Here is a 114411-nt window from a genome sequence, read left to right on the forward strand (position 1 = left end):
GCGCAGACCCTGACCCTGTTCGTCAACGGCGAGCAGGTCGGTCAGTCCGACGTCTGCGGCGGCGTCAGCCCGAGCGGTCCGCTGACGATCGGTCGCGGCCAGTGGAGCGGCAACCCCGTCGACTACTGGCCCGGCACGATCGACGACGTGCGGGTCTTCGACCGCGCACTGTCGGCCGACGAGGTCGCCGACGTCTACGCGGACGACGACGAGGCGCCGGCGCTCGAGGTGACGGCTACCGCCGACACCCGCTGCCTGGCGGGCGCGGCCTACGTCGCGGTGCGCGCGACGAACGACGACGACGTGCCGGTCGACGTCACCCTCACGACGCCGTTCGGGTCCAAGACCGTGAACGACGTCGCACCGGGCAAGAGCGCGTACCAGTCGTTCAAGGTCCGGGCGGAGTCCGCGGAGGCGGGCTCGGCGACGGTGACGGCCACGGGTGAGGTCGACGGCGAAGCCGTGACGACGGAGCTCGACGCACCGTACGAGGCGCCCAGCTGCGGCTGACGCCGAGGTAGCACCGCAGCAGCCGAGGTCGAACGGTGGTCTGTCGCAGGAGGTCCGGGGTGAGCAACCCCGGCTCTCCCGGCAGGCCACCGTTCTGCTCCGACGGGTGCGTGACCGGCGCCCCGACAGGATCGGGGAGGCCGGCTACGCCAGCGCCTTCGACTTGAGCTGGGCGAACTCGTCCGCGTCGATCACGCCGGCGTCGTGGAGCGCCTTGGCGTCGGCGATCTCGGTGGCCGGGGATCGTCCGGTGCTCGCCGTCGCACGCACGTAGTCGTCCATGATCTGCTTGCGGGCGCGGTCCTCGTCGGAACGGCGCTCGGCCATGCCTCGGCCGCGCGCGATGACGTAGACCAGCGCGGCGAGGTACGGCGCGACGATGAGGACGATGATCCACAGCGCCTTCCACCACCCGCTGAGGTTCTTGTCACGGAAGAGGTCGGCCACGATGTAGAAGAGCAGCATCAGGTAGGCGATGAAGAAGAACCACCACACCATGAGCCAGAGCCAGTCCCAGAAGCTGTCCATGCTGCACCCCTCGTGTCGAGGTCACGGACTCCCGTGACCACCCCACTGTCGTGCCGACGCGCGGGGAGATCCTCACCCGCCGGGGGTGGGAGTGGCCTCACGACGGATGTGCAGGACCCGCGCGACGCCGGGAGACTCCGGGTCGTCGACGATCTCGCGGCCGTCCAGCCAGCTCGACACCACGTGCGCGAGCTCGCCCGGGTGGCTGAAGTTCATCGCGTGCGCCGCACCCTCGATGACGACGACGGCGAGGTGCGCCGGAGCGAGCCGGCCGAGCTCACGCACCCGGGAGGGCGGGGGCATGAGCGGGTCGCGCGTGCCCACCACGGCGAGCGTCGGGACCGGGGTCCGCAGCATCCGCTCCAGGGACGGGAAGCGAGCGAGCTCGCTGAAGGTGCTCAGCGTCGCGACGGGGCCGAACCGCAGATAGTCCGGTACGGCGATACGCGCCATGGCCGGGCTCTCCCGAACGGCGTCGCGGGCGAGCTGGACCAGTGCCCGCGGAAGGGGCTGGTTGTGCATCCCGCCCGCGGGCGACGCCAGGACGATGCCGGCGACCCGGTCGGGCGCCAGGTGCGCCACCTCCAGGCTGACGGGTCCGCCCATCGAGTTGCCGAGGAGCACCACGCGTTCGAGACCGAGTGCGTCGAGCAGGCCGAGGAGCGCCTCCGCGAGCCCCGGGATGTCGAGCGTCGTCCGCCGCGGTGCGCTGCGCCCGTACCCCGGCAGGTCGGGGACGAACGTGGTCGCGCGGTGAGCGAGGCGCGCCGCGGTCGGCAGGAGGCTCGTGCCGGAGACCCCGAACCCGTGCACGTGCACGATCGGGACGCTCCCCGGCACCTCGGGGCCGGCCCGGACGAACATCTCGTAGCCCGCCACCTCGATCGTCCGACCGTCCCACGCGACGTCGTCCATCCCGTGATTCTGCCAGAGCAGCCCGCGGACGGTTCCGGACCAGGACCACGGTCACCCGCAGCGGGTGAGGTTGAGCCCCGGGTGCGCTGTGACGCTGGGACGGAGCGCCCGGGAGGAGCCCACGATGTCGGCCGCGCAGACACCGCAGCAGCAGGAACCGCAGATCGCGAGCACGTGGCACACGGCGAGCGCCGACGCGGTGTGCCAGGAGCTCGACGTCGACCCCAGGGTCGGTCTCACCGCCGCCCAGGTCGTGGAACGGCGCGCGCGGTACGGTCCGAACGCGCTTGCGGCGGAGCGTCCGGAGCCGGGGTGGCAGGCGTTCCTGCGCCAGTATCGCGACCTCATGCAGCTCGTCCTCGTCGGGGCGGCGGTCGTCAGCATGATCGCGCTGGGCGACTTCACGACCGGAGTGGTGGTCCTGCTGCTCACCGTGCTCAACGCGCTCATGGGACTGCACCAGGAGGGCAAGGCTGCCGAGAGCGTGGCCGCGCTGCGCGAGATGCTCGTCATGACCGCCACGGTGCGCCGCGACGGCCGCCAGGAGCAGGTGCCCGCGGAGGAGCTCGTGCCGGGTGACGTGGTCGGGTTCGAGGCCGGCAGCAAGATCCCCGCCGACGGTCGCCTGCTCGTCGCGGCGTCGCTGGAGATCGAGGAGGCGGGGCTCACCGGCGAGAGCACGCCCGTCGCGAAGGGGGTCGACGCCGTCGAGGCGGCCGAGGCCCCGCTCGGTGACCGCGTCGACATGGCCTACATGAACTCGCAGGTGACGCGCGGGCGCGGCGAGATGGTCGTGACGGCCACGGGCATGACGACCGAGGTCGGCCGCATCTCCGGCATGCTCAGCGGCGTCGAGCAGGACAGGTCCCCGCTGACGCGACAGCTCGACCGCATCACCGTCATCATCACGGTGATGGCGGCGATCGCCCTCGTGGTCGTCGTCGTGCTGGGCCTCGCGCGCGGCGAGGACTTCGACACCCTGTTCGTCGTCGGGATCAGCCTCGCGATCGCTGCGATCCCGACGGGCCTGCCCGCCGTCGTGACGATGCTCCTCTCCCTCGGCACGCGCCAGCTCGCGGACGAGGGCGCGATCGTCAAGCGCCTCAAGTCCGTGGAGACCCTGGGGTCGACGTCGGCGATCTGCTCGGACAAGACCGGGACGCTCACGCTCAACCAGATGACCGCGCGCCGGCTCGTGCTCGCGGGCCGGCGGTTCTCCGTCGACGGCGAGGGCTACTCGACGACGGGCCGCATCCTCGCGGCAGCAGGGTCGACCGACGTCGCGCTCGAGCCGGTCGCGCTGCCCATGGCCCTCGCGAGCGACGCGGTCGTGCGCGACGGCGCGTGCCTGGGCGACCCGACGGAGGGCGCCCTCGTCGTGCTGGCCGCCAAGGCAGGGCTCGATGTCGAGGAGACGCGCCGCGAGCACCCGCGTGTCGCCGAGGTGCCGTTCGACACCGAGTACAAGCTCATGGCGACGTTCCACGAGATCGACGGCGTGGTGCGCAGCTTCGTCAAGGGCGCGCCGGACGTCCTCCTGGCGCGCTCGACGCGGTATCTCACCGCGGACGGCGGCACGGCGCCGCTCGACGACAACGCCCGGGCGCTCGTCGTGCGCGAGAACGACGCGCTCGCCGGGGAGGGCATGCGCGTCCTCGCCGTCGCGCGGCGGGACGTCTCACGCGCCGATCTCGACGGAGACCTGCTCGGGCTCGCCCAGGACCTCGAGCTGATCGCGCTAATCGGCATCGTCGACCCGCCGCGGCGCGAGGCGCGCGACGCGATCGCCGAGTGCAAGGACGCGGGGATCCGCGTCCGGATGATCACGGGCGACCATGTGACGACGGCCTCCGCGATCGCCGGCCAGCTCGGCATCGAGGGGCGCGCGCTCACCGGGGCCGAGTTCGCCGCCATGTCCGACGCGCAGCTCGAGGCCGAGGTCGCGGGCATCGGGGTCGTCGCGCGCGTCGCGCCGGAGGACAAGGTGCGGCTCGTCGAGGTGCTCAAGCGGCAGGGTGACGTGGTCGCGATGACGGGCGACGGCGTGAACGACGCGCCCGCCCTCGCCCGTGCCGACATCGGCGTCGCGATGGGGATCACCGGCACCGAGGTCACCAAGGACGCCGCGGAGATGATCCTGACCGACGACAACTTCGCGACGATCGTCAAGGCGGTCGAGGGCGGCCGCGGTCTCTACGACAACCTCATGAAGTACATCCGTTTCCAGATGGTCGTGCTCGTCGGGTTCATCCTCACGTTCGTGGGAGCCGGGATCTTCACGATCGCCGGAGGCACGCCCCTGACCCCCTTGCAGATCCTCTGGATCAACTTCGCGATCGACGTGCTGCTCGCGATCGGGCTCGGGTTCGACGCCGCCACGGCCGGCCTCATGCGCCGCCTGCCCCGCCCGCCCTCCGAGCCTGTCATCGGCCGCGCGCTCGGCGCCCGGCTCGGTGTGGGCGGCGTGCTCATCGCCGTCGGGACACTCGTCGCCGTGGCGTGGGGCGAGGCCCGCTACGACCTGCCCGTCGCCACGACGATGGGGCTCACGGCGATGTCGCTCCTGCACGTCGTCGCGGCGCTCGAGTGGCGTGACCCGCGCGCGAGCATCCTCTCCTTCGACACGCTCGCCAACGGGCGGTTCGTCGTGCTGCTGCTGTCGTCGCTCGGGCTGACGTTCCTCGTGACGACACTCGACGGACTGGAGCGCATCTTCGGCACGGTGGGTCTCGACGGAGCGCAGTGGGGGGTGTGCACGCTCGTCGCGGTCGGGTTCCTCCTCCTCGTCGAGCTCGGCAAGCTCGTCCTGCGGCACGTGTCGCCGCGTCCCGGGCCGACGCCGGCCGCGACCCCGGCGCAGGGCTGAGGCGATCTCGTGGCCCGCGACGACGTGACCGTCGACCGGCGTCTCGCCGTCCTGCTCGCGATGGCCATGTTCGTCCTCGTCGTCGACACGTCCTTCATGAACGTCTCGATCTCCGCGGTGGTGCACGACCTGGGGACGACGGTGTCCGGCGTACAGACCGCCATCGCGCTCGAAGCACTCGTCTCGGCTGCCTTCATCCTCATCGGCAGCAAGGTCGGCGACCTCGTCGGCCGACGGCGGGCCTACGTGCTCGGCCTCCTGGGCTACGGGGTCGGTGCGGTCGCGATGACGCTCGCGCAGAGCCTCACCGCGGTCGTCGTGCTGTGGTCCGTCGTCGGTGGGCTGGGCGCGTCGCTCCTCCTGCCGTCGATGCAGGCGCTCGTGCACGGCAGCTTCGAGGGGACGGCGCGCACCAAGGTCTATGCGCTCATCGGGGCGTCGGCGTCGGTCGCGGCGGCGATCGGGCCCCTCCTCGGCGGGTTCATCACGACCTACCTGTCGTGGCGCGTCGCGTTCGGGCTCGAGGCGGTGGTGATCGTGGTCGTGCTCTCGGGCATCCGGCTCGTCCACGACGTTCCCTTCACGGGCGACCGGTCGGTCGACGTCGTCGGCGCGGTGCTCTCGGTGCTCGGCATGGGCGGCGTGGTGCTCGGCGTCCTGGTGTGGCAGGAAGGCGGCGAGGCGGTCGGGCTGACCATCGCGCTCGGCGTCGTCGCACTGGTCGGGCTCGCCCTGTGGGTGCTGCGCCGCGAGCGGCGCAGAGCGGCTCCGCTGGTCGACCCCGCGCTGTTCCGCTCGCCTGCGTTCCGCGTGGGCGTCTCCCAGCAGACCCTGCAGCAGGTGGCACTGGGCGGCGCGATGATCGCCCTGCCCGTCTTCCTGCAGATGGCGCTCGGCTACGACGCGATGCTCGCCGGCCTCTCCCTCGCACCCCTCTCGCTCAGCATGTTCGCCGCGGCGATCCTGGCGGGTCGTCGGGCCGGGCGACGGCGGCCCGCCACGCTCGTGCTCGCGGGCTTCACGCTCCTGGTCGTCGGGATCGCCGCACTCCTGCCCGTCGTCCCGCGCGCGACGTCGGGCTGGTACCTCGCCCTCCCGCTCGTCGTCGCCGGGGGCGGCCTCGGCCTGCTGGTCTCACAGCTCAACGCCTTCACGCTCTCGCCGATCGCGGAGGACCGCGTGGGAGAGGCCGCCGGGGTGAACTCCGCCGCGGGGTCTTTCGGGCTGTCCCTCGGGCTCGCTCTCGCGGGCGCGGTCATGCTCGCGTCGATCGCGACCGGCTTCAGCGCTCAGGCGCAGGACAGCCCCGTGCTGCCGCCCGACGACAAGGCCCGGGTGAGCGAGGTCCTCGAGCAGGACGCCGAGGTGATGAGCGACGCGCAGCTCGTCGGGCTGCTCGCCGACGAGCCCGCGGCCGTGCGCGAGGAGATCCTGCAGATCAACGACGACGTGCGAGCGCGAGCACTCCAGATCGCCCTCCTCGTCCCGCTCTGCGCCGGACTCCTCGGGGTGGTGCAGGCGCTCCGGATGCGCCGGCTGCCCGACCCGGCGCCCGGAGCCGCAGCCCCGTCGATCGGGTGAGCGCAAGGATCCTTCCCGGTCGTGCCGAGGGGGCCTCGCGACCGCGAGGTCACGGGAGGAGGCCGAGGTCGCGTCCCCGGCGCACCGCCTCGCGTCGTGACCCCACGTCGAGCTTGCGGTAGAGCGCCTTGAGGTGCGCCTTGACCGTGTTGACGGACACGAAGAAGTCCTCCGCGATCTCGACGTTGCTCTCCATGGTCGGCAGCACGGCGAGGATCGAGAGCTCGCGCTGGGTGAGCGGCTCGACGATCGGCGCAGGCTCGAGCGCACCGCCCGAGCGAGGAAGGAGCGCTCGTAGCCGGAGAGCCAGGGCGTCGTCCCGGCGCGAGACGGCGCGGGTCACGAGCGCACACAGCTCGGGCGTCGAGACGGTCAGGAACGGCCGCGCGAGCTGTTCGGGGGCGGCGGTGTCGAGGGCGCGGGCGACGACCCGGTCGGCACGCCGGGTCCCTGCGCGCGCGAGCGCGGCCGCCTCCAGGAGCGTGGCCTCGACGGCCGTCAGGTCGTCCGCTCGCTCCCCGGGCCCGTCGGGAACACCCTCCAGGGCGCTCAGCGCCGCCCCAGTCATACCGTCGGCCAGGAGGATCCGTGCCCGGCAGACTGCGGTGACCGCACGCGAGCCGAGCCCGTCCCGGTCCCCTCGCGAGGTCGGGGACGCGACGCGCCCGCCCGGTCCGGGAACCGCCCGCTCGAGCAGCCGCAGCTCCGTCGCCGCGCGGGCCCAGAGGTCCGCGAGCACGGGCGGCGCCGCCGTGGGACCGAGTGCGCCATCGGCGGCAGCGAGCGCGTGGCGTGCGGCCCGGCCGTGCCCGCGCGACGCGGCGACCAGCGACTGCAGCAGCCGGACCGCGGCCTCCGAGGCAGGCTCCCTCCCCCCGGCGTCGGCGGCGAGGGCGTGCGCCAGGGCCCGGTCGAGCCCGTCGTCCACCGCGTGCAGGTACCGGGCCCAGACGATCGCCGCGTGGGCCGTGCGCGCCTGGACCTGCGTGTCCCACCCTCTGGGCCGCACCGTGTCGAGCGCCGCGCGTGCGGACGTCTCGCCGTCGGCGAGCCGTCCCTCGGCGACGTCGAGCAACGCCGAGGCGGCCCGAGCACCGAGGTCGACGAGCCCTTGCGCAGCGGAGACGGCGTCGTCCGTCCCGGCGGCTCCTGCGCCGAGGACCCCCACCCGTTCACGACGCGTCCCACCCCAGGGCGATCCGGTCGTGGCGCACCACGCGAGGCCCGCCTCGCGGTGCGCGAGAGCGAGCTCGCGGTACGTCTCGAGGGCGGGGAACGGGAAGGGAACGGCCTCTACCGCCGCCAGCGCGGCAGCCGCAGCGGCCGCGAGCCGGCGCACGTCCCCGAGCGAACGCGCCGCCGACGCGTCCAGGAGCTCGAGCAGCACCGCGGAGGGGCTCGCGGCGGCTCTGCCGTCGTCGGCGAGGAGCGCGCGGGCCCGGGAGAGGTGATGGCGTGCGGCGTCGTACCTGTCGCCGACGTTCGCGATCGCCGCTGCGCACAGGTGCAGCGCGACGTCGGGCTCCAGCTCCGCGTACGGCACCTGACCCAGGACCGCCGCGACGGCCGCTCGGTGCGGCCCCACGAGGTGGACGGCCGCACCGTCGACGAAGACCTCGCCCACGAGGCTCCAGTCCTTCGAGGCCACGGCGTGCTCGAGCGCGCGCAGCGGCTCGCCGTGGTGCACGAGCCACCCCGCCGCGGCGCGGTGGACCTCGAGCACGGCAGCGGGGTCCTCGAGCAGGAGCTCACCGCGCAGCATCTCGCGCAGCAGCGGGTGGTACCGGTACCACACGCCCTCCTCGCCGAGCGCCGTGACGAACCCGTTGGCCGCAGCCAGCTCCGGCAGGAGACGTCCTGCGGGCGCTCCGGGGGCCATGGCGGTCGCGAGCTCCACGCACATCGTCGCTGCGAGGCTCGTGCGCAGGAGGAAACGTCGTGCCGCGGGACTCTGGCGGTCGAGCACCTCTCCGAGGAGAAACTCTGCCGCCGACCGCTCCGCGCGTGCATGCCCGACCAGGTCGGGCGGGGCCTCGACCTGGAGCCGGACACCGACGGCCCAGCCGCCGGTCTCGTCGAGCAGCCGCTCGACCTCTCCGTCGTCGAAGGTGCGACCGGCCCGGGAGCCGAGCGAAGCGATCGCCGGTGCGTCGAACGCGAGCTCCGCCGCCCCGATCTCGACGACCTCGCCCTGGCCGCGGAGCCGCTGCAGCCCCAGGAGCGGGTCGAGCCGGCTGAGCAGCACGAGGTGGACCGGCAAGGGGTATCGCAGGAGGTCGTCGACCGTCGCCGACACGTCCGCGCCCACGAGGTGCTGGTAGTCGTCGAGAACGACGACGACCGGTTCGGGCAGCAGCTCGAGGCCGCCCAGGATGCGGCGCAGGAGCTCTGACGACATGCGCGAGGGCACGCTCACCGCATCGAGCGGGTGACCCGGGGGCACGGCACCCGACGCGCGGAGCGCGGCGAGCAGGTCGGACCAGAAGGCGGTGGGTGTGTTGTCGAACAGCTCGAGCGTCAGCCAGGCGATCCGCGGGCCAGGAAGAGAACGAGCCCACGCGGCGACGGCCGTGGTCTTGCCCCACCCCGGACCTGCGGAGACGAGGGTGAGGCGTCGCGCGACGGACGCCGTGAGCCGGTGCTCGAGCGCGGGTCGCCGGACGGTGGACGGAGTCAGCACCGGGATGGTCGTGCGCGCCCGCAGAGCACCGGAGGCGACCGGGGAGCGTCGCGCGACCTCCGGCTCGGCACCTGGCTCGACCGAGACCATGCGAGCAGGCTACGCGCGTGGTATCCCCAGCGCCCGGGCGCGCACGGGCTCACGTCGCCACGGCCGGCGGCACCCCCGTCGGGTGAGCCGTCCGGTGCACCCCACGGGCATCCTGGCGAGACGTGGACGACGGCGGGAGACAGACGTGGCGCGGACGAGGGCGGTCGAGCTGATGGTCGTGGGACCCGACCTGCCCGACGCGGAGCTCGCCGAGCTCGGGGTGCGGCGTTCGACGTCGTGCACGCTGCTCGAGGCGACGGTCCGCGACCAGGCTGCGCTCTACGGTCTGCTGCAGCGTCTGGCTTCCCTGGGGCTCGACCTCCTCGAGCTGCGGGTGTCCTCGCCCGGCGAGCGCGCCGACGTCGAGATCGTGGTGCGTGGACCGGTCGGCGCGCTCGTCCAGGAGATGCTGCACGACGTGGACCGGTCCGACCCGGCGACCGTCACGTCGTACCAGGTGCGCGACACGGACCTCGCCGGCCTGCTCGCGGCCTTGGGCACCGCGCCCTCACCCTCGGCGGGTGAGGAGGCGGGCAGCGGGGGCGGTGACCGTGACGCGACGGACGCACGCCCGGACGGCCAGGACACCCAAGACGGCGATCCGACGACGAGGGAACGACCGGCAGGGTGAGCGTTCTACCCCGCGGGGGTGGCTACCGCGCCGAGGGCGTCCAGCGCCGCGAACGGGTCGTCGCGGCGTTCCGGGGCGGGGGAGACCGGAGTCAGCACGACGCTCGACACGCCGTGCTCACCGAGGTGCGCGAGCCGCGCGCGCACGTCCGACGGTGACCCGGAGACGGTGAGCACGTCGACCCAGGCGTCGGGCATCGCGGCGGCGAAGGCCTCCGGCGACGCGCTCGCGCGGGCCAGTGCGCGCAGCTCGTCCGCGAACGGGAGCGGGTCGACGTGCACGGACCAGTCGCTCTCCGCGAGGACCGCGAGCCCGGGCCGGGCGAGCGCGCGGGCCTGCGCCGCGTCGTCGTGCACCACGCCGTGCGCGAACGCGACCACCCGGTGCTCGGGCGGAACGGCCCCACCCGCCGACGCCCGGCCCGTGTCGATCGCCGCGCGGGCCACCGCGAGGTACTCGGGCGTGACGGGCATGTCGAGGATCGTGCCGTCGGCGACGCGGCCGGACACCTCGAGCGAACGGGGCCCGCGCACGCCCGTGAGCACCGGCGGGGGGACCGCGGGCGGGACGTGGAGCGCCACGTCGTCGACCCGCACGTAGCGCCCGGTCGCCGCCACCCGCTCGCCGTGCAGCAGGGACCGCACGGCCGCCGTCGTCTCCTCGAGCATCGCGAGCGGGCTCGCGGGCCACACGCCGATCTGCCGCATCCACGACGGCATGCCGTGCCCGATCCCCACCTGCAGCCGTCCGGGGTGGATCGCCGCGAGGGTCGCGGCCTCCATCGCGACGGTCGACGACGCGCGCGTGGCGGCAGGCAGGATGCCGATGCCCACACCGATGCGCGACGTGGTCGCGAGAACCGTCGCCGCCTGCGCGAACCCGCCGTGGAACGTCAGGTCCTCGACGACCCACACCTCGTCGAGCCCCACCTCCTCGGCGCGCCGGGCGAACGGCACGATCTGGTCGGCGGGCAGGGAGCGCGGGAGGATCACGCCGAGAGCGGTCATGGCCCGACCGTACGCGAGCGAGGTCAGGTGGCAGGGGCGCCGGCGACGTTGACCATCCACACCGTCCCGAACCGGTCGGTCACCATGCCGAACTCGTCGCCCCACGGGGCGGTCTCGATCCCCATGACGTCGCGCGCGCCGTCGGAGAGGGCGGCGAACCACGCATGGAGCTGTTCGCGCTCCTCCTGGCCGCCCGACAGGGCGATCGTCCCGTGCGGCGGCGCCGGCGTCCCCGGCGGCACGTCGGAGGCCATGACCGTCCCGACACCGGGGACCTCGACCTGGGAGTGCATGACCTTCTTGGCCGTCGCGGGGTCGTCGACCGGGCCCACGGAGTCGAACGTGTCGATCGCCGGCTCCGCGCCGAACACGGAGCCGTAGAGCTCGATGGCCTCCCGCGCGTCGCCGTCGAAGTTCAGGTACGGGCTGATCTGTACGGACATGGGTGCTCCCTCTCGTGGCCCCGGACGAACCTGTCGACGGGTAGACCCGGCGTTCGCCCGGGACTCATCGGCGTGGGCGTGGGGAGCAGGCGGTCGATCTCAGTCCTGGACGGTCACGCCCAGCGCGTCCGCGAGCAGCGGCGCGAGGCGCGCGAGCTGGAGCTCGCCGACCGTAGCGCCGGCGAGGGACCGGACACCTGCGATCTCGTCCAGGTCCGCGCCGCGCAGGTCCACGTGCTCGAGAGTCGACGCCTGCACGTCGAGCCGTCGCACCCGGGTCCCGACGAACGCGACCCGGGTCGCCCGCGCCTGGACCAGGTCCAGCTCGTCGATGGTGCAGTCGGTGAACAGCACGTCGTGCAGGTCGGCGCCGCGCAGGTTCACGAATCCCAGCTTGCAGCCGACGAGGTGCACGCCGTGCCACGTCGACTCGTACAGCTCGGCCGAACCGAGCCGCGAGTCGCGCACCTCGACGTCGCGCCACCTCCCCCGCACCCCGCGCAGGACCGGCACGTCGAGGCGTTCGAGGACGACCTCGGCCAGGCTCGCGTGACGCAGGTCCGCCTGGTCGGCGCGCAGACCGACCACGCGCGTGCCGAACAGGCTCGAGTCCTCGAGGTCGACGGCGTCGAGGTGCAGGTCGACCAGCTCGAACCCCTCGAGGTCGGCGCCCGTCTCCAGGTCGTAGGCGTCGCCGGGGGTGAGGTCGGGCAGCACGACGGGGTCGAGCGACGGGGGGACGGTACGGGGTGCGTCGGGCACGGAGCAGGCTCCCGTCGGCAGGGTCGAAAATCCCGGGACTCCGGGCTCCGACGAGCCTACTGTCGAGGGATGACAGCCCACGACGCGACCCTCGACGCCGAGCGGCTCGCCGGGCTCGACGCGCACCTGAGCGCCGCCGCCGCGGCGGACGAGCTCTCCGGCGTGGTGCGGATCGAGCGGCACGGCGAGGAGGTGTTCGAGCGCGCCTACGGCGTCGCGTCCCGGCGCTGGGGCGTTCCCGTCCGCACGACGACGCGGTTCGACGTCGCGTCCGTGACCAAGCTCTTCACCGCCGTGGCGGTGCTCCAGCTCGTCGGCGAGGGCCGGCTCGGCCTCGACGACCGCATCCACGACCACGTCGACCTCGGCGGCACGACCATCCCGCGCGAGGTCACCCTCCGGCACCTGCTCACGCACTCGTCCGGCATCGCGGACGACGCCGACGAGGAGGCCGGCGAGTCGTACGAGGCGCTGTGGGTGGACAGGCCGACCTACTCGGTGACGCGCACCCCGGACTTCCTCCCGGGTTTCGTCCACAAGGAGCCGAACTTCCCGCCGGGCGAGGGCTGCCGGTACTGCAACGTCGGGTTCGTGCTCGCGGGGCTCGCGCTGGAGACGGTCACCGGCACGACCTACCGCGACTACGTGCGCGAGCACGTCTTCGGCCGGGCGGGTATGGCGGACTCGGGCTTCTTCCGCATGGACGAGGCCGTGCCCGACGTCGCGGAGGGCTGGGAGCCGGCCCGCGCCGTCGGGCCCGACGAGCCGCCCGACGACCGCCCCGTCCCGGGGTGGCGGCAGAACATCTACTCCTACCCACCCGTCGGCTCGCCCGACGGCGGCGCGCACGTCACGGCCGCCGACCTCGCCCGGTTCCTGGGCGCGGTCCGCGACGGCACGCTCCTGCCGCCCGACCTGACGCGCGCGTTCTTCACGCCGCAGGTCAAGCACGACGACGGCGACACGGAGGAGACCGAGGAGAAGACGGGCCCCGGCCTCCCGGCCAAGACGCGGACGGCCGAGGTGCACTACGGGTTCGGCCTCGAGTTCGAGCTGCGCGCCGACGGCAGCGTGCGCTCGGCCTACAAGGAGGGCATCAACACGGGGTCCAGCGCGATGCTGCGCCACTACCCCGACGGCCCGGACGCCGCGTCTCCCGGGACGACCGTCGTCGTCGTGTCGAACCTCGAGGCCGGCGCCTGGGAGCCGGCGCGCGCGCTCGACGCCCTAGTTTTCAGCACCACGTGAACCCAGAGGGTCACCTGGTGCTGACAACGCTCGGCGTCATACCAGCCCCAGGTAGCGAGCCAGAGCTTCCTCCACCGTCGCGAGGTCGTCGTGGTGGAGGAAGGCGACGGGCTCGCCGACGAGGTAGGTGACGTCGACGGAGCGGATCTGGTCGACGAGGAGCACGGTCTTCTCGCCAGCGATCTCCAGCTCGGGGCGAAAGGTCATTGCGCGTGCGCTGGTGGACGTCGGGATGATGGTCGCGACCGTCCACGGGGCATCGGTGGGTGACAGCACGAGGCCGTACCGCTTCCCGCCTTGCTCGTGGCCGCGGGGGGTTCCGAGGTCGATCTTGTAGACGGCTCCGCGGATCACCAGGCGTCCGGCTCGTCGTTCAGGTTCTCGTCTCGGTTGGCGATCATGGCGGCGCGCGCCTCATCGAGCCAGCGTTCCTGTTCGAGCAGGCGCAGGCCGCGGCGTACGGCGTCGCTGGCGGCGATGCCCTCGCTGTTGAGGCGGTCGAGGATGCGGCGGTCGTCAGCGGTGGTGCGGAAGGTGACGGAGCCGCGCGTGGGCGTGAGGCTGCTGACCCGCCTGGTTTCGGGGACATCTCGTCGCTTGTCGCCGACGTGGACGTTGGCCGTCGAAGTCATGCCTTCACTCTACGTCGGCTGTCCCGCGTTTGTAAGACGAAGGGAGTGCCCGCCTACCACGCTCGAGCCCCCTGACGAACGCCACGTTGTCATCGCAGTGACGCGACCACGTCATCGCAGTGACGCGACCACCTTGTCGACCCGTCGCTGCCGCGTCTCCGACGCCTTCGCCGCCTCGATCGGCTCGACGATCGCGCGCTGCTTCGAGTACGACAGCGCGTCGAACGCCGCGCGTGCGTCCGCGTCGGCGAGCGCCGCGGCGAGGTCGTCCGGCACGACGACGGTGCGCGGGGCGTCGTCGACCTCGACGTCGATCTCCACGTCGTCACCGGCGGCGACGCCCGCCGCCTCCCGGTTCGCCGCGCTGAGCGAGATGACGAACTGCCCCCGGTAGAACACGAGAGACGACCGGTACGTGTGCTCGCCGATCGTCACGCGCACGGGGAACTTCCGTCCCCGCCCGAACGACAGGGCCACGTCGTCCGGGATCGGCAGTCCCGTCGTCGTGCCGCCGGCGGCCTCTACCGTCGTGCTGATGCGCATGTCGCCTCCTGGCCGTCCTGCCCGACCGGTCGTCCGGCCTTCCCACGAGACCTCCACACGGTCTCGAACTCATCGGCGCTCCGGCGCGACAAGCCTCGCCTAGGCTCGTCGACCGTGCACCCCGGACTCCTCGCCGCCCTCCCGGCCGTGCTCTCAGCCGCCCCGACGGCGGCGCAGGAGCCCGCGCTCGACGGCGTCGCGGGCTGGGCCGTGAACCTCATGGAGACGCTCGGGCCGGTCGGCGCGGCGATCGCCATCGCGCTCGAGAACCTCTTCCCGCCGCTGCCGAGCGAGGTCATCCTGCCGCTCGCGGGCTTCACCGCGAGCCAGGGCAGCTTCGGCGTCGCGGAGGCGATCGTCTGGACGACCGCCGGGTCGGTCGTGGGCGCGCTCGCCCTCTACGCGGTCGGCGCGCTCGTCGGCCGCGAGCGCACGCGGTGGCTCGCGGAGAAGATCCCGCTCGTCAAGGTGCATGACGTCGACCGCACCGAGCAGTTCTTCCTGCGGCACGGCGGCGCGACCGTGTTCTTCGGCCGCTTCATCCCCATCTTCCGCAGCCTCATCTCCATCCCCGCGGGCGTCGAGCGCATGCCGCTGTGGAAGTTCACCGCCCTGAGCGCGGCGGGCAGCGCGATCTGGAACACGATCTTCGTCGTCGCGGGGTACTACCTGGGCGAGAACTGGCACGTCGTGGAGGAGTACGCAGGCATCCTGCAGACCGTCGTGATCGGGTTCGTGGGCCTCGCGGTCGTGTGGTTCGTCGTGACGCGCGTGTGGCGGTGGGTGCACGACGCCGAGCGCCCGGCTCACGCCCGCGGGCGCGGGTCCGCCCCGGACGACGAGTAGCGCACCCACGCTGCGGTGCGTGCCGTTCTCGTCGATGATCGGACGGTGACAGGCCCCGCCACCGCGGCTCTCGCGCCGGCGTCGAACGCGCCTTCGCCGCTCGACGCGCAGCGACACCGCGTCCGCGTGCGCGTCCTGACGGCGCGCGTCGTGCTCGTGCTTGCGGTGCTGGGGATCGTCGCGGTGCTCGCCCGCGGGCTGTGGTCGCACCTGACGCTGTTCCGCGACGTCGTGCCGGGCCTCACGCCGGGCAGCGGCGCGACGACGCTCCTGCTCGTGTCGCTCGTCCTGCTGCTCACGGCACGCGGCCTGCGGCGCGGGCACCGGCTCGCGTGGGCCGTGACCGTCCTGGTCCTCGGGCTCTCGGCGGGCCTGCACGTGGCGCGCGGCGTGGACGTGGTCCCGTCCGTCGTCGTGCTCGCCGCCACGGTGTGGCTCGCGACCCGGTGGCGCGCGTTCCCCGTCCTGCCGACCCGGCGTGCGGTCCGGCGCGCGGTGCTCCTCGTGTCGCTCCTCCTCCTCGCGTGGGTGCTCGCGGTCGTCGGGCTCGTGATCGTCGTGCTCAACGCCGAGGACCCCGACGCGGCGCTCGAGGGGTCGTGGCTCACGGTCGTGCACGTCGTGTCGACCGTGGTCGACGTCGCCGTGATCGCGCTCGTCCTGTGGTGGCTCCTCTCGCCGCGCGCCGCGGCCCGGCTCGGCCCCGTGGAACGGGTCGAGGAGCGGGAACGTGCGCGCGCCGTCGTGCAGCGGTACGGGACGGGCACGCTCGACTACTTCGCGCTGCGCGACGACAAGGACTGGTTCTTCGTGGGCCGCAGCGTGGTCGCCCACTCCGTGCGCGGCGGGGTGTGCCTCGTGTCTCCGGACCCGATCGGTCCGGTCGAGGAGCGCGAGACGGTGTGGGCCGAGATGGTGGACCACGCCGCCACGCAGGGCTCGTCGCTCGCGGTCGTCGCCGCGGCCGAGGACTGGCTGCCCGTCTACGAGCGCAGCGGCCTGCACGCCGTCTACCTCGGCGACGAGGCGACGGTCGACTGCACGACGTTCACGCTCGCCGGGCACGACCACAAGTCGCTCCGGCAGGCGGTCAACCGCGTCGCGCGCTCCGGGTACACCACGACGTTCCACGACCCCGCGACGATCGATCCCGACCTCCGCGCCCAGATCGTCGCGATGAGTGACGAGTCGCGGCGCGGCGAGGACGAGCGCGGCTTCTCCATGACCCTCTCGCGCCTGTTCGACCCCGCGGACACGGGCCTCGCGATGTCCGTCACGCGCGACGCCGACGGCCGCGTCGACGCGTTCTGCCAGTGGGTCCCCGCCGCCGCGATCGAGGGCTGGTCGCTCGACGTCATGCGTCGCCGCACCGACGCCGAGGGCATCCCGAACGGCCTGATCGACGCGACCGTCGTCGCCACGATCGACCACCTCGCTACGACGGGCCGGCGCGGGCTCGGCCTCAACTTCGCCGTGATGCGCGAGGTCCTCGAGGGCGGACGCGACGGGCGCGTCGACCAGCTCGCGCGACCCGTCCTGCAGCGGCTGTCCGAGGGGACGCAGATGGCGACGCTCGGCTCGTTCAACGACAAGTTCGACCCGACGTGGGTCTCGCGCTACGTCCTGCTCGACTCCGCGGAGCTGGCCGCGACCCAGGCGCTCGTGGTCGCGGGTGCCGAGGGCGTGACGGAGATCCCCGTCATCGGGCGGTTCCTGCGCGGGGTCGGGGCGGCGACGTGATCCTCTCCGTCGCGGCCGCCGTGGCCGCCGCCGTCGCGTACGCGGTGAGCACGATCATGCAGGCCGTCGCGACGCGGCGGGCCCACGGCCTCGCCGTGGTGCGGCACCCGCTGGTCATCGGTGGCCTCGTGCTCGACGGCGTCGCGTTCCTCCTCTCGCTCCTGGCCCTGGACCACCTCCCGCTGTTCGTCGTGCAGGCGATCGTCGCGTCGTCGCTCGTGGGCGTCGTGGTCCTGGCCCGCGTGGTGCTCCACGCTACGCTGCGCCGCACCGACCTCGTCTCGATCGGGGTCGTCGTCGTCGCGCTCGTCGTGCTCGCGCTCGCCGCGGGCGAGCAGCCCGCGACCGAGCCGCCGACCGGTTTCACCACGTGGACCGTCGTCGTCTCGCTCGTGCTGGTCGCCGGGGTCGTGCTGGCCTACCGCCGCGGGCACCCGATCCTGCTGGCCCTGCTCGGCGGGCTCGGCTACTCCGTCGCCGCGATCGCCGCGCGCGGCGCGCACGCCTCCGGCGACATCCTCGACACCGTCCTGCAGCCGCTCGTCGTCGCGATCCTCGCCGCGGGCGCGGCCGGCGTCCTCGGCTACCTTCGCGCCCTCGAGAAGGGTGCCGTCGGCTCCGTCGCGGCGACCGTCTCCGTCGTGGAGGTCCTCGTCCCGGGTGTCGTCGGGCTGCTCGTGCTGGGCGACGTCGTGCGCGACGGCTGGGCCGTGCCCGCGGTCGTCGCGACCGTCCTCGCCGTCGCCGGGTGCGTCGTGCTCGCCACCAGCCCGGCCAACGCCGCGGCGGAGGAACCGGTCCCGACGCCGACGGGCGGCGTCGCGCCCGCACCGGGCCCTGCCTAGGGTGTCGGGGTGAGCGGAACCGAGAGAACCGAGCCCAGCACGACGTCCGGCGAGACCCCGCTGGACGTTCCCACCTTGGCCGAGCTGCGGCGTCGGACCTCGGTGAAGTGGCACGCCTACGCGCCGGACGTGCTGCCCCTGTTCGTCGCCGAGATGGACGTCGCGCCGTGCGAGCCGGTGGTCGACGCCGTCACGGCGGCGATGCGCGCGGGGGACACCGGGTACGACCACGGACCGGCGTACGCGGAGGCGTTCGCGCGGTTCGCGCAGCGGCGCTGGGGCTGGTCGTTCGACCCGGTTACCACCCGCACGCTGCCCGACGTGATGCTCGGGATCGTCGAGGTGCTGCGCGTCCTGACGTCGCCGGGCGACGCGGTCGTCGTGAACACGCCGGTGTATCCACCGTTCTTCGCGTTCCCCTCGAGCGAGGGCCGCCGCGTGGTCGGCGCCCCGCTGACCGCGGAGCACCGGATCGACCTCGCGACGCTCGAGGCCGCGTTCGCCGACGCGACCGGGGTCGCAGCCCACGGCCACGGCGCCGGGTCGGGGCGTCGCGCCGTCTGGCTGCTGTGCAACCCGCACAACCCCACCGGCACCGCGCACACGCCCGACGAGCTCGCGGCCGCCGTCGGGCTCGCCCGCCGGTACGGGGTGCGGGTCGTCGCCGACGAGATCCACGCGCCGGTCACGCGCCCCGGGCACGACGGGCATCCCGCGACCGTGCACACCCCGCTGCTGACCGTCCCCGGGACGGACGACGCCGTCGCGGTCGTCTCCGCGTCCAAGGCGTTCAACCTCGCGGGGCTCAAGGCCGCGCTCGCCGTCGGCGGGCCGGCCGCGGCAGCCGACCTGCGGCGCGTCCCTGAGATCGCGGGCCACGGCGTGCAGCACGTGTCGGTGCTCGCGCACGTCGCGGCGCTCGACCACGGCGACGACTGGCTCGACCAGGTCCTCGTGGGCGTCGAGCGCAACGCGTGGCTGCTCGCCGACCTGCTCGCGGAGCACCTGCCGGACGTCCGCCACCGCCCCGGTGACGCGACGTACCTCGCGTGGCTGGACTGCCGGGCGCTGACCGACCTGCCCGACGACGGCGGCGCGCCCGCGGCCGACCCGTTCCGGTGGTTCCTCGACCGGGCCGGGGTCGCGCTGGAGGACGGGCGCCGGTTCGGTCCGGGCGGTGCGGGGCACGTACGGCTCAACCTCGCGACGAACGTCGACGTCCTCACCGAGGCCGTCGAGCGGATGGGGGCGAGCCTGGCGCGCTGACGGACGGGCATGGGCAGGACTCCCCATCGCGGCGAGCCCGTCGTGTACGTACCGTCGAACGGTCCTGCCGCGTGCCGCCGGTCTCCTCATCGGCTGCCCGTGGAACCCCAGCAACGCAGAAGACCGAGGGAGACGTGTCATGGGCGGACTGTGGGGCGCGGACGTCGCAGCCCTGCGCGAGCTCGCCGGACAGCTCGCCACCGGCGCGGGTGCGCTGCGCACCACCCAGCAGCAGGTCTCCTCCCTCGTCGAGTCGGCCGTGCGGTGGGAGGGGCCCGACGCCGCGCAGTTCCGCTCGGACTGGTCCGCGACGCTCGCGCCCGCCGTGGCGAACGCGTCGACCCTGCTCGAGCACGCGTCGGACGCGCTGCGCCGCAACGCCGACGAGCAGGAGTCGACGAGCTCCACCGGCGGCGGGCCCGGTGGTCCGGGGTCCCCGGGCGGTTCCTCGGGCCCGGGGGGCGGGACGCCCGGCACGCCGACGCCCGGCGAGTACGCCGAGATGAGCGCGTCCGAGCGCGCGGACTGGCTCGCCCGGGCGAGCGACGCGCAGATCGCGGCGCTCTACGCGCAGATGGTGCAGGACGGCGTCGACCCAGAGTCGCCCGGCTTCGGCGACCTGGCCTCCGCGCACTGGACGCGGGTCGCCGCCGCGGAAGCGGGGTTCGACGTCGCGGACTGGGACCCGTCGGCGGGATCGGCCGCGAACCGGGAGATCATCGAGGGCGTCTACACGTACTACGGCGAGCTGTACCTGGACCACCCGTGGATGCAGTGGGCGGGCATGGCCGCGATGATCGGGCCGTCGTTCGCCGCGGGGTTCTTCGACCTCGACATGATGCGCGAGCTGGCCCAGGGGGTGGGCGACGCGGCCGAGCACCTGCCGCCCGGCGTCACCCCGGACGCCCTCGAGGCCGTCGCGGGCATGACGGACGCCGAGCTCGGCTTCTACGAGAACCAGTTCCTGTCGATGCAGCGCGAGATCTTCGTCGACCAGGCCGGCATGCACGAGGCGTACCTGAGCGGGGGCCTGCCCGAGATGGAACGCATGCTCGAGGCCGGCGTCATCGACGACGCGGCGTACCAGGCGTGGGCGGACATCGACGCGGGCCGTGCGGGGGACGCGCAGGCGCTCGCGGACGGGAACACGGCGCTGCTGTCGCGCGAGCAGAACCAGATCATCGCCGACGACTGGCAGACGATGCGCGACCATGCGGGTACGGGGGAGGCGTTCACCTACCTCATGACGCTCGTCGGCGAGCCGTCGATCCCGGGCGCGGGCACGTACGCGCAGTACGACCCGTTCACGGTGAACGTCGAGACCCCGGGACCGCAGGACGTCGGCATCCCGTTCACCGGCATCTCGTTCGACAACCCGCTGCAGGGGAGCGTGAGCGTCGAGACCCCGCTGCCCGGTGGCAACATCGCGGACCAGGGGGCGCGGTGGGACTACATCACGCGCGACACCCTGCCCGCCTACCAGCAGCTCATCACCGAGCACCCGGACCAGGCGGCGCAGATCATCGGCAGCGACGTCTCCGACCGGATCGACGGCTACCGGCTCACCGATCCCGGACGCATCGGCCGGATCGTTGACAGACTGGGCGAGTGGAACGTGGACGTGGACCAGTGACCCGGCGGCGCGCGCGCGGGCGCGGTGCGGCCCTGACCGCCGCGCTCGTGGCCGTCCTCGCGCTCGCGACGGCGGGGTGCAGCATCACGTTCGGGGACCCCGACGACGACGGGGCGAGCACGACGACGGGCGGCGGCGGGACGTCGTCGGGCACGAGCGGCACGACGATCGAGGCGATCCAGGAGGGCGAACCCATGCGATGGGACGTGAGCACGCCGATCAGCGCGGAGTCCGTGGGACTCGGCGAGAGCATGGCGGTCGTCGAGCTGCCCGGTGGTGCGGCGGAGGTCGAGCTGACCCTGCCCAGCGGGGTGTGGTCGACGACCGCGGAGGAGCTGACCGTCGAGCCGCGGCGGGGGTACGTGTCGACGATCAACGTGTTCCGCACGCTCTCCGGCGGCCAGGCGGTGCACGACCAGCTCGTCGCCGACGCCGACGTGCTGGGCTTCCCGGTGGACCAGATCGACCGGTGGCTCGACGACGACCTGCCCGCCTCGCTCGAGGCGTCCCGGGCGGGCGGCACGCGCGCGCGGACCGGGATCAACGGCAACGACGGGGACGTCGTGACGTCCGTGCAGATCAGCCACGAACCCGGCCCGGGTGGCGACGAGGCGATCCGGCTCTGGTACGTCGTGCGGCCGGTCACGCCCGACGGCGAGGGCGAGTGACGAACATCTCTGGCTCATGGGTGCACTGAGTGCAACGCTGCACCTAGTGTAGTGACGTGACCGCAGACCCGAGCCCCGGCGACGACCGTCGCGTGCGCCTCAAGGCGCGCACGCGGGCCTCGATCGTCGCTGCGGCGGCCGCGCTCATGGACGAGGCGCACGGCCTGGACTTCACCGTCGACGCGCTCGCGCAGCGCGCCGACGTCTCTCGCCGGACCGTCTTCAACCATTTCGCGTCGCTGGACGACGTCGTCGCCGCGGTCCTTGCGGACGCGCTCCACGGGATCGTCGACTCGCTGGCCGAGGAACCACCGCGTGCCGCGGACCCGCACGCCGCGATGGCCGCCGACGTCGTGGCGGCGCTGCGCGCCGCGGACCTCGTCGCCACGATCTCGTCGCTCACGCGCGGTCTCGGGCTCCAGGGCGACGCGTGCGTCGTCGCCGGCCCGCTCGACGACCTCGTCCCGGACGTCCCGGCGCACCAGGCGATGATCCTGCTCCGCTCGCTCGCCGAGGTCAGCGAAGAGCTCGCGACACAGCTCGACCGACGTCATCCCGAGGTCGACCGGCTCGACGTGGACCTGACCGTCGGGTCGCTGATGAGCAACCTCGTCGTCCTCTACCGGTACTGGCTCGCCGAGACCGGGGGGCAGGCGGACCGGAGCGCGCGCGAGACGTGGGCGCGCCTGCTCGAACGGTCGCTGACCCTGCACTCCTGAACCACTCCTGACCGTCCGGACCCCCCTCCCGAACTCCCAGACCTTCCTGGAAGGACACCATGGCTGAGCTCCTCTACCGCCTGGGCCGCGGCGCGGCCCACCACGTGAAGGCGGTCGTCGCCGCGTGGATCGCGGTCCTCGTCGTCGCGGGCGCCGGCTTCGCCCTCGCAGGCGGCACGCTGACGGACAGCTTCTCGATCCCCGGCACCCCCACGCAGGAGGTGACCGACCAGCTCGCCGAGGAGATCCCCGAGGCCGCGGGCGGCACCGGCACGATCGTCCTGACGACGGACGACGACGAGCCCTTCACCGACGACCAGGAGCAGGCGATCGGCGACGTGATCGCCGACGTCGAGGACGTCGACGGCGTCGAGACGGTCGTCGACCCGTTCGCGACCGAGGCCGACCGGGCGGAGCAGGCCCAGAAGATCGCGGACGGCCAGGACGAGCTCGCCGACGGGCAGGAGCAGCTCGACGCGGGACGTGAGCAGCTCGAGTCCGGCCAGCAGCAGCTCGACGACGCGCGCGCGGAGCTCGAGCAGGGTCAGGACGAGCTCGACGCGGCGCGCGAGCAGGCCGAGGCAGCGGGCGCGATCGACCAGGTCGGCCCGCAGCTCGACGCGCAGCAGGAGCAGATCGACGCCGGTCTGGCCGAGCTCGAGTCGCAGCAGGACGAGCTGGACGCGGGCCAGGACGAGCTGGACGCCAACGCCGCCGACCTCGAGGAGGGCACCGCAGAGCTCGAGCAGGGGCAGGCGCTGCTGGACCTCGCATCCGGCATCAGCGTGGTCTCCGAGGACGGCACGGCCGCGGTCGTCACCGTGATCTTTACCGACGCCCAGATGGACGTCTCGCAGGAGACCAAGGATGCGGTGATCGACACGTTCACCGACGAGGTCGGTGCCATCGACGGCGTGAGCGCCGACTTCGGCGCCGACGTCTCCCAGGAGGCACCGTCCGTCATCGGCCCGGGTGAGGTCGTCGGCCTCGTCGTGGCCGCCATCGTCCTGATCGTCATGCTCGGCACCCTCATCGGCGCTGGCCTGCCGCTCGTCACCGCGCTCGTCGGCGTCGGGGTGAGCGCGCTCGCCGCGCTCGCGTTCTCCGGCGTGGTCGAGATGTCGTCCGTGACGCCGGTCCTCGGCCTCATGCTCGGCCTCGCGGTCGGGATCGACTACGCCCTGTTCATCGTCAACCGGCACCGCCGGCAGCTGAAGGAGGGCTACGAGGTCGACGAGTCGATCGGCCTCGCGAACGGCACGTCCGGCAACGCCGTGGTCTTCGCCGGGATGACCGTCGTCATCGCGCTGCTCGCTCTCAACGTCACCGGCATCCCGTTCCTCGGCCTCATGGGGACCGTGGGCGCCTTCAGCGTCGCCGTCGCGGTGCTGGTCGCCGTGACGCTCACCCCGGCGCTGCTGTCCGCCATCGGCATGCGGATCCTCAACAAGAAGGAGCGGGCCGTCCTGGCCGCTCCCGAGCCGCACGCCGCCCACATGGACGCGAGCACCGAGCCCGGCAAGAAGCCGCTGCGGCCGATGAACACGTGGGTCGCCGTCGGGCGCGTCGTGCTCGGCATCGCGGTGCTGGGCGTCGTCGCCATCCCTGCCCTGGACCTGCGCATCAACCTGCCCGACGGCTCGTCCGAGCCGCACGAGTCCACGCAGTACCAGGCGTACTCGACGGTCGCGGAAAAGTTCGGCGCCGGTACCAACGGCCCCCTCCTCGTCGCGGCGGACATGCCCGCCCCGGTCGCCGAGGACGACCAGGTCGCGGCCCAGCTCGCCATCGGCGAGCAGCTCGCTGCCCAGGACGACGTCGTCGCGGTCGCCCCCGCCGCCGTGTCCGAGGACGGGACGGTGCTGGCCTTCCAGGTGATCCCGGCCGACGGCCCGACGAGCGAGTCCACCGAGCAGCTCGTGCACTCGCTGCGTGACCTGTCGCCCATCAGCGTGGACGGCGTGGACGGGGACGTCGAGCTCGGCGTCGCCGGCGCCGCGAGCGGGAACATCGACATCTCCCAGAAGCTGTCCGACGCGCTGCCGCTCTACCTGGGCGTCGTCGTCGGCCTGTCGATGCTGATCCTGATCCTGGTGTTCCGCTCGCTGCTCGTCCCGCTCATCGCGACGCTCGGGTTCATCCTGAGCTACTTCGCCGCGCTCGGCGGGGTCGTCGCGGTGTACCAGTGGGGCTGGCTCTCGGGCTTCTTCGGCGTCGAGAACCCCGGGCCGGTGCTGAACTTCCTGCCCACCATCCTCGTCGGCGTGCTGTTCGGCCTCGCGATGGACTACATGCTGTTCCTCGGGACGGGCATGCGGGAGGCGTACGCGCACGGGGCGCCCGCGCGGATCGCCGTCGTGCAGGGCTTCCGGGCCGGCCGATCCGTCGTCACCGCCGCCGCGATCATCATGATCTCCGTGTTCGGCGGGTTCATCTTCGCCGAGGACGCGATGATCCGGCCGATCGGGTTCGCGCTCGCCTTCGGCGTGCTCGTCGACGCCTTCGTCGTGCGGATGCTCGTGGTCCCCGCGCTCATGCACCTGCTCGGCGGGGCGGCCTGGTGGCTGCCGAAGTGGCTGGACCGCATCCTGCCGGACGTCGACGTGGAGGGCTCGGCGCTGGAGCGCCGCCACCCGCACGACGCCGAGCCGGCGAGCCGCTGACCGCGAGATCGACCCGAGCGCACCGAGATCGACCTCCCGCAGGTCGATCTCGGGGCGCTCGGGTCGATCTCGATGGGAGTCCGAGGCGTGCGGTAGCCTCCCGCGTGTCGTGTTCATCCGAATTCTGGGGGTCGTGCGTGCGTCATCGACGAAGCGTTGCCGTGCTGGTGCTGCCGGCGTTGGCGCTGCCCCTTGCGGCCTGCACACCTGACCAGCCGTCCCCGGACGGGGCCGCCGCCGCGCTCGCCGAGGGCATCGCGCGCGCGGACGTGAGCGGGGTCGCGTTCGTCGACCTCGACGCGACGACGGTCCAGGACCACCTGGACGCGGTCCTGGAGCCGGTGGCCGACGTCGAGCACACCGTCGAGGTCGAGAAGCTCACGGTCGACGACGCGGAGGACGGCGACGCCCAGCGCGCCACCGCGACCCTCGCCTACACCTGGGACATGTCCGACGAGGCGGCGTGGGAGTACACGACGAGCGTCGACCTCGCGTTCGTCGAACCTGCCGAGGGCGAGGACGGCCCCGGGGAGTGGGCCGCGGTCTGGGAACCCGACGTGCTCGTGCCGGACCTGCAGGACGGCGACAGGCTCGCCGTCGAACGCGTGCGGGCCGAGCGCGCGGAGATCCTCGGGGCCGACGACGCCTCGATCGTCGCCGACCGTCCCGTGTACCGGATCGGTGTCGACAAGACGCACGTGGACGCCTCCGGCTGGGAGAGCGCGGCGCGCGACCTCGCGGACGTCGTCGGGATCGATGCCGACGCGTACGCCGAGCAGGTCGCCGGTGCGGGGGAGAAGGCGTTCGTCGAGGCGATCACGGTGCGGACGCAGGACACGGCGGGCATCGACGTGGACGACGCCCGGGCGATCGACGGTGTCGCCGTCATCGACGACGAGCTCCCGCTCGCCCCCACGCGCGAGTTCGCGCGGCCGATCCTCGGCCGGGTGGGCGACGCCACGGCCGAGATCGTCGACGAGTCGGAGGGCGAGATCGTCGCCGGGGACACCGTGGGTCTGTCAGGGCTGCAGCGCCAGTACGACCAGCAGCTGCGCGGCGCGCCCGGCGTCTCGATCTCGGTCGTGCCCGACGGCAGCGCCGAGGACGAGGAGCCCGTCGAGGTCTTCGCCGTCGACCCGGTCGACGGCGTGGCGCTCAGCACGACGCTGCGCCCCGACATGCAGGTCGCCGCGGAGCAGGTGCTCGCGGACCAGACGACCCCCGCGGCGATCGTGGCGATCGAGCCCTCGACGGGCGACGTGCTCGCCGCGGCGAGCGCGACGGCGGGCGACGGCCTGTCCACCGCGACCACCGGGCAGTACGCACCGGGCTCGACGTTCAAGGTCGCGTCGACGCTCGCGATGCTCCGGGCCGGCCTGACCCCGGACAGCACCGTCTCGTGCCCCGAGACGATCACGGTCGACGGGCGCGAGTTCCAGAACGTGCCCGGGTATCCCGCCGACGCGCTCGGCGACGTGCCGCTGCGGACCGCGTTCGCGAACTCGTGCAACACGGCGATGATCGGCCAGCGGGACACGGTCGACCAGCAGGCCCTGCACGACGCCGCGGCCTCCCTCGGCCTGGGCGTCGAGTCGGATCTCGGCGCGCCCGCGTACTTCGGCGACGTCCCCACGGACTCGCAAGGGACGGACCACGCGGCGTCGATGATCGGCCAGGGCCGAGTCCTCGCGTCGCCGCTCGCGATGGCGACCGTCGCGGCGAGCGTGTCCGCCGGCCACCGCGTGTCGCCGGTCCTGGTGCACCCGGACGTGCAGTCCGTGGCGGACGAGACACCGGACGCGGGCGACCTCACCGAGGACGAGGCGGCGACCCTGCGCAGCCTCATGGCGTCGGTCGTCACGGACGGGTCGGCGTCGGACCTGCAGGACCTGCCCGGAGAGCTGGGCGCCAAGACCGGCACCGCGCAGTACGACGACGGCAGCGTCGCGCACGCCTGGATGATCGCGACGCAGGACGACCTCGCGGTCGCGGTGTTCGTCGAGACGGGAGAGGGCGGTTCCGTGACGGCCGGTCCGCTCATGCACGCGTTCCTCGACGCGCCGAACCACTGACCCGTGTCCCACGACGAGGGTCGGGGGCAGCGGGTGTGCGCGGTGCGCGACGCGGTCACCGCTTGCTCCACCGTGACGGGAATGTCTGCGGGTGGTCGGGCGTTGTCGACGAGCAGGTAGGATCGGTGCTGCAGGCGACGATCTTTGCCGCCCGCCGATCACCCAGCGATCACCCAGCGACCTCCGGGAGACACTTCGTGTCCGTCAGCGTGCCTACGTGGTACCTCACCGAGCGCCGCGTCGTCGACCTTCGTCGCGTCGCCAGCGCTCTGTGTCGCTGACCCTTCGTCGTCGCTGACCTTCCCGGCCCACCGTGCCGGGTGCGCACCGCCGCGCCTCCGGTCAGCACCGTGGCTCTGCCGCTCGACCCGCCTCCGACACCTCGGCGCACTGCGCCCGTGGGGGCTGGACGGTGCACGCGACCGAGCCTCGCGCCGACCGGCTGACGCCGGACCGCGACGACGTCCACCTCCCCCTCCCGAGGTCGGCGCCAGGCAGCGCGCCGCCGAACGTCACGAAAGGCTCCTCCGTGTCCTCCTCTCCCAAGAAGCCCCAGCAGGCTTCCGACCGCCACGACGACGCGTCGTCGGCGCCCGTGAAGCGACGGCTGCGCTTCCCGTCGTTCAGCGTCCAGATCCTCCTGGGCCTCGCGCTCGGTATCGCGCTCGGCGGCATCGCGCTCGCGATCGGCCCGCAGGACGCCGACGGCGAGGTCCCCAACGGCCTCACCACGACGCTCGCGACGATCGGCTCCTCGTTCGTCACGCTGCTCAAGGCGATCGTCCCGCCGCTCATCTTCACGGCGATCGTCGCGTCCATCGCGAACCTGCGAACCGTCACCAACGCCGCGCGCCTCGCGGGTCAGACGCTGCTCTGGTTCGCCATCACCGCCGCGATCTCCGTCGCCGTCGGCATCGGCCTCGGCCTGATCTTCCAGCCCGGCAACCGCGCGTCGGTCTCGATCGACGATGCGTCCGAGGTCGGCCACACCGGCTCGTGGCTCGACTTCCTCACCGGCATCATCCCGGGCAACGTCCTGGGCCTCGGTGCTGGGACCGACCTCGACACCGCTGCGGACGGCGCGGTCACCGGCGCCACGACGTCGATCAACTTCAACGTGCTGCAGATCCTCGTCGTCGCGCTCGTCATCGGCATCGCAGCCCTGAAGTCCGGCAGCAAGGCCGACCCGTTCCTCGCGTTCAACCGCTCGGCTCTCGCGATCATCCAGAAGGTCCTGTGGTGGATCATCCGCCTCGCGCCGCTCGGCACGCTGGGCCTCATCGGCAACGCGATCGCCACCTACGGCTGGTCGTCGCTGAGCTCGCTCGCATGGTTCGCCGTCGCGATCTACGTCGGCCTCGCGATCGTGCTGTTCATCGAGTACCCGGTGCTGCTGCGGGCCAACGGCCTGAAGGTCATGAGCTACTTCCGCGGCGCCTGGCCCGCGATCCAGCTCGCGTTCGTCTCGCGCTCCTCGATCGGCACGCTCCCCGTCACCGAGCGTGTGACCGAGCGGAACCTGGGCGTCCCGCGCGAGTACGCGTCGTTCGCGGTGCCGCTGGCCGCGACCACCAAGATGGACGGTTGCGCCTCGATCTACCCGGCCATCTCGGCGATCTTCGTCGCGGAGATCTTCGGCATCAACCTGTCGATCACCGACTACCTGCTCATCGCGTTCGTGTCCGTCGTGGGCTCCGCCGCGACCGCGGGCCTCACGGGCGCCGTCGTCATGCTCACCCTGACGCTCTCGACGCTGGGCCTCCCGCTGGCCGGCGTCGGGCTGCTGCTCGCGATCGACCCGATCCTCGACATGGGCCGCACCGCGGTCAACGTCGCCGGGCAGGCGCTGATCCCGACGATCGTCGCCAAGCGAGAAGGCATCCTCGACATCGAGCAGTACGAGGCCGCGTCGGCAGAGGACCTCTTTGCCGACGACGAGGCCGCGGACGTCACGTCCACGACCGAGGAGGCCGCGGCGTCGGGCACCCACGAGCGGGAGCTCGCTCCCGCCCGCTGACGTCGAGCACGTCACCAGCACCACCGGGAACGGGGCGGTGTCGTCGTCCGCCGGACGACGACACCGCCCCGTTCCCGCGTTCCCTGGCGCGCGGGTCAGGACTGCGGCGGGCGCGGCTCGCGCAGCACGGTGAGGCGCGCGCGGTACTCGGACTCGTCGATCTCGCCGCGCGCGTAGCGCTCGCCGAGGATCGCGACCGGGTCCGGGCCGGCGTGGCGCCACGGCCCGGAGCCGCCCGGTCCCCAGCCGCGGCGGGCCCGCCGGGCGATCAGGAAGATCACGGACGCGAACAGCAGGAACCACAGCAGCGGGAAGATGAACCACCACGGCCCCGGCCCCCAGTGGGGACCGGTGACCACGGCAGCAGTGATCGTGCCGGTCACAGGTGCGGTGGCGAGTGCGGTGAGCATGACGACCTCCGGTCGGGTGCGGCGCGCCGACGGTCGGTGCGCACGGCCGCCGCTGCGGCCGTGACTCCAGGCTTCCCGGTGCCCGACGCCGCGTCGTCCCCCGCCCGTGCCGACCGGGCTACCCCCGTGGTGCCGTCGGGGACGGCGGGTTCAGTGCGCCCAGCCCGGTCGTACGAGCCCCGACTCGTACGCCGCGACGACGAGCTGTGCGCGGTCGCGCGCGCCGAGCTTGGCCATCGTGCGGGACACGTGGGTCTTCACGGTCGACTCGGAAAGGTAGAGCGTCCCCGCGATCTCCTCGTTCGACAGCCCGCCCGCGACCTGGCCGAGCACCTCGCGCTCGCGTGGCGTCAGGTCCGTCAGACCGTCCACCGGCCCGACGGCGCGCGTGGCATCCGCGACCCGTGCGAGCAGGCGCCGGGTGACGGTCGGGGACAGGAGCGCGTCCCCGCACGCCGCGACGCGCACGGCGCGCACGAGGTCGGCCGGCTCCGTGTCCTTGACGAGGAAGCCGCTCGCGCCGCCGCGGATCGCGTCGGTCACGTAGTCGTCGTGCTCGAACGTCGTGACGACCACCACGTGGACGTGCGACGCCGCACGGTCGGCGACGATGCGCCGCGTCGCCTCGAGACCGTCCACGCCGGGCATGCGGATGTCCATGAGCACGACGTCCGGCAGGTGCTCGAGCGCGAGCTGCACCGCGTCCTCTCCGGTCGCGGCCTCCGCCACGACGCGCATGTCGTCCTCGGAGTCGATCAGCGCGCGGAAGCCGCCGCGCACGAGGGCCTGGTCGTCGGCCAGCACGACGTCGATCACGGTGTCTCCTCGGGCGGGACGGTCGGTGTTCCCGGCGTCGGTGCCGGCCACGGAAAGCGTGCCCGAACCCGGAACCCACGTCCACCGGGGCGCCCGGCGTGGCCCGCAGACGGACCGTGGTCGAGCCTCCCGCCGACGGACCCGACGCGCTCCCGCATGCCGCGCAGCCCGTAGCCGGGCGGAGGGAACGGCGTCGCGGCGGGCGTCGCACCGTCGTCGGACACCACGACCGTGACCGTGCGCGGACCGCGCGACCCGGGTGGTCCCGCCTCCACCCGGACGCGCACGTCGGCGCGCGACGCGTCGGGCGCGTGCCGGCGGATGTTGGTCAGCGACTCCTGGACCACGCGGTAGACCACGCCGACGAGCCGGTCCGGCAGCGCCCGGGCGGCCGGGTCGACGTCGAGCCGCACGTCGAGGCCGCCCGCGCTCGCCTGCTGCACGAGCCGCGCGAGCGCGGTCAGGTCCCACGTCGGTGCGAGCGGCGAGGCGGCCTCCGGCGGCTCGCGCAGGCCGTCGCCGGGCTCCGCCCGCACGACCCCGAGCACCGCGCGGACCTCGTCGAGCGCCTCGACGCTCGTCGAGCGGATCGCGGCGAGCGCGCGGCGCGCCTGCTCCGGGTCGCGGTCGAGCAGGTGCAGACCGACACCGGCCTGCACGGAGATCGCGGACAGCGAGTGGGCGAGCACGTCGTGCACCTCGCGCGCGATGCGCAGCCGCTCGGCCGCGACGGCGTTGCGCTCGCGCTCCTCCTGGGTCGCGCGCCGGGCCTCCCTCGCCTCGGCGGCCCGCGCGGCCCGGTCGCGGACGGCGACCGCGGCGAGCAGCACGACGACGGTCCAGGCGGCCCCGCCGAGCAGCGAGGCGGGCGGCGGTGCGTCCGGTCGCGCCGTGGTCGCGGCCACGACCGTCCCCGCCAGCAGGACGGCGCCACCCCACGCGACGGCACGGCTGCGCGCGACCGGTCCGCTCAGCACGACCGCGGCGAGCACGACCACGGGCCCCGCGAGCGCGGGTCCCCACGGGTAGCCCGCCGCGAGGTAGGCGCCGCACGCCGCGACGGAGACGACGACCGCGACCGCGGTGCGGCGCACGGAGCGGGTGGGGAGCAGGACGACCACGACGGGTGCGACGAGGAGGAGGGCGAACGCCGCGGCGTCGGGCGTGCGCGCCTGCGGCTGACCATGGGCGGCCCCCAGGGTGCCGAGCACGGAGATCGCCGTGAGGAGCACCGCGAGGAACACGCGGGGTCGACGACGGTCCAGCGGGCCCATACGTCGAACGCTACGCCGCACCCGACGCCCCACGCGTCGTCCCGCAGTACCGCGCGCCGTCCCCCGGTGGTGGGGTCAGGGGGTGGGGGTGACCGCCGCCAGGACGACCGGGTCGGTGCAGCCGCGGGCGAAGCCTGCGATGCGCCGGTCGATGTCACGGCCGAGGAACCACGTCCCGATCCGTTCCGCGAGCGGTGCGAGCCAGCGGGGGCGGCAGCGGAAGCTGTAGCGCCAGGTCGCGCGCGTGCCGCCGGACGGGTCGGGGGCGAACCGCCAGCCGCCCGCGAGGTTCTCGAAGAACCACGAGCCGCGGACCATGCGCATGCCCACGTTGGTCGGCGGGTTGTACGACACGTACTCGCTGACCATCGACAACCCGGACCGGTGCCGGGTCAGGGTGCGCACCCCTTTCGCCGGGGCGGTCGCGCCGTCGAGGAACCGTTGCCGTCGGATGAACGGGTCCCAGCGCAGGCGCACGTCACCCGTGGTCTGCGAGACGGCGAACGCGGTCGCCGGGTCGACCGGGACGATGAGCGAGGACTCGACGACGGGCATCCGTCGATGCTGCCATGCCACCTCCCCGGACGCGCGGACGCCCCGCCCTCGGAAGGACGGGGCGGCCGGGCCGGAGGGACGAGGTCAGGAGGTGAACTCGTACCCGGCGTCGACGCACTGAGCGCGGAACGCGTCGAGAGAGGGCTGGAACTCCGTGGTGACGACGTCGACCCCTTCCAGCGCGGCCTGGAACGGCGCCTTGATGCCGTTGAGGTTCTCCTGGAGCTCGGGCTCGGCGAAGCGCTGCACCGACGCGATCTTGTCGCGCGTCGTGGCGAGCTCGACGCCGCTCTCGTCCGTGACCGTCTCGGAGGTGAGGGCGAACGTGCTGCTCACGCGCTTCGCGAGGGAGTTCTTGCCGCCGTCGTAGAACCCGGCGCACGTCTGCTCGACCGTGACGACGGTCGGCTCCGGGGCGTCGGTCGCGGCCGGGCTCTCCGTCTGGCTCTGGGAGGTGTCGGACGCCTCGGCCGACGGGTCGGTCGTCGAGGCGCAGGAGGACAGGAGGAGGGCGCTGGCGAGCACCGCCGTGGCGGTGAGGAGGGACTGACGCATGATCAGGATTGCAACGCGCGAGGGTGCCCTTGCGCAAGCTGCGGCGCGCGCCGTCGGACCGCGGATCCGCGGGATCCTGCGGTTCTTCGGCCCCGCGTGTGCGGAGGTTCACAGGACCGGTACGGGCGTACCGGGTTCAGTCGACCGTCAGGACGACCTTGCCGCGCACGTGACCGCCGGCGACCAGCCGCAGCGCGTCGGCCGCCTCGGCGAGCGGGAAGGTCTGGACGGGGACCCGGAGGCGGCCGGCCTCGGCGAGCGCGAGCACCTCGTCGAGAGCGCCGCGCGCGTCCGTCTTGTCGGTGATTCCGGCGGCGCTCGACGTCTCGCCGCCCGTGATCGTCACCGCGCGCGGCGCACCGTCGTCGGAGGTCGTCCGACCGTGGAGCAGGTCGAGGGTCGCAGCGATCGTCTCGTCGGTGCCCACGAGGTCGATCACGACGTCGACCTCTCCGAGCCCGTCCGGCAGCGCCCGGACGGCGTCGACCAGCCCCGAACCGTAGGCGACCGGAGTCGCGCCCAGGTCGCGCAGGTAGTCGTGGTTGGGCTCCGAGGCTGTCCCGACCACGCGGGCGCCGAGCGCCTGCGCGATCTGGACGGCCGCCGTGCCGACACCGCCGCTCGCGCCGTGCAGCAGCACGACGTCGCCCTCGCTCACGTCCGCCTGCACGAGAGCGGAGAACGCCGTGGCCGCCGCGACCGGCAGGACGGCCGCCAGCTCGGCCGGGACCGACGCCGGGCGGCGTCGGACCTGCTCGACGGACACGACCGACAGCGCACGCTGCGCTCCCGTCCCGTTCCACAGCACGTCGTCGCCCGGGGCGAGGTCCGCGACGTCGGGACCGACGGCGTCGACCACCCCGGCCGCCTCGAACCCGAGGACGGCGGGGACCTTGCCCCCGAACGCACCGGAGAGGCGCTTGAGGTCGGCGGGGTTGACCCCGACGACGCGGTTGGCGACGCGCACCTGACCGGGCCCCGGGTCGGCGACGTGCTCGTCGTCGACACGGAGCTTCTCGGGTCCGCCGAACTCGTCGAACGTGACGACCGTGCTCATGTCACGACACTCTTCCACCGCTCGGCCGACACCGCTCTGCGGTCCCGTCCCACGAACGCCCGCCGAGCAGTGAGCTGCCGCCCCGATCCGTCGGTCTTCAGGGGCCGCAGCTCACTTCTCGGCGGGCGGGAAGTCGTGCGGGGCGTGCGGTGTTGTGGGAGGTGTGGACGAGCTCGAAGAGACTGCGGCGCGCGAGCGCTTGGTCGCGCTGCGGTCGCAGGCGGTCGGTCGCCTCGCTGCCCTGCGCGGCGACGTCGCGGACATCGTGGACGCGTCGCGCGACTCGAACGCCGACGACGAGCACGACCCTGACGGCGCGACGATCGCGTTCGAGCGCGCCCAGGTCGAGGCGTTCGCGCGCGACGCCGCGGCCCAGGTCGAGGAGGTCGACGCCGCGCTCGCTCGTCTCGACGCGGGCACGTACGGGACGTGCGCGACCTGCCGAGCCCCGATCGCCGCCGCACGCCTGGCGGCACGCCCCACGGCCCGCACGTGCATCCCCTGCGCGAGCACCTGAGCCCCCACCCGCCGAGACGTGAGCTGCCGCCCCTGCTTCACGCGAAACAGGGGCGGCAGCTCACCTCTCGGCCATCGGGTGGCCAGGGGCGCGGTCAGGCGGTGAACCGGGTCGCGCGTTCCGTGACGTGGCCCGTGCCGCGGCCGTCGTTCGCCGCCTCGTCCCAGCGGTAGACCTCGGTGCCCGTGATGAAGACGTGCTCTGCGCGCGAGGTCACGTCGAGCGGGTCGTCCGACCAGATCACGACGTCGCCGTCCAGGCCCGGCGCCAGGGCCCCGACGCGGTCGTCCAGCTCGAGGAACGACGCCGGGTTGACCGTCAGCGCCGCGAGCGCGGTCTCGCGGTCCAGCCCCTCCTTGACCGCGAACGACGCCTGGTGCACGAGGAAGTTGATCGGCACGACCGGGTGGTCGGTCGTGATCGCGACGCGCACGCCCGCGCGGGCGAGCACGCCGAGTGTCGCGATGTCGCGGTCGCGCAGCTCGACCTTGGACCGCGACGTGAGCATGGGCCCGAAGATCACCGGGACGTCGCGCTCGGCCAGCACGTCGGCGATCGCGGCACCGTCGGTCCCGTGGTTCACCACGAGCCGGTAGCCGAACTCGTCGGCGAGGCGCAGCGCGGTCGCGATGTCGTCGGCGCGGTGGGTGTGCTGGTCCCAGAACAGCTCGCCCGCGAGCACGCGCGCCAGCGTCTCCTTCGTCAGGTCGCGGTCGAACGGCTCGCCCTTCGCCTCGGCCGCGTCGCGCTTGGCCGCGTAGTTCTGCGCGTCCACGAAGGCCGCGCGGATGACCTGCGCCACGCCCAGCCGGGTGGACGGCGTCTGCTTCTTGTCCCCGTACACGCGCTTGGGGTTCTCGCCGAGCGCCGACTTCACCGACACCGCCTCGCGGATCACCTGCTCGTCGACGGTCCGCCCGCCCCACGTCTTGATCGCGACGGTCTGGCCGCCGATCGGGTTGCCGGACCCGGGCTTCACGACGGCGGTCGTGACACCGCCCGCGAGCGCGTCGCGGAAGCCCTCGTCCTCGACGTAGATCGCGTCGATCGCGCGGAAGGCCGCGCCGTTCGGGTTCGTCATCTCGTTCGTGTCGTTGCCGGCCCAGCCCTCGCCCTCCTCGTGCACGCCCATGTGGGCGTGGGACTCGACGAACCCGGGCAGGACCCAGCGCCCCGCGGCGTCGACGACGCGTGCGCCGTCCGGCACCGTGACGTCGCGCCCGACGGCGGTGATCACCCCGTCCTCGACCAGGACCGTCCCGTTCTCGATCGGGGGAGCGGAGACGGGCACGACGTAGCCGTTCGTCACGGCGACGGTGCCGCGCGCGGTGCGCGGCTCGGTGCGGGCGGGGCGGGGGTGGGATGAGGTCGTCATCCCCCCATCATCGCCCCGAGCAACCGCGGTCGGCGACGGGGCGCTATCCTCCTGCCGTACCCGCCGTCCGCGCGCGAAGGAGCCCGCATGTCCGTCCTGGTCGGGCTGTTCCGACTCTTCCTCGTCGTCCTCGCGCTCGTCGGCACGCGCGAGATCTGGCTGCACGGCGACGTCGAGGGACTCGTGTACTTCACGAACCAGACGGGTTTCCTCGTCGCGATCTCGTTCGCGTGGGCAGGGATCGCGTCGCTCCTGCGCACGACGCAGCCGCCCGCGTGGTTCAAGGGCGTGGTGACGCTCGCCGCCGCCATCACCGGGCTGGTGGCGCTGCTCGTCCTCGAGCCGGAGTCGCCCGACGCTCCCGCGGTGTTCCTCGGCCTGACCGACGGGCAGATCGAGCACCAGGTCCTGCCGCTCGCGGTGTTCGCCGACTTCGTGCTCCTCGACGCCCACCGCCGCTTCCGTGGCCTGACCGCCCTGCAGTGGCTGCTCTACCCGGTGGCGTACTTCGTGTTCGCCCTGGTCCGGGGGGCACTGAGCCCCGGGAGCGAGTACCCGTACGCGTTCGTCGACCTCGACGCGCTCGGGTGGGCGGGCCTCGGCGCGAACCTGCTGGTCTACGGCGCGGCGTTCTTCGTCCTCGGGCTCGTGCTCGTCGGGATCGACCGGGTCCTGCCGCCGCGCCCGCTGATCGGCGGCTACCCCGACGGCAGCACTCCGTCCGGGCGCGACGCACCGACGGAGGCCGGTGAGGTCGCAGGGACCACGACGCAGGGGACCGCGGTCGACGGCTCGAGGCCTGCACCCGACCAGCGCTGACCAGGGCCTCGCGTGGACACGGACGGCACCCCGACCCTCGACGCCCCACGGAGGCCACGCTGCCCGGAGGGGCCACGTCCGGCTAGGGTTCCACTCGTGAGCTCGTCCGTCCCTGGTCCGTCGCGCGTGGTGCGTGCCGTGCTCGTGGCGACGCTCGTGCTGGCCCTCACCGCTGCCGCGCACCGCGTCGGTGGCGGCTCGCTGCCCGACCCGCTGGTCGTCGCGGCGCTCGCCGCGTTCACGGTCGCGGGCACGACGGCGGCCGCCCGCGCCCGCTTCACCGTCCCACGGCTCGTGGTCCTCCTGGGCGGGGCGCAGCTCGTGCTGCACGGCGCGCTCACCTGGCTGGGCGGGCACGACCCGCACGGCACCGTGGGCGGGGCGTCGTGCGTCTCGGCCACCGCCGGGCACGCCGGGCACGGTTCCGCGCTCGCGTGCGGGACGTCGTCGGGCAGCGCCACCGTGCCCGACGTCGCGGGCTCCCTCGCCACGCACGCCCACCACACGTCCGGGACGGCCGGGTGGGTGATGCTCGCCGCGCACGTCGCGGCGACCGTCGTCCTCGCCCTGGTGCTCGCCCGCGGCGAGCGAGCGTTCGAGCGCCTCCTCGGGTGGCTCTCGTCGCGCCTCGTCCGCGTCCCGCGGACCGTGACACTGCCCACAGCGCCCCGCGCGGCGGTCGTCGTCGCGCGCGTCCGGCGCCTCGCGCACCGGCACGCCGGTGCGGCGCCGACGCGCGGACCACCGGTCGGCGGCAGGCTCGTCGGGACCGCTCCCTAGCCCTCCTCGCTCGTCCGCCCCTGCGGACCCCCCGACGTCGCCGACCCCGGCATCCGCCGTACCCTGGGCACTACCGCGCGACACCCCCCGCGCCGGACGGAAGACATCGATGAATCCCAGCACTCTCATTCCCGCGCGCATCCGTGCGCTCGCCGCGACCCCGCGGCCGGCACGTCGGCCGGTCCTGCCCGCTGCCGTCGTGGTCCTCCTGTCGCTCGTCGGCGCGCTCGCGCTGACCGCGTTCCTCGCGACGCTCGGCGCGCTGCCCGCGCAGGCGCACGACCAGATCGTGTCCACGGACCCGGCCGACGGCGCCGAGCTCGACGCGCCGCCCGCCGCGATCACGCTCACCTTCAGCACCGAGCCCCTGGACGTGCAGCCGCAGGTCGTCATGACCGACGCCGCGGGCGACGTCGTGCTCGACGGCACCCCGACCATCGACGGTGCCGACGCGACCCTCCCGATCGAGGACGGCACGCTGACCGGCGGTGCGTACAGCGTCGCGTGGCGCGTGGTGTCGTCGGACGGGCACCCCATCGAGGGCACGTTCGGCTTCACCCTCGCGGACCAGCCGGAGTCCGCGCCCGCCGAGGACCCGACGACCGAGGACCAGGAGTCCGAGGGCACCGAGACCGGGGCCGAGAGCGCGCAGGAGTCGGACGACGCGGCGTCGGGCACGGCGGACGACGCCACCCCGTCGCAGAGCGCCTCGGCCGGTCCGGCGGACGAGGACTCCGACGGCTCGGCCACGACCACCATCGCCCTCGTGACCGGCGCGGTCCTGATCCTCGCCGTCGCGGTCGTCGGTGTGATCGCGTGGCGCCGCCGCGGTGCCGGTGGGAGCGACGGGAGCGACGGCAGCGACGAGGCCCACCGCGGCCCGGACACCCCTGCCTGAGACTGACATGAGCACCGCGCACCGCACCCCGGACCGCTCGACCGAGCAGGCGAGCGCTCGTGCCGACGAGCCGCGGGACGACGGCGCGACCTCGACGGGCGACACCCCGCCCGTCGAGGGCTTCCGCCTGCCCGCGATGCGGGCGACGGAGGTGGTGCTGCTCTGGTGCTTGCCGGTCGCGGTGCTCGTCGCGATCGCCGGACTGGCGCTGACGGGAGAGCTCGCGCCGCGCCAGCTCATGGACCCGGGCGCCGTCGTGCGCTACGGGTTGCCGGTCGCGCGCGTCGTGCACGACGCCGCGGCGGCACTGACGATCGGGCTGCTCCTGCTCGCGACGGTCGTCCTGCCCGGTCAGCGAGAGGTTCGCGGGGCGGTGTCGTACACCCAGTGGACGGCGACGCGCTGGGCCGCGCGGGCCGCTGCGGTGTGGCTCGCGGCAGCCGTCGCCGTCATCGTCTTCACGGCGGGGAACTCGACCGGGATGTCGCCCGGTGACCCGGGCTTCTGGGGTCAGGTCCGCTACTACGCGACGGGGATCGAGCTGGGTCAGTACCTGTCCGTCTCGGCGCTGCTGGTGGCCGCGACGCTCGCGGTCGCGACCGGCGCCCGGACGGTCGGTCGGGTCGCGACCGCGTTCGTGCTCTCGCTCGCGGCCCTCCTGCCCGTCGCGCTGTCGGGGCACGCTGCGGGCGCGGCCGAGCACCTCAACGCGGTCAACTCGCTGCTCATCCACCTGGTCGCGGTGACCCTGTGGGCGGGCGGTCTCGTCGGGCTCGTGCTCCTGCGCCCGCGCATCGACAAGGCCGCGCTGCCCCAGGTCGTCGCGCGCTACTCCACGATCGCGGCCTGGTGCTTCGGTGCTGCGCTGTTCTCCGGCGTCATCAACGCGTCGCTGCGCCTCGAGTCGCCAGCCGACCTCGTCACGACGACGTACGGCTGGATCCTGTGCGTCAAGATCGTCGCGATCTCGCTCCTGGGCGTCGCGGGGTGGCTGCAACGCCGCCGCATCATCCCGCGGCTCTCCGGCCCCGGGGGTGGCCGGGCGTTCGCCCGCCTCGCGGTGAGCGAGGTGCTGGTCATGGCAATCACGTTCGGCGCGTCGGTCGCGCTGTCGCGGTCCGCGCCGCCCGTTCCCCAGGACCCGGTCACCTACGACGTGCGGTACTCGCTCCTCGGCTTCCCGGACCCCGGCCCGGTCTCCGTGCGCGCGATGCTGCTGACGTTCCAGCCGGACTGGCTGTTCCTCGGGATCGCTGCGAGCCTCGCCGGGCTGTACGTCGCGGGGGTCGTGCGGCTCGTGCGCCGCGGGGACCGCTGGCCGGTGGGCCGCACGGTCATGTGGCTGCTCGGCTGCGTCCTGCTCGCGTGGGCGACGAGCGGTGGGCCCGGCGCGTTCGGCTCGCTGCACTTCTCGACCCACATGATCCAGCACATGTCGCTCATGATGTTCGTCCCCCTGCCGCTCGCGCTCGGTGCGCCCGTGAGCCTCGCGCTGCGTGCGCTGCCGGCGCGCCGCGACGCCTCGCGCGGGCCGCGCGAGTGGATCCTCGTCGCCGTGCACTCGCGGTACTCCCGGTTCCTCACACGACCGGCCGTGGCGGGCGGGATCTTCGCCGGCAGCCTGGTCGTCTTCTACTTCACCGGCTGGTTCCAGTACGCCCTGTTCGAGCACCCCGGGCACCTGCTCATGCAGGTCCACTTCCTGCTCAGCGGTTACCTGTTCTTCTGGGTCATCCTCGGCGTCGACCCCGGTCCGGCGCGCGCGGCCTACCCGATCCGCCTGCTCGTCCTGCTCGTCACGATGGCCTTCCACGCGTTCTTCGGCGTCGCCGTCATGGCGGACCAGCAGCTCCTCGCCGAGGACTGGTGGACGGCGATGCAGTACACCGACCGCCAGGAGCTGCTCGACGACCAGGCGGTGGGCGGCTCGATCGCGTGGGGTGCGGGTGAGCTGCCCGTGCTGCTCGTCGCGATCATCGTGGCGGTGCAGTGGACGAAGGACGACGAGCGCGTCGCACGGCGCCGGGACCGTCAGGCCGATCGTGACGGCGACGCCGAGCTGGTGGCCTACAACGCTCGCCTCGCCGAGATGGCGCGCGAGGACGACCGTCAGGGACGATGAACATCGCACTTTTGATTGACCACTGTCAAAAGTGGCGGTACGTTCGGACCCGGACGGACGAAGGGCGCGACGCGGCGGCCTCGGTCTCGAGCGGAGGAACAGGTCGATGACGACCACGAGCACGGTGGGACGGACGGGGCCCGGCGCTGCGGCGCGGACGTCCGGCATGCCCGTGCCCCTCGCGCGCGGGGTACGCACCGGCGTGCTCGCCTCGACGTCTCTCACGGTCGGTGCCGTCGCGCACGCCACGGCAGGCGGGCACGTACCGGGAACGCCGAGCCTCGTCGTCCTCGGCGCGCTGACGGTCGCGCTCTGCGCCCTGGTCGCGCGTGCTCGCTCTCGCGTGCTGGTGCTCGTCCCGTTCCTCGCCCTCCTGCAGCTCGTCCTGCACCACGGGTTCATGCTCGCCGGGGCGATGCCGGGCGGCGCCGCCGGGTCGATGCCGGCCATGGCCGGCGAGCACACCGCGCAGGCCGGTCACGGCGTCGGCGCGGCCATGCTCGTCACGCACGCCGCGGCCGTCGTCGTCACGGCGGTCCTCCTCGCCGCGACCGAGCGCGCTGCCCGGCTCGCGATCGCGGTGTGGACCTGGCTGCTGCCCGCGTTGCTGGGCATCCTCGTCCCCGTCCCGCCGGCACGGCCGGCCACGGTTCCCTTCACCGCGCGCGGTGCTCGCACCCTGCAGCAGGTGCTCCGCTCGGTCGCGCCACGGCGCGGGCCGCCGTCGGGCATGCCGACCGTCGCCTGACCGGCCTGGCGTCGCACCCTGTGCGACGCCGTGGACGGCGCGTGCGGTCACCGCCGTCCACCATCTCTCGCACATCCGTCCCCGGGGCATCGCATGCCCCCGCACGGCCGTGCTGCCGCGAAAGGCACGACGACCGATGACTTCTGTGACCCCTCGCTCGACCGAGGGCGACACGGCGCCGGCCCAGCCGCCGACCGCCGTGCTGACCGACACCCGCCCCCCGACGAAGGCTGCGACCGGTCCGGGTGACCTCCCCCCGCCCCGGGCGGGGATCTGGGAGGCGCTGCGCCCCCTGGTGCACCGGCTGCACTTCTATGCCGGCATCCTCGTCGGCCCGTTCCTGCTCGTGGCGGCGACCACGGGCCTGCTCTACACCACGACCCCGACCCTCGAGCCGATCGTGCACGGCCAGGAGCTGTTCGTCGACGAGGTCGGCCCCACGACGTTCGCGATGGACCAGCAGGTCGCGGCGGCGCGCGACGCCCACCCCGAGGGATCGGTCGTGCAGGTGCGACCCCCCGCGACCCCCGACCGCACGACGCGTGTCGTGCTCGCGGTCGACGACGTGCCCGAGGGATACACGCGCACGGTGTTCGTCGACCCCTACACGCTCGAGGTCCAGGGCGCCCTGCCGACCTTCGGCGAGTGGCTGCCGGTGCGCGCCTGGTTCGACGACCTGCACCGCAACCTGCACCTCGGTGAGGCCGGTCGCTGGTACTCCGAGCTCGCGGCGTCGTGGCTGTGGGTCGTCGCGCTGGGCGGGCTCGCGATGTGGGTCGCACGCGTCGCACGCACCCGCAAGGCCCGGCGCCTCGTCGTGCCGGAGGTCCGCGCCCGCAGCGTGCGCAAGCGCGTGCTGTCCTGGCACGGAGCGGTGGGGACCCTGGCGATCGTGGGGCTCCTCGGTCTCTCGGTCACCGGGCTCACGTGGTCCGAGCGGGCGGGCGCCAACATCTCCGACGTACGCGCGGCGCTGTCCTGGGGAACGCCGCAGATCGACACCGCGCTGCCCGACGCCGACCCGTCCGCCGAGGTGCAGGGTGGCGAGCACGACCACTCCGGGGGAGCCGGGTCCGCGGCCACGTCCGACGACGTCCTGACGGCCGGCCTCGGGATCAACGGCGCGCTCGCGGTGGCGCGCGGAGAAGGACTGCGAGACCCGTTGCAGATCACCCCGCCCGACGGTCCGGGCCAGGCGTGGACGGTCAGCGAGGTCAAGCGGTCCTGGCCGCTGCAGCAGGACTCGGTCGCGATCGACGGCCGTAGCGGAGCGGTCGTGGACCAGCTCGACTTCGAGGGCTACCCGCTGCCGGCGAAGCTCACGACGATGGGCATCTCGCTGCACATGGGCCTGCTGTTCGGGATCTGGAACCAGCTCGCGCTGGCGGCACTCGCCGTCGGGCTCATCACGCTGATCGTCCTGGGCTACCGGATGTGGTGGTTGCGTCGGCCCACGCGAGCCCTGGGACGGGGCCCGGGGCCGCTTCCCCCGCGCGGTGGGCTGCGCCGGGCACCCACCTGGCTCGCCGTGGCCGTCATCGCGCTCGCCGCGGGCGTCGGCTGGGTCCTGCCGTGGTTCGGCGTCCCGCTGGCGGTCTTCCTGCTCGTCGACCTGCTGCTGGCCGCTCGCGCACGACGCCGGATCGCCGCGTGACGCGCCACCCGAACCCCGCGAGGCCGCCGAGCCGCCCGGCCGCTGCCCGCACACCTGACGACCGTCCCGAGGAGAGCATCATGACCCAGCCGATCCGCACGACCGACCCGACCACCACCACGAGGAAGCCGGCCACGAACCGCACCCGCGTGCTCGCCGGAGCGGGCGTGGCCGCGCTCGCCGTCGGCCTCGCCGCCTGCTCGTCGGACGCGTCCGCCGACCCCGGGGCGGTCGACACCGCCGACGGCGCTGCGCAGACGACGGAGGCGGCCGCGCTGGAGATCACCGACCCGTGGGCCAAGGCCGCCGACGAGGGGATGACCGCGGCGTTCGGCATCCTGGTCAACGACTCCGACGCCGACGTGCGCATCGTGTCCGCGACCAGCGACGTCGCCGGCATGTCGGAGCTGCACGAGATGGTGGCCGGCGACGACGGGGCGATGGTCATGCAGCAGAAGGAGGGCGGCTTCGTCGTCCCGGCCGGGGAGGGCCTCGAGCTGGCGCCCGGCGGGAACCACGTCATGCTCATGGACCTCCAGACACCGGTGCAGCCGGGTGACGACGTCGACGTGGTCCTGACGGCCGAGGACGGCTCGACCTTCGAGTTCGTCGCCCCTGCGCGCTCGTTCTCCGGCGCGAACGAGGAGTACCACGGTGACGACGACATGGAGGGCATGGAGAGCATGGACGGGGCCGACGGCGGCGACAGCGAGAACGCCGACTCGTGACCGGCTCGGAGAAGGTCGACAGGGCCCACGGGCCCGACGCCGACGACGGGACGGACGGTGTCGGCTCGGCTCGGCGCGGGGCGTCCCGCCGCGCGTTCCTGCGGGGTGGTGCCGCCGCGTTCGGCGGCGCCGCCCTGGCGCTCGGCGGCCGCTCGGCCTGGGAGGCGGCGGCCGCGCCGTCACCCACGGCGGGGTCCGCGGCGCCGGCCGCGCCGCCGGACGCGAGCGGTCGCGCGACCGTCGAGTTCCGCGGCGCGCGCCAGCCCGGCGTGACCACGCCCCCGCAGGCGTTCGGCGCGTTCGTCGCGTTCGACCTCGTGGAGGGCGTGGACCGGGACGCCCTGGTGCGGCTCATGCGGATCTGGACGGACGACGTCGAGCGCCTCATGGCCGGGGAGCCCGGGCTCGCCGACACCGAGCCCGAGCTCGCGACAGTCCCCGCGAGCCTCACCGTGACGGTGGGGTACGGGCCCGGGCTGTTCACCGCGGCGGGTCTCGAGGACCGTCGTCCGACGTGGCTGCGCCCGCTGCCCGCGTTCGGCGTCGACCGGCTCGAGGACCGCTGGAACGGCGGCGACCTCGTGCTGCAGGTCTGCGCCGACGACGACACCACCGTCTCGCACGCGCTGCGCCTGCTCACCAAGGAGGCGCGCACGTTCACGACGGTGCGCTGGGTGCAGCGCGGGTTCCGCGGAACGCCCGGGGCGCGGCCGCCGGGCACGACGATGCGCAACCTCATGGGCCAGGTCGACGGGACGCGCAACCCCGACCCGGGGATCGACCCCGACCTCGTGTGGCACCCGGACGACGGCGCCGGCTGGCTCGCAGGTGGCACGTCGATGGTCGTGCGCCGCATCGCGATGGACCTGGACACGTGGGACGAGCTCGACCGCTCGGGCCGCGAGCAGGCGGTCGGGCGCAGGCTCGACACCGGCGCACCCCTGACCGGGACCCACGAGCACGACGAGCCGGACCTCGCGGCGAAGGACGCGAACGGTCTCGACGTCATCGGCCCGTTCGCGCACATCCGGCGCGCCCGCACCGACGACGCCGGACAGCGGTTCCTGCGCCGCGCGTACAACTACGACGCCCCGCCGTCGCCGGGTGCGCTGTCCGACTCGGGTCTGGTGTTCGTCACCTTCCAGGCCGACGTGGACCGTCAGTTCGTCCCGATCCAGCAGCGGCTGGACGAGCTGGACCTCCTCAACGAGTGGACGACGCCGGTCGGCTCCGCGGTCTTCGCAGTGCCGCCGGGAGCGCGGCCGGGCGAGTACCTGGGGCAGGTGCTTCTCGATGGGTGAGCGTGCCGTGGCCGGAGCCCCGCACCGGGCCGGTGCCGACCCCGGTGCGCCGACGTCCTCGGGACCGTTAGCACCGAGCGCTATGGTTCGCGCGTGACGACGCCCGGAGCGGGGATGCTCCGCCGCGCGCGAGTGCTGCTGCTCGCCGCGGCGGTCGTCGGGCTGTCCGTCCTCTCCCACCTTCTCGCGGGCGGTCGTGGCCCGGGCGTGGTCCCCCTGCTCGTGCTCACGGTGCTCACGGCGGTCGGCGTCCTGCCGTTCACCCGCGCTCGGCTCGGGCTGCCGCGCCTGCTCGCGCTGCTCGGCACCGGGCAGCTCGTCCTGCATGTGGCGTTCGAGCGGTGCGCCGCGCTCGGGCCGGCCACCCGGTCCGCGGTCCCCGGCCACGCCACGACGGCCGACCTGGCGGCCGCCGTCGCCATGCTCGCAGCGCACGCGGCGGCGACCCTCGGCCTCGCGCTCGTGCTGCGGTACGGCGACGCGGTCCTGTGGCGCCTGTGGGCGTGGCTGACGGGCCTCGGTGCCGTCCACGACGGCGCACCGGTCCTCGTGCCCAGATCTGCCGCGCCCCGCACGGGAGCGCCCGTCGCGCACGCCGCGCCCGTCCGCGGGGCGTGGCACGGCCGGGCGCCGCCGTGGACCATCCTCGCCCCCGCCCACTCCGAACTCCTGACATGAACTTCCGGCCTGAACTCCTGACCTGAGAGGCAACACCATGCGAAAGACCCTGCGCGCACTCAGCGCCGCCACCCTGACCACCGGACTCGTCGTCGCGGGCGCGAGCATCGCGTCCGCGCACGTCACCATCACCCCGGACACGACCACCGCCGGCTCGTACGGCCTGCTGACCGTCAGCGTCCCGCACGGCTGCGACGCCTCCTCCACCACCGAGGTGTCGGTCCAGATGCCCGAGCAGATCGTCGCGGTGACGCCGAGCGTCAACCCGGGCTGGGACGTGGAGAAGGTCATGGAAGACCTCGACTCCCCGGTGGCCGACGGTCACGGCGGCGAGTACACCGAGCGCGTCTCCGAGGTCGTGTACACGGCGAAGACCCCGCTGCCGGACGGCTACCGGGATGCGTTCGTGCTGTCCCTGAAGATCCCCGACGTCGCGGGCGATACTCTCGTCTTCCCGACCGTCCAGACGTGCGAGGAGGGCGAGAGCGCCTGGGTCGAGGTCCCGGCCGAGGGCCAGAGCGAGGAAGAGCTCGACCTCCCCGCCCCGATGTTCGAGGTCACCGCCGCCGAGGCGGAGGGTGACGCCGCCGCGACGGACGAGGAGGCGACGGCCGACGAGGAGACCGCGGACGTGGCCGAGGCCGACGCCGAGGAGCCGGCCGCCGACGGCACGGCGGTCGCGTCGTCGGACGACGCCGGGACCCCCGCGGCGACCTGGGTCGCGCTCGCGCTGGGTGCCGCCGGTCTGGTGCTGGGGCTCGTCGCGTTCCTGCGCACGCGCCGCACCCAGGGCTGACCGCGGTGACCCACCACTCGGTGCGGTACCGGGCGGTGGCGCTGCTCCTCAGCGCCGCGGCCGGGCTGCTGCTCGCGATCCTCGCGGGCGGCCCGGCCGCGGCGCACGCCGTGCTCGTCGGCACCGACCCGTCCGACGGTCAGGTCCTCGACGCGCCGCCCGACGACCTGACCGTCACGTTCAACGAACCGGTCCAGGTGGTCGAGGGCGGCACGAGCGTCCTCGACGCCGACGGCGCGCCCGTCCCGGTGTCCGTCACCGCGGTGGACGACGCGGTCGTCGTCACACCCGACGACGCGCTCGCCGACGGCACGTACGTCGTGAGCTGGCGCGTCATCTCTCTCGACTCCCACCCGATCGCGGGGGCGTTCTCCTTCTCCGTGGGTGCACCGAGCGAGACGCCGGTCGACGCCGCCGCGGCGGAGATCGAGACCGCGTCCTCGGGCGTCGTCGTGGCCCGTGCCGTCGACCAGGCGGCCGTCTACGTCGGGACCTTCCTCGTCGCCGGGATCGTCGTGTTCGAGCTCCTGATCCTGCACGCCACGCCGGGTGCGATGCCGGTCCTGCGCGCCCGGCTGCGGCGGGTGCGCGACGTCGCGTGCGGCGTCGCCGTGGTCGGGATCGTCCTCTCGGTCCCCCTCACGGTCGCGTGGCAGGCCGGTGCGGATCTCGGTGCCTTGGTCGAGCCCTCGATCTGGCGCACGGGGTTCCGGTCCGACACCGCGCTCGCGGGCGCGCTCGGCCTCGTCGGGATCGTCGCCGCGACGGTCGCCGCCCCCCGCGCCGGACGCGGGACGCGCTCCGCGTGGCCCGCCGCTGTCGCGCTCGGCGGAGCGGCGCTCGCGCTCGGCTCGCTCGTCCTCGTCGGGCACACGCGCACGTTCGCGCCCGCATGGCTCGTCGTGACGACCGACGTGCTGCACGTCGCCGCCGGAGCGGTGTGGCTCGGCGGGGTCGTCGGTCTGGGGCTGACGCTCGCTCCCTCCGCCCGGGTCGACCCACGACGCGCGGCGGTGACCGTGTCCCGGTTCTCGAGCCTCGGGGCGTGGCTCGTCCTGACTCTCGCCCTGACGGGGACCGTGCTGGGCTGGCGGATCCTCGGGACGCTCGACGCGCTCTTCTCGACGGCCTACGGGCAGACGCTCGTCGTCAAGGTCGGGGTGGCGCTGAGCATCGTCGCCGTCGCCGCATGGAACCGGTACAAGCTGGTGCCGGCCATGGCGCCGGGTTCCGACGCGTCCGACGGCGCCGGCGGCGCGACGGCCGGCGCGGACGCCCGGCGTCGGCTCGGGCGGACCGTCGGCGTCGAGGCCGCGCTGCTCGTCGTGGTGCTCGCCGTGACCGGGCTGCTCGTCTCCAGCAGCCCGGTGGAGGCCACCGACGCGACGGGAGGATCCGGGGACGACGCCGCCGCGGGCGCCGAGCACGGGGCGCACGACGTCGTCGTGGTCACCGAGCCGCTCGGGGACGGCACGCTCGAGGCCACGGTCACCCCCGGTGCGGTCGGTGTGAACTCGCTCGAGATCGTCCTGACCGACGCCGACGGCGACCCCCTGGAACCCGTGGACACCCCCGAGGTCTCCGCCACCCTGGCGGAGCCGGCGATCGGTCCGTTCGACCATCCCCTGACCGAGACGGCGACCGGCGCCTACGAGGCGCCGCTCGACCTGCCGCTGCCCGGCGACTGGACGCTCACCGTGAGCGTGCGGACGTCGAAGTACGAGAGTCCGATCGTCGAGATCCCCGTGGAGGTGGGACCATGACCCGCGAACCGAGCCCGCGGCGTCGGGCACCACGGATCGTGCTGGGGGGGCTCGCCGCGGCCGCGCTCGTCCTGCTGCCTGCCGTCCCGGCGGCCGCGCACGTGACCGTCGGGAGCGTGGAGCCGAACGGCGACGGGACGTCGCGGATCACCTTCACGTTCGACCACGGGTGCGACGGCGAGGCCACGGACGCGGTGCGCGTCACGATGCCCGCGGGGGTCGAGGCGCTCGCGGCCGGCCAGCCGGACGGCTGGACCGCGGACGTCTCGGCGGACGCGGTGAGCTGGGAGGGCGAGCCCGTGCCCGACGGCGAGCGCGCCGAGCTCACGCTCGACGTCCGGGCGGAGGGCGAGATCGGGCACACCTTCGTGTTCCCGACCGAGCAGGAGTGCCCGTCGGGAGAGGTCTTGGCGTGGACCGACGCCGACCCGACGGGCGCGTACCCGGCGCCGACGTTCGTGGGCACGGCGGCAACCCTCGCTCCTGCGTCGGCCGCCGGGGCTGCGCCGGACGCACCGGCGGGAGGAACGTCGACTCCGCTCGGCCCGTTGGCCGTGGGCGTCGTGGTCCTGGCGGTCGCCGCGGGCGCTGCCGGTGGGTGGGCCGCCCGTCGCCGAGCGAGCACCGCCTGAGAGTGCTGTGATGTAGATCACTCTTCATGGACGTCCCGAACCCGCCCCGGCGGCGTCCCTCGTTCATGAAGGACGTCGCCGCGACGGGTCACGCGGCGCCGACCCGGGCCGGTGGCGGTCCGCGACGCGAGCTCGGCTGGGGGGAGCTCACGTGGCGGACCGCCACCGGTCTTTCCGTTCCCGGGCGTGCGGACCCACCCCTCGGCGGAGGTGCCCTGAGGCGACCGCTCACGACAGGTCGCTGCGGGCCCCCAGCCACGGGGCCAGGTCGTCGTCGCGGCCGAGCCAGCGCAGGCCGCCGTCGCTGAGCTCGTCCTGCGTCGCGAGCGCGTCGGTGAACGCGTCGAGCAGACGCGGGCGGGCGTCCTCGCCCCGGCCCGGCCGTTCCGGTCGGGCGCCGACGACGACGATCCGCGTGTGCGGCGCCAGGCTCGCGCCGTCCGAGGACGCCACGTCCGCCCAGGCCCCCAGGCCGCCGATCGAGAGCTGGCCGCCCGCACCCTCCCACGCGCACAACGAGTCCGGGCGGTTCGCGACGTGGAAGACGCCGCGCGAACGGACGTACCCGCCACCCAGGTCCTCGATGCGGCGCAGCAGCCGCTCGGGGTCGAACGGCCGCGCCGACCGCAGCTCGAGCGTCCAGCTCCGGTCGCGGGGGTCGCGCGCCGTGTGCGCGGCCCGCACGCCGTGTCCCGCTCGTCCCGCCGAGGCGGCCCGCCGTGGTGGCCCGGACCGTCCCCGGGTCACGGCCGTGCTGCCGGTGTGCGGTGCCCCGAGCGGATGGGCGCGACGCTCGGCAGCGGCGGCGTCGTGAGACCTGGCGGCCAGGTCGCCGACGACGACACGGTGCAGCCCGTCGAGCCGGTGCGAGTCCTCGCCGCGGAGCCGGTCGACCAGGCCTGAACCGGTCGGTGCGGTCGCGCGGCTCCCGGACGTCACGACGAGGTCCGCGTGCTCGAGCTGCGCGGCGACCACCTCGCCCACGGCGCGCTCGTCGTCGTCGGTCAGCGCGATCCCCCGCTCGGCGACGAGATCGTCGGCGAGCAGGTCGTGCTCGACCGTCTCGACGTCCACGACGGCGAGGACGGTCGCGAGGCGCAGCCGCTCGAGCTCGCCACCGGGCGCAGCCGCACCGGCGAGCGCGCGGGTCACGGGCAGCGACTCCGCCGCGACGGGCAGGGCCAGCACCACGTGGTCCCACCGGCCGTCGTCGGCCAGTCGGCGCAGCGTGGGGACGGCGTCCTCGCGCACCGCGCACGACAGGCACGCGTGCTCGAGCGGGACGACCTCGTCCTCCACGACCCCGGCGGCGTCGACGACGACGCGGTGCAGCTCGCCCTCGGTCGCGCGGATGTCGTGGCGCACCACGACCGCACCGGGTGCGCCGACGACGAGGCCGAACACCGCCGACTCGCGCAGGACGGGATCGATCGTCGACAGGACGCTGAGCGCGGCGCGGTCGTCCGCCGGGGTCGGGTCGGGTCGGGTCTGGCTCATGCGGGTGCTCCGTTCGGTCTGCGGGACTGGCCACACCGTACACCTTGACGGGAATGATTCTCACTATCTATTGTTCCACTCGTCGTCAGGAAGGAACACCACATGGCTGCCGTCTGCCAGGTGCTCGGCACCTCGCCCGGGTTCGGGCACTCGATCTCGCACTCCCACGTGCGGACCAAGCGCCGCTTCGACCCCAACGTCCAGAAGAAGCGCTACTGGGTGCCCTCGCTCGGGCGCCACGTCACGCTGCGCGTCAGCGCGCGCGGCATCAAGACCATCGACCGCAAGGGGATCGACGCCGTCGTGGCGCAGGTCCTCGCCCGAGGGGAGAAGCTCTGATGGCATCCCGCGTCGACCTCCGTCCCGTCGTGAGGCTCCGCTCCACGGCCGGCACCGGTTTCACGTACGTCACCCGCAAGAACCGCCGCAACGACCCCGACCGCATGGTCCTGCGCAAGTACGACCCCGTCGCACGACGCCACGTCGACTTCCGCGAGGAGCGCTGATGGCGAAGACGTCGAAGATCGCCCGGAACGATCAGCGCGCGGCCGTGGTCGCGAGCTACGCCGAGCGTCGCGCCGTGCTCAAGCGGATCGTCGCGGCGTCGTCGTCCACGCCCGCGGAGAAGGCCGCGGCAGTGAGCGAGTTCCAGCGGCAGCCTCGCGACGCGAGCGCCACCCGGCTGCGCAACCGCGACGTCGCCGACGGCCGACCGCGTGGCTACTCCCGAAAGTTCGGGCTGTCCCGCGTCCGGCTGCGCGACATGGCGCACCGGGGTGAGCTGCCCGGCGTGACGAAGTCCAGCTGGTAGCCCACGGGCACCCGCCGCACCGAGAGGAGAACAGCATGAAGAAGGACATCCACCCCGAGTACGGGCGCGTCGTCTACCGCGACAGGTCGGCCGACTACGCGTTCCTCACGCGCTCGACGCTCGCCGGGAGCCATCCGGGCGGACCGGGCACGCCGCACGAGACCGTCGTCTGGGCGGACGGGAACGTCTACCCCGTCGTCGACGTCGAGGTCTCGAGCGCGAGCCACCCGTTCTACACGGGCGACCAGCGCGTCGTGGACACCGCTGGCCGCGTCGAGCGGTTCCGTCAGCGCTACGGCACGCGTGCGCAGGGCGGCGGTGCGCGATGAAGGTCCGCGCGTCGCTGCGCTCGCTCAAGGACAAGCCCGGCGCGAAGGTCGTGCGCCGCCGGGGCAAGACCTACGTCATCAACGAGGCCAACCCGCGCTGGAAGGCCCGACAGGGCTGAACCGACGCAGCCCGCGCCGCCGACCGGCGCGGGCACGGCCCGCCACCACCACGAGAAAGGAGCGGTCGCCCACGCCGGGACGACCGACAACCCATGCACCTCACCGCACCCACCACATTCCGCCGAGACGTGAGCTCCCGCCCCGGACCCGCACGAGACAGGGGCGGGAGCTCCCGTCTCGGTGCACGGGCGCTCGCCCTCGGCGTCCTTCCGCTCGTTCTTGTCGCCGGGTGTGCCAACGGGGCGGGGGAGGGTGACGGGGGCGGGGAGCCCGCGACGTCGGGCAGCGGGTCGCCCGAGGCGTCCGACGTGAGCGAGGCCGCCACCGTGACGCCGCGCCTGGTGCTCACCCACGACGGCGGCATCGAGATCCTCGACGCCACGACCCTCGAACCGGTCGGCGACGTCGAGCTTCCCGGGTTCAACCGGGTCAACCCCGCGGGCGACGGACGGCACGTCCTGGTGTCCACGACGGGCGGCTTCCAGGTGCTCGACGCCGGGACGTGGGCCGAGCCGCACGGGGACCACTCGCACTACTACACCGCGGACCCGCTGCTCACCGACGTGACGTACGCGGCCGAGAAGCCCGGCCACGTCGTCGTGCACGACGGGCGCACGGCGCTGTTCGACGACGGCACCGGCGACGTGGTCGTGCTCGACTCGGCCGCGGTGGCCGACGGCCCCGACGGCGCCCGCACCCTCACCACGCCCGCCGCCCACCACGGCGTCGCGGTCGAGCTGCCCGACGGGACCCTCGTGGTGAGCGAGGGCACCGAGGACGCGCGGACCGGCGTCCGCGTGCTCGACGCCGACGGCGCCGAGCTCGCCGCGAGCGACGAGTGCCCCGGGGTGCACGGGGAGGCCGTCGCGGCCGACGAGGCCGTCGTCGTCGGGTGCGAGGACGGTGTGCTCGTCGTCGCCGGCACGACGATCACCAAGGTGGGCAGCCCCGACACGTACGGGCGCATCGGCAACCAGGCGGGGACCGAGGCGTCGCCCGTCGTGCTCGGCGACTACAAGTCCGACCCCGACGCCGAGCTCGAGGAGCCGACCCGGGTCTCCCTCGTCGACACGCGCGACGGCACCATGCGCCTCGTCGACCTGCCCGCGAGCTACACGTTCCGGTCGCTCGGCCGCGGCGCCGACGGCGAGGCGCTGGTCCTCGGGACGGACGGGTCGCTGCACGTCATCGACCCGGAGAGCGGCGAGATCGTGCGCTCGATCCCGGTGATCGACGCGTGGGAGGAGCCCGCCGAGTGGCAGTCCCCGCGGCCCGCGCTGTTCGTGCAGGACGGGATCGCCTACGTCACGGACCCCGCGGGCCAGGCGATCCACGCGGTGGACGTCGAGGGCGGCGAGGTGTGGAGGAGCGCCGCGCTCGACGTCGTGCCCGACGAGCTCACCGGGGTGAGCGGTGACGCCGCCGCCGGCGACCACGAGCATGCGGACGACGCGCGCTCCCACGGCGAGGAGCACCACGACCACGAGCACGCGGGCGACCAGGAGGGCGACCAGGAGGGCGACGACGGGGGCACCCAGGAGGGGTGAATCGGGCACCGATCGCCTTCAGGTCGCGCGAATCCGCGCGTGTTCCCTAGTGTTGACCCCGGTGCAGGCCCTCCGGCTGGCACACTGAGCCCTGACGCGGCGGGTGATCACCCGGCCGCGTGAACCGAAGAAGGGAACCCCATGTCGCTCAACAAGTCCGAGCTCGTCTCGGCCATCGCCAGCAAGGCCGACCTGACCAAGGCGGACGCCGAGAGCGCCCTCAACGCCCTGCAGGAGGTCCTCATCGAGTCGCTGGGCCAGGGCGAGGCCGTGAAGATCACGGGTCTGCTCTCCGTCGAGCGTGTCGAGCGCGCCGCACGCACGGGCCGCAACCCGCGCACCGGCGAGGAGATCTCGATCCCGGCCGGCTACGGCGTCAAGATCAGCGCCGGCAGCCTGCTGAAGAAGGCCGTCGCCAAGTGACGACCCGCCGACGGCGCCGCTGACGGGTCGTCGGCGACGGACGAAGGCCCGGACCCCCGCAGGGGTCCGGGCCTTCGCGCATCCGGAGCGCTCACGACGCCCGGGCCGGGCCGCTCGTCAGGCGCGCACGACGTTCGCGAGGATCCCCCGGGCGCTCAGGCGCGTGCCGATCGCGACGTCGACCTCCTCGAAGGCCTTGTTGGCGCGCGCGATACCGACGGCGCCGGCCATCGCGCCGTGCCCCGTCGCGCGCTGCACCCGGGCGACGAGCGCACCGGCGGCGTCCAGGAAGTCCACCGTGAACACGAGGTGCTGGTTCTTGCCCGCGAAGGCACCGAGCCAGAAGGTCTTGGACCTGCTGCCGCGCTCGACGGACCACTGGCCGCTGGGCTGCTGCGGGGTGATCGTGAACCCCTGCTCCTGGAGCGCCGCGGCGAGCTCGTGACGTGCGGCGTCGTGGTCGCCGGTGAGGAAGTAGTCGACGGTGGCCATGGTTCTCCTGGATCGGTCGGCGGGGTCGGCGCCTGCCGCCCCCCTGACCGCGCGGACGCACGGCCGGGTGTGATGGTAGCGACAACGTGCCAGCATCGTCGGGTGCGCGACCGCCCCAGCAGCCTCCACTCCCACGTCCACGGCCCGACGGCGCCGGCGACGCGACGCGTCCGGGTGGTCCTGGCCGCGCTGCTCGTCCCGGCCCTGCTCGCCACTCTCGTCGGCCTCGTCGCGCTGTGGCCGGCCGCCGCGGACGTCCCGGACCGCATCCCCGTGGCGGCGGAGGGCAGCTCGGTCCTGCGCGCGACGGTCACGGGCCCGGCCGACGCGGAGACCGGCGTCGTCCCGGCCCGCCTGGACGCGGGCTCGCGCGCGGAGGGCGAGGACGTCGGCGGCGACCAGGTCACGGTCGTCGTCCCGCCCGAGTACGTGGCGTACGGGCTCGACGACGGCGACCGCCTGCGCGTGCTCCACGTCCCCGGGGCCGTGGCCGCCGGGAGCACCCCGTACGTGTTCCTCGACTTCGAGCGCGGCCTGCCGATCGGGATCCTCGCGGTCGCGTACGCGCTCGTGGTGCTCGCCGTCGCGCGCTGGCGGGGGCTCGCCGCGCTCGCGGGGCTGGCGGGGGCGTTCGCCGTCATCGGCTGGTTCACGCTCCCGGCGCTGCTCGGGGGCCAGGAGGCGCTGAGCGTGGCGGTCGTGACGTCGTCGCTCGTGATGTTCGTCGTGCTGTACGTCGCGCACGGGTTCTCGGCCCGGACCTCGACCGCGCTGCTCGGCACGCTCGTCGGCCTGGTGCTCACGGCGGTGCTCGGCTGGTGGGGGTCGGGCGCGGCGAACATCACGGGCCTGACGTCCGAGGAGTCCCTGTGGATACCGAGCTACGCACCGTCGCTCGACATCCGCGGGGTCGTGCTGTGCGGGATCGTCCTCGCGGGGATGGGCGTCCTCAACGACGTCACGATCACGCAGGCGTCCGCCGTGTGGGAGCTGCGGGCCGTCGCGCCGCTCGCGACGCGCCGCGACCTGTTCACGCGCGCGATGCGGATCGGGCGCGACCACATCGCGTCGACCGTCTACACGATCGCGTTCGCGTACGTCGGGGCCGCGCTGCCGCTGCTCATGGCCGTCTACCTCTCGGACCAGGCGCTCGCGACGAGCCTGACCTCCGGCGAGATCGCGGAGGAGGTCGTGCGCACGCTCGTCGGGTCGATCGGGCTGGTCCTCGCCATCCCGATCACGACGGCGATCGCGGCGCTCGCCGTGCCCGGGCCGGTCGCGCCGGGAACTGCCCCGCTCGATCCGACGGTGCCGGAGGTCGAGGCGCGCCAGACCGCCCGCCAGCCCGACGCCTGAGCGCCCTCTTCACCGGACCGCCACCGTTCCCCCTGTGGACGCGGCCCCGGGCGGCTCCCCGGTCCGCCAGGATGTGCGCATGAGAGAGCGCTGGGTCGAGACCGCGCTGGTGCGGCTGCCCGACACCCGCAGGTGCCCGGGCTGCGCCGAGCTCTTGCGCTCGACCCGCTGCGACCTGTGCCTGCTCGACCTGTCCGGCCCGGCGGCGCACCGCATCGCCGCGGCGTCCCGCGCCGCTGCCGACGCGCTCGCCTACCGCCAGGCCGAGCTCGACGCGTTGCGCGCCTCCCAGCCCGAGGCCGCGGCACTGGACCGTCGTCTTGCCACCGGATCCGCGGACGAGGCGCGTCCTGCGCAGCCGGCGCTCGCTGCGCGGCCGCCCGGTGCGCAGCGGCCGGTGGCCCCACGGGCCGGCGCCCAACGCCCCGGCCCACCACCTGGTGCTCCACGTCCTGGCGCGTCACGACCCGTTCCGCGGTTCCCGCAGCAGCCCCCCGCGCCGTCGCGACCGGTCCCGAGCCCCGCTCGGACGGTCGGCCTGCAGCCGATCCTCGCCGGGGCGGGGGCGGGCCTGCTCGCCGTCGCAGCGGTGGTCTTCGTATTCTTCACGTTCGCGGACGACCTCGCGCTGCGCGCCCTGGTCACCGGGCTCGTCACGCTCATCACGGTGCTCGCCGTCGTCGCCCTGCGGCGCCTGGGACTGCGGGCGTCGGCGGAGGCGGTGGCCGCGCTCGCCGTGGTGCTCGCGCTCGTCGACGCCGAGCTCGCGCTCCAGGCAGGTCTCCTGTCGGCACTCGACCCCGCGCTCGCGCGCGCCGTGCTCCTCGGCGTGCTCGCCGTCGGGCTGGGGGTCGTCGGCGACCTCGGACGCATCCGGCTGTGGGTCACGGGAGCTCTCGTCCTCGCGCCCCTGGTCCCGCTCGTCGCGGCCGCCGCGGCCGGTTCGGGCCGGGTCGCAGCGGCGTCCTCCCTCGCGCTGCTCGCGTCGGCGCTCGTCACGATCGGCGCACGACCCGTGGTCGCCCGGTCCGGTCCGCGGGTCGGCAGCGCGCTCGTCCCGGAACGGGGCTACCTGCGGGCAGCGCGGCACGTCGTCGTGCCCGCCGCCGCTCTCGCCGCGCTGTTCGTCCCGTCGCTCCCGGGCCTGCCGGGCCGGTCCGGCGGCGCCGTGCTCGTCCTCGCGGTCGCGCTCACGGCGACCGTGCTCCGGCTCGCGACGCACGAGCGGTTCTGGCTCGCCACGGCGGGTGCTGCGGCGGCGCTCGCCGGTGGTGTGGCCGTCGTGGGCGCGGGCGGCCTCGCGGCCGCGCCCGTCGTGGCCGGGCTGGTGTGGTTCGTCCTCGTCGCGGCGAGCGGGCCGTGGGTCAGCGGCCGGGTGCGCACGTCCCGCCCGCTCGCGACCGCCTCGCGGGCCGACGTCCTGCTCGGCGGCGCGCTCGTGGTCGTGTGCCTCGCCCTGCCGGCCCTCCTCGCGCCGGTGGTGCGCGTGCTCGGCACGCTGGCCGACGTGACAGCGAACGGCCCGGCACGCGTGCTCGACACCGCGCCGCTCGGGCTCGCGGGCAGCAGCGGTCTCGACGGTGGGTCGAGCGTCTTCGACCCGGCCGCGGTGAGCCTCACCCTCCTCACCCTGCTCGTCGTCGTCCTCGTCGCGCTCGTCGCAGCCCGGTTGCCGGTGCTGCGCCCGGCGGTCCCCGCGACGACGGGCCCGCGGGCGGACGCGCCCGGACCGCTCGTCCCCGGTGCGCCGGCCCTGCGGCCCGTGCCGGTGGTCGCTGCCGGTCGCGCCACGGCGCCGTGGTTCGCGCTGCTCCTCGTGCTCGGCGCCGTGCTCGACGAGCGGCTCGCCCCCGTGACCACGTTCGTGCTCCTCGCCCTGCTCGCGGCGGTCCTCGTCGTGGTCACGGCGCGTCCGGCGTCGACCGCGCCGTCCGCGCTGTCCGCCCCGGCGACGGACCCCGCCGCACCGACGGCGGGGGTGCTCGTGCGCGCGGTCCGGCGCCGAGCCGGTCGGGTGCTGCGCCCGGCGTCCGCCGCTGCCGAGGGCGCACGCCGTGCACTGCGCCGCGCCGGAGCGACCGCGCAGGTCGACGTCGAGCGCGCCCGGTGGCGCGCCGCCGGCGTGAGCGCCCTGTTCGTCGCGACGGCGCTCACCGTCCTCGTCTCGTGGGACGCGCGGTCGACGGCGACCGTCGGCGGGCTCGTCGTCGCCGCCCTGCTGCTCGGCGCGCGCGCGAGCGTGCCCCGCGCCGTGCGGCCCGCGCTCGTGGCGATCGCGGACGGCTACGCGCTCCTCGTCCTCGGCACGACGCTGGGCTGGGCCGGGCTGGGCGGGGTCGCGACGCTGTGCACGGTCTCCGCCGTCGCGTCGCTCGTCGCGCTCGGCGCGACCGTGCTGGAACGGCTCGACCGGGACTCCTGGCGCGCGGTGCTCGCGGTCACCGCCGTGCCGTTCACGCTCGGCATCGGGAGCGTCGTCGTCGAACGCAGCTGGTGGTCGGTCGGCGCGTGCGCCGCGATGCTCGCGCTCGAGGTGACGCTCGTCGTGACGCGACGCACCGGCGCCGACGTCGCGCTGCGAGCGCTCGCGGCCGGGCTGGTCCTGCCGACCGCGTCCGTCGGGGTCGTCAGCGCCGGCGCGCTCCTGCTGACGGGCAGCGGGTCGCCGGTCGTCCTGCCGGTCGTGGCGCTCCTCGTCGCCGTGGCCGCCGCCGCCGCCCGACCGGTGGCCGACGCCGTCGCCGCCCGCGTCCCCGCGCCTCCCGACGGCTCGCCCGCGCCTCCCGGAGCCGTCTCGGCCGGGACGGGCGCCACCTGGGTACGGACGGCGCTCGAGGCGAGCGCGGCGCTGACCGGAGCGATCGCCGTGGGGCTCGCGTACGGACGGGCCGCCGCCGGGCCCGAGGTCGCGGTCGCCGTCCTCGTGCTGCTCGCCGTCGGTGCGGGTCTGCTCGCGCGCCAGCACGACCGCGCCGGGGTGTGGTGGCTGAGCGCCGCCCTCGGCACCGCGGCGACCTGGACGGCGCTCGCCGCCGCCGGGATCGGGCTCGTCGAGGCGTACACGCTCCCGCCCGCGCTCGTGGCGATCGTCGTGGGCGCGCTGCTCGCACGCCGTACCACGCGCGGATGGGACCTCGCGGGAGCCGGTCTCCTCCTGCTCGTCGCGCCGTCGTTGCTCGTCCTCGTGGCCGCCCCCGGTGCGGGTGACGTGCGGGCGCCCGCCCTCGTCGCTCTCGGCGGCGTCGCGGTGCTCTCCGGTGCCGCCCTCGTCCGCCGGCGACCGCGTGGCGGCACGAGCGCACGGGCCGGCGCGCGACGTCTCGTGGGGGCGGGCGTCCTGGCGGCCACGGCAGGGACGGTCGAGGCCGTCCACGTCGGGCACGTACCGGGAGGGGGTGCGGTCTTCGTCCTCGGTCTCGGCTGGGCCCTCGCGGGCGCCGGCGTGGCGCTCGGAGCCGGCCTCGTGGGGGCGGGCGCGGCACGGATGGTGCGCCGCGACGTCGTGCGTCGGTGGTCGCTCGCGCCCGCCCTGGCACTCGGCGTGGTCGGCGTGGTCGCGAACGTCCGCCCGGTGTGGGGCGTGATCGGGACGGTGTGGGCCCTCGAGGTGCTGCTGCTCGCGCTCGTCGTGGTCGGGGTGCGCCGCGCCCTGCGCGGCCGGGACGACGTGCCGCCGGCCTGGTTCACCTGGCTCCTGGCACTCGTCGCGGCGATCGGTGCGTGGTCCCCGCGCGAGCTGCGCGTCGAGGTGTTCTCGCTCCCGCTCGGCGCCGGTCTCCTCGTGGCCGGCTACCTCGCGCTGGTCGCCGGTCCGCGGCGCGCCGACACCGGCGCGCGGCCCGGCCCGGTCCACGGCGCGGGTGACGTCGTCCGGACCAGGCCCGCGTGGCCGGTCGCGCAGGTCGGTTCCTGGCGCACGCTCGCGCCCGGCATCCTCGCGGTCGTCGGTCCGTCGGTGCTGGCCACGTACACCGACGCGCGCACGTGGCGCGCCGTGCTCGTCGTCGTGCTCGCGCTCGTGGCCGTGCTCGTCGGCACGCGCAGGCACCTCGCCGCGCCATTCGTCCTCGGCGTCGCCGTGCTGCCGGTCGAGATCCTCGTGGTGTTCGTGTCCCAGCTCGGGACCGCGATCTCGGCCGGTCCGTGGATGCTCACGCTGGCCGCTGCCGGGGGCCTGCTGCTCATCATCGCGACCTACTACGAGCGGCGGATCGCTGCGTACGACGGCGCGGCGGCGTACGTCCGCGATCTCCGTTGACCGGTCCGAGCAGACCCGCCACGGCCGTGCGGGTGTGACCGGTCCACCCCGGGGATACCGTCACAGCATGATCGAGCCCGACAGCCTGCTCGACGACGAGCAGACCAGGTTGAGCCGGGTCGTGCGCGAGCTCGCGGACGAGGTCGTCGCGCCGGCCGCCTACCGGTACGACACGGAGCGCCGCCTCCTGCTGGAGATCGTCGCGCAGCTGGGCGAGCTCGGTCTGTTCGGTCTCCCGTTCCCGCGCGACGTCGGCGGGCAGGGCAAGGACTACGTGTCGCTGTGCGTCGCGGTCGAGGCGCTCGCACGCGTCGACCAGTCGATCGCGGTGACGCCCGAGGCGGGCGTCGGTCTCGGCATCGTGCCGATCTACCGCCACGGCACGCGCGAGCAGCGCGAGCGCTGGCTGCCCGACCTGCTCGCCGGTCGCGCGCTCGGCGCGTTCGGCCTCACCGAGGCGGGCGCCGGCTCGGACGCGGCTGCGACCCGCACCACCTGTTGCGAGGGATCCTCAAGACGAGAGGCACAGGTGCGGCGCGCCCAGGAGCGCGAAGCGTCACGAGTTTCGGACCCCAGCAGTCATGAATGGGAGCGTCGCTTCTTGGAGACGTCGAACCAACCGTGGAAATGACGCGCTCAGTGGAACTGACGGGTTCTGCTTAACGCTCCCCAATCGTTGCGCTGGATATGCGCGCTACCCCCCGGTAGGATCCGACCCGAAGAATTTACCAGTTCTCAGCCAGGGCAAGGAGTCGCCGCTTCGCAGAGACGCGATCGACTAGATCGCTCACTAGATCGGGCAACAGGACGTGCCCATCTCTTGAATCATATCGAATTAGCTTTAAGTTCATGTTGCGTCGCACCGATGCCTCGACATGCTTATGGACCTCGTCTCTCGGGCAAACCATGTAGTGCGGAGGGGAGTTCGGGTGGACGTAGTTCTGAGATTCCAGGAATAGCCTCAGATCGGGGTCTGAGAGACTGGTTCCGACGAAAAGAAACGTGTGAGTAAGAAACAGGGCTCCAACTAATTCAAAGAACCCTTGATGGCTCGCCCTTTGCGCGGCGTAGTCGGATCGAGTGAAGATCATCTTGGAATGCTGATCTATCGTGCCGTGGACCTTGAGGATTGCACGATACTTGCGGCGCATGACATAGGGAATGTCCTGGTCATCGTACGACTTAACTACAGTCTCACCGTTCGTCTCGTTGCCCGCATACGTGTCGTAGATCTTGTCGAAGTTCGGCGTTAGCACGAGGGACAGATCCAAAGCGTGAAGATTGCGGTGTAAGTCACTGGGTCGGTATCTTGGTGCCAAGAAGGATTCCTTGAGTAGCTCGGGCCAACTCTCGTCCAGATTGTCCTTCAGTAGTTCGCATGCCGTCAGAAAGTCTCGGCCGTCAATGAGTGACTTGATTGTCGCACTTGGGACCCGACCTTTGAGGCGCCTTCGACCCTTCTCAAGAAAGTCTCCCCATGTCGGTGGATGCTGACCAGTATCCGTAGTCGCTGCAGCAGAGACTCCGGCGCCGAGGTAAAGCACTGCACGCCTTCTCGCGATGTCCTCGACAAGCTCGTCGGGCCAGTGGTCAGGCATGTGCATCACCAACGTTGTCCATAAGGCGGTGAGTAATACCGCGAATCGTCGCGCGAAATTCCCGGACTTTGGTAAAATGTGCGCCAACCACTCCATCCCTTCCCTCAAGGGCGAAGATGGGTTTGCGGCTTGTCTGGCCGAGCGGTACAAGTGAGTGAAGTGTTGGAATCGATCCAAGATCCAAGGGTTCGACGAGAGCTCCTTCCGGCAGAAGGTTCTGGCCGACTGTCGCGGGAACCCTTCGCATGATTCGCTCGTACGCCTTAACAGGGCGAGCGTTTCCACCAGAATCTCTCTTGAAGGTATACTGTTGCGTTACATAGCCAGCAAACGCTAGGTCCCACGTCGGATCAGCTACCTCAAGCTCTTCCGCTGGGTGGGAGATGTCTTCAAGCCCCTTTTCGTACTTGCTTCGCCAGCCCTTGAGCGACTTTGCGATGTTCTCGATGGCCTTCAGGCTGAAGATATCGAGCGACATTGGCGTTATAAAGTAGTCGCAGCTAAGAAGAACTGCTCGATTAATCGACCCGAGGGACGGGCCCATGTCGAAGAAGACATAGTCGTATTCGCCGCACCGCTCAAGCAGGTGTGAGAATAGGAGGGTAGTACGCAAACCACGGATGTCTCCAGCGGCACCCTGGACCCAGTCTGTAGCGAGTAGATCCTCGGTCAGCCCGAGATCTGGATCTCCAACAAGTACGTCCACACCAAAATTCGCGTTGCGGTACGTTTTAAGTTCGCTAGCAAATCCGCGCCCCCTCGACAGTGGGCGGACGATGCTGTGTATTGTGAAGGAACTCTTTTGATACAGATCCTCCAGAACGTCGTCCGAGAAGATGCTTTGCGTTGCATTGCACTGAGGGTCGGCGTCGACGATCAACACCTTCTTCCCCTCTTCACGAGCTAAGTATGCGGCCAGATTGCAAAGGAGGGTGGTCTTGCCAACTCCGCCCTTGTTGTTGAATACGGCGATTGAGCGCAAAGGGGTGCCTCCCGAGGACGTAGGTCTTTCCGGAGGTTAGCAGAATCCGTAGTCATCGGCAGGGTGAAATGCGGTGTATCGAGTGGGACCTACAGGTCGCCCTTCTTCTGCAGGTAGCGCATCGCGACCCAGCCGAACGGGATCCGGGCCCAGTACGTCGCCACGCGGAACAGCAGCGTCGCCGACGTCGCGAGCGCGACGGGCACCCCGGCGGTCGTGAGGCCCAGGGTGAGAGCAGCCTCGATGGCGCCGAGCCCGCCGGGAGTCGGGACGGCGGCACCGGCGGCGTTGCCGACGAGGTAGATCACGGCGACGTCCACGAGGGACAGCTCCTGGCCGAACGCGGCGAGCGCCGCGTCGAACGCGAGCACGTAGCCGAGCGTCATGATGACGTTGCCACCCAGCCCGACGGCGAGGCGTCCGGGCTGGCTGAGCATGTCCGACAGGCGCGGCCACACCTGCTGGATCGTGGGCCGGATCTTGGCGAGCACCCAGGTGCGCACCGCAGGCACGAGGAGGGTCGCGAGGACAGCCAGCGCGACGCCGCCGATCGCGAGCAGGACCGTCGTGGACGGGAGCTGGACGAGGCCACCGTCGCCGGTGAAGACCGACAGCACGACCAGGATGACGATCGTCACGATGAACTGTGACACCTGCACGAGCGCGACCGTGGCGACCGCGACCGGGGTCGCCACGCCGCGCTTGGTCAGCATCCGCAGGTTGAGCGCGGCCGGCCCGATGCCGGCGGGAGTGGCGAGCGCGACGAACGACCCGGCCGCCTGGGTGAGCGTCGCCCGCCACATGGGCAGGCGTGTCGACGAGAACGCGACGAACGTCAGCGCGGCCCCGATCCAGGTGAGGATGCCGAGCAGGAACGAACCCACGGCCCACCACGGGTTCGCCTCGGCGACCGCTGCGGTGACCTCCTCGAAGTTGATGGTCGTGACGATGACCGAGACGGCCACGATCGTCAGCGTGAGCATGATGACCGTGCGTGCGCCGAAGCGCGTGATGCGCTGCGGCTCGACGTCGGCCTCCGGGAGCCGTTCGACCAGCACCGCGCGCAGCTCCTTGAGCAGCTCCTTGTTCTGCCGCAGCTCGTCGCGGGTGCTGCGCGGCAGCGCGACGGACTGCAGGAGCGGGCCGATCGCGCCGATGTCCTCCTCGGGCAGGACGCTCACGGCCGACTCGACCGCGCGGCGGGCACCCACCCGCAGGGCGAGGAGCGCGACCATCTGGCTGAGGTCCATGCGGCGTGCCAGCTCGGACGACGCGATGTCGCCCTGCTCCCACCCGGTGAGCCACACCTGTGGCTCCGCGTCCTCGAGCGCGCGCCGGACGAGCACGACGTCGGACGTCAGCGCCCGGTGCGCCAGGCCGGCCGAGTGGGCCACCTGGATCTGGCGCCAGGCCTCGCCGAGCACGGCGTCGGTGAGCCGGTCGGCGGGCAGGTCGCGCAGCGACACCGCGCCGCCGGCGTGCTCGTGGACGAGCATGATCGAGTCGGCGGACTCGGCGACGCCGAGCAGCCGTGGCGCGCGCACCCCGGCCGCGCGCGCCGCGTAGGCGAGGAGCGCTGTGCGCTCGCCCGCGGCGCGCAGCGAGATGGCTGTCCGCCCCTCCAGGCCGCGCAGGCGCAGCGAGCGCCAGAGTCGGGTGAGGAACCCGACGACCTGCCGGTCGCCGTCGAGCACGACGACGTCCCGGCGGACCCCGTCCTCGTCGACCATCGCATAGACGCGGTTGTCGCCCTCGCCCGAGCGGGCGAGGGCCACCGCGGCCGGGTCCGACGCGGTGTCACGCCCGTCGCGGCCGTCGAGGACGCCGGACCTGTCGCCCGCGGTGGTCGCGTCCGAGCCCCGGAGGACCCCGACCTGCACCTCCGACGTGACGTGGCCGGCGGCGTCGACCTCGGTGACCGGGTCGTCGACCGCGTGGGCGCGCTCGTCGTCGGTGACGTCGCGCACGCGCACGAGGGTCGCGGGGGCGAAACCCGCCCGCCGCACGCCGGCGACCAGGTCCGGCCCGTAGGCCCGGTCGCTGCGGACACCTGACGCGTAGCGCACGAGCAGACCGGCCATGCGTCCGAGCAGGAGCGTGACGAGGATGCCGGGCAGGGACACCTGCCCCGTGATCAGGACGATGCCGATCGCGACCAGCAGCAGGTTCCACGACCACGCGACGGACCGGCGCCGGGTGCGGGTCCCCGCGGCGGTGAGCAGGCCGGCGATCGCGACGACGTAGCCGGGGACGGTGAGCCGCCACTCGCCCCGCGAGTAGACGGAGAGCCCGCGGACCAGCTCGGGCGAGCCCCACTGCTCGACGGCGAGCACGAAGACGACCCCGAGCAGCAGCCCGACCGCGGCCGCGGCGATCGCCTCGACGACCTGGCGCCCGAGCCGCCGGATCCCGAGCTCGATGAGCACCGCCGTCGGGATCGCGAGGGTGACGAGGCCCTCGAGGACGGCGACCGGGAAGATCAGGATGCGGGCGAGCAGCTGGCTGAAGCTCTGCACGTCCTGCGTCACGCCCGCCGTGGTGCCGTGCGCGAACACGGTCATGAACATGACGACGGCGACGCCGATCGCGCAGAGGACGAGGTTGACGACGTCGCTGGGGTGCCGCACGCGCTGCTCGGCGGTGTCGACGACGCGGACCGTCCCGGCGTCGGGCTCGTCGCGCCGTGCCATCAGGGCCTGGAGCGCGCCCGTGCGGGGGCGCGGCTCCGTGCCGTCGGACGGCGCGAGCGTCCCGACCTCGACCACCGAGCCGGACGGGCGGCGGCCGTCGTGGGGCTCGGTAGCGTGCTCGGGCATACGGCCGAGTCTAGGTGTGCGAGCCGCTGCCGGCCCGGAATTCCGCCGTGCCGTGCGCCACGCCCGCGCGTGCGCGTCGCTAGGGTGGCGGGATGGCGCTCCAGCGAGGCGACGCGATGTACGCCGTCCGGCCGGTCGTGCTCCTGGGTGGGCTCGTCGCGGTGTACTGCCTCGTGCCGGTGCGCCCGGAGTTCTCGATCCCGGCGGCGCTGACCGTCCTCGCCGCGAGCATCGTGCTGTTCGTGGTGGTCCTGGTGCGTCAGGAGCGGCGGATCGTCCGGGCGACGCGCCCGCTCATGGCGGCGGTCGAGGCGATCGTCATCCTGGTCTCGGTGTTCCTCGTCAGCTTCTCGCTCGTCTACGTCGGGCTGTCGGAGAGCGACGCCGGGTCGTTCACCGAGGCGGTGGACAAGCTCGACGCGGTCTACCTGTCCGTCACGGTGCTGACGACGACGGGGTTCGGCGACATCGCCGCGGTGAGCGCCCCGGCGCGTGTGGCGGTGACGGCGCACATGCTGGTCAACGTCACGCTGCTGGCGGTGGGGGTGCGGATGGTCACCCGGTCCGCGCAGCAGGCGCTCACGCGTCGCCAGGACGCCCGGCGGCAGGAGACCGGGTCCTGAGGGTGGAGCGGGCCCGGGCGGCGCGGGAGCCTGCGCAGGCGAATGCGCCCCAGCCGTTCCTAGGATAGGAGGGATGGCCCCACGGGGGCGACGGACGGCGACGACGCCGAGAGCACCGGAGGTGCGCATGGCACGACGTTCGAAGGACGAGGACCAGGGGAAGGCCGGGCGCGAGGTCGCCGACGGCACCGGTACGGATGCCACGGCCGAGCAGAAGGTCGAGGTGCGCAACCCGTTCCGGCGCGTGTGGTGGCTGCCGGTGGTGCGCGGTGTGCTGCTGGTCGTCCTCGGTCTGCTGCTGATGATCGAGCCCCTCGAGCAGCTCGAGGTGCTGCGCCTCGTGCTGGGCGCGTTCCTCGTCGCCGACGGCGTGCTGGTGGCCGTCCAGTGGTTCGCGCACCGTCGGCAGACGAGCTCGGCGTGGTGGCTCGCGCAGGCCGCGGTGAACATCGTGTTCGGCGTCGTGGTCGCGTTCTGGCCCGACCTGAACCCGACCGCGCTCTACTACGTGCTGTCCGTGTGGGTGCTGGTCCTGGGGATCGTCGCGATCGCCGGCGCCGCCGGTCTCACCCGCAACCGCGACCTGGGTGCCGCGTGGATGCTCGCGTTCGGCATCACGTCCACGCTGTTCGGCCTCCTGCTCCTGACCCGGCCGCTGGACTCCCTCGACGTGCTGCGCCTCGTGGTGATCGTCTTCGCGCTGTACGCGTTCGTCGCGGGCGCGATCCACGTCGTGTCCGGGTTCGCGGTGCGCGCGATCGCGCGCGAGCTCGGCGACCTGCGAGGTCAGGCCGAGGCGGCGGGCGTCGTCGTGACGGGCGGGTCCGTCCTCGGTTCCGCGGCCGCGCGGCCCGACGTCGCGGAGGCCGGTGCCGCCCGCGCGCCCGGCCCCGCCGCCGCCCCGGTTCCGGCAACCTGGCATGCCACGGAGCCGGACGCCGCGCCCGAACCGGCGCTCGCCCCCGGCACCGTGTCCGATCCGGCGTCCGCTCCGGACACCACGTCCGATCCGGCGCTCGCCCCGGACACCGCGCCGGAACCTGCGCGGAGCGCCGACACCCCGCCGCGGACCGATGCCGGCGCGTGGCCCGGGGAAGCCGCGGACGAGGCGCCCGGGTCGGGCGCCCGGCCGGGCTCGACGGGGGCACCGCCCGCGCGCTGAACGGGCCGCCCCTCGTCGTGGACTCCGGTGCTCGGGGAGCGGGCGGTGCGTCCGAGGCGGTCGCGCCCGTGGCGGAGCGGTGAAGATCCCGGTCAGGAACCGGGGCGTCGCGCGCGATGTGACCGCGACCGCGAGAAGGTCGTCGTGTGACGACGTCAGGGGACCGTCCCGACCGGGCAGCGCGCGTGTCGCGCGCACTGGCGGGCGTCGTCATCGGGTTCGTCGGGCTGGCCCTGGTCGGGCTGATCGTCGTCGTCATCGGGTACAACGTCCTCGTCAGCGGGTGGGCCGACCAGTACGACTCCGACGGACAGGTCGTGGTGGACGGCGGCTCGGGCGACCCCGCCGCGCTCGGCACCGACGCCGGGGAGGCCACGGACGTCGTCGGGCAGGGATCGGGTCCGGATGAAGGGTCGGGCCTGGACGCGTCGAACGAGGCCTACCGGCAGCGGGTCGGCACACCGGAGGGCGACGCCGAGGCGGCGCTCGCCCTCCCGGAGGTGCAGACCGCGCTGGACCCGCTCGCCGCGGGGGGCCCGGTCGACCGCGACGCGGTGGTGGCGGCGCTGGTCGGTGCCGGGTTCGACGGCGTGCAGGTCACGCCCGAGGAGTCGCCCCTCGGGACGCGCGCGACGTCGTTCGGCGTCGGGGTGGCGGTGCCCGGCGGGTGCGTGTTCGGCGAGGTAGCGCCCGCCGGCGTCACGCTCGAGGCGGGCGGCCCGATCGCCGACGGCGGGTGCCTCGAGATGCCGACGCACTGACCCGACCGGCGCACCGACCGGCCGGCTCACGATCGGCTCACGATCGGCTCAGGCGAGGCCCAGCGACTGCTTCCACTCCAGGGGCAGGAGCGCGTACCCGACGAACGCGACGACGTCGAGCAGGGTGTGCGCGACCACGAGCGGCATGACGCGCCGTCGTCCCCAGCGTGAGGTGTAGAACCACGAGAACACGACGCCCATGACGACGTTGCCGAAGAACGGCCCGATCCCCTGGTAGAGGTGGTAGGAGCCGCGCAGCAGCGAGCTCGCGACGACGAACTTCACGCGGCCCCAGCCGAGGTCGTGCGTGCGCTCGTACAGGTAGCCGACCGCGACGACCTCCTCGAGCAGCCCGTTCTGCAGGGCCGAGAGGATCAGCACCGGGACGGTCCACCACGCGGCGTCGAGCGCGGCGGCCTGGACCTCCACGGTGATGCCGACGGCCCGGCCGGCCAGGTAGAACGCCAGTCCCGGGATGCCGATCGCGGCGGCGAGCGCGAATCCCCAGCCGAGGTCGCGCCAGGGCCGCGCGAGGTCGAGGCCGATCGCGCGGACCGCCGAGCGCCCGCGCGCGCTGAGCAGGTAGAGCGCGAGCGCGACGGGAAGCACGGCGAAGAAGATCCCGACGACCTGGTACGTCAGGTCGAGGTACGGGCGCGCGGACTGGCTGACGTTGAGGCTCGCGGACTGGTCGCGCAGCGGGGTGTCCGCGGTGAGCCGCGCGACGATCGCGATGATCGCGTAGACGGCGGACTTGCCCAGGCTCAGGCCGAGGACGATCCAGATCTCGGCGCCGATGCGGCGGCGGGCAGGACGGTCGAGGGCGACGGCGGGCTGCGCGGACCGGGCGGACGGCGCGGGTGGGACGGACTGGGCGGACACCGTCCGGTTATAGCACCGCCGCCCGGACCGGGCCTGAAGAGGCTCACCCCGCTCGGGGTGGACGACCCGGTCGGCGTGGCGGGCGGACGTCGCGGGGAAGGCGGTGCGCGTCGGCCAGGGCGCGGCGCAGCAGCAGCTCCATCTGGGCGTTGACGCTGCGCAGGTCGTCCGCGGCCCAGCGTGCCAGCGCGTCGTGGACCGCCGGGTCCAGGCGCAGGAGCACGGACTTGCGCTGTGCCCTGCGTGGCGGGGGCCCGTCCGGCTCGTCGCCCTGCCCTGCGGGCACGCCGCTGCCCGACGACGCGGCGGGGGCGTCGTCGGGCAGCTCGGGTTCCTCGGTCGGGGCTGGCGTCACTGGTAGAGGGAACCCGCGTTGACGATCGGCGTGGCGCGGTTGTCGCCGCACAGCACGACGAGGAGGTTGGAGACCATCGCGGCGCGACGCTCGTCGTCGAGCGTGACGACGGACTTCTCCTCGAGGCGGTGGAGCGCGTCCTCGACCATCGACACCGCGCCCTCGACGATGCGCGAGCGGGCCGCGATGATCGCACCGGCCTGCTGGCGCTGGAGCATGGCCTGGGCGATCTCGGGGGCGTACGCGAGGTTGGAGATGCGGGCCTCGATGACCTCGACCCCGGCGACGACGACGCGCTCGGCGACCTCCGCGGCGATCTCCGCGGACACGACCTCGGTCGCACCGCGCAGCGACTCCTCGCCGGCGTCGGCGTCGTCGTACGGGTGGGACATCGCGACGTGGCGCAGCGCGGACTCGGACTGCACGATGACGAAGTCGTCGTAGTCCTCGACGGCGAAGCTCGCCTTCGCGGTGTCGGCGACCTGCCACACGACGATGGCCGCGATGTTGATCGGGTTGCCGTCGGCGTCGTTGACCTTGAGCTCGCTCGTCTCGAAGTTCCGCACCCGCACGGACACCCTGCGGCGGGTCGTCAGCGGCACGGTGACCATGAGTCCGGTGCGGCGGATCGTGCCCAGGTAGCGCCCGAAGAGCTGGACGACGAGCGTCTCGCCCGGGCTGATGACGGACACGCCCGTGCCCGCGACGACGCCGAGGACGACCACGACGACCCCGAGCACGACGAGTGCGGGGGCGCCGGTCGCGCACAGCACGACGCCGCCCACGACGAGGACCGCCGCGAGGAGGATGGCGAGGACGGCGCCGCCGGCGCCGAACGCCCACGCCGGTCGTTCCGTCACGTCGACGCGGGTCCCGGCGTGGCCCACGGGCCGTCCGGTGGGCTCTCCGCCGACGGACTCCTGCGGCGGGGCGGTCTCGGTCATGGCGTCGTCCTCTCGTGCGGCACTCGCCGCGGCCGGTGGCTGGGATATCAAAGTGATATCACATTAGCGTGGCCGGGAGCGATCCGGACGCGGCCCAGGGTGTCCGCCAGGAACTTCGCGACGCGGGGGTTGTGCACGGGTGACGACTGTGCCAGGCTGTACAAACAGGTTTGCACCACAAACTACTCTGCTCATATCGACAACTCCTCAGCGAGGTCATGCGACATGTCCACGGATCCCGGACCTGCTCCGGACGGCGAGCACGCCGCCGACGGCGCCGACCCCACCTTCGACCCGGCCGCGACGCTGCGTCTCATCCGTGAGCAGCAGGACCGTGCGCGCGCCGCGACCGAGCCGGACGGCCGCCTGCTCTACCTCGCGTGGGGCCTCTCGTGGGGCGTCGGCTACCTGTGCCTCTATCTCAGCGCCGGTGCCACCGGGAAGCCCCCGGCGTGGGCGTTCTGGGTGTTCGCCGGCGCGATCGTGGCGGCCGTCGCGTTCACGATCGTGCACACCGTCACCCGCACGGCCGGGACGCGGGGCGTGAGCGCCCGCACGGGTGCGATGTACGGGTGGTCGTGGATGCTCGGGTTCCTCACGTTCGGGGTCGTCATCGGGGGCCTCGGGCGCGCCGGAGCGTCCGACGAGGTGATCGCGCTCGCGAGCAACGCGTTCGCGTGCGTCGTCGTCGGTCTGCTCTACCTCGGGGGTGCTGCCGCGTTCCAGGACACCCGGTTGTTCGTCCTGGGCGTCTGGATCCTCGTCGTCGCCGCGGTCGCCACGTTCGCGGGCCTGCCGCTCACGTACCTCGTGATGGCCGCCCTCGGCGGAGGCGGGTTCCTCGTCATGGGAGCGATCGAGCAGGTGCTGCTGGTCCGACGCCGCGCACGCCCGGCTCCCGGGACCGTGTCGCGTCCGGGGGAGGCGGGCGGTGCCTGACGTCGACCTCGATCCTGTCATCCACGCACCGGCACGGCTTCGGGTCGTCGCGACCCTCGCCGCGCTGTCGACCGGGGACGAGCTGTCGTTCCCCACGCTGCAGAAGCTGCTCGCCATGACGGCCGGCAACCTGTCGACCCACCTGCGCAAGCTCGAGGACGCCGGCTACGTCCGCGTCACCAAGACCCACGAGGGCCGCACGCCCGCGACCTACCTCGCCCTCACGCCACGCGGCCGGGCCGCGTTCGAGGACTACACGACCGCCCTGAACACCCTCCTGAGAGGAGCCGGAGCATGAGCTCCCAGCGAACCGGACCCAGCCCGACCAGCCCGACGAGCCCGAGCAGGCGACCCGGCCACGCGGCGTCGGGCAGCTCCACCGCCGTCGTGGCCGCGGACCAGGTGACCCGCCGCTTCGGCAGCGTCGTCGCGCTCGACGACGTGTCCCTGACCGTCGAGCCGGGCGAGCTCGTCGGGCTGCTCGGGCCCAACGGCGCGGGCAAGTCCACGCTGCTCTCCCTGATCAGCGGGCAGCGCAAGCCCGACGCCGGGACGGTCCGGCTGTTCGGCGGCGACCCGCGCGACGCGCGCAGCCGCGTCGGGCTCGGCCTGACCCCGCAGGAGACCGGGCTGCCCGCGACGCTCAAGGTGCGGGAGGTGGTCGACTTCGTCGGCGGCCACTACCCGGGCCCGATCCCGACCGCGCAGCTGCTCGACCAGTTCGGCCTCGGCGAGCTCGCCGACCGTCAGACGGGCGCGATGTCGGGAGGGCAGAAGCGGCGTCTCGCGGTCGCGCTGTCCCTCGTGGGCCGGCCGCGCGTCGTGCTGCTCGACGAGCCGACCACCGGTCTCGACGTCGGCGCGCGCCAGGCGCTGTGGGACGCGATCCGCACCTACCACGGCGAGGGCGGGACCGTGCTGCTCACGAGCCACTACCTCGAGGAGGTGCAGGCGCTCGCGGAGCGCGTCGTCGTCATCGACGAGGGCGTGGTGCGGGCCGACGACTCGCTCGACGGGATCCTGCGGCGCGTGTCGCTGCGCCGCGTGCTGGTGCGCTCGTCGGCGGACCTGTCCGCACGCCCGGGTGTCGTGCGGTCCGAGCGGCGCGACGACCGCGGCAAGCAGGAGCTGTACACCCCCGACGCGGACGCCCTGGTCCGCGACCTCGTCACGTCGGGCGTCGACTTCCGGGACCTGGAGATCCGCGGGGCAAGCCTCGAGGAGGCGTTCGAGCAGATGGTCGCGGGAGACTCCCGGAAGGTGTCAGCGCCCGCTGACTCCCCAGGTTCACGCAGTGCTGACAGCTCGACGGAGGACGCACGATGAGCGCGACGACGACGACGGCGGGATCCGCCAAGAAGGGCGCGGCGCTGCCGACCCCGGCGCGGCTCACCTGGCTGCACCTGAAGTACCAGTTCCTCGAGACCGTGCGGGTGCCGATCGCGGTGCTCGGCAACCTGCTCTTCCCGGCGCTCGCGATGTTCTTCTTCGTCGTGCCGCAGAAGGAGGTCGCGGGCGACCCGGTCGCGGCGACGACGGCGGTCGCGTCGCTCGGTCTGTTCGCGATCTGCTCCGCGAGCCTGTTCACCTACGGGCTGGGTGTCGCCGAGGACCGCCAGCTCCCGTTCGACCCGTTCCTGCGGTCGCTGCCCGCGGGGCCGGCGCCCCGCATGATCGCCCGGGTGCTCAACGGCGGGATCTTCTCGCTGTTCGGGCTCGTGCCGCTCATCCTCATCGGGTGGCTGTTCACGTCCGCGGCGGTGACCTGGTCCCAGCTCCTCGCGGGCGTCGGGACGGTCCTGCTCGTGTCGGTGCCGTTCGTGCTGCTCGGGATGGCGGTCGGCTACTCGCTGTCCGCGAAGGCCGCGCTGCCCGTGGTGCAGGTCATCCTGTTCCCGCTCGCGTTCGCCGGCGGCCTGTTCCTCCCGCCGTTCCTCTTCCCGCCGTGGCTCGACGCGATCTCGATGGCGACGCCGACGCGCGCCGGCCGCGACCTGCTCGTCCAGGCGCTCACGGGCGAGCCTGCGTACGGCCTGGCGTGGCCGGTGCTGATCGGCTGGACGGTGCTGTTCGCCGCCCTGGCGGTCGGCGCCTACCGTCGCGACGAGGGCCGCCGCTTCCGCTGACCCGATCCCTCGCCGTCGAACACGACATGAGCGTCGCCGACGACGTCAGAACGACCCTCATGACGTGTTCGACGCCGGGGGTGGGGGGGTGGGGGGTGGGACAGGTGTGCGGGGCCGGCCGCTTCCTGACCGGCCTCGCGCACCTCGCCCCCCGTCACCGTGGTCGCACGGACCAGCTTCACGTCGTGCGCGGTGAACGCCCGCTCGTCGTGGTCCGTGAGATCGGCGGGGAACGTGTCGCCGAGCAGCAGGTGGTCCCAGCGCTCGACGGTCTCGTCGATCGCAGGCCGGGTCGTCGCTGCCCGCTGATCTCGAACATGGCCGAGCGGCGCGTGCCGCTCAGATCGTGACGACGGAGCCGGCGTCGACCCGGTAGCTCGACCCGATGACGTAGCTCGCGCGCGCCGAGCACAGGAACGCGGTTGCCGCCGCGACCTCCTCGGGCCGCCCGCGTCGCTCCACCTCGATGGACGGTCGCGACGCGTCCTTCGATGCCCAGGTCCACGGGTGCTCCCCTCGTCGTGTGCCGCCATCGTGGGCAGACGCCGCGGGGCTCGCACCCTGGACCGTGCCGTGGGCGCTCAGCCCGCCCGGCGCAGGCGCAGCGAGTTCCCGACGACGAGGACCGAGCTCGCCGCCATCGCCGCACCCGCGATCATCGGGTTGAGCAGCCCGGCGGCCGCGAGCGGGATCGCTGCGACGTTGTACGCGAACGCCCAGAACAGGTTCTGCTTGATGACGCGCAGCGTCCCGCGCGAGAGCCGGATCGCGGTGGCCGCGCTGCGCAGGTCGCCCCGCACGAGCGTGAGGTCGCTCGCCTCGATCGCGACGTCGGTGCCCGTGCCCATCGCGAGCCCGAGGTCGGCGGTGGCGAGGGCGGCGGCATCGTTCACGCCGTCCCCGACCATCGCCACGACCCGGCCCTCGCGCTGGAGGCCGGCGACGACGTCGACCTTCTGCTCCGGGCGGACCCGCGCCGTGACGTCCGAGTCCGCGATCCCGACGGCGCGTGCCGCCTCCCGCGCCGCACCCTCGCCGTCCCCGGTGAGCAGGTAGGGCCGCAGGCCGAGCGCCGTGAGCTCGGCGACCGCCTCGCGTGACGTGGGCTTCACCGGGTCGCGCAGCACGAGGACCGCGCGGGCGCGGCCGCCCCACGCGACGACGACGGCGCTCGCCCCCCTGCGCTCGGCGTCGGCGAACGCGTCGTCGAGCTCGGTCGGTGTCGCGACCGACTGGCCGGCGAGCCACGCGGGCTGTCCCACGAGCACGCGCCGCGCGTTCAGCCCGCCGTCGCCCGAGCCGAGCGAGAGGCCGGAGTGCGCGGTCCGCACGACGGCCTCGACCCCGCCCCCGGCCGTGCTCCGAAAGTCGAACGCCTGCAACGAACCGACGCCGACCCGGTCGCTGCCGACAGCCCCGCCGGAGCTGTCAGCGCCTGGTGAGCCCCCGGGCTCACGAGACGCTGACAGGTCGCGGGCGGCGGCGGCGATCGCGCGCGCGATCGGGTGCTCGCTCAGCGACTCGACCGCGCCCGCGTGGCGCAGCGCGTCCTCCGCGTCGTGGTCAGCAGGCGGTGACTCCCCGGGGTCACGGGGCGCTGACAGGTCGAGGGTGCCCGACGGCGTCACGACCCGTTCCAGCGCCATCGCGCCCTGGGTCACGGTGCCCGTCTTGTCGAGCACGACCGTGTCCACGCGGCGGGTCGACTCCAGGACCTCCGGTCCCTTGATGAGCACGCCGAGCTGCGCACCGCGCCCGGTCCCGACGAGCAGCGCCGTCGGCGTCGCGAGGCCCAGCGCGCACGGGCACGCGATGATCAGCACGGCGACGGCGGCGGTGAACGCGAACTGTGCGCCCGCACCGGCGAGCAGCCAGCCCGCGAGCGTCGCCACGGCGAGCACCAGCACGACCGGCACGAACACCGCCGAGATCCGGTCCGCGAGGCGCTGCACGGGTGCCTTGCCCGTCTGCGCCCGGGACACGAGCCGACCGATCTGTGCGAGCGTCGTCTCCTCGCCGACGCGCGTGGCACGGACCAGCAGCGCGCCCGAGGTGTTGACCGTCGCGCCCGTGACGTCGTCGCCGGGGGCGACGTCCACCGGGACCGGCTCGCCCGTGAGCAGCGACGTGTCGACGGCGCTCGTGCCCTCGACGACGACCCCGTCCGTCGCGACCTTGTCCCCGGGACGCACGACGAACAGGTCGTCGACCCCCAGGGCGGCGACCGGGACGCGCTCGGTGACGCGTGCGCCGTCGGGCCCCGTGCGCGGCGAGCCGTCCGGGGCGAGCAGCACCCGCTCCGCCTCCTTGGCGCCCAGCTCGAGCAGCGACCGCAGCGCGTCGCCCGCGCGGCGCCGGGAGCGGTGCTCCGCGTACCGGCCGGCGAGCAGGAAAGTCGTGACGACCGCGGCGACCTCGAAGTACAGCTCCGGGGCGCCGTCGTGCCCGCGGGACGGGATCAACGACGGCTGCATGCGCATCCCGATCTCGCCCGCCCCGCCCAGGAGCAGGGCCCACGCCGACCAGAGCGTCGCCGCGACCACGCCGATCGAGACGAGCGTGTCCATCGTCGACGCCCCGTGCCGGGCCGCGCGGAACGCGGCCGTGTGGAACGGCCACGCCGCCCAGGTCACGACGGGCAGGGCCAGCGCCGCGACCACCCACTGCCACCCCGGGAGCTGCAGCGCGGGGATCATCGACAGGGCGACCACGGGAACCGTGAGCACGGCGGCGACGCGCAGGCGCCGGAGCAGGTCCGCGCCGCGGCTGCGCGTCGGCGCGGACGTGTCGGGGTCGTCCGGCGGATCGGTCGGGGATGCGGCCGGGGCCGGGCGCAGCTCGCGGCGGGTCGTGACGCGAGCGCGGTAGCCCGCCTTCTCGACGGCGGCGACCAGGTCCGCGTCGTCGACCGTGCCGGCGAGCGTGACGTGCGCGCTCTCGAGCGGCAGGTTGACGGTCGCCGTGGCGCCGTCGACGTGGTTGAGGCGCTTCTCGACGCGCGCGACGCACGACGCGCAGGTCATCCCCTCGATCGCGAGGTCGACCTCGGCGAGCGGCTGGGGGTCGAGCGGGCGGGACCGGTCAGCGGTCTGCTCGGCAGGGACGGTCATGGTGACTCCTCGAAGGTTCGCGTGGTGTCACCGGCGCGGTCCGGGGTGGCGGACGGCACGGCGTGGGCGCCCCTCGGGGCGCGGCGCGAAGGACCCGGGTCGCGGTGGCGACGGTAGGCGGGTGGTCCGCGAGGGTGCACACGTGGTGCAGGGCTGTGCAGATCGGTGCAGATCGGTGCGGGTGCGCCGAGGGCGCTGCGGTCAGCCCTCGGTGTGGATGGAGAGGTCGTGCGCCGCCTGCTTCTCCGCGGACTGCTCGCGGTACTGCGTCGCGAGCGCGTCCTGCTGGACCTCGATCGTCGCGACCTCATAGCCGGCCTCGGCGATCGCCCCGCGCAGAGCGGCCTCGTCGAGCGGGTCGTCGGAGAACACGGTGACCTCGGACGCCTCGCCGACCCGCAGCTCGATGCTGACGTTCTCGACGCCGTCGACGGACTCGACGGCCGTCGTCACGTGCGACACGCAGTTGGCGCAGGTCATGCCGGTGACGCCCACGGTCGTGACGGTGCTCATGGTTCTCCTCGGGTGTTCGGTGCCCCGGCGGACCGGGTGGCGGGTCGGTTCGGAACTGTCAGCTGCGGACGAGGCGCGCGATCGCGTTCGCGGCCTCGCGGACCTTGGCGGCGCCCTCGTCGTCGGACCGCTTCGCGGCGTCGACGACGCAGTGCCCGAGGTGGTCCTCGACGAGGCCGATGCTCACGGCCTGGAGCGCCTTGGTCACGGCGGAGACCTGGGTGAGGACGTCGATGCAGTACACGTCCTCCTCGATCATCCGCGCGATGCCGCGGACCTGCCCCTCGATGCGTCGCATCCGCTTGAGGTACGCCTGCTTGTCGGAAGCGTATCCGTGCGGACCGGAGTGGTCGACGTGCTCGGTGTCGGCGAGCTCGACCACGACGCCCTGGGTCGTGCCGTCCATGTCCCCTCCAGAGGCCGAAGGTGTTGGCTCGACCATACCCCTAGGGGGTACCTCCGTCAAGGGTGCAGAGTCACGGGAGGGTCACGATTCTCCGTTCGACGGGCAATGCCTCGGCGTTCGACCTAGCGTCCCAGGCATGACCGGTCGACGACGGCAGGCGGTGCGCAAGGGGGCCAGGGCGGTCCTCGTCGGCGCGGCGCTCGCTGCCGGAGCCGTCGTCGGAGCGCCGCCCGCGAGCGCGTGCGCGTGCGGTGCCGTGGTCGACAGCGCCGCGTACGAGTCGGCCGTCACCGCGGAGACCGCAGCGCTGCTGTGGGACGGCGAGACCGAGACCGTGCTGCTCGAGCTGGCCGCGTTCTCCACGGCACCGGAGGTCGGTCTGCTCCTGCCCACGCCGGCGCCGGCCGAGGTCGCCCTCGCCGACCCGGAGATCTTCCGAGAGCTCGACGAGGTCACCGCGCCGCGACCCGTCGTGTCCGAGCACCGGTGGTGGCCGGAGCTGTCCTTCGGGCTCGAGGACGGCTCCGCGGGCGGCGCACCCTCGGTCGCGGTGCTCGACGAGGTGCGTCTCGGACCGCTCGACGTCACGACCCTCGCAGCGACGGACGCGAAGGCGCTCCGGTCCTGGCTCGCGGAGCGCGAGTTCGAGCTCTCGCCGTCGATCGAGAAGGCTCTCGCCCCGTACGTCGAGGAGAAGTGGTCGTTCGTCGCCGCGCGCCTCGCGCCCGAGGCGGCCGGCCAGCTCGACGGGACCCTGCAGCCGCTGCGCGTCACGTTCCCCAGCGACACCCTCGTGTACCCGATGCGGATGTCGTCGGCCGCCTCTGCCGAGCAGCGCACGCGCACCTACGTCCTCGCGGACCACCGCATGAACCGTTCCGACGAGACGGCAAGGACCACCGCGCCCGAGGTGCGGTACGCGGGCCGGGTGGACGCGGGCTCCGTCCGCTCGGCCGAGCTCGCGGCCCTGCTCGCGCAGGGGCCGTACGTCACGGCGTACGAGCAGACCTTCACCGACCCGGGCGCCGAGATCGTCTCCGACTTCACCTTCGCGCAGGCGCCCACCGACGCGACCGTCGCGCACTCGTACGCCGTCGTCGTCGACAAGCGGGTCGGCCCGTTCCTCGCCGGGCCGGTCCTCGCGTTCGGCGGGGTGCTGGTGCTCGCCGCGCTCCTCGTGTGGGGGTCGCGTCGTCACCGCGCCGCGCTCCGCGTCCCCGCCGTGCACCGGCCCGTCCGGGCCTGACGTGCGCGTCGCCGCGACAGCGCGCGCCTCGAGGTGTTACATGAGGACCGAAACGCCCGTCGACGGGACGGCCGGCTCGACTCGCTGACCGATCCTCGCCACCGATCCGCCCCAGCGATCCGCCCAGGAGCCACGATGACCCAGGACCCGATCCTCTCCGCGTTCTCGACCACGGCCAAGCAGGTCTGGTACTGGCCGCTGATCCGTGGCGTGGTCGCGATCGCGCTCGGCATCGTCGCGATCGCCTGGCCCGGCATCACCGCGGCCGCCCTCATCTGGGTGATCGGCATCTTCGCGGTCGTCGACGGCATCCTGGAGATCGTCGAGGGCATCCGTCGCCGCGGCACTGGTGGTGCCACGGCGCTGCTCGTGACGATGGGCGTGCTCAGCCTCGCCGTCGGCATCCTGCTGCTCGTGTGGCCGGGGAAGACCGCCATCGTGCTGACCTGGATCGTCGGCTTCTGGCTGGTCGTCTACGGCCTGTTCCAGTCGATCTCGAGCCTCGAGCTGCGCAAGGTCCCGGGCAGCGGCTGGGGATGGGGCGTCTTCGCGGGCGTGCTCGCGCTCGTCTTCGGCCTCCTCGTGCTGTTCAACGTCAACGCCGGGCTCGTCTCGATCGTGTGGCTCATCGCCGTCTTCACGATCATCTGGGGGATCATGCTCGTCGCGTTCGGCTTCCAGATCCGCAGCCTCGGCAAGCAGGCCGGCACCGCGGCCGCCCGGGGCTACTGACCCGACGGGCGCGCGGGCGTCGGTGCCGGGTCAGTCGACGGCCGCCGCCGCGGCACGGGCAGCCGCGGGGAAGGCCTCGACGATCTGCTCGACGGCACCGTCGTCGTGCGCGGCCGAGACGAACCACGCCTCGAACACCGACGGCGGCAGGTTGACCCCTGCGTCGAGCATCGCGTGGAAGAACGCGCGGTAGCGGAACGACTCCTGCGCCTGGGCCTGGGCGTAGTCCCGGACGCCGGCGCTCGCGGCCAGTTCCCCGAAGAACACGGAGAACAGCGACCCGGCGCGCTGGACGCGGTGCGCCACACCGGCGGCGTCGAGCGCCTCGCCGACGGCCGACGACAGCACGGACGCGACCTCGTCCACGCGCGCGTACACCGCGGCGTCGGCCAGGCGCAGCGTCGTGAGGCCCGCTGCCACGGCGACAGGATTTCCTGACAGCGTGCCCGCCTGGTACACAGGCCCGAGCGGCGCGAGCCGGTCCATGATCGCGGCCGGTCCGCCGAGCGCCGCGACCGGCATCCCGCCGCCCACGACCTTGCCGAACGTGAACAGGTCGGGCGTGAACCCCTCGGCGCCCTGGCTCCGCAGCACGGAGTTCTCGAGCCCCCACCACCCGCCGGGCCCGACGCGGAACCCCGTGAGCACCTCGTCGAGGACCAGCAGCGCACCGTGCCGCGCGGTGATGCGCCGCAGACCCTCGTTGAACCCTTCGGTCGGCGGCACGACGCCCATGTTCGCCGGGCTCGCCTCCGTGATGACGGCCGCGATCTCCGAGCCGCGCTCTGCGAACGCGCGCTCGACGGCGCCGAGGTCGTTGTACGGGAGGACGAGCGTCTCGGCCGCGCTGGCCTCGGTCACGCCCGCCGACCCCGGCAGGGCGAGCGTCGCGACGCCGGATCCCGCCTCGGCGAGCAGCGCGTCGACGTGCCCGTGGTAGCAGCCCGCGAACTTCACGACCAGGTCGCGACCGGTCACGCCGCGCGCGAGGCGGATCGCCGTCATGGTCGCCTCGGTGCCCGTGGACACGAGACGCACCCGCTCCACCGCGGGCACGCGGCGCCGGATCTCCTCGCCCAGCGCGACCTCGCCCAGCGTCGGCGCGCCGAACGACAGGCCGCGCGCCGCGGCGTCCTGCACCGCGGCGACGACCTCGGGGTGCGCGTGGCCCAGCAGCGCCGGCCCCCACGAGCACACGAGGTCGACGTACTCGCGCCCCGCGACGTCGGTCACGTAGGCGCCGCGCGCCGACGCGATGAAGCGGGGGTCGCCGCCCACGGACCCGTACGCCCGCACGGGCGAGCTCACGCCGCCGGGCAGGACGCCCTGCGCGCGCACGAACGCGGTGTGGTTGTCGGTCGTGCTCGTCATCAGCGCGCTCCTCCGAACGTCTCGTCGCGCAGCCAGCCCGCGATCTCGGTGGCCCAGTAGGTGAGGATCACGTCCGCGCCGGCCCTCCTGATGCCGAGCACGGACTCGGTGATCGCGCCGCGCCGGTCGATCCACCCGTTCGACGCAGCGGCCTCGATCATCGCGTACTCGCCCGACACCTGGTACGCCGCGACCGGCACGGGCGACGTGCCGGCCACCGCGGCGAGCACGTCGAGGTACGACCCGGCGGGCTTGACCATGACCATGTCCGCACCCTCGGCGAGATCGAGGTCCGCCTCGCGCCGACCCTCGCGCGCGTTGCCCGCGTCCATCTGGTAGGTCCGCCGGTCGCCCTGCAGCGCCGAGTCCACGGCCTCGCGGAACGGCCCGTAGAACGCGCTCGCGTACTTCGCGGAGTAGGCGAGGATCCCGACGTCGGCGAACCCGGCCTCGTCCAGCGCCGCGCGGATCACGCCGACCTGGCCGTCCATCATGCCCGACGGCGCCACGACGTCCGCGCCGGCCCGGGCCTGCGCGACGGCCATCGTCGCGTAGCGCTCCAGCGTCGCGTCGTTGTCGACCACCGTGGCCTCGCGCGAGCCGTCGTGCCGGGTGGTCAGGACACCGCAGTGCCCGTGGTCCGTGAACTCGTCGAGGCACGTGTCGGCCATGACGACAGGTCCGACCCTGCCACTCGTGCCACCCGTGCCACCCGTGCCACCGGTGCCTGCGGCCTCGGCCTCGCGGACCGCGTCCCGCGCGATCCGGATCCCGCGCTGCAGGATCCCGTCCTCCGCGTCCGCCTCGGTCCCGGTGGCGTCGCGCAGCGCCGGGATGCCGAACAGCATCACGCCGCCGAGCCCCGCGCGCGTCGCGTCGCGCACCGCCTCGGCGAGGGTCGCCTCCGTGTGCTGCACGACGCCGGGCATCGACGAGATGGGGTGCGGCTCGGCCAGCCCTTCCTTGACGAACAGCGGCAGCACGAGGTCGGCCGGGTGCAGGCGCGTCTCCGCGACGAGCCGACGCATGCGCGCGGTGGTGCGCAGCCGTCGGGGCCGGTGCGGACGGGTGGGGTGCGAGGTCACGAGGGGTCTCCTCCGTCGGTCGGGGCGGCGCTGTCGATGGGCTCGGCACCGTCGTTCGGGTCGGCGCTTCCGGTCGGGTCGGAACCAGGGCCGACCCGGACGGGAGCGGTCGCCGACAGGACGGTGCCGAGGGCGGCGGCGAGCGCGTCGTCCGTCGGGCGCTGCGCCACGGCGTCGAGCCGCAGCCCGACGGTGCGCGCCGCCCGCGCGGTGGGCTCCCCGATCGCGACGGCCGCGACGTCGTCGCGCGGCCCGAGCTGGCGCGCGATCTCGCGCGCGACGCTCCCGGACGTCAGCACGACGGCGTCCACCTCGCCCGCGCGCCACGCGGCGACGACGTCGGCGGACAGGTCGTGCGCGACGGTCCGGTACACGGTCACGACGCACGGCTCGAACCCGAGCCCGCGCAGCCCGTCCGCCATCGTCCTCGCCGCGAGGTCGCCCTGGGGAACCAGCACCCGCGCCGCGGCACCGGGTCCGGCGGAGGAGTCCGGGTCCGCCGGGGAGGCGCCGTGCTCGCCGGCGAGAGCGCGGAACGCTGCGACCAGCCCGCGCGCGGAGTTCTCCTCGGGCTCGAGATCGACGGCGACGCCGACCGCCTCGAGCGCGCGCCGCGTCGCCGGCCCGACGGCGGCCCACCGGGCCCCGCGCGCGAGGTCCGCCGGCGTCGTGCCGCGTCGGGCGGCGCTCGCGGCGAGCTCGTCGATCGCGTTGACGCTCGTGACGACCACCCAGGCGAAGGTGCCGCGACCGAGGTCCGCGACGGCGTCGTCCACCGGTGTCGTGTCCGCGACGGCGGCGCGCTCGATCGCCGGGCTCACCAGCACGCGGGCGCCCGCGGCGCGCAGCGTCGTGGCCAGACCGGCGGCACGCTCGGTCGACCGGGGGACCAGCACGGTTCGCCCGGCGAGCGGCCCGCGGCCGGGTCCGGGACCGGTCTCCGCGCGGTCCGAGCCCTCCGGAGGGACGCGGGTCTCGCGACGAGGGGGGACGACGGGCGCCGGGCCGCGCGACGGGTCGCGCAGCGGACCGGGTGTCACGCCTGCTCCCCGCGGTAGCCGCCGTCGCGCAGCGCGCGTCGCGCGCTCTCGGGCGTCGGGCCCGGCGTCGGCTGCTCGACGACGGGGCGGGGCGTGGCCGCGCCCGCGCCTGGATCCGGGGCGCGCAGCGGTGCGAGCCGCGACGCGCCGTCGGCGACGAGGGCGTCGGCGACCCGGGTCCCGAGGTCGCGGGCGGCGTCGTCCCGCGCGCGCGCCGTGTGCGGGGCCGCGGCGTCGGGGAGCGACGGACCGGGCAGCTCCGTGCGGGCCGTGTGGCTGAGCTGCTCGGTCCCGTCGACCCGGGCGACGACGGCGGCCAGCGTGAGGACCCCGCCGTCCAGCGTCGCGTGCGCACCGACCGGGGCGGCGCAGCCGGCCTCGAGACGGGCGAGCAGCGCGCGCTCGGCGAGCACCGCGAGCCGGGTCGGTTCGTGGTCGAGCGCCGCGAGCGCGCCGGCCAGGACCGCGTCGTCGAGCGACGACGACCGGACCTCGACGGCGAGCGCGCCCTGGCCCGCCGCGGGAGCCATGACCGTGGGCTCGAGCGCCTCGGTGACGTGCTCCTCCAGGCCGAGGCGCAGGAGGCCCGCGTGGGCGAGCACGACCGCGTCGAGGTCCGCCTCCTCGCCGTGGACGCGGGCGAGCCGGGTCCCGACGTTGCCGCGGATGTCGATCACCTCGAGATCGGGCCGGACGGCGCGCAGCTGCGCGGCGCGGCGCGGCGAGCCGGTCCCCACGCGCGCGTCGCGCGGGAGCCGCGCGAGCGTGAGCCCGTCGCGCGCGCACAGGGCGTCGCGCGGGTCCTCGCGCTCGGGCGTGACGATCGACAGGCCGGGCGCGGGCTCGGTCGGCAGGTCCTTGAGGGAGTGCACCGCGACGTCGCAGCGCCCGTCCAGCAGAGCGGACCGCAGGGCGGTGACGAACACGCCCGTCCCACCCATCTGGGCGAGCGATCCGGTGAGGACGTCGCCCTCGGTGCGGATGCGGACGGTCTCGATGTCGCGCCCGGTCAGCTCCGCGAGGCGGCTCGCGACGTGCCCGGTCTGGGTGGTCGCGAGCGCGCTGCCGCGGGTACCGACGCGAAGGGGCTGGGTGCTGCTCACGGTCCCCAGTGTCCTCCGCGTCCGTGCATTCTCGAAATGCCCGGTCCGTGAACGCAGGGCCGTGGCGTCGACGTGATGTTGTCGTGACGAACGGTCAGTTCGATGCGGACGCGATGTCATTTCCGCGCGCAGAGGATTGTTCATTCTGCGGCCTTCGCGCGCGACTTTCTCTCAGAGCACCCGCGCGCATTCCTGCGCGTGCGCGACGATCGACGCGAGGCCCGTCCCTGCGATCCAGCCGCCGGTCACGGCGAGGCCGGGGACGTCGTCCACCCGGGCGGTGAACGACGCGACCTCGCGCCGGTAGGCAGGCGTCGGCGGGGGGAGCGCGCCGTTCCAGCGGGTCACGACGTGACCCAGCACGCGCCCGTGGAGGTCGACGTCGAACAGGCGGGACGCGTCGAGCAGGACCCGGTCGAGGTCGGGTTCGCTCGCGACGCCCATGCGGCCGTAGCTCAGCCGGACGACGTGGTGACCGGGTCCGGCGACCTCGCGCACGCGCGCCCGCAGCCACGGCCACTTCGCGGTCGAGTGGGTCAGCGCCTTCGCCTCGACGTCCAGGAGCCGCGGCTCGCGACCCGCGTCCCGGTGCGGCGGCGCGACGAGCATCCCGGTGCCGCGCGGCGAGTCGTCGAGCTCGGGCGCGCGCAGCAGGAGGGTGACGAGGCGGACGTCGGCCCCGGGCTCGGGGTCGGGCAGGAGGTCCGCGGCCCCGCCGACGAGCGGCCCGAGCAGGTCGACGACCCCGGACGTGGTCACGACGAGCCGGGACGCGACGAGCTCGACCTCCCCGTCCGGGGTGCTCGCCCGCACCACCCAGTCGCCGAGACGTAAGCTGCCGCCCGCGATCGGCTCGATCCCGGGGCCGGAGCTCACTTCTCGGCCGGGGGCGCGGGTGATCGAGACGACCTCGTGCTGGGTGCGGACGTCCAGGTTCGTCGCCAGCGCTTCCGTCAGGCGGTGGATGCCGCCGTCGATGCCGCGGACCGCCGAGCCGGCCGGGGCCAGGGCGCGCAGCGACGCGACCGCACGGGCCAGCGATCCCTCGCGCTCGACCGCCGCGAGCAGTCCGGGCGCGACGGCGTCCACGTCGAGCCGGTCCAGGGGTGCGGAGTGCACGCCGCCGGCGACGGGGGCCACGAGCCGCTCGGTGACGCGGGTGCCCATGCGCGAGCGGACGAGCGACTCGAGCGTCCCGGTCTCGGTGAACCGGCGGGGGAGCACCCGGTCGAGGCTCGCGCGCAGGGACCCCGAGATCCCCACCGCCCGGCGCACGTCCGGCGCCCACGGGCGAGCCGGGATGCCGAGCACGCCCGCGCGCGGCAGGGGGAACGCCCGGCCCGCGGAGTACCCCCAGGCGCCGACCGCCGACGGTTCGACGACGTCGAGCCCCAGCTCGCGCACGAGGTCGCCCACGGCCGTGCCGCGCGTGGCGAACGACTCCGCGCCCACGTCGACGCGCACGCCGTCGAGCCCGGGCAGCGCCTCGCCCCGCACGGGCCCGCCCGCGACCGGGGCGGCGTCGAGCACGACGACGTCGAGCCCGCGCTCGCGCAGCGTCCGGGCCGCGGTCAGGCCGCCGATCCCGGCGCCGACGACGACGGCGTCCACCCAGGACGTCGCGCGTGGGGTCCCGGCGGCCGTGGCGCTCATCGGACCGCGGCCGCCTGCTCGTCGTCCGCCGTGCGGTCGACCGCGGCACGGCCCTCGCGGTGGACCAGCTCGACGACGCGCGTCAGCACGTCCGGGTCGGTGTCCGGCGGGACGCCGTGGCCGAGGTTGAGCACGTGGCCCGGCGCTGCGGCGCCACGCGCGAGCACGTCGCGCACGTGGGCCTCGAGCACCGGCCAGGGCGCGGTGAGGAGTGCGGGGTCCACGTTGCCCTGCAGGGGGACGACGCCGGTCCGCGCGGACCCGGCGACCGCGCCCGCGGCGTCGGGCTGTGCGCCGTCCGGTGCCGCGTGACGGGGCCGGGCGGGCGCCGTGGGAGGGGTGTCGGCGAGGAGCCGGGCGGCCTCGTCGAGCGGCGTGCGGTAGTCGACGCCCACGGTGACGTCCCGGACCCCGGCGGCCAGCGCGACGTCGCGCATGGCCGGCAGCAGGTGACCGGTCCCGGTGCCGAAGTGGACCGCCGGGACCCCGAGGTCGGCGACGTGCGCGAGCGCGCGCGTCGACGCACCGGCGGCACCGTCGAGGTAGTCGGCGAGGGAGAGCGACCCGGCCCACGAGTCGAAGAGCTGGGCCGCGCTCGCGCCCGCGAGGACCTGGGCGCGCAGGAACGTGCCCGTGAGGTCCGCCGCCCAGTCGACGAGGCGCTGCCAGGTCTCCGGGTCGCCCCGCAGCATCGAGCGCGCGGCGAGGTGGTCGCGCGACGGGCGACCCTCCACGAGGTAGGCCGCGAGCGTGAACGGCGCGCCCGCGAACCCGATGAGCGGCGTGGTGCCGAGCTCGTCGACCGTCAGCGCGACGGCCTCGGCGATCGGCTCCAGGGCCTCGGGGGTGATCTCGGTCTCGACGAGGCGCGCGACGTCCTCGGGCGTGCGGTACGCCTGGCCCATGACGGGCCCGACGCCGGGCGCGATGTCGACCTCGACGCCCGCGAGCCGCAGCGGCACGACGATGTCGGAGAAGAAGATCCCCGCGTCGACGCGGTGGCGGCGGACCGGCTGCAGCGTGATCTCGGACGCGAGGTCGGGGCGCAGGCACGCGTCGAGCATCGTCGTGCCCTCCCGCACGGCGCGGTACTCCGGGAGGGAGCGTCCCGCCTGGCGCATGAACCACACGGGTGTGGACTCAGGCCGTTCCTGTGTCGTGCCCGCGCGCAGGGCGCGCACGAGCGGGGACTGCGCGGTGCGGCCGTCGACGAGGGGGTGGCCGGAGGAAAGGGCGACAGGAATCACAGTTCACGATTCTGCCTCCCTCCCGGGGAAATGGTTGAATCGGAGGCACTGTGGCTCTTCTCTCCCTGACGGCAAGCCACCACGAGCTCGACCTCGACGCCCTGGAACGACTCTCCACCGGGGCCCACTCGATCGCCGGGTCCGCGGTCGCTTCCTGCGACGTCATCACCGGTGCGGTCGTGCTCGCGACGTGCAACCGGTTCGAGCTGTACCTCGACGTCGACGCACCCCTCGACGGGCCCGGCGTGCGGCACGCGACCGGGCACGTCGCGCGTCTCGTGGCCGACGCGTCCGGCGTCCCCGTGCCCGACGCCGCGACCTCCTTCCGCACCCGCGCGGGCAGCGAGGTGGCGGAGCACCTGTTCTCCGTCGCGTCCGGGCTGGACTCGATGGTCGTGGGGGAGCGGGAGATCGCCGGGCAGGTCAAGCGTGCGCTCGAGGTCGCGCACGCCGACGGCGTCACGTCCTCGACGCTCGAGCTGCTGTTCCAGACCGCGTCCCGGACGTCCAAGCGCGTGAGCACCGACACCGCGCTGGGTGGGGCCGGGCGGTCCGTGGTCGCCCTCGGGCTCGACCTGGCCGCGGCCGAGCTCCCGCCGTGGCAGCAGGTGCGCGCCGTCCTCATCGGCACCGGGTCCTACGCGGGTGCCAGCCTCGCCGCGCTGCGCGCGCTCGGCTGCCACGACGTGCGGGTGTACTCGCAGTCCGGCCGCGCCGAGGAGTTCGCCGCGGCGCGCGGGGTCGAGGCCACGCACGACCTGGTCGACGCGCTCGGCGAGGCCGACCTCGTCGTCTCGTGCAGCGGCGCTCGCGGGCGCATGGTCGACGGCGCGGGCGAGGGCCGCGCGGGAGGCACCGCAGCCCGTCGTGAGCAGGCGATCGAGCACGTGCTCGACGCCGCGGCCGTCGTCCGCGCGCGCGAGCGGGCCGCCGTCACGGCGGGGGAGCGGCCCGGCGGACGGCCGATGGTCGTGCTCGACCTCGCGCTGCACCGCGACGTCGACCCGCACGTCGCCGACGTGGAGGGCGTCCTGCTCTACGACCTCGCGACGCTCGCGGCGCACTCGCCCGCCGTCGCGTCGGGGACCGTGGACCGCGCCCGCTCGATCGTGGACGACGCCGCGCACGCGTTCGAGGAGAGCCGGCTCGGCCGGGCGGCGGACACCGCCGTCGTCGCGCTGCTCGCCGACGCCGACCGCCGGATCCTCGGCGAGGTCGCGGACGTCGTCGCGCTGCGCGCGGCCGACGGCGACCCGGTGAGCGCCGACGAGGCCGAGGAGATCGCGCGCACCGTGCGCCGCCGCGTGCACGCCGACCTGCACCAGGCCATCGTCGCCGCGCGCGCCGAGGCCGTCGCGGCCGCCCGGTCGGCCGAGCGGTCCGTCGTCGACGACGCCGAGGCGCTCATCGCGGAGGCCGACGCGGGGATCGTCTGACGACCCAGGGCGGGTCGCCGATCAGCCGGCGCGGAGGAACTCCGGTCGGATGACCTCGCGCAGCGCCTCGGTGATCACGGCTGTGTCGACGGGACCGGGCGCGGCGTGCTGCGAGTCGAGCGTCTCAAGGATGGCGAGCCGAGCCATCGTCGAGATCGGCAGGTCACGAGTGGCTGCCAGTGCGGCCAGACGATCGTGCTGTTCAGCGGTCAAGCGCACCGACAGCACCTTCGGAGGGTCGCCACCGGTGCGGCGAGAGCCGACAGCGTCGCCAGGCAGCGCGTCATGGCGCCGGGCCTCGGACTCCTCAGCCATGCGCGCAACCAGCGCCTCCACCTCGCTCCTATCAGTCATCGCATCTTGCCGGTCGGGCTAGAGCGCGTCTCTCGATGTGACAGCGCAGTCATCGGCGTGCGATGGTGTCGGGGACCCGCGGGCCACCTGCCCCCCACCGTCGACGAGGACGAGGAATGAGATCCCTTCCCACTGCTCTGACCGCCACACTGCTCGGGACTGCGCTCGTCGCCGTCGGGCTTCCTGCGACCGCTGCCCCACCGGGCTCCGCGGGTACCGGGACCGCTGCTGCGCCGTCGGGCTCCGACCTCTCCCAGGAGGTCAACCCGTTCGTCGGGACCGAGGACGAGGGCAACGCCTACCCGGGCGCGACGGTGCCGTTCGGCATGGTGCAGCTCAGCCCGGACAACACGAACACGTACGGCTCGACGTCGTACAGCAACGACGCGGGCCGCGTGTGGGGCTTCAGCCACCGGCACGTGAACAGCGCGGGCTGCCCGGCCGCCGGTGAGCTCCTGGTCACCCCGGACACGTCCGAGGCCCCGCGCACCACGCGGGACTTCATCGACATCGAGGACGGCACGGAGCACGCGTCGGCCGGGTTCTACGAGGCGACGCTCGCGAACGACGTGCACGCCGAGCTGACGGCGACCACGCGCGTCGGGCTGCACCGGTACACGTTCCCCGCGTCCACGACGTCGCACCTGTCGTTCAACGTGGGGCAGACGCTGCGTGACGCGGGCGCGAGCGACGTCACGTGGGTGGACGACCACACGCTCGAGGGCTGGGTCGACAACGGCGGCTTCTGCGGCGGCACGCCGGACGAGCAGCGCTACTTCTTCTCGGCGACGTTCGATCGCCCGGCCGCGTCCACCGGGACGTGGGGCGAGGACGGCGAGTACGTCGCCGGCTCCGCGCAGAGCGAGAGCGACAGCGGCGACAACGGCGCTGTCGCCGTGTTCGACACGACGCAGGACCAGGACGTCGAGGTCGCCGTGGGCGTGTCGTTCGTCGACGTGGAGGGCGCGCGCGCCAACCGCGAGGCGGAGGCCACGGACGACGACGGCACCCAGGTCGCGTTCGACACCGTCCGGGAGCAGGCGCGCGACGCGTGGAACACGGAGCTGGGCCGCGTCGAGATCGAGGCGTCGGCTGACCAGCGTCGCGTGTTCTACACGCAGCTCTACAAGACGCTGCTGTCCCCGACGATCGGCTCCGACGTCGACGGCCGCTACCGCGGCACCGACCTCGCGGTCCACGCGACGGACGGCTGGGACTACTACCAGACCTTCTCCCTGTGGGACACGTACCGCACGCAGGCGACGCTGCACGCGCTGCTCGTACCGGACCGCGCGCAGGACATCGTGCGCTCGATGTACCAGCACCGGGTCGAGGGCGGCTGGCTGCCGCGCTGGTCGCTCGGCGCGCTGGAGACCAACATCATGGCGGGCGACCCGGTGACGCCGTGGATCGCGGAGAACTTCGCGCTCGGCACCGTCCCCGACGACATCTCCGACGAGCTGTGGGACTACCTCGTCGAGAACGCCACGACCACCCCGCCCGACGACGTCGAGTCCGTCGGGCGCCAGAGCGTCGAGTTCTACGAGGAGAACGGCCACATCCCGTTCTACCCGGAGAACGAGGGCGGCCTCGGCGGGCAGTTCGAGGAGTACCGCCACGGCGGGTCCGCGACCATGGAGTTCGCCCTCGCCGACGCGAGCGTGGGTGCCGCGGCGCAGCGCACGGGCCGCACCGAGGACGTCTCGGCGTTCCTCGCGAAGGGACGCAACTGGCAGAACCTGTGGAACCCCGACGTCGAGCTGTCGGGCGGGTTCCAGGGCATGGTCAACGCGAAGCGCCCCACGGGTGAGTTCGCGACCCTGCCCGAGCTGACCGACGTCACGCGCTCCGGCTTCCACGAGGGCGTGCCGTGGCAGTACCAGTGGATGGCACCGCAGGACGTCCCGGGTCTCGTCGACGCCATGGGCGGGGAGGACGGGTTCGTCGAGCGCCTCGACTACTACTTCGACCAGGACGCGCTCGCCGCGGAGCCGGGCGTCTCGCCCGACGCCTGGGCCGACGGCGGTAGCGCGTACTACACGACGATCCACTACAACCCGGGCAACGAGCCCACGATCGGCAACGCGTGGCTCTACGGGTTCGTGGGCCAGCCGTGGAAGACGAACGACGTCCTCGCGGCCAACCTCAACCGTTTCCCCGACTCCCCGCACGGCGGTGTCGGCAACGACGACCTCGGCACGCTCGGCGCCTGGTACGTCATGGCAGCGCTCGGCTTCCAGCCCGTCGAGCCGGGTTCCGGCATCCTGGCGCTCAACGCGCCCAAGGTGCAGTCCGCGACCGTCACGCCCGACGGCGGCGCGCCGTTCTCGATCTCCGCGGAGGGCGCGAACGAGAAGCTCCCGAGCTACGTCGCGGGCGTCACCGTCGACGGCGCGGACCACACGGCGGCCTGGCTCGACGTGTCGGCCCTCCAGGGCGGCGGCTCGCTCGACTTCGACCTGTCGGACTCCAGCGAGGGCCTGACGTGGGGCACCGCCCCTGCCGACCGCATCCCGAGCGTCTCGGCCGAGGACGCGGCGACGCCGTCGGTCGACGTGCAGGCCTCCACGCGCTGCCTGGCGGGGACCGCGTACGTCGCGGTGCGGGCGACGAACACCGGCGACGTGCCGGCGGACGTGACGTTGTCGACGCCGTTCGGGTCGCGGACGTTCGCGGACGTCGCGCCGGGGCGCAACGCGTACCAGTCGTTCAGCGTCCGCGCGGACGCGGTCGACGCCGGGGTCGCGACCGTGACGGCGACGCCGGCCGGTGGCGTCCCGACGACGGTGCAGGCACGGTACGACGCCCTGGGCTGCTGAACCGCGGGTCGAGACGCGCGACGAGGGCCGTCGTCGGGCAGCAGGTGCCCGACGACGGCCCTCGTCGTCGGTCGGCCAGGCTCAGTTCCTGACCGGCTTCAGCACCAGAGCTGAGCCCCCACCCCTGCGCTGCGGCTCGGCGACGGCGGTCAGCAGCCCGTCCGGGCCGATCTGCACGGCCGTCGCCGCACCGATTTCCGCGGCGGAGGTGAACGAGTCGCCAGACGGCACGAGCGTATGTCCGTACTCCTCGAGCCCCGGCCCGTAGGCCTGGATGAACTCGGGCTCGGCGATGACGTTCGCGGTGTTGCGCTGGGTGGCGCGCGGCGCGGCGAGCGCCTCGTCGATCGGCATGCCCCGGTCGAGGTGGTTGGTCAGCGTCTGGAGCACCGTGGTGATGATGGTCGACCCGCCGGGGGAGCCGAGCGCCAGCACGGGCTCACCGTCGCGCAGGACGAGCGTGGGTGCCATCGACGAGCGCGGTCGCTTGCCGGGCTCGATGCGGTTTGGGTCGTCCTCGTCCCACACGAGCGAGAAGTCGGTGAGCTCGTTGTTGAGCAGGAACCCGCGGCCCGGCACGACCATCCCTGAACCACCGGTCTGCTCGATCGTCAGCGTGTACTCGACCACGTCGCCCCACCGGTCCACGACCGTGAGGTTCGTCGTGGAGATGTTCTCGGTGTCTTCGCGCTGCTCCACGGCCGTCTCGCTGCACGCGGCGTCGTACGCGTCGACGTCGCCCGCCGCGACGGGCTTGGGCGCGGCGGCGTCCGGGTCGAGCAGGCACGCGCGAGAGGCCGCGAACTCGTCGGAGAGAAGGGTCTCGAGCGGCACGTCGACGAACGCCGCGTCACCCAGGTACGCGCCGCGGTCGGCGAACGCGAGGGCGCTGGCCTCGAGGTAGTGGTGCAGGTACTCGGTGTCCGACATGCCGGCGAGGTCGAACGTCTCCAGGATGTTCAGCGCCTCGCCCACGGTGGAGCCGCCGCTCGACGGCGGTGCCATGCCGTAGACGTCGTACCCGCGGTAGTCGGAGACGGTCGGCTCCTGCACCAGGGCCTCGTAGTCGTCGAGGTCGTCGAGCGCGAGGTAGCCGGGCGGCACGGGCAGGTCGGTGTCCCGGCTGGTTCGCGGGTCCTGCACGGCACGGACCATCTCACGGGCGAGACGCCCCTCGTAGAAGACGTCGGTGCCGAGCAGGGCGAGCAGGGTGTAGGTCTTCGCGAGGTCGACGTTGCGGAACCGGGTCCCGACGCGCGGGGCGTCGCCGCGCGGCAGGAACAGCTTGGCCGACGCGGGGAAGGCGGCGAACCGCTCGGCGTTGTCGAGCGTCTGCTGGCGGAACGTCTCGTCGACGACGAAGCCGCGCAGGGCGAGCACGGTGGCGGGCGCCAGCGCCCTGCCCAGCGAGTAGGTCCCCCACTCGTCGAGCGCGGTCTCCCAGGTGGCCAGCGTGCCGGGCGTGCCGACGGAGACCCCGCTGGTGACGAGCTCGGGCGTGAACGGGTAGGGGGCGCCTGTCGCCGGGTCGATGAACGCGTCGCGCGGCATGTCCATCGGCGCCGTCTCGCGCCCGTCGATCGTGGAGACCTCGCCCGTCCGCGCGTCGTAGTGGAGGAAGAACCCTCCCCCGCCGATGCCGGCGCTGTACGGCTCGGTGACGCCGAGCGCCGCCGCGGTGGCCACGGCGGCGTCGACGGCGTTCCCGCCGCGACGCAGCACGTCGAGACCCACCCGGCTGGCCTCCGGGTCGACGGTGCTGACCGCACCCCCGTACCCGACGGCGGTCGGGACCTTCTCGTCCCGCCCGCCGTGCCACCCGCCCTGCGACCCGCTGTCGGCGACGTGGCCGGCGTCGACGGTGGTCGCAGAGGCGGCGCCCACGACGACGGTCGTCGCGGCGAGCGTGACGGCGGCGACCGCTGCCATGGTTCGGACGCCGAGACGTGGCCGGCCGGGACTGCGGTGGCCGGTATTGCGGAAGTCGGAGCTGCGGGGGCCGGGACGAACGGAGCTGCGGTGGTCCATGGTCGTCTTCCCTCGGTGAGCAGGGGTCCTCGTCTACCCACGGTCGCGCAGGGCGGCGGATCTCGCGCGCCGAGCCCCCGTCACGGGCGGTCCGCGCGAGTAGCCTCGGTGGTTGTGACGACCACGGACCCGACAGACCGCCGGACGACGCGCCTCGGCGTCCTCGACATCGGCTCGAACACGGTGCACCTCGCCGTCATCGACGCCGCCTACACCGCCCGGCCGGTCCAGACGGCAGGCACGCGCACGGTCGTGCGGATCATGCGCTACCTGCAGGCCGACGGCTCGCTGTCGGACGAGGGCGTCGCCGCCATGCTCGCCGCCGTCGACGACGCGATGGCGCTCGCGCGGGAGTCCGAGGTCGAAGAGATGCTGCCCATGGCGACGTCGGCCCTGCGCGACGCGACGAACGGGCCGCAGGTGCTCGCCGCGATCGGCGAGCGCGTCGGGCAGACGGTGCAGGTGCTGTCCGGCGAGGAGGAGGCACGCCTGACGTTCCTGGCCGCGCGCCGCTGGCACGGGTGGGCGGCGGGCCGCCTCCTCGTCCTCGACATCGGTGGTGGGTCGCTCGAGATCGCGACGGGCGTCGACGAGGAACCCGACCTCGCGACGTCGGTCCCGCTCGGGGCGGGGCGCATGACGATGGCCTACCTCCCCGGCGACCCGCCCGACCCGGCCGATGTCGACGCGCTGCGCAAGCACGTGCGCGCGACGCTCGCACCGACCGTCGAGGCGTTCGAGCGGCTCCCGCGGCCCGACCACGTCGTCGCGACGTCGAAGACCTTCCGCTCGCTGGCCCGCCTCGCCGGCATGCAGCTGGAGGTCGTCGGGCCGGACGAGCGCTGGCGCATGCGCCGCTCTCAGCTCGCCGACTGGGTGCCGCGGCTCGCGCGCCTGACCGCCGAGGGGCGCACTGCGCTGCCGGGCATCACCCCCGAGCGCACGTTCCAGATCGTCGCGGGCGGCGTCGTCGCCGTCGAGACCATGAAGTCCCTCGGCGTCGACGAGCTCGAGATCTGCCCGTGGGCGCTGCGCGAGGGCGCGATCCTGCGCCGGCTCGACCACATCTGAGGGGTCTGGAGGCTCGCCGTACCGCGCGCGCCGCGACCGCGTCATCCTCGGACGGGCGCAGCGCGTTCGGTGAGGCTGAACCAGTTCCCCGAGTCGTCGGTGAAGACCGCCTCGACGCCATACGGGCGGTGCACCGGCGGCTGGCGGAACGTCACGCCCTTCGCGCTGAGCTCGCGGTACGTCGCTTCGCAGTCGTCGGTCTCCATCACGCCGGCGCCCATCGTGCCCTTCGCGACCAGCGACCGGAGCTGTTCCGCGCTCTCGGCGTCGCGCCCCATCGAGCAGTCGGACAGGACGATCGTCCGGCTCGGGTCGCCCTGCGGGCCGACGGTGAGCCACCGAAAGCCGGCGCCCGCCCCCTCGAACTCGGCGCCCATCGAGACGTCGTCGCGCAGCTCGAAACCGAGGACGTCCGTGTAGAACGCCTTCGCGGAGTCCTGGTCGAGCACGAACACGGTTGTGTGGGACAGGGTGAGCATCGCGTGTCTCCTCTCGCGGCGACGGACTCCGCCACCGGTACGGCCGCCCGGCCGTTCGCCCTCGACGTTACGGGCGGACTGTGTCCGAGTGCTTCTCGGATCGTGCGGTCGTGCCCGCGGGCGTTCCGGCCCCGTCGTCGCCCTCGGGGGAAGTGGTCGGTCGTGGTTGCGGCTGTCCCCAGGCGAGTGCGAAGCAGCCGGGCACGGGAGGCGGTCCACCGCGCCGCACGTGCTCGGTGCGATACGCGGTGGGCGTGACGCCGACCATCGCGGTGAACCGCGCCGAGAACGTCCCGAGGCTCGTGAAGCCGACCGCGTGGCAGACCTCCGTCACCGTCAGGTTCGCCGCCCGCAGCAGGTCCTTGGCGCGCTCGACGCGCCGGGTCGCGAGGTAGGCGATCGGGCTCGTGCCGAACGCGCGCGAGAACTCCCGGGCGAAGTGGAAGGGCGAGTACCCGGCGACCTGCGCGACGTCCGCCAGCGTCAGCGGCTCGGTGAAGTGCGCGTCCATGTGGTCTCGCGCCCGACGCAGGTGCACGGCGACCTCGGCGGGGACGGGCGCCGTCGTGCTCACGACGACCAGCGCGGCGGGTCCGAACCCCACGCGTGCGCGGGCGCGGGGTAGTCATCGAGCGGCTCGTCCCCGAGCCGGTCGAGCGCGGGCCGGGCCGTGGTCAGCGCGGTCCTCCGGCCGTCGAGGTACACGCCGTGCCCGACGACGCACCCCTCCCCGGGTGGGCGAGGTGCCCCGTGCGCGGGGTCGCGACCGGGTGCGGCGAGCAGCGCGGCGGCGGTGCGGGCGAGCACACCGTCGACCTCGCGCCCGCAGCCGTCGGCGGCACGCTCGGCCAGCGCGTCGACGACTGCTGCCGCGACGAGGTATCCCGTCGCATGGTCGAGCGCCTGGGCGGGCAGGGCGCCCGGTGTCGCGTCGGCGACCGGACCGCTCGTGCCGTCGCGCGTCCCCTCGACGAGCGCGATCCCGCTCGCGGCCTGGACGATCGAGTCGAACCCGCGACGCTCCGCCCACGGTCCGTCGTCCCACGCGCGGACGCGGGCGTGCACCGCGCCCGGTGGCACGTGCAGCCCGAGGGACTCGATCGCGCCTGGCCGGTATCCGGTCACCAGCACGTCCGCCCCGGCGAGCAGCTCCTGGGCGTGTGCCAGGTCGGCGGCGTCCCGCAGGTCGAGGAGCGTCGACCGTTTGCCCTGGCCAGTGTCGAGGTGCTGCCACCCGATCTCCGGGAGACCGGGGGCGTCGACGCGCAGCACGTCGGCGCCGAGCAGCGCGAGCGTACGGGTCGCGACCGGGCCGGCGATCACCCGGGTCAGGTCCAGCACCCGAACTCCGGTGAGCGGTCGAGGACCGCGCGCGAGCGGTACGGGTCGTGCGTCGTCCTCGCGCACCCGGGTGCGCACCGGCTCCGCCGAGCCCACCCCCCGGCCCGGCGTGGAACGCCACTCCTCCGCGGTGCGGACCCGCACCGCGATCGCCCCCGCCGCCGCCGCGGCGTCCTCGACGTCCTGGGCCGACCACGCGGACAGGTGGGTCGCGAGGTCGTCCCGACCCGCGTCGTCGGGCAGGTCCGTCAGGTGCAGCAGGTGCTCCCGGTGGTGCGGGTAGTTGGCGTGCGTGCGGACCCAGCCGTCCGCGACCGCGAAGAAACCGGACAGCGGTGCGAAGCCGTCGACCGGGGAGCCGTCCAGGCGCAGCAGCCGGTCGCTCGTGAACGCCGCGGCGACCCGCTCGGGGTCCGGGGCGCGGGGGCTGCGCCGCGACCTGCCCGCCCGCGCGGCCGCGCGCTGGACCGCGACCACGGAACCGACGGCCAGGTCGAGGACGGGGAGCGTCGCGGAGAGGAAGCCCGTCAGGGGGTTCACAGCTCCGACCGTAGGCCCGTCACGCAGCCACCACCAGGGGAAGTGCGCCGGGCGCGCAGCAGGTCAGCGCGTCGTGATCGTCCCGGGGAAGGCCGCGGCCGAGCTGTCGAGCGAGCCGTCACCGCCGCCGTTGATCTCCATGAGGTACTGCACGAGCTGGTAGTCCGACCTCGGGGCACGGGCCAGGCTGAGCGCCAGGTCGTCACCGCCGAGCGGGGTCATGTCGTAGTCCGTGGTCACAGCGCGCACCTGCATGCCGAGCGCATCGTTCTCCACGCCGGTGCGGACGCTGTCCGCGAGCGAGCTCATCTGGTCGTGCGTCAGGTTGAACTGCACCTGCTGGCCCGGCGAGACCTCGCTCGACGGCGAGAAGCCCGAGATGTCGCGGTAGTTGAGGATCTGGGCGGTGTTGTCGTCGGCCGTGATCTCGTACGTGTAGGTGCGCGCCGACACGTCCTCGGCGCCGGAGGCGTCGTAGGTCTGCGCCATGCGGAAGTCGCCGCGGTCGCCGTAGGTCGCCGTCATGAGGTTCTCGGAGCGGCCGTCCGGGTAGGTGGTGAGCACCGACGAACCGGTGTTCTCGCCCAGGTCGACCCCGACGTCGAACGGGCCGACCGATGCGTCGAGCGACGACGTGGACGTGTAGTCCACCTTCTGGATCGTGGTGGTCCCCGAGATCCCGGTCGACGGGTCGGCCGGGATGTCGCCCGTGACGAGGTACTGGTCGTACGCGGCCTGGCCCTGGGGCGTGGAGAGGTCGAACTCGGCCGTGCGCAGCGACGCGCCGTCGAGCGACGTCGTGTTCCCCAGCATGACCTTCACCGCGTCGAAGTCGACGCCGACGCCGCCGTAGTTGGAGATCGCCTCCGTCGGCCCGGCCGTGACCTGGACGGTGTTCTCCCCGGTCCGCTCGACGAGGCTGCTCACACCGCTCGACTCGGTGATGTCCGACTTCACCGCGATGTGCTTGAACGCAGCCTCGAGCTCGGTGCCGGTGTAGTTCCCGCCCTCCATCGTCACGGACGAGCCGACGGGCATGGACCTCGGGTCGAACGGGTTGATGCTGCCCGGGTCGGCGACGTCCGCGCCGTCCGGCACCTTGACGACGTACTCCGAGGTCACGCCCGTCTCGTAGCTGCCGCTGACCCCGTAGCCGCCCTTCTCGAGGCCGCCCTCGACGCCGATCGAGACGTCCGACTTCGACGTGTACGTGGTGAAGCCGTCGGCGCTGTGCTCGCCCGCCGTGTACTCGGCCCCGCCCGTGACGCCGAACGAGAGCTTCGAGCCGTTGCCCGTCGTGACCCAGTCCGAGAGCGAACCGGAACCCGACACCGTGGTCTCGCCCGTCTCCGGGTCGTAGGAGACGCCGCCGCCGACGCTCGCCTTGTCGCCCTCGGTCGCGGGCGAGCCGGGGAGGCCGTCGTCGCTCGTGCGGTCGTGCTCGCCGCTCACCCCGACGGTCGGGCCGCCGGGCGCGCCGTCGCCGGACCCGCCCGACCCGCCCGACCCGCCCGACCCGCCGGAACCCCCAGAACCGCCAGGTCCCCCGGGCGCCCCAGGCGTGCCGGATCCCCCGGGGCCACCCTGCCCGCCCGGGCCACCCGAGCCGCCGGCCGAGCCGCCGCCGCCTCCGCCGCCGCTGTCGGTGCTCGTGCCCTCCTGGTCGTCGGCGTTCGTGCGCAGCTTGCGCGCGGAGTCGCGCAGGACCGTCGCGGCGGAGCTCAGCGCCGGTTCGAGCTCCGCGGTCCAGCGGCCGCGCAGTTCGTCGCCGTCGGGCCCGATCCACCGGGCACTGCTCACCGCGCTGCGCAGCGTCGCGCGCGCGGAGTCGAGGTCGTCCGACGACGTGGCGAGCTTGTCGGCCAGGGAGCGCAGCTCCGCGATGTTCGCGCCGTACATGCCCATGGATCCAGCCCTCTCCCCGCTACCGACGTCACCGGCGAGGGTAGCGCTCGGGGCCTCACGCTGGCACGGGATGCCCATGGGGCGAGGTCCCCATCGTGTGAGCGTTCACCGCGCGGGTGCGACGAACCGCAATTACCGTCAGCAAGGGTGCCGTCCACCCGACACGCCGAAAACCGCACGATCTCTACGAAGCCAGGGGGCGACGACGATGATGGGAATCCTGAGACGCAAGTTGGGCGTGGTCATCGTGGCGGTGGTCGCGACGCTCTCCGCGGCACTCGCCCCCGTGCTCGTCGCGCCGTCCGCGAGCGCCGCCGCATCGGTCGTGTCACCGCTCGCGAAGGGGTCGTACAACCTCTCGTCCTACTACGGCCCGCGGTGCATGCCGACCGCGAACGCGTCGACGTGGCACCTGGGTCAGGACATGGGCGCGAAGTCGGGGACCCGGATCAACGCGATCGCCGCGGGGACGGTGCTGCGCGCGGGCTCGGTCAGCGGGTTCGGGCAGTGGGTCGTGATCAAGCACCGGACCGTCTCGTCGGTCTACGGGCACGTGCTCGACGGCGACAAGTACGTCAAGGTCGGGCAGAAGGTGAAGGCGGGCCAGCGCATCGCGGACGTCGGCTCGACCGGGACGTCCACGTCGCCGCACCTGCACCTGGAGATCTGGAACGGCACGTACGGCTCGGGCGGGGCGCACACCGACTCGCTCGCCTTCCTCAAGGCGCGCGGCGTCGACCTCGCGGCGTCGGCGACCTGGCGGGCGAGTCGCAGCGTGCCGTCGTCGTGCACGTACTACGCCCAGACGCGCGTCAACCTGCGCGCGGGCGCGTCGACGTCCACGAAGGTGCTGACGGTCGTGCCGAAGGCGGGCAAGGTCACCGCGAAGCCCGGCGCGAGCTCGGGCTCGTGGCGCAAGGTCACCTACGGCTCGCGCACGGGCTGGATGCACGCCGCATACGTGAGCCCGCGCAAGCCGGCGACCACGACCACGGCCGCACCGGCGAAGCGGACGCTGTCGTACGTGACCGCGACGAGGCTGAACATGCGGGCCAAGCCGTCGACGTCGTCGGCCGTGCTCACGACCCTCAAGAAGGGCAAGGCGGTGGAGCACCGGGGTACGGCGTCCAAGGGGTGGCTCAAGGTGAAGGTCGGGTCGAACATCGGCTACGTCTCGACGGCGTACATCTCGTCGACGAAGCCGCGCTGACCGCCCGGCGTCAGCCCGCGGCGGGCGTCCCCGTTCCCAGGACCTCGCCGTCCGCGTCCAGCGCCTGGACCGCGACGTACGCCGCGCCGTCGGGCACGGGTGCGAGCGCCGTCTCGAAGCCGTCGCGCGGCGCCTCGGCCACGGTCTCGGCGTCGTCCTCGGACTCGCCGGCCACGAGCCGCCACGCCGCGACCTCCGTCGCGCCGTTCCAGCTCGCGTGCGCCGTCCCGCCCTGCACGACGACGGCCGGCGGGTCCGTGGGGCGGCCCACCCAGTCGTCGGTGCGGTAGGAGCGGTACGACTCGCCGGCCTCGAGGGGGAACTCGCGGACCAGGGTGCCGTCCCCGGTGTACTCGCTGACCATCTGGCCGGAGCCCCAGCCGATGGTGACGTTCCCGTTCTCCATGACCTGGACGTTGCCCTGGCTGCCGGCGAGGAGCTCCGGGTCGCTCGGGAGCCACTCCTGGTCGACCGTCGCGGTCATCGCGTCGGTGTCGAGCGCCAGCCGCAGACCGCGCGAGCGGTCGCCCACGGGCGGGTCGCCCTCGTTGTCGAACAGGGTCAGGGTGCCGTCGTCGTGCAGGCGGGCGTCGTGCTGGTACGCGAACCGTGCGCCGGTGCCGTCGTCGGGGCCCTCGAGGTCGAAGTCGCCCGACTTCCCGCCGAGCACCCACTCGACGTCGCCGCTGTCGAGGTCGATCTTGTACACCGCGGAGGTGTTGCGGGCGGAGATCAGCAGGTCGCCGTCGGGCGCGAGGTTGGCGCTGTTGACGTGGAACCAGTCGAACGGGGCCTCCTCGGAGCCGTTGGAGCGGTCCTCGTCGTCGTTCGGGCTGGTCATGGTCTCGGTGATGTCCACGTGGTCGGACGCGCGCCACTCCCACAGGACGTCGCCGGAGTCGATGTCGACCTCCTGGACGACGTTGTCGAACCACCAGCCGTCCTCCGGCCCGTCGACCGCGGTCAGGTCGTGCTCCTCGGGGACGTAGGCGAGCAGCAGCATGGTCCCGTCCGGCGTGATGGTCGCGTCGTGGATGTCCGCCATCTGCGGGTCGACGTCGCCACCGGTCGTCACGCGGCCGATCTCCTGGTAGGACTCGTCGAGGATGACGATCTCGCCCTCGCCGTGCCCGATGAACTCCGTCTCGCCCTCGTAGTAGGTCATGACGGGCTCGCCGTCGAGCTCCTGGACGCGCACGTCGTACGCGGCCTCGTCCTCCGGAGCGATCCACACCGGCTCGCCGGCCGTGTCCACGAGCAGCGGGCCCTTCTTGGGCGCCGCGCTGAGCTTGGGCGCGACGACGTACAGCCCGTCGTCGTCCGCGGGGGCCGACGCCGCGGCCGGGCCCTGCGTCATCGGCAGCACCGGCGCGATCAGGTCGGTCGAGCGGTAGCGGTGGACCGACGGCGGCGGCGCGGAGTCCGACGGCGTGGGTGTGGGCTCGGGGTCGTCCGACCCGGTGCAGGCAGCGACGGCGAGCACGGTGGCGAGGGTCGTCGCGAGTGCTCCGGTCGCCCGTCGGTGAGGGGACTGTCGGGGGTCCATACGCCGAGCGTACGGACCAACGGTCGCGGTCACCCAGGAAACCGCCGTCCGAACGGACCGCTGCGATCCCACCGACGAGAACGACCTGGGGGTCGTGAACATTCAGATGACGCCCCCCAGGTCGTTCTCGGCGGAGGAGCTACGCGAGGTGGTCCGCGACGAGGCGTTCGGAGAGGCCCGTGTACGACGCGGGGGTCAGGGCCGCCAGGCGCTGCGCCACGTCGTCGGGCAGGCCGAGGCCCGCGACGAACTCCTGGAGCCGGGCGCGGTCCACGCGCTGGCCGCGCGTGAGGTCCTTGAGGCGCTCGTACGGGTTCTCCATGCCGGGCACGCCCGCGACGGACGCGGCGCGCATGGCCGACTGGATGGGCTCGCCGAGGACCTCCCAGTTGTGGTCGAGGTCGTCGGCCATGAGGTCGGCGTTCGCGGCGAGGGCCTTGAGGCCGCGGCGCACGTTGTCGATCGCGAGCAGCGAGTGGCCGAACGCGGAGCCGATGTTGCGCTGCGTCGTGGAGTCCGTGAGGTCGCGCTGCAGGCGGGACGTCACGAGCGTCGCGCCGAGCGTGTCGAGCAGCGAGCACGAGATCTCGAGGTTGGCCTCGGCGTTCTCGAACCGGATGGGGTTGACCTTGTGCGGCATGGTCGACGACCCGGTCGCGCCCGGCACCGGGATCTGCGTGAAGAACCCGAGCGAGATGTACGTCCACACGTCGGTCGCGAGGTTGTGGAGGATCCGGTTGAAGCGCGCCACGTCGGCGTACAGCTCGGCCTGCCAGTCGTGCGACTCGATCTGGGTGGTGAGCGGGTTCCACGTCAGCCCGAGCCCGGTGACGAAGTGCCGCGAGACCTTCGGCCAGTCCACGCCCGGCACCGCGACCGTGTGCGCGCCGTACGTGCCCGTCGCGCCGTTGAGCTTGCCGAGGTACTCGGCCGCGCCGACGCGCCGGAGCTGGCGGCGTAGCCGGTGGGCGAGGACCGCGACCTCCTTGCCGAGCGTCGTGGGCGTCGCGGGCTGGCCGTGGGTGCGGCTGAGCATGGGGACGTCCGCGAGGTCGCGCGCCATGTCGGCGAGCTGGTCGGTGAGCGCGGTCGCGGCGGGCAGCCACACCTGCTCGACGGCGCCGCGCACCATGAGCGCGTACGACAGGTTGTTCACGTCCTCGCTGGTGCACGCGAAGTGCACGAGCTCGCCGACGCCCGGCAGGACGGTGCCCTCGCCCAGGGCCTCGGGGGCTGCGGCGAGCCGACGCTTGACGAAGTACTCGACGGCCTTGACGTCGTGCACCGTCTCGCGCTCGATCGCGGCGAGCTCGGCGACCTCCTCGCCCCCGAACGTCGCGGGGATCTGCCGCAGGTACGCGACCTCCGTCTCGGAGAGCTGGGGCGCACCGGGTACCACGGGACGGACCGCGTTCTCGTCCACCACCTGCACGCCGTTGCACAGCGTGATCAGCCACTCGACCTCGACGTGGATGCGCTCTCGGTTGAGCGCGGCCTCGCTCAGGTGGTCCACGAGCGGCGCGACGGCGGCGCGGTAGCGGCCGTCGAGCGGTCCGAGCGCGATCGGCGGGGTGACGTCGGCGAGGCTCGCACGGACAGGGGTCGCGGCAGGAGTGTTGTCGGGCACGGGCCGATTCTCCCACGGGTGCCCGACGCCGTCCCTGCCCTTCCGCAGTCCGGGCGGCCGCGCCCGCGGCCGGGTGGGAGCCGTTCTGGCCGTCCACAGGACGGGGCCGTGCGCCGCCGTCCACAGCGGCCTCCGTGCGGCGTGCTGCGGCCGCCGCGGCTTCCTACGCTCCCGGCATGACGACCTCGACACCGCTTCCGATGTGCCGTGCAGCCACGCCGTTCGCCGTGATCGACGCGCGCTCGCACCTGAGCACGTGCGCAGGCGACACGACGTCGGTCGCCGCCGACCTGCGCGCCCTCGACGTGGCCTGGGCCGGTCCCGCCGCGCAGGCCTACGGCGACGCGATCACGGACGCGTGCTCGCTGCTCGACGTGGTGCCCCCCGCCGTCGAAGACGCCCTGCGCCTCCTCGACGCGTTCTCGGTCCAGGCGGAGGAGGACGCGACGGCGCAGGCGCTCGCGCAGGCCGCGACGGGGCTCGGGTCGTGACGGACGCGCTCCCGGCGCCGTCGGTCGTCATCCGGGGCGGGGGAGCTCCCACCGCCGTCGACACCGTGGTCGTCGCCGCACAGGCGCTCGTCGTGCGCACGCTGGCTGCCCGGCTCGCCGACGTCGCCGGGAGGTGCCGGTCGGCGCGGGTCACGCTCTCCGGCGTCGGCCCGTCGCACTTCGCCGTCGGGGGTGTCGGTGCCTGGGGAGGGGCGACCGTGCCGAGCTGGCCGGCGGCGCAGCCGTTCCCGTGGTGGCCCGCGCACGTGGGCCGCGCGAAGCAGGCGGCGCTCGACGCGCTCGACGGCCTCGTGGCGCAGGTCGAGCAGCGCGAGTCGCAGGTGCGCGGCATCGGCGACCGGATGCAGCAGGCCGTCACGGTGTACGACGACGCCGCCCTGAGCGCGGAGCAGCAGGTCGCGGCGCTGGAGCTCCTGCTGCGCGGAGCGGTCGTCCGGTTCTCGCCGCTGGGCCCGTTCGTCCCGTCCGTGCTGGAGCCGGTCGTCGGGCTCGGTGTCGACGGCGCGGCGCCGGCCGTGGCGGACTGGGTGCGCGGCGAGGGGTTCTCGCCGGGCCGCGTCGCGACCGAGACCGCCGCCGGCCATCCCGCCGCGGTCGCGTGGCTGTCCCGGTGGATCGGGCTGCTCGACGTCGGGTGGTGGCGGCGCCCGTGGGTGCCACCGGGCGTGGGGAACGCGTCGTCGGTGCTGAACGGGTTCACGTCGAGCGACCGCTCGCGCTACCTCGACGACCCGCAGGTCACGCGGCTCGCGACCCCGCCCGGCCTCGACCTGCCCGACTCCCGCGACGCGGCCACCGCGCTGGACGCCGTGGACGTGCTCTACGACACGGACGTGCTGCCGGGCTCGGTGGTCAGCGTCCAGCGCGTCGACAAGGGGGCGGGCGAGGCTCCGTCGTGGGTGGTGGCGATCCCCGGGACCCAGTCCGGGCCGGGCAACGTCTTCAGCATGCGGTCCAACTTCACGCTGATGGACGACGACGTGGACCACCGTGCGGACGCGGACAGCGTCAAGGCCGTGCTCGCCGCGATGGACGACGCGGGGATCCGGCCCGACGAGGACGTCCTGCTCGTCGGCCACAGCCAGGGCGGGATGGTGGCGTCCGTCGTGGCGGGCGCGACCGTCGGCCGGTACTCGGTCCGACACGTCGTGACCGCGGGGTCACCGGTCGCGGGGTACGAGCTGCCGAAGGGTGTGAAGGGGACGCACCTCGAGACCCAGGGCGAGGGGGTCTCCGACCTCGACGCGGCGGAGAACCGCGCCACGCCGGAGCGCGTCACCGTGACCGGCGAGTTCCGGACCGCCGCCGGGGAACCGATCGGCGACGTCCCGCACGGCGTCGGGTTCCACCAGCGCGTGCTCGCGGAGGCGACCGACGTCGGCGACCGCGGGCTCGAGGAGAACCTGGCCGACGTGGAGGAGATCCTCGCCGGGGACCGGGATGATCCGCAGCTCTACGAGGCGCGCCTCGTCGAGCCGCCGGAGCGGTGCGTCGCACCCCTGGCGCTGCCGGCGCCGTTCGGCCCGCCCTCGTTCCCGCCGCCCGGGCTCGTCCTGCCCCCGCGCGGCGCGTGAGCTCAGTCGTCGCGGCGCTTGGGCACCACGGCGGAGATCGCGAAGTTCAGCAACGAGATGATCAGCGCCGCGAGGAGCGCCCACCAGAACCCGCCGATGATGCGGATGCCCCAGTCGGTCTGCTCGGTGATCCACGCGGTCAGCATCAGCATCAGGGCGTTAACCACGAGCGTGAAGAGGCCGAGCGTCAGGATGTACAGGGGGATCGACAAGACCTGGACGATCGGCTTGATCACGGCGTTGACCAGCGAGTACAGCAGGGCGACCGCGAGGATGATGACGAGCTTGCCGCCCGCCGTGTCGGATCCGACGATCTGGAAGTGGTCGTCGATGAACAGGCTGGTGAGCCAGATGGCGAGGCCGGTGACGAGGACGCGCAGGACGAAGCTCATAGCGGGCATCCTCGCACCTCGCCCGGGTCGAGGTCACTCACCCGCGCGTGTTCAACCGCCGATGATCACGGTCGGGCATCCGGGCCCGACGACGTTCCCCCCGTGGACGGTGGTGTCCCCGACCCGGGCGGCGGGCAGGCCCGAGACGAGGACGGTCACGCTCCCGACGGCGATGCCGTTCGGTGCGGGGGACGCGCACACGACACCGACGCCGTTCGCCACGGCCAGCGGCCTGCCCCCCACGAGCACCGTGGGGACGGTCGCGCCGGGGGTGACGGGGCCGCCGACGTGGGGCTTGGGCCCGTCCGAGAGGGGGCAGACGACCTGGTCGCCCGCGCACGCGGCCGGTCCGGTGGGCATCAGGGTGCCGAGCCCGAGTCCGAGCCGCCGTCCGCGCTCTCCTTGCTGTCCTTGCCGGCCTTCTCGGCGTCGGGCGTGAACATGGTCCCGCCGAAGTACATGGACGTGTCGCACGCGTCCGGCGCCGGGTCCTCGCCCAGGGGAGCGCCCGGCTGGCGGCACGTGACCTCCATCGTCAGCACGGAGCCCTTCGCGAGCGTGATGGGCGACTGGAAGTGGTAGTCGAGGTCGCGGAAGTTCTCGAGCGCGAAGTCGAGGAGCTCGTCGTCGTCCTGCGAGATGGTGAGGCGGCCGAAGTCTCCCTGCGGGTTGCTGAGGATGACGTCGTCGATCGTGAGCGTCGACTTCTCCGGGACCTCGAAGGTCACCGAGTCCGTCTCCCCGGCACCCGGCTGCGAGTCGAGCCGCTGGCGCACCGGTACCGACGTGCCCGACGGCGGGACGAACTCGGCGACCGCGTCCTCGGTGTCGGAGAGCGTCGTCCCGGCCTCGGTCGCCGCGACGTTCGCGTCCGACGCCGCCCCGGACGCCTCCTGGGCCGCGCTGGACGCCTCCTTCGCCGCCTCCTGGGCCTCCTCGGCCGCCTCCTGTGCCTGCGTCAGGTCGTCGCCGACGGCCTCCTTCGCGGCGGACGTGATCGCGGGCTTGAGCAGCGTGAACCACAGCACGACGAGCAGCACGAGCAGCGCGAGCAGGGCCAGCAGCGCCTTGAGGAACCACTTGGGCAGCAGCGCCGTCTGCACGTGCGTGCCGTCGAGCGTGACGGGGACCGAGTTGTCCGCCTCCACCTGGACGACGAACGGCAGGGTCTTGTCCGCGCCGCGCCAGAACGTCTTGCGCGGGCGGACCTTCACGTCCGTGAACGAGGCGGTGCCGGGCGCCACGGTGAGCAGCGGTTCCTTGACCGTGAACACGAGGTCGTCGGTGCCGTCCGCGCAGGCCAGGATGACGGACATCGGGGTGTTGCCCCGGTTGTCGACGGCGACCTGGTGCTTGGCGCCGCGCCGCCCGTGCGTCGTGCGCGGGACGAGCTCGGCGGTGGTGTCGAGGAACGGCAGCACCTCGACGACGCCCTCGGGGACCACGGCCTCGTCGGGGTGCTCGAGCGGGATGACGCGGATCCCGAACTGCAGCTCGCCCGCGGGGACCTCGGCGTTGCGCGGCGGACGGAACGTCAGCGTCGCCGTCGTCGCCGTCTCGGGGTAGAGGCCCTCGATCATGGCGGGCTCGACCACCGTCCAGCCGGCCGGCACACCGAGGACCTCGAGGCGGTACGCCTCGACGATCGTCCCCGTGTTGCGCACGGTCAGCGGGACGGTGACCTCCTCGCCCGGGATGAGCGCGATGCTCGTCGCGTCCAGGGTCGCCAACGTTCCCATGCGCCTGACGCTAGGGCGGGCACCGCGCGCCGGGCAGCGGCGCCGGGGCGGCCGATCGGGCACCTGTCCTGCCCGTTGAGTCCTTGATGAGTGCACGGAGAGCGGCCTGTGGAGACTGATCCTCCCGGGCTGACGACGACCCGGGCGGGGTGCGACGACTGCAGGGAGCAAGGGCGATGGAACGAGTCACGGTGTCGGTCAGTGCGCAGGACGCGATCTCGGAGGCGGGGGTCGTCAGTGCGCTGCGGCCGCGCCCCGAGGTGCGGGTCCTGGGGCAGGGGGAGGATCTGCGCGACGCGCAGGTCGCGGTGGTGGTCGCGGACCAGCTGGACGACGATGCGGTGCGCCTCGTCCGCACGGTCCAGCGCAACGGGGGCGGACGGTCGGTGCTCGTCGCGGGCCGGCTGGACGAGAAGGACGTCGTCGCCGCGGTCGAGGCGGGCGTCGTCGGCATGGTGCGGCGGTGCGAGGCGACGCCGGACCGCCTGGTCACGGTCATCCGTGGCGCCGCCGGCGGGGAGGGGAACCTGCCGCCCGACCTGCTGGGCAAGCTGCTCGGCCAGGTGGGCTCGCTCCAGCGGCAGGTGCTGCAACCCCGCGGGATCACCTTCACGGGGCTCGCGCTCCGCGAGGTCGAGGTCCTGCGGCTCATCGCCGACGGGTGCGACACCGCCGAGGTCGCGCGCCACCTCGCGTACTCCGAGCGCACGGTCAAGAACGTCCTGCACGACATCACGTCCCGGCTCCAGCTGCGCAACCGCGTCCACGCCGTCGCGTACGCCCTGCGGGAAGGCCTCATCTGACCGCCACGGGGCGGCCGGACGGCTCGTCCGGGCCGGCTCTGCCCTTTCGGGTACCCGGGACTGCACGTTCTGCGGGACCACGACAGGTGCCACGGCGGGCGGCCGCAGTGCAGCGTGAGCCGAGAGTGCGGTCACGTGAGGCGGTTCGGGAGGTGAGCGGTGGAGAAGGTCGGGACGGGGCTCGGGCTGCTCGCCGTCGTCGGGCTCCTGGTCGGCGGCGCCCTGATCGTGCCCGACGACGCGGCCGGGGCGACCCGTCCGCCCGACCTCCCGTCGCCCGCCGCCCAGGAACCACGTGTCGCGTTCAGCCTGGACCGGGACGAGGTCGCCCAGGTCGACCTGGACTTCTCCCTGGACGTCAACGGGAGCGCCGGGTACGTCCTCGACGGCGTCGAGCTCACCGATCTGCAGGTCGGTGAGACGGGCCGGGCACACGAGGGAGAGACGTCGTCGGTCGTGCCCGACGGCGGGTCGGACGAGTACCAGCAGGCGTATGCGCTGGTGAGCGCCCGGGGAGCGAACGAGGACGTCGACGTGTACGTCCGACTGCTCCCGGCCGGCGCGCCCGAAGACCTGCCCGAGGACCAGTGGGAGACCGTCCGGGTGACGTGCGACGACGCGCAGGAGAGCCACCCGGTGCTCACTGCCGACCTGACCCAGGTCGCCTACTCGACCGACGTCTCGGGCGACTGGGAGGTCGTGGTCGCCCCGGTAGGGGAGCGGTGCGCCGGTGACGACGCCGTCTCGCCCGCCCCCGACCCGGACGCGGACGACCTGTGGCCGGCCTGGGGACCGGACGACGCCAGCGTCTTCTTCTCCAGCACCCGGGACGACCCGCTCGGCGACATCTACGCCGTCCGGCTCGAGACGGGTGGCGCCACGACCGCGTCCGCTGCGGTCGCCTCCCCCCCGATCGTCACGACCGCCTACACCGCGTCCGCGTCGGCCGCCGTCGTCGTACCCGACGGGCCGGTGGAACGGCTCACGGACGACCCGGGCGCGGACACGATGCCGACCGTCCTCATGGACGCGCAGCAGGAGCCTCTGGTCCTGTTCACGACGACACGGTTCCGTGCCGAGGGGTCGGTCGCGACGTTCGAGCTGGGCTACTACTGGAGCGAGGGTGACTCGGCCGGCACGGTCACCGTGCACGACCCGTGGAGCGACGCGCCCGACGGAGCGGGACCGGACGTCGGCAGCGAGCCGACGGCGCGCCTCGTCGACCTCGACGACGGCGGCAGCGGCATCCTGGTCGCGTACACGGTGCCCGATGAGGAATCGGCCGAGCCGGCGGTGTGGGTCGCGTACCTGAGGGTGAGGTTCGGCGAGCCCTCCGCAAGCGTCGCCTGGGCGATCCCGTCGGTGGCCGGGGTCTCGCACCCCGACTGGGCGACGGTCCGGGCGATGCAGGGTGGGTTCTACTCCGACGAGGAGACCGAGCCCGGCAGCGCGCGCCTGCGGTTCACGCAGCGGTCCGGGGCACGGGACGTCGCGGACGGTGCCACCGCCGGCGGAGCCGGTCCGACGGACGTACGCGTCCTGACGGACCGGCCGGCCACCGAGGACCACCTCGACGACTCCGCGCCCGCGTACTCGCCGGACGGCACGCGGGTCGCCTTCAGCGCCCTGCTCCCCTCGGACTACCCGCAGGACTCGGAGGCACAGATCCGTGACATCGCCGTCGTCGAACCCTCGACGGGTGCGGTCTCGACCCTCGTCCCCATGGACCTGTACGGCCTGCACAACCCGGACTGGTCGCCGGACGGCGCGCGTGTCGCATACTCGGGGCTGAGCGGTTCCCAGGAGCGCATCGGTGTCGGGTGGGTGGACGTCGGTACGGGTGCCACGGACTGGACCCCGGACGACGGCGGGGGGCCGTGGACGCCGCTGCACCCGTCGTGGGCGCCCGACGGCGAGAGGCTCGTCGCGGAGGCCGGGAGCGTCGACGACGACGACCGGACGCCGTACCTCGGGGTCCTCGACGTCGACGCCCGCACCTGGACGCCGCTGACCATGGAGGTGGTGGACGACTGCTACCGACCCTACGAGGAGTACAGCTGCCCCACGGCCGAGGCGTGGGTGCGAGGTCGTGACCCGGCCTGGTCCCCGGACGGGTCGCAGATCGCGGTGGCGGGACTCCGGCTGGTCTCGCCCGAGTCCGAGGACGAGCTCGGTCCCGAGCCGTTCGCGCTCGACGTGGCGCCCGGTGGCATCTCGGTGATCGACGTCGCACCCGGCGTGGCGACCGGCACCGCGCCGGCGGACGGCACCCCCGCCGTCGTGGGTGTCCAGGCGGCGACAGGCTTCGACCGGTCGGCGCAGATCCGCACGACACAGCCCGACGTCGTGCCGACCCCCGATCCGGACGACCCGACCGAGGAGCCCACGCCCGACCCGGACCCGGAGCAGGTCGCGACGCCCAGCCGCGCGCGCATCGCCTGGTCCGACGGGCCCGCCTGGTCGCCCGACGGCGCAGAGATCGTGTTCAGCGGCCAGCCGGCAGGGCGACCCGACGACCGCGACCTGTACGCGGTCGCACCCGACGGGACGGGCCTGCGCGTCGTCGTCGACAGTGCGGGACCGCTCACCGACCCCGACGTGCAGCCGGTCGGGGACCTCGCCCTGGACCTGACCGCAGACCCGGCACGCCTGGACGTGGACGGGACCTCCGCGGTCGCGGCGACCGTCGCCAACGAGGGGACCATCCCTGCTGCGCCGACCGTGGTCCTCGCACTGCCGGCCGGGCTGCGCGCCGGCGACCTCCCGTCCGGGTGCACCGCCGAGTCCGGGACCACGCCCGGCACGTCCCTCGTCACGTGCCCGGCGACGCAGCCCCTGGCGCCGGGAGACGAGCTCACCACGGTCGTGCCGGTGGTCGCCGAGGTGTCCGGCTCGTTCGACGTCGCGGGCGCCGTCACCAACCCGGGCGCGGAGGACGACGTGGACGACAACGTCGACGAGACCTCGTTGCAGGTGGACGGACCGGTCCCGCCACCTCCTCCTCCTCCCCCGGTCCCGGTTCCGGTGCCAGGGGGTGAGGCCGCGCTCGAGATCGACATCGGCGTCTCCGCGGAGCGCGCCTGGGTGGGCGGGCACGGCGTGGACGTGACGGTCACGCTGCGGAACACGGGCGACGCGACCGCGACCGACCTCGTGCTCGCGTCCACCTACCCGCCGGGGCTCGCGCCGTCGGGCATCCCCGAGCCACCATCAGGCACTGCGCCGTCCGACGCCGCGGCGTCGGGCGGCGAGTCCCCGGACGATCCGGTCTCGGACGGCCCGACGACGGATGGACCCGGCGCGGACGGCCTGGCGACGGAAGGGCCCGCCGCGACCGACGACTGCCTGGGCGGCTGGGGAACGTGCCCGCTCGACGACCTCCCGCCCGGGGGCGAGCTCGTGGTGTCCTCGACGCTCGAGCCGGTCGGTCCGGCCGGGACCGGCACGGTCGACGCGAGCGTCACCGGCCGTACGGTCCCGGTCGTGACTCTCGGCGGACTCCTCGGGGACGCAGCGACCGGTGGCCCCCTCGAACCGGACGAGCCGCTGACGGGAGAGGCAGCGGTCGACGTCGAGGTCGTCCAGCCCTGGCTGCGGATCCTGCCGGACGTGGCCTCGCCCGGCGACGTCGTGCTCGCCTACGGCGAGGACTTCCCGCCGGGTGAGGACGCGATGCTGACCTGGTCGGACGGCATCACGTCGGCCCCCGGCCCGTACCCCGTGAACGAGGACGGGCGCCTGAGCGTCCCGGTGCTCGTCGTGCGCAACGACCTGCGCGGCAACCGGTGGCTGCGCGTGACGAGCGGGCCACCGCCCGCCATGACGACGCCCCGCGTGGTGGACGCCTCGACGTCGGACCTGGAGGCGGACCCGGACGCGGAGCCCGTCCCGCCGTGCCCGGAACCACCCGCGGCGCCGCCAGACCCGGACGCCACCGACGTCACCGACCCCACCGACCTCACCGATCTCACCGACCAGACAGCTGCCGCCGACGCGGGGTCCGCGGACCTCGCCTGGTGCGAGGTCGACGGCGCCACGCTCGTCGTGACCCCGACCGTCTCGGTCCCCGAGACGTTGGAACGGAGATGAGCGCATGATCACCGAGGTCGACGACGCGCTGCGCGCCCTGGTGCGCGAGGCGCTCGGCGAGGTCGAGGTCGCGTTCGACGCGCCCACGAAGGACTGGGCCGCGCGCCGCAACGCCCCGACGGTCGACGTCTACCTCTACGACGTGCGCGAGGACGTGAAGCGTCGTAGCCACGGCACGATCGAGCGGCGGGCCGAGGACGGCACCGTCTCCGCCCGCAGCGATCCGCCCCGCCACTTCCGGCTGTCCTATCTGGTCACCGCATGGACGCAGCGTCCCGAGGACGAGCACCGGCTCCTCGACACCGTGCTGCAGACGCTCATGAGCCTCGACGCGCTGCCCCGGGAGCACCTCGTGGGCAGCCTGGCCGAGGTCGGCGCCGACGTTCCGCTGACCGCAGGGATGCCCCCGGCGGAGGACCGCAGCGTCACCGACGTGTGGACCTCGCTCGGCGGGGAGCTCAAGCCGTCGGTCGAGGTCGCGGTGACCGCGCCGTTGCTGCGCAGGACGCGGCGCGAGCTCGGCCCGCCCGTGCGCGAGGAGCTGCTCCTCGGCGCCCGCTCCACCACCGGCGACGCGGTCGACGACGAGCGCCGCCGGCACCGGGCACCCGCCGCGGCCGACCGCCCGGCCCCCGCTGCGCCGCCGGCCGGGACCTCCCGGCCGCCCCGGGCGAGGAAGCGGTCATGACGGACGCGAGCGTCGCTCACCTCCTCGGCCGCCTCGACGTCCTCGAGGAGCGCGTGCGCGCGCTCGTCGCCCGACGCCGCGTGGGCGACCCGACCGCCGACGACCCGTTCCGCGGCCTGTACCTGACCGACGCCGCGGTCGACCACCTCTTGGGCGGGCCCGCACCAGGTGCCGACCTCGTCGTCGCCGCGGACCGGCTCTCGGCCGTCGAGCGGGCCGCGGACGCGGCCGAGGGGAGCGGCGCGCGCGTCCGCCTGCGCTCGCTCGCCCGCGCGTTCGACCTCACTGACCTCGACACCGAGCTCCTGCTCGTCGCGCTCGCGGGTGAGATCGACCACCGGTTCGAGCAGCTCTTCGGCTACCTCAACGACGACGTGTCGCGCCACCGGCCCTCGGTCGGGACGGCGTTCGCGCTCTGCGGGGTCCCGCTCGCGATGGCGCCCGCGCGGCACCGGCTCACGCACGGGCCGCTGGTCCGCAGCGGGCTGGTCGTCGTCGAGGACCTCGACCGGCCGCTGCCGGGCAGGGCGCTACGGGTCCCGGACCGCGTCGTCGGGCACCTGCTGGGCGACGACGCGCCGGACCCGGCGCTCGCGGACGCCCTCACGGACCTCGTGCCGGTGGAGTCCGACGACGCCGCACGCCTGCGCCGGGTGCTCGACGCCGGGGTGCGCCTGGTGTACGTGCGCCAGCCGTCCACAGGGTCGGGCGCGTCCGCCGCGGTCGCAGCGCTGAGCGCGACGGGGCGCGACGTCGTCGGGCTGGACCTGCGGCGCGTCGGCAGCGACCCGGTCGGCCTGGTCGGTGCCGCGGTCCGGGAGTCGTGCCTGCGGGACGCCGGGCTGGTCGCCGGGCCGCTGGACGCCGTGCTCGGGTCCGAGGGCGTCGTGGCGGAGCTGACCGAGGGCGTGGGCGTGACCGTGCTCGTGGGGGAGCGCGCGTGGGACCCGGACTGGTCGCGCGCGGCGCCCCTGCTCCTGGACGCGGACGAGGGCACGACGGCGCAGCGGGCGGCCCTGTGGGGGGCCGCCCTCGGGGACGTGGCGGGGGACGTCGACCTCGACGACGTGACGGCGGCGTTCCGGCTACGGCCCGAGCAGGTGGTGCGGGCGGCGCGGGCCGCCGGTGCGCAGGCCGTGCTGCGGCCCGACGGCCGGGTGTCGGCCGACGACGTGCGCCGCGGTGCGCGGGCGGAGAACGGGGGCGCGCTCGACCGGCTCGCGCGACGGGTGGAACCGGCAGTCGGGTGGGACGACCTCGTGCTCGCCGGCCCCGCGCTGCGGGCGCTGCGCGAGGTGTCGCAGCGCGCGCGGTACCGCGACAGGGTGCTCGGCGACTGGGCGATGCGCCCCGGCGGTGCGCGCGGCCGGGGCGTCGCGGCGCTCTTCGCGGGCGGGTCCGGTACCGGGAAGACGATGTCGGCCGAGGTCGTGGCGCACGACCTCGGTCTCGAGCTCTACGTCGTGGACCTCGCGGCGGTCGTCGACAAGTACGTCGGCGAGACGGAGAAGAATCTCGAACGGATCTTCACCGGCGCGGCCGGCGTCAACGCGGTGCTGCTGTTCGACGAGGCCGACGCGGTGTTCGGCAAGCGCACCGGCGTCCAGGACGCGCACGACCGCTACGCCAACATCGAGAGCGCCTACCTGCTGCAGCGCATGGAGACGTTCGACGGCCTCGTGATTCTCTCGACCAACCTGCGCGCCAACATCGACGAGGCGTTCACACGGCGCCTCGACGTGGTCGTGGACTTCCCCGTGCCCGACGACGACGCCCGTCGCCTCCTGTGGGACCGGTGCCTCGGCACCGTGGTGCCGCGTGCGGACGACCTCGACCTCGACTTCTGCGCCAAGGCGTTCGAGCTCGCGGGCGGGGGCATCCGGTCCGCCGCCGTGAGCGCCGCGTACCTCGCGGCCGCCGACGCCGGGGTCGTCGAGATGCGGCACCTTGTCACCGCGGTGCACCGCGAGTACCGCAAGCTCGGGCGGCTGACCCAGCCGGGCGAGTTCGGACCGTACTGGGAGCTGGTGGAGTGATGTCCGAGCACGAGGAGAAGCCCCGCGGCCGGGCGCGACGGGTGGCGCACGAGACGACCCTCGACCCTGTGCGGCGGCCGGGCCGGGCGCGACACGAGGCGGCGGGGGTGCTGACCTCGACCGACCCGGTGCAGAGGACGCTCGACGCGTCCGCGGTCCGCGGGTTGCAGACAGGGGCCGGCAACTCGTCCGTCGCGCAGTCGCTGAGTCCCGAGGCGGCGGTGCAACGCAGCGTGACCACCGAGGAGCTGTTCGCCGCCGACCAGGAGGTCTTCGACGCGGTCCTCGAGACGTTCCCGAAGCATCTCACCG

Annotated in this window: 103 protein-coding genes and 1 pseudogene (2 of these 104 running past the window's edge); 59 read left to right on the forward strand and 45 right to left on the reverse strand. The window is 73.7% G+C overall.

Annotation, left to right across the window (positions count from 1 at the left end):
- On the forward strand, positions 1 to 510 hold the final stretch of the coding sequence (locus IF651_RS10960; protein ID WP_206715272.1) for a LamG-like jellyroll fold domain-containing protein. 3072 nt of this gene lie to the left of the window's left edge; 510 of the gene's 3582 nt are visible here — the last part of the coding sequence; its start codon lies beyond the left edge, outside the window; its stop codon occupies positions 508 to 510.
- 144 nt (positions 511 to 654) lie between these two features.
- On the opposite strand, the gene IF651_RS10965 is transcribed toward IF651_RS10960, so the two are convergent.
- The gene (locus IF651_RS10965) at positions 655 to 1038 is read right to left on the reverse strand and encodes an SHOCT domain-containing protein (protein WP_191829160.1); all 384 of its coding nucleotides are present in this window, start codon (positions 1036 to 1038) and stop codon (positions 655 to 657) included.
- Positions 1039 to 1110: 72 nt separating this feature from the next.
- Positions 1111 to 1953, reverse strand: a complete 843-nt coding sequence (locus tag IF651_RS10970; RefSeq protein ID WP_191829161.1) for an alpha/beta fold hydrolase — start codon at positions 1951 to 1953, stop codon at positions 1111 to 1113.
- 124 nt (positions 1954 to 2077) lie between these two features.
- Between IF651_RS10970 and IF651_RS10975 the strand changes: the two genes are divergently transcribed.
- Positions 2078 to 4819: a cation-translocating P-type ATPase gene (locus tag IF651_RS10975; protein WP_191829162.1), complete on the forward strand. Its 2742-nt coding sequence runs from the start codon at positions 2078 to 2080 to the stop codon at positions 4817 to 4819.
- 60 nt (positions 4820 to 4879) lie between these two features.
- Positions 4880 to 6400, forward strand: coding sequence for an MFS transporter (locus IF651_RS10980; RefSeq protein ID WP_191829263.1), 1521 nt, complete (start codon positions 4880 to 4882; stop codon positions 6398 to 6400).
- Positions 6401 to 6449: 49 nt separating this feature from the next.
- Here IF651_RS10980 and IF651_RS10985 read toward each other — a convergent pair whose 3' ends face one another.
- The gene (locus IF651_RS10985) at positions 6450 to 9170 is read right to left on the reverse strand and encodes a winged helix-turn-helix domain-containing protein (RefSeq protein ID WP_191829163.1); all 2721 of its coding nucleotides are present in this window, start codon (positions 9168 to 9170) and stop codon (positions 6450 to 6452) included.
- A gap of 145 nt (positions 9171 to 9315) precedes the next feature.
- Between IF651_RS10985 and IF651_RS10990 the strand changes: the two genes are divergently transcribed.
- Positions 9316 to 9801, forward strand: a complete 486-nt coding sequence (locus IF651_RS10990; RefSeq protein ID WP_191829164.1) for a hypothetical protein — start codon at positions 9316 to 9318, stop codon at positions 9799 to 9801.
- 5 nt (positions 9802 to 9806) lie between these two features.
- Here IF651_RS10990 and IF651_RS10995 read toward each other — a convergent pair whose 3' ends face one another.
- The 3 genes from IF651_RS10995 to IF651_RS18230 all read right to left on the reverse strand — a co-directional run bounded on the left by IF651_RS10995 (position 9807) and on the right by IF651_RS18230 (position 12013).
- Positions 9807 to 10808 carry an LLM class flavin-dependent oxidoreductase gene (locus IF651_RS10995; protein WP_191829165.1) on the reverse strand — a complete coding sequence of 334 codons (1002 nt, stop codon included), beginning with the start codon at positions 10806 to 10808 and terminating at the stop codon, positions 9807 to 9809.
- Positions 10809 to 10831: 23 nt separating this feature from the next.
- The gene (locus IF651_RS11000) at positions 10832 to 11251 is read right to left on the reverse strand and encodes a VOC family protein (RefSeq protein WP_191829166.1); all 420 of its coding nucleotides are present in this window, start codon (positions 11249 to 11251) and stop codon (positions 10832 to 10834) included.
- Positions 11252 to 11350: 99 nt separating this feature from the next.
- Positions 11351 to 12013 carry a pentapeptide repeat-containing protein gene (locus IF651_RS18230; protein WP_191829167.1) on the reverse strand — a complete coding sequence of 221 codons (663 nt, stop codon included), beginning with the start codon at positions 12011 to 12013 and terminating at the stop codon, positions 11351 to 11353.
- A gap of 69 nt (positions 12014 to 12082) precedes the next feature.
- On the opposite strand from IF651_RS18230, the gene IF651_RS11010 reads away from it, so the two are divergent.
- Positions 12083 to 13261 carry a serine hydrolase domain-containing protein gene (locus IF651_RS11010; protein WP_191829168.1) on the forward strand — a complete coding sequence of 393 codons (1179 nt, stop codon included), beginning with the start codon at positions 12083 to 12085 and terminating at the stop codon, positions 13259 to 13261.
- Positions 13262 to 13297: 36 nt separating this feature from the next.
- Here IF651_RS11010 and IF651_RS11015 read toward each other — a convergent pair whose 3' ends face one another.
- The 3 genes from IF651_RS11015 to IF651_RS11025 form a co-directional block, all read right to left on the reverse strand.
- Complete coding sequence (locus IF651_RS11015; RefSeq protein ID WP_191829169.1) at positions 13298 to 13615, reverse strand: type II toxin-antitoxin system PemK/MazF family toxin; 318 nt, start codon at positions 13613 to 13615, stop codon at positions 13298 to 13300.
- Positions 13612 to 13893, reverse strand: coding sequence for a hypothetical protein (locus IF651_RS11020; protein ID WP_191829274.1), 282 nt, complete (start codon positions 13891 to 13893; stop codon positions 13612 to 13614). Before IF651_RS11020 ends, IF651_RS11015 begins: the two co-directional genes overlap by 4 nt.
- Positions 13894 to 14004: 111 nt before the next feature.
- The gene (locus tag IF651_RS11025) at positions 14005 to 14436 is read right to left on the reverse strand and encodes a YdeI/OmpD-associated family protein (RefSeq protein WP_191829170.1); all 432 of its coding nucleotides are present in this window, start codon (positions 14434 to 14436) and stop codon (positions 14005 to 14007) included.
- A 219-nt stretch (positions 14437 to 14655) separates the two neighbouring features.
- On the opposite strand from IF651_RS11025, the gene IF651_RS11030 reads away from it, so the two are divergent.
- The 10 genes from IF651_RS11030 to IF651_RS11075 all read left to right on the forward strand — a co-directional run bounded on the left by IF651_RS11030 (position 14656) and on the right by IF651_RS11075 (position 28905).
- Complete coding sequence (locus IF651_RS11030) at positions 14656 to 15282, forward strand: DedA family protein (protein WP_191829264.1); 627 nt, start codon at positions 14656 to 14658, stop codon at positions 15280 to 15282.
- Positions 15283 to 15327: 45 nt separating this feature from the next.
- Positions 15328 to 17022: a phosphatidylglycerol lysyltransferase domain-containing protein gene (locus IF651_RS18235; protein ID WP_191829171.1), complete on the forward strand. Its 1695-nt coding sequence runs from the start codon at positions 15328 to 15330 to the stop codon at positions 17020 to 17022.
- Positions 17019 to 17867: a hypothetical protein gene (locus IF651_RS11040; RefSeq protein ID WP_191829172.1), complete on the forward strand. Its 849-nt coding sequence runs from the start codon at positions 17019 to 17021 to the stop codon at positions 17865 to 17867. Before IF651_RS18235 ends, IF651_RS11040 begins: the two co-directional genes overlap by 4 nt.
- Positions 17868 to 17876: 9 nt before the next feature.
- Positions 17877 to 19133 carry an aminotransferase class I/II-fold pyridoxal phosphate-dependent enzyme gene (locus IF651_RS11045; protein WP_191829173.1) on the forward strand — a complete coding sequence of 419 codons (1257 nt, stop codon included), beginning with the start codon at positions 17877 to 17879 and terminating at the stop codon, positions 19131 to 19133.
- Between the two features lie 139 nt (positions 19134 to 19272).
- A complete protein-coding gene (locus tag IF651_RS11050; RefSeq protein WP_191829174.1) occupies positions 19273 to 20766 on the forward strand; it encodes a WXG100 family type VII secretion target in 1494 nt (497 codons plus the stop codon).
- A complete protein-coding gene (locus tag IF651_RS11055; RefSeq protein WP_191829175.1) occupies positions 20763 to 21434 on the forward strand; it encodes a hypothetical protein in 672 nt (223 codons plus the stop codon). Before IF651_RS11050 ends, IF651_RS11055 begins: the two co-directional genes overlap by 4 nt.
- A gap of 56 nt (positions 21435 to 21490) precedes the next feature.
- Entirely contained in the window at positions 21491 to 22153 is a 663-nt protein-coding gene (locus IF651_RS11060; protein ID WP_191829176.1) for a TetR family transcriptional regulator, read from the forward strand.
- Positions 22154 to 22212: 59 nt separating this feature from the next.
- Positions 22213 to 24816: an MMPL family transporter gene (locus tag IF651_RS11065; RefSeq protein WP_191829177.1), complete on the forward strand. Its 2604-nt coding sequence runs from the start codon at positions 22213 to 22215 to the stop codon at positions 24814 to 24816.
- Positions 24817 to 24977: 161 nt separating this feature from the next.
- Positions 24978 to 26888, forward strand: coding sequence for a penicillin-binding transpeptidase domain-containing protein (locus tag IF651_RS11070; RefSeq protein WP_338403907.1), 1911 nt, complete (start codon positions 24978 to 24980; stop codon positions 26886 to 26888).
- 529 nt (positions 26889 to 27417) lie between these two features.
- Positions 27418 to 28905 carry a dicarboxylate/amino acid:cation symporter gene (locus tag IF651_RS11075; protein WP_422110479.1) on the forward strand — a complete coding sequence of 496 codons (1488 nt, stop codon included), beginning with the start codon at positions 27418 to 27420 and terminating at the stop codon, positions 28903 to 28905.
- Between the two features lie 95 nt (positions 28906 to 29000).
- Here IF651_RS11075 and IF651_RS11080 read toward each other — a convergent pair whose 3' ends face one another.
- From IF651_RS11080 to IF651_RS11105, 6 genes are all read right to left on the reverse strand, one after another.
- Positions 29001 to 29315: an SHOCT domain-containing protein gene (locus IF651_RS11080; RefSeq protein WP_191829179.1), complete on the reverse strand. Its 315-nt coding sequence runs from the start codon at positions 29313 to 29315 to the stop codon at positions 29001 to 29003.
- A gap of 150 nt (positions 29316 to 29465) precedes the next feature.
- Positions 29466 to 30131 (reverse strand): response regulator, encoded by a 666-nt coding sequence (locus IF651_RS11085; RefSeq protein ID WP_191829180.1) that lies wholly within the window; start codon positions 30129 to 30131, stop codon positions 29466 to 29468.
- The gene (locus IF651_RS11090; protein WP_191829181.1) at positions 30128 to 31405 is read right to left on the reverse strand and encodes a sensor histidine kinase; all 1278 of its coding nucleotides are present in this window, start codon (positions 31403 to 31405) and stop codon (positions 30128 to 30130) included. The genes IF651_RS11085 and IF651_RS11090 overlap by 4 nt, the downstream gene beginning before the upstream one ends.
- A gap of 75 nt (positions 31406 to 31480) precedes the next feature.
- Positions 31481 to 31960 carry a type II toxin-antitoxin system RatA family toxin gene (locus tag IF651_RS11095; RefSeq protein ID WP_191829182.1) on the reverse strand — a complete coding sequence of 160 codons (480 nt, stop codon included), beginning with the start codon at positions 31958 to 31960 and terminating at the stop codon, positions 31481 to 31483.
- Between the two features lie 84 nt (positions 31961 to 32044).
- Entirely contained in the window at positions 32045 to 32515 is a 471-nt protein-coding gene (locus IF651_RS11100) for a hypothetical protein (RefSeq protein ID WP_191829183.1), read from the reverse strand.
- Positions 32516 to 32651: 136 nt separating this feature from the next.
- The gene (locus IF651_RS11105) at positions 32652 to 33572 is read right to left on the reverse strand and encodes a quinone oxidoreductase family protein (RefSeq protein ID WP_191829184.1); all 921 of its coding nucleotides are present in this window, start codon (positions 33570 to 33572) and stop codon (positions 32652 to 32654) included.
- A gap of 163 nt (positions 33573 to 33735) precedes the next feature.
- Between IF651_RS11105 and IF651_RS11110 the strand changes: the two genes are divergently transcribed.
- Positions 33736 to 34089, forward strand: a complete 354-nt coding sequence (locus tag IF651_RS11110; protein ID WP_191829185.1) for a TraR/DksA C4-type zinc finger protein — start codon at positions 33736 to 33738, stop codon at positions 34087 to 34089.
- A 94-nt stretch (positions 34090 to 34183) separates the two neighbouring features.
- On the opposite strand, the gene IF651_RS11115 is transcribed toward IF651_RS11110, so the two are convergent.
- A complete protein-coding gene (locus tag IF651_RS11115; RefSeq protein ID WP_191829186.1) occupies positions 34184 to 35464 on the reverse strand; it encodes an amidohydrolase in 1281 nt (426 codons plus the stop codon).
- Positions 35465 to 35551: 87 nt separating this feature from the next.
- Here IF651_RS11115 and IF651_RS11120 point away from each other — a divergent pair, with 87 nt between their 5' ends.
- From IF651_RS11120 to IF651_RS11175, 12 genes are all read left to right on the forward strand, one after another.
- Positions 35552 to 36283, forward strand: a complete 732-nt coding sequence (locus IF651_RS11120) for a Pr6Pr family membrane protein (RefSeq protein ID WP_191829187.1) — start codon at positions 35552 to 35554, stop codon at positions 36281 to 36283.
- Between the two features lie 96 nt (positions 36284 to 36379).
- Complete coding sequence (locus IF651_RS11125) at positions 36380 to 37063, forward strand: hypothetical protein (RefSeq protein WP_191829188.1); 684 nt, start codon at positions 36380 to 36382, stop codon at positions 37061 to 37063.
- A 109-nt stretch (positions 37064 to 37172) separates the two neighbouring features.
- Positions 37173 to 37961, forward strand: a complete 789-nt coding sequence (locus tag IF651_RS11130; RefSeq protein ID WP_191829189.1) for a copper resistance CopC family protein — start codon at positions 37173 to 37175, stop codon at positions 37959 to 37961.
- Positions 37962 to 37968: 7 nt separating this feature from the next.
- Entirely contained in the window at positions 37969 to 40083 is a 2115-nt protein-coding gene (locus IF651_RS11135; RefSeq protein ID WP_191829190.1) for a bifunctional copper resistance protein CopD/cytochrome c oxidase assembly protein, read from the forward strand.
- Positions 40084 to 40189: 106 nt separating this feature from the next.
- Positions 40190 to 40831, forward strand: coding sequence for a hypothetical protein (locus tag IF651_RS11140; protein WP_191829191.1), 642 nt, complete (start codon positions 40190 to 40192; stop codon positions 40829 to 40831).
- 136 nt (positions 40832 to 40967) lie between these two features.
- Complete coding sequence (locus IF651_RS11145; RefSeq protein ID WP_191829192.1) at positions 40968 to 42485, forward strand: PepSY-associated TM helix domain-containing protein; 1518 nt, start codon at positions 40968 to 40970, stop codon at positions 42483 to 42485.
- A gap of 80 nt (positions 42486 to 42565) precedes the next feature.
- Positions 42566 to 43213, forward strand: coding sequence for a copper chaperone PCu(A)C (locus IF651_RS11150; protein WP_191829193.1), 648 nt, complete (start codon positions 42566 to 42568; stop codon positions 43211 to 43213).
- Entirely contained in the window at positions 43210 to 44514 is a 1305-nt protein-coding gene (locus tag IF651_RS11155) for a Dyp-type peroxidase (RefSeq protein ID WP_338403908.1), read from the forward strand. Before IF651_RS11150 ends, IF651_RS11155 begins: the two co-directional genes overlap by 4 nt.
- A 93-nt stretch (positions 44515 to 44607) precedes the next feature.
- On the forward strand, positions 44608 to 45192 hold the full coding sequence (locus tag IF651_RS11160; protein WP_191829194.1) for a hypothetical protein: 585 nt from the start codon (positions 44608 to 44610) through the stop codon (positions 45190 to 45192).
- Between the two features lie 37 nt (positions 45193 to 45229).
- Positions 45230 to 45988, forward strand: a complete 759-nt coding sequence (locus tag IF651_RS11165) for a YcnI family copper-binding membrane protein (RefSeq protein WP_191829195.1) — start codon at positions 45230 to 45232, stop codon at positions 45986 to 45988.
- 5 nt (positions 45989 to 45993) lie between these two features.
- The gene (locus IF651_RS11170; protein ID WP_191829196.1) at positions 45994 to 47751 is read left to right on the forward strand and encodes a FixH family protein; all 1758 of its coding nucleotides are present in this window, start codon (positions 45994 to 45996) and stop codon (positions 47749 to 47751) included.
- Positions 47748 to 48383, forward strand: a complete 636-nt coding sequence (locus tag IF651_RS11175; protein ID WP_191829197.1) for a DUF1775 domain-containing protein — start codon at positions 47748 to 47750, stop codon at positions 48381 to 48383. The genes IF651_RS11170 and IF651_RS11175 overlap by 4 nt, the downstream gene beginning before the upstream one ends.
- A gap of 228 nt (positions 48384 to 48611) precedes the next feature.
- On the opposite strand, the gene IF651_RS11180 is transcribed toward IF651_RS11175, so the two are convergent.
- Entirely contained in the window at positions 48612 to 49880 is a 1269-nt protein-coding gene (locus IF651_RS11180) for a GTP-binding protein (RefSeq protein ID WP_191829198.1), read from the reverse strand.
- Positions 49881 to 49982: 102 nt separating this feature from the next.
- On the opposite strand from IF651_RS11180, the gene rpmB reads away from it, so the two are divergent.
- From rpmB to IF651_RS11215, 7 genes are all read left to right on the forward strand, one after another.
- Positions 49983 to 50219, forward strand: coding sequence for a 50S ribosomal protein L28 (gene rpmB / locus IF651_RS11185; protein WP_191829199.1), 237 nt, complete (start codon positions 49983 to 49985; stop codon positions 50217 to 50219).
- Entirely contained in the window at positions 50219 to 50386 is a 168-nt protein-coding gene (gene rpmG / locus IF651_RS11190) for a 50S ribosomal protein L33 (protein WP_191829200.1), read from the forward strand. Before rpmB ends, rpmG begins: the two co-directional genes overlap by 1 nt.
- Complete coding sequence (gene rpsN, locus IF651_RS11195) at positions 50386 to 50691, forward strand: 30S ribosomal protein S14 (RefSeq protein ID WP_191829201.1); 306 nt, start codon at positions 50386 to 50388, stop codon at positions 50689 to 50691. Before rpmG ends, rpsN begins: the two co-directional genes overlap by 1 nt.
- Before the next feature lie 35 nt (positions 50692 to 50726).
- A complete protein-coding gene (locus IF651_RS11200) occupies positions 50727 to 51020 on the forward strand; it encodes a type B 50S ribosomal protein L31 (protein ID WP_191829202.1) in 294 nt (97 codons plus the stop codon).
- A complete protein-coding gene (ykgO, locus tag IF651_RS11205; protein ID WP_191829203.1) occupies positions 51017 to 51139 on the forward strand; it encodes a type B 50S ribosomal protein L36 in 123 nt (40 codons plus the stop codon). The genes IF651_RS11200 and ykgO overlap by 4 nt, the downstream gene beginning before the upstream one ends.
- 309 nt (positions 51140 to 51448) lie before the next feature.
- Positions 51449 to 52687, forward strand: a complete 1239-nt coding sequence (gene aztD, locus IF651_RS11210; RefSeq protein ID WP_338403909.1) for a zinc metallochaperone AztD — start codon at positions 51449 to 51451, stop codon at positions 52685 to 52687.
- 141 nt (positions 52688 to 52828) lie between these two features.
- On the forward strand, positions 52829 to 53110 hold the full coding sequence (locus IF651_RS11215; RefSeq protein ID WP_191829205.1) for an HU family DNA-binding protein: 282 nt from the start codon (positions 52829 to 52831) through the stop codon (positions 53108 to 53110).
- Positions 53111 to 53227: 117 nt separating this feature from the next.
- Here the strand turns inward: IF651_RS11215 and IF651_RS11220 are convergent, their stop codons facing one another.
- The gene (locus IF651_RS11220; RefSeq protein WP_191829206.1) at positions 53228 to 53602 is read right to left on the reverse strand and encodes a hypothetical protein; all 375 of its coding nucleotides are present in this window, start codon (positions 53600 to 53602) and stop codon (positions 53228 to 53230) included.
- A 102-nt stretch (positions 53603 to 53704) separates the two neighbouring features.
- On the opposite strand from IF651_RS11220, the gene IF651_RS11225 reads away from it, so the two are divergent.
- The 3 genes and pseudogenes from IF651_RS11225 to IF651_RS11235 all read left to right on the forward strand — a co-directional run.
- Entirely contained in the window at positions 53705 to 54958 is a 1254-nt protein-coding gene (locus IF651_RS11225; RefSeq protein ID WP_338403910.1) for a YibE/F family protein, read from the forward strand.
- Between the two features lie 79 nt (positions 54959 to 55037).
- Complete coding sequence (locus tag IF651_RS18035) at positions 55038 to 59216, forward strand: SCO7613 C-terminal domain-containing membrane protein (protein ID WP_191829208.1); 4179 nt, start codon at positions 55038 to 55040, stop codon at positions 59214 to 59216.
- 67 nt (positions 59217 to 59283) lie between these two features.
- Positions 59284 to 59712, forward strand: a pseudogene (locus tag IF651_RS11235) (acyl-CoA dehydrogenase family protein); the annotation flags it as partial.
- 229 nt (positions 59713 to 59941) lie between these two features.
- Here IF651_RS11235 and IF651_RS11240 read toward each other — a convergent pair.
- From IF651_RS11240 to IF651_RS11250, 3 genes are all read right to left on the reverse strand, one after another.
- Complete coding sequence (locus tag IF651_RS11240; RefSeq protein WP_191829209.1) at positions 59942 to 60814, reverse strand: SIR2 family NAD-dependent protein deacylase; 873 nt, start codon at positions 60812 to 60814, stop codon at positions 59942 to 59944.
- Positions 60807 to 61796 (reverse strand): ParA family protein, encoded by a 990-nt coding sequence (locus IF651_RS11245; RefSeq protein WP_191829210.1) that lies wholly within the window; start codon positions 61794 to 61796, stop codon positions 60807 to 60809. Before IF651_RS11245 ends, IF651_RS11240 begins: the two co-directional genes overlap by 8 nt.
- A gap of 89 nt (positions 61797 to 61885) precedes the next feature.
- Positions 61886 to 64612, reverse strand: a complete 2727-nt coding sequence (locus IF651_RS11250) for a lysylphosphatidylglycerol synthase transmembrane domain-containing protein (protein ID WP_241744352.1) — start codon at positions 64610 to 64612, stop codon at positions 61886 to 61888.
- A 92-nt stretch (positions 64613 to 64704) separates the two neighbouring features.
- Here IF651_RS11250 and IF651_RS11255 point away from each other — a divergent pair, with 92 nt between their 5' ends.
- From IF651_RS11255 to IF651_RS11265, 3 genes are all read left to right on the forward strand, one after another.
- Positions 64705 to 65235 carry a potassium channel family protein gene (locus tag IF651_RS11255; RefSeq protein WP_191829211.1) on the forward strand — a complete coding sequence of 177 codons (531 nt, stop codon included), beginning with the start codon at positions 64705 to 64707 and terminating at the stop codon, positions 65233 to 65235.
- 127 nt (positions 65236 to 65362) lie between these two features.
- Positions 65363 to 66397: an HdeD family acid-resistance protein gene (locus tag IF651_RS11260; protein WP_191829212.1), complete on the forward strand. Its 1035-nt coding sequence runs from the start codon at positions 65363 to 65365 to the stop codon at positions 66395 to 66397.
- 146 nt (positions 66398 to 66543) lie between these two features.
- Entirely contained in the window at positions 66544 to 67158 is a 615-nt protein-coding gene (locus IF651_RS11265) for a DUF6993 domain-containing protein (RefSeq protein WP_191829213.1), read from the forward strand.
- 48 nt (positions 67159 to 67206) lie between these two features.
- Here IF651_RS11265 and IF651_RS11270 read toward each other — a convergent pair whose 3' ends face one another.
- The 3 genes from IF651_RS11270 to IF651_RS11280 are packed head-to-tail and all read right to left on the reverse strand — an operon-like array spanning position 67207 to position 69339.
- Positions 67207 to 68040, reverse strand: coding sequence for a CPBP family intramembrane glutamic endopeptidase (locus tag IF651_RS11270; RefSeq protein WP_191829214.1), 834 nt, complete (start codon positions 68038 to 68040; stop codon positions 67207 to 67209).
- A 43-nt stretch (positions 68041 to 68083) separates the two neighbouring features.
- Positions 68084 to 68395, reverse strand: coding sequence for a toxin-antitoxin system HicB family antitoxin (locus IF651_RS11275; RefSeq protein ID WP_194720152.1), 312 nt, complete (start codon positions 68393 to 68395; stop codon positions 68084 to 68086).
- Entirely contained in the window at positions 68392 to 69339 is a 948-nt protein-coding gene (locus tag IF651_RS11280; RefSeq protein WP_191829215.1) for an SPFH domain-containing protein, read from the reverse strand. Before IF651_RS11280 ends, IF651_RS11275 begins: the two co-directional genes overlap by 4 nt.
- Before the next feature lie 225 nt (positions 69340 to 69564).
- Here IF651_RS11280 and IF651_RS11285 point away from each other — a divergent pair, with 225 nt between their 5' ends.
- The 5 genes from IF651_RS11285 (at position 69565) to IF651_RS11305 (ending at position 72754) form a co-directional block, all read left to right on the forward strand.
- Positions 69565 to 70278, forward strand: coding sequence for a hypothetical protein (locus IF651_RS11285; RefSeq protein WP_191829216.1), 714 nt, complete (start codon positions 69565 to 69567; stop codon positions 70276 to 70278).
- The gene (locus IF651_RS11290; protein WP_191829217.1) at positions 70271 to 70576 is read left to right on the forward strand and encodes a transcriptional regulator; all 306 of its coding nucleotides are present in this window, start codon (positions 70271 to 70273) and stop codon (positions 70574 to 70576) included. Before IF651_RS11285 ends, IF651_RS11290 begins: the two co-directional genes overlap by 8 nt.
- On the forward strand, positions 70573 to 71604 hold the full coding sequence (locus IF651_RS11295) for an ABC transporter ATP-binding protein (protein ID WP_191829218.1): 1032 nt from the start codon (positions 70573 to 70575) through the stop codon (positions 71602 to 71604). The genes IF651_RS11290 and IF651_RS11295 overlap by 4 nt, the downstream gene beginning before the upstream one ends.
- Positions 71601 to 72404 carry an ABC transporter permease gene (locus tag IF651_RS11300; RefSeq protein WP_191829219.1) on the forward strand — a complete coding sequence of 268 codons (804 nt, stop codon included), beginning with the start codon at positions 71601 to 71603 and terminating at the stop codon, positions 72402 to 72404. The genes IF651_RS11295 and IF651_RS11300 overlap by 4 nt, the downstream gene beginning before the upstream one ends.
- 185 nt (positions 72405 to 72589) lie before the next feature.
- A complete protein-coding gene (locus tag IF651_RS11305; protein ID WP_191829220.1) occupies positions 72590 to 72754 on the forward strand; it encodes a hypothetical protein in 165 nt (54 codons plus the stop codon).
- Here the strand turns inward: IF651_RS11305 and IF651_RS11310 are convergent.
- The 4 genes from IF651_RS11310 to IF651_RS11325 all read right to left on the reverse strand — a co-directional run bounded on the left by IF651_RS11310 (position 72744) and on the right by IF651_RS11325 (position 76433).
- Entirely contained in the window at positions 72744 to 72989 is a 246-nt protein-coding gene (locus IF651_RS11310) for an SDR family oxidoreductase (RefSeq protein ID WP_191829269.1), read from the reverse strand. The genes IF651_RS11305 and IF651_RS11310 overlap by 11 nt on opposite strands.
- The gene (locus IF651_RS11315; protein WP_191829221.1) at positions 72986 to 75514 is read right to left on the reverse strand and encodes a heavy metal translocating P-type ATPase; all 2529 of its coding nucleotides are present in this window, start codon (positions 75512 to 75514) and stop codon (positions 72986 to 72988) included. The genes IF651_RS11310 and IF651_RS11315 overlap by 4 nt, the downstream gene beginning before the upstream one ends.
- Before the next feature lie 201 nt (positions 75515 to 75715).
- Positions 75716 to 76027, reverse strand: coding sequence for a heavy-metal-associated domain-containing protein (locus IF651_RS11320; RefSeq protein WP_191829222.1), 312 nt, complete (start codon positions 76025 to 76027; stop codon positions 75716 to 75718).
- Between the two features lie 58 nt (positions 76028 to 76085).
- A complete protein-coding gene (locus IF651_RS11325; RefSeq protein ID WP_191829223.1) occupies positions 76086 to 76433 on the reverse strand; it encodes a metal-sensitive transcriptional regulator in 348 nt (115 codons plus the stop codon).
- 136 nt (positions 76434 to 76569) lie between these two features.
- On the opposite strand from IF651_RS11325, the gene IF651_RS11330 reads away from it, so the two are divergent.
- A complete protein-coding gene (locus IF651_RS11330) occupies positions 76570 to 77679 on the forward strand; it encodes a DUF2330 domain-containing protein (RefSeq protein ID WP_191829224.1) in 1110 nt (369 codons plus the stop codon).
- 135 nt (positions 77680 to 77814) lie between these two features.
- Positions 77815 to 78411, forward strand: coding sequence for an HdeD family acid-resistance protein (locus tag IF651_RS11335; protein ID WP_191829225.1), 597 nt, complete (start codon positions 77815 to 77817; stop codon positions 78409 to 78411).
- Between the two features lie 30 nt (positions 78412 to 78441).
- Here IF651_RS11335 and hemL read toward each other — a convergent pair whose 3' ends face one another.
- The 6 genes from hemL to IF651_RS11365 form a co-directional block, all read right to left on the reverse strand.
- A complete protein-coding gene (gene hemL / locus IF651_RS11340; protein ID WP_191829226.1) occupies positions 78442 to 79782 on the reverse strand; it encodes a glutamate-1-semialdehyde 2,1-aminomutase in 1341 nt (446 codons plus the stop codon).
- Entirely contained in the window at positions 79782 to 80810 is a 1029-nt protein-coding gene (hemB, locus tag IF651_RS11345) for a porphobilinogen synthase (protein ID WP_191829270.1), read from the reverse strand. The genes hemL and hemB overlap by 1 nt, the downstream gene beginning before the upstream one ends.
- 53 nt (positions 80811 to 80863) lie before the next feature.
- Positions 80864 to 81907 carry a uroporphyrinogen-III synthase gene (locus tag IF651_RS11350; protein WP_191829227.1) on the reverse strand — a complete coding sequence of 348 codons (1044 nt, stop codon included), beginning with the start codon at positions 81905 to 81907 and terminating at the stop codon, positions 80864 to 80866.
- Entirely contained in the window at positions 81904 to 83019 is a 1116-nt protein-coding gene (hemC, locus tag IF651_RS11355; protein WP_241744372.1) for a hydroxymethylbilane synthase, read from the reverse strand. Before hemC ends, IF651_RS11350 begins: the two co-directional genes overlap by 4 nt.
- Before the next feature lie 162 nt (positions 83020 to 83181).
- Positions 83182 to 84663, reverse strand: a complete 1482-nt coding sequence (locus IF651_RS11360; protein ID WP_191829229.1) for a protoporphyrinogen/coproporphyrinogen oxidase — start codon at positions 84661 to 84663, stop codon at positions 83182 to 83184.
- Positions 84660 to 85910, reverse strand: a complete 1251-nt coding sequence (locus tag IF651_RS11365) for a uroporphyrinogen decarboxylase family protein (protein ID WP_191829230.1) — start codon at positions 85908 to 85910, stop codon at positions 84660 to 84662. The genes IF651_RS11360 and IF651_RS11365 overlap by 4 nt, the downstream gene beginning before the upstream one ends.
- 50 nt (positions 85911 to 85960) lie before the next feature.
- Between IF651_RS11365 and IF651_RS11370 the strand changes: the two genes are divergently transcribed.
- Entirely contained in the window at positions 85961 to 87346 is a 1386-nt protein-coding gene (locus IF651_RS11370) for a glutamyl-tRNA reductase (protein WP_191829231.1), read from the forward strand.
- A gap of 21 nt (positions 87347 to 87367) precedes the next feature.
- On the opposite strand, the gene IF651_RS11375 is transcribed toward IF651_RS11370, so the two are convergent.
- A complete protein-coding gene (locus tag IF651_RS11375; protein WP_191829232.1) occupies positions 87368 to 87682 on the reverse strand; it encodes a hypothetical protein in 315 nt (104 codons plus the stop codon).
- A 134-nt stretch (positions 87683 to 87816) separates the two neighbouring features.
- Here IF651_RS11375 and IF651_RS11380 point away from each other — a divergent pair, with 134 nt between their 5' ends.
- On the forward strand, positions 87817 to 90519 hold the full coding sequence (locus tag IF651_RS11380; RefSeq protein WP_191829233.1) for a GH92 family glycosyl hydrolase: 2703 nt from the start codon (positions 87817 to 87819) through the stop codon (positions 90517 to 90519).
- 81 nt (positions 90520 to 90600) lie between these two features.
- On the opposite strand, the gene ggt is transcribed toward IF651_RS11380, so the two are convergent.
- A complete protein-coding gene (gene ggt, locus IF651_RS11385; RefSeq protein ID WP_191829234.1) occupies positions 90601 to 92448 on the reverse strand; it encodes a gamma-glutamyltransferase in 1848 nt (615 codons plus the stop codon).
- A 213-nt stretch (positions 92449 to 92661) separates the two neighbouring features.
- Between ggt and IF651_RS11390 the strand changes: the two genes are divergently transcribed.
- Positions 92662 to 93618: a Ppx/GppA phosphatase family protein gene (locus IF651_RS11390; protein WP_191829235.1), complete on the forward strand. Its 957-nt coding sequence runs from the start codon at positions 92662 to 92664 to the stop codon at positions 93616 to 93618.
- Between the two features lie 41 nt (positions 93619 to 93659).
- On the opposite strand, the gene IF651_RS11395 is transcribed toward IF651_RS11390, so the two are convergent.
- The 4 genes from IF651_RS11395 to IF651_RS11410 all read right to left on the reverse strand — a co-directional run bounded on the left by IF651_RS11395 (position 93660) and on the right by IF651_RS11410 (position 97883).
- Positions 93660 to 94097, reverse strand: a complete 438-nt coding sequence (locus IF651_RS11395; protein ID WP_191829236.1) for a VOC family protein — start codon at positions 94095 to 94097, stop codon at positions 93660 to 93662.
- A 67-nt stretch (positions 94098 to 94164) separates the two neighbouring features.
- Positions 94165 to 94671: a helix-turn-helix transcriptional regulator gene (locus tag IF651_RS11400; protein WP_338403912.1), complete on the reverse strand. Its 507-nt coding sequence runs from the start codon at positions 94669 to 94671 to the stop codon at positions 94165 to 94167.
- Positions 94668 to 95978, reverse strand: coding sequence for a CoA transferase (locus IF651_RS11405; RefSeq protein WP_338403913.1), 1311 nt, complete (start codon positions 95976 to 95978; stop codon positions 94668 to 94670). The genes IF651_RS11400 and IF651_RS11405 overlap by 4 nt, the downstream gene beginning before the upstream one ends.
- 63 nt (positions 95979 to 96041) lie before the next feature.
- Positions 96042 to 97883: a WXG100 family type VII secretion target gene (locus IF651_RS11410; protein WP_191829237.1), complete on the reverse strand. Its 1842-nt coding sequence runs from the start codon at positions 97881 to 97883 to the stop codon at positions 96042 to 96044.
- Between the two features lie 211 nt (positions 97884 to 98094).
- On the opposite strand from IF651_RS11410, the gene IF651_RS11415 reads away from it, so the two are divergent.
- Positions 98095 to 99093, forward strand: a complete 999-nt coding sequence (locus IF651_RS11415; RefSeq protein ID WP_191829238.1) for a peptidoglycan DD-metalloendopeptidase family protein — start codon at positions 98095 to 98097, stop codon at positions 99091 to 99093.
- 10 nt (positions 99094 to 99103) lie between these two features.
- On the opposite strand, the gene IF651_RS11420 is transcribed toward IF651_RS11415, so the two are convergent.
- Together IF651_RS11420 and purB are read right to left on the reverse strand one after the other, a co-directional pair.
- Positions 99104 to 100639 (reverse strand): arylsulfotransferase family protein, encoded by a 1536-nt coding sequence (locus IF651_RS11420; protein ID WP_191829239.1) that lies wholly within the window; start codon positions 100637 to 100639, stop codon positions 99104 to 99106.
- Positions 100640 to 100778: 139 nt separating this feature from the next.
- Positions 100779 to 102266 (reverse strand): adenylosuccinate lyase, encoded by a 1488-nt coding sequence (gene purB, locus IF651_RS11425; protein ID WP_191829240.1) that lies wholly within the window; start codon positions 102264 to 102266, stop codon positions 100779 to 100781.
- A 176-nt stretch (positions 102267 to 102442) separates the two neighbouring features.
- On the opposite strand from purB, the gene IF651_RS11430 reads away from it, so the two are divergent.
- A complete protein-coding gene (locus IF651_RS11430; protein ID WP_191829241.1) occupies positions 102443 to 102757 on the forward strand; it encodes a hypothetical protein in 315 nt (104 codons plus the stop codon).
- On the forward strand, positions 102754 to 104352 hold the full coding sequence (locus tag IF651_RS18240) for a PGAP1-like alpha/beta domain-containing protein (protein ID WP_191829242.1): 1599 nt from the start codon (positions 102754 to 102756) through the stop codon (positions 104350 to 104352). The genes IF651_RS11430 and IF651_RS18240 overlap by 4 nt, the downstream gene beginning before the upstream one ends.
- 2 nt (positions 104353 to 104354) lie before the next feature.
- On the opposite strand, the gene IF651_RS11440 is transcribed toward IF651_RS18240, so the two are convergent.
- From IF651_RS11440 to IF651_RS11450, 3 genes are read right to left on the reverse strand one after another with little or no spacing between them, the layout of a single operon-like run.
- Positions 104355 to 104744: a phage holin family protein gene (locus IF651_RS11440; protein WP_191829243.1), complete on the reverse strand. Its 390-nt coding sequence runs from the start codon at positions 104742 to 104744 to the stop codon at positions 104355 to 104357.
- Between the two features lie 51 nt (positions 104745 to 104795).
- Positions 104796 to 105104: a PAAR domain-containing protein gene (locus IF651_RS11445; RefSeq protein WP_191829244.1), complete on the reverse strand. Its 309-nt coding sequence runs from the start codon at positions 105102 to 105104 to the stop codon at positions 104796 to 104798.
- Positions 105104 to 106483: a COG1470 family protein gene (locus IF651_RS11450; RefSeq protein ID WP_191829245.1), complete on the reverse strand. Its 1380-nt coding sequence runs from the start codon at positions 106481 to 106483 to the stop codon at positions 105104 to 105106. The genes IF651_RS11445 and IF651_RS11450 overlap by 1 nt, the downstream gene beginning before the upstream one ends.
- 176 nt (positions 106484 to 106659) lie before the next feature.
- Here IF651_RS11450 and IF651_RS11455 point away from each other — a divergent pair, with 176 nt between their 5' ends.
- The 5 genes from IF651_RS11455 to IF651_RS11475 all read left to right on the forward strand — a co-directional run.
- Complete coding sequence (locus IF651_RS11455; protein WP_191829246.1) at positions 106660 to 107286, forward strand: helix-turn-helix transcriptional regulator; 627 nt, start codon at positions 106660 to 106662, stop codon at positions 107284 to 107286.
- Positions 107287 to 107445: 159 nt separating this feature from the next.
- A complete protein-coding gene (locus IF651_RS11460) occupies positions 107446 to 111375 on the forward strand; it encodes a PD40 domain-containing protein (RefSeq protein WP_191829247.1) in 3930 nt (1309 codons plus the stop codon).
- 4 nt (positions 111376 to 111379) lie between these two features.
- A complete protein-coding gene (locus IF651_RS11465; protein WP_191829248.1) occupies positions 111380 to 112063 on the forward strand; it encodes a Pvc16 family protein in 684 nt (227 codons plus the stop codon).
- Positions 112060 to 114099 (forward strand): ATP-binding protein, encoded by a 2040-nt coding sequence (locus tag IF651_RS11470; protein WP_191829249.1) that lies wholly within the window; start codon positions 112060 to 112062, stop codon positions 114097 to 114099. Before IF651_RS11465 ends, IF651_RS11470 begins: the two co-directional genes overlap by 4 nt.
- On the forward strand, positions 114099 to 114411 hold the 5' end (the start) of the coding sequence (locus IF651_RS11475; RefSeq protein ID WP_191829250.1) for a hypothetical protein. 836 nt of this gene lie beyond the right edge of the window; 313 of the gene's 1149 nt are visible here — the first part of the coding sequence; its start codon is at positions 114099 to 114101; its stop codon lies off the right edge, out of view. The genes IF651_RS11470 and IF651_RS11475 overlap by 1 nt, the downstream gene beginning before the upstream one ends.

Source organism: Cellulosimicrobium arenosum (assembly GCF_014837295.1).
Taxonomy (GTDB): Bacteria; Actinomycetota; Actinomycetes; order Actinomycetales; family Cellulomonadaceae; genus Cellulosimicrobium; species Cellulosimicrobium arenosum.

What these genes read in the sequence shown, in the direction of transcription:
- IF651_RS10965 (WP_191829160.1), bottom strand. Translation starts at nt 1,038, where the DNA reads ATGGACAGCTTCTGGGACTGGCTCTGGCTCATGGTGTGGTGGTTCTTC.
- IF651_RS10970 (WP_191829161.1), bottom strand. Translation starts at nt 1,953, where the DNA reads ATGGACGACGTCGCGTGGGACGGTCGGACGATCGAGGTGGCGGGCTAC.
- IF651_RS10975 (WP_191829162.1), top strand. Translation starts at nt 2,078, where the DNA reads ATGTCGGCCGCGCAGACACCGCAGCAGCAGGAACCGCAGATCGCGAGC.
- IF651_RS10980 (WP_191829263.1), top strand. Translation starts at nt 4,880, where the DNA reads ATGGCCATGTTCGTCCTCGTCGTCGACACGTCCTTCATGAACGTCTCG.
- IF651_RS10985 (WP_191829163.1), bottom strand. Translation starts at nt 9,170, where the DNA reads ATGGTCTCGGTCGAGCCAGGTGCCGAGCCGGAGGTCGCGCGACGCTCC.
- IF651_RS10995 (WP_191829165.1), bottom strand. Translation starts at nt 10,808, where the DNA reads ATGACCGCTCTCGGCGTGATCCTCCCGCGCTCCCTGCCCGCCGACCAG.
- IF651_RS11000 (WP_191829166.1), bottom strand. Translation starts at nt 11,251, where the DNA reads ATGTCCGTACAGATCAGCCCGTACCTGAACTTCGACGGCGACGCGCGG.
- IF651_RS11010 (WP_191829168.1), top strand. Translation starts at nt 12,083, where the DNA reads ATGACAGCCCACGACGCGACCCTCGACGCCGAGCGGCTCGCCGGGCTC.
- IF651_RS11020 (WP_191829274.1), bottom strand. Translation starts at nt 13,893, where the DNA reads ATGACTTCGACGGCCAACGTCCACGTCGGCGACAAGCGACGAGATGTC.
- IF651_RS11025 (WP_191829170.1), bottom strand. Translation starts at nt 14,436, where the DNA reads ATGCGCATCAGCACGACGGTAGAGGCCGCCGGCGGCACGACGACGGGA.
- IF651_RS11030 (WP_191829264.1), top strand. Translation starts at nt 14,656, where the DNA reads ATGGAGACGCTCGGGCCGGTCGGCGCGGCGATCGCCATCGCGCTCGAG.
- IF651_RS11050 (WP_191829174.1), top strand. Translation starts at nt 19,273, where the DNA reads ATGGGCGGACTGTGGGGCGCGGACGTCGCAGCCCTGCGCGAGCTCGCC.
- IF651_RS11065 (WP_191829177.1), top strand. Translation starts at nt 22,213, where the DNA reads ATGGCTGAGCTCCTCTACCGCCTGGGCCGCGGCGCGGCCCACCACGTG.
- IF651_RS11080 (WP_191829179.1), bottom strand. Translation starts at nt 29,315, where the DNA reads ATGCTCACCGCACTCGCCACCGCACCTGTGACCGGCACGATCACTGCT.
- IF651_RS11090 (WP_191829181.1), bottom strand. Translation starts at nt 31,405, where the DNA reads ATGGGCCCGCTGGACCGTCGTCGACCCCGCGTGTTCCTCGCGGTGCTC.
- IF651_RS11095 (WP_191829182.1), bottom strand. Translation starts at nt 31,960, where the DNA reads ATGCCCGTCGTCGAGTCCTCGCTCATCGTCCCGGTCGACCCGGCGACC.
- IF651_RS11100 (WP_191829183.1), bottom strand. Translation starts at nt 32,515, where the DNA reads ATGCGTCAGTCCCTCCTCACCGCCACGGCGGTGCTCGCCAGCGCCCTC.
- IF651_RS11105 (WP_191829184.1), bottom strand. Translation starts at nt 33,572, where the DNA reads ATGAGCACGGTCGTCACGTTCGACGAGTTCGGCGGACCCGAGAAGCTC.
- IF651_RS11115 (WP_191829186.1), bottom strand. Translation starts at nt 35,464, where the DNA reads ATGACGACCTCATCCCACCCCCGCCCCGCCCGCACCGAGCCGCGCACC.
- IF651_RS11120 (WP_191829187.1), top strand. Translation starts at nt 35,552, where the DNA reads ATGTCCGTCCTGGTCGGGCTGTTCCGACTCTTCCTCGTCGTCCTCGCG.
- IF651_RS11130 (WP_191829189.1), top strand. Translation starts at nt 37,173, where the DNA reads ATGAATCCCAGCACTCTCATTCCCGCGCGCATCCGTGCGCTCGCCGCG.
- IF651_RS11135 (WP_191829190.1), top strand. Translation starts at nt 37,969, where the DNA reads ATGAGCACCGCGCACCGCACCCCGGACCGCTCGACCGAGCAGGCGAGC.
- IF651_RS11140 (WP_191829191.1), top strand. Translation starts at nt 40,190, where the DNA reads ATGACGACCACGAGCACGGTGGGACGGACGGGGCCCGGCGCTGCGGCG.
- IF651_RS11145 (WP_191829192.1), top strand. Translation starts at nt 40,968, where the DNA reads ATGACTTCTGTGACCCCTCGCTCGACCGAGGGCGACACGGCGCCGGCC.
- IF651_RS11150 (WP_191829193.1), top strand. Translation starts at nt 42,566, where the DNA reads ATGACCCAGCCGATCCGCACGACCGACCCGACCACCACCACGAGGAAG.
- IF651_RS11165 (WP_191829195.1), top strand. Translation starts at nt 45,230, where the DNA reads ATGCGAAAGACCCTGCGCGCACTCAGCGCCGCCACCCTGACCACCGGA.
- IF651_RS11175 (WP_191829197.1), top strand. Translation starts at nt 47,748, where the DNA reads ATGACCCGCGAACCGAGCCCGCGGCGTCGGGCACCACGGATCGTGCTG.
- IF651_RS11180 (WP_191829198.1), bottom strand. Translation starts at nt 49,880, where the DNA reads ATGAGCCAGACCCGACCCGACCCGACCCCGGCGGACGACCGCGCCGCG.
- rpmB (WP_191829199.1), top strand. Translation starts at nt 49,983, where the DNA reads ATGGCTGCCGTCTGCCAGGTGCTCGGCACCTCGCCCGGGTTCGGGCAC.
- rpmG (WP_191829200.1), top strand. Translation starts at nt 50,219, where the DNA reads ATGGCATCCCGCGTCGACCTCCGTCCCGTCGTGAGGCTCCGCTCCACG.
- rpsN (WP_191829201.1), top strand. Translation starts at nt 50,386, where the DNA reads ATGGCGAAGACGTCGAAGATCGCCCGGAACGATCAGCGCGCGGCCGTG.
- IF651_RS11200 (WP_191829202.1), top strand. Translation starts at nt 50,727, where the DNA reads ATGAAGAAGGACATCCACCCCGAGTACGGGCGCGTCGTCTACCGCGAC.
- ykgO (WP_191829203.1), top strand. Translation starts at nt 51,017, where the DNA reads ATGAAGGTCCGCGCGTCGCTGCGCTCGCTCAAGGACAAGCCCGGCGCG.
- IF651_RS11215 (WP_191829205.1), top strand. Translation starts at nt 52,829, where the DNA reads ATGTCGCTCAACAAGTCCGAGCTCGTCTCGGCCATCGCCAGCAAGGCC.
- IF651_RS11220 (WP_191829206.1), bottom strand. Translation starts at nt 53,602, where the DNA reads ATGGCCACCGTCGACTACTTCCTCACCGGCGACCACGACGCCGCACGT.
- IF651_RS18035 (WP_191829208.1), top strand. Translation starts at nt 55,038, where the DNA reads ATGAGAGAGCGCTGGGTCGAGACCGCGCTGGTGCGGCTGCCCGACACC.
- IF651_RS11240 (WP_191829209.1), bottom strand. Translation starts at nt 60,814, where the DNA reads ATGCCTGACCACTGGCCCGACGAGCTTGTCGAGGACATCGCGAGAAGG.
- IF651_RS11250 (WP_241744352.1), bottom strand. Translation starts at nt 64,612, where the DNA reads ATGCCCGAGCACGCTACCGAGCCCCACGACGGCCGCCGCCCGTCCGGC.
- IF651_RS11255 (WP_191829211.1), top strand. Translation starts at nt 64,705, where the DNA reads ATGGCGCTCCAGCGAGGCGACGCGATGTACGCCGTCCGGCCGGTCGTG.
- IF651_RS11260 (WP_191829212.1), top strand. Translation starts at nt 65,363, where the DNA reads ATGGCACGACGTTCGAAGGACGAGGACCAGGGGAAGGCCGGGCGCGAG.
- IF651_RS11280 (WP_191829215.1), bottom strand. Translation starts at nt 69,339, where the DNA reads ATGACCGAGACCGCCCCGCCGCAGGAGTCCGTCGGCGGAGAGCCCACC.
- IF651_RS11285 (WP_191829216.1), top strand. Translation starts at nt 69,565, where the DNA reads ATGTCCACGGATCCCGGACCTGCTCCGGACGGCGAGCACGCCGCCGAC.
- IF651_RS11295 (WP_191829218.1), top strand. Translation starts at nt 70,573, where the DNA reads ATGAGCTCCCAGCGAACCGGACCCAGCCCGACCAGCCCGACGAGCCCG.
- IF651_RS11300 (WP_191829219.1), top strand. Translation starts at nt 71,601, where the DNA reads ATGAGCGCGACGACGACGACGGCGGGATCCGCCAAGAAGGGCGCGGCG.
- IF651_RS11315 (WP_191829221.1), bottom strand. Translation starts at nt 75,514, where the DNA reads ATGACCGTCCCTGCCGAGCAGACCGCTGACCGGTCCCGCCCGCTCGAC.
- IF651_RS11320 (WP_191829222.1), bottom strand. Translation starts at nt 76,027, where the DNA reads ATGAGCACCGTCACGACCGTGGGCGTCACCGGCATGACCTGCGCCAAC.
- IF651_RS11325 (WP_191829223.1), bottom strand. Translation starts at nt 76,433, where the DNA reads ATGGACGGCACGACCCAGGGCGTCGTGGTCGAGCTCGCCGACACCGAG.
- IF651_RS11330 (WP_191829224.1), top strand. Translation starts at nt 76,570, where the DNA reads ATGACCGGTCGACGACGGCAGGCGGTGCGCAAGGGGGCCAGGGCGGTC.
- IF651_RS11335 (WP_191829225.1), top strand. Translation starts at nt 77,815, where the DNA reads ATGACCCAGGACCCGATCCTCTCCGCGTTCTCGACCACGGCCAAGCAG.
- hemL (WP_191829226.1), bottom strand. Translation starts at nt 79,782, where the DNA reads ATGACGAGCACGACCGACAACCACACCGCGTTCGTGCGCGCGCAGGGC.
- hemB (WP_191829270.1), bottom strand. Translation starts at nt 80,810, where the DNA reads ATGCGTCGGCTCGTCGCGGAGACGCGCCTGCACCCGGCCGACCTCGTG.
- IF651_RS11360 (WP_191829229.1), bottom strand. Translation starts at nt 84,663, where the DNA reads ATGAGCGCCACGGCCGCCGGGACCCCACGCGCGACGTCCTGGGTGGAC.
- IF651_RS11380 (WP_191829233.1), top strand. Translation starts at nt 87,817, where the DNA reads ATGAGATCCCTTCCCACTGCTCTGACCGCCACACTGCTCGGGACTGCG.
- ggt (WP_191829234.1), bottom strand. Translation starts at nt 92,448, where the DNA reads ATGGCAGCGGTCGCCGCCGTCACGCTCGCCGCGACGACCGTCGTCGTG.
- IF651_RS11395 (WP_191829236.1), bottom strand. Translation starts at nt 94,097, where the DNA reads ATGCTCACCCTGTCCCACACAACCGTGTTCGTGCTCGACCAGGACTCC.
- IF651_RS11410 (WP_191829237.1), bottom strand. Translation starts at nt 97,883, where the DNA reads ATGGGCATGTACGGCGCGAACATCGCGGAGCTGCGCTCCCTGGCCGAC.
- IF651_RS11415 (WP_191829238.1), top strand. Translation starts at nt 98,095, where the DNA reads ATGGGAATCCTGAGACGCAAGTTGGGCGTGGTCATCGTGGCGGTGGTC.
- IF651_RS11420 (WP_191829239.1), bottom strand. Translation starts at nt 100,639, where the DNA reads ATGGACCCCCGACAGTCCCCTCACCGACGGGCGACCGGAGCACTCGCG.
- IF651_RS11430 (WP_191829241.1), top strand. Translation starts at nt 102,443, where the DNA reads ATGACGACCTCGACACCGCTTCCGATGTGCCGTGCAGCCACGCCGTTC.
- IF651_RS11440 (WP_191829243.1), bottom strand. Translation starts at nt 104,744, where the DNA reads ATGAGCTTCGTCCTGCGCGTCCTCGTCACCGGCCTCGCCATCTGGCTC.
- IF651_RS11445 (WP_191829244.1), bottom strand. Translation starts at nt 105,104, where the DNA reads ATGCCCACCGGACCGGCCGCGTGCGCGGGCGACCAGGTCGTCTGCCCC.
- IF651_RS11450 (WP_191829245.1), bottom strand. Translation starts at nt 106,483, where the DNA reads ATGGGAACGTTGGCGACCCTGGACGCGACGAGCATCGCGCTCATCCCG.
- IF651_RS11455 (WP_191829246.1), top strand. Translation starts at nt 106,660, where the DNA reads ATGGAACGAGTCACGGTGTCGGTCAGTGCGCAGGACGCGATCTCGGAG.
- IF651_RS11465 (WP_191829248.1), top strand. Translation starts at nt 111,380, where the DNA reads ATGATCACCGAGGTCGACGACGCGCTGCGCGCCCTGGTGCGCGAGGCG.
- IF651_RS11470 (WP_191829249.1), top strand. Translation starts at nt 112,060, where the DNA reads ATGACGGACGCGAGCGTCGCTCACCTCCTCGGCCGCCTCGACGTCCTC.